This window comes from Aeromonas sp. R2-4 (assembly GCF_040908365.1).
GTDB lineage: Bacteria > Pseudomonadota > Gammaproteobacteria > Enterobacterales > Aeromonadaceae > Aeromonas > Aeromonas veronii.
This window is the reverse complement of the sequence record NZ_JBFODO010000018.1, coordinates 1-115,343: the sequence shown is the minus strand read 5'-3', so window position 1 is coordinate 115,343 and position 115,343 is coordinate 1. Positions and strand designations below refer to the sequence as shown.

Below are 115,343 nucleotides of genomic sequence, written 5' to 3'. Positions count from 1 at the left end.
GAAACTCTTCGTTGCACTGGTTTTAAATAAACCAGCTGTAAACGATGACTGTTTAAAATAAGTTGGCAAGCCATATGGTTTGTCAGATTTATTCTCCAGCGAGCTCTCAATTCTATTTTTTAAGTAATCTTTCATTTTTATTTCATATTTCGAGTCGGCACTCATTAATGTCATTCTGATTGCATCAAGCCTTCATCCGGATATGAGGGAAGGAGCAATTTGCCGCCTCGGTAAATTTATTTTGTAGGGAAACAACCATGCCACTGAGTGAATTTATCTCCTGCGTCGATACCGCCTGGTTACGCATGGACAGACCCAACAACCTGATGCAGATCATCGGTGTCCTGATGTTTGAAGGAGAGCTTGATGAAACGCGTCTGCGGGCCGGATTGCGCCATACCATTTCGGTGCAACCCCGCTTCCACCAGCGGGCCGTGCTGGAGGGGGGCTCCTACTACTGGCGCCATGATCCCGATTTCGATCTCGATCAGCACCTCAAGCGAGTGATCCTGCCGGGTGAAGCGGGCAAGCTGGAGCTGGAGAAGCTGGTGGCCGATCTCGCCTCGACGCCGCTCAACCACCAGCGCCCCCTGTGGGATATGCACCTGACCGACACTTCGCTGGGTGGGCAAGCGCTGGTGGTGCGCATTCACCACGCCATGGGCGATGGCTTCTCGCTGGTGCGAGCCATGCTGACCATGATGGATAACACCCCGGAAGGGGCGCCGCGACCACCGTCACCGGAGCCACTGGATGACAGCGATGACGAGGATGAGGAGGATTGCCACCAGGGCAGCCGTCTGGTGCGGGCCGGTCTCAAGCTGACCGGTAGCCTCTGGTCCAAATATGTCGAAGTGGTCACCCATCCCACCAAGGCGGTGGATTACCTCAAGACCGGGCGCGATCTGGCGAGCGAGCTGTGCAATATCGCCACCCTCGGTGATGACTCCCCCTGCCGCCTGCGGGGTAAGACCACCAGCACCAAGCGGGTGGCCTGGTCGGAGCAAATTGATCTGCCGGATATCAAGGCAGTGGGCAAGGTACTGGGCTGCTCGGTCAACGATCTGCTGATCGCTGCCACCGCAGGGGCGTTTCGCCACTACCTGCAGGAGAAGGGGGATGATGCCAACAAGGTCAAGATCCGCGCCCTGGTGCCAGTCAATATGCGTGCACCGGACGATGAGGGGGCGCTGGGCAACCGCTTCGGGCTGGTGGCCCTGGACTTGCCACTGGATGTTGAACACCCGTTACAGCGGCTCTATACCGTACGTGACCGGATGCAGGCGCTGCGCACTTCTCTACAACCCGTGGTGGTGCTCAACCTGTTACATGCCCTTGGCATGGCCCCCAATGCGGTACAGCAGCAGGCCGTCGAGCTGCTCACGGCCAAAGCCAGCGCGGTGATCACCAATGTGCCTGGCCCGCAGCAGACCCTCTATCTGGCTGGAGCAAAATTGCGTCAGCCGCTGTTCTGGGTGCCGCAATCGGGGGATATCGGCGTCGGCGTCTCCATCCTCTCTTACGATCACAAAGTGCAACTGGGCCTTATCACCGACAAGAAGCTGGTACCGGATCCGGATCGGGTGGTCGAGCGGTTTGCGGTGGAGTTCGAGCAACTGCTATTGCTGGTACTGATGGAGCCGGAGCTGTTGTTTGACCCCAACGGACTGGATGCGTTGCTCGGTTGAGCGTGCATTTGAGCGACCAGTGACGGCGTAGCCAACCGGTCAGCTTCCCATCATAAAAGAGGCCAACCCGCGGGTTGGCCTCTTGTTTTGCTACCTCTTAGTGGCAGGAGTGGCGGTTAATCCGCCAGCTCTTCCCGCGCCGCCTCCACATCGAGGCGCTCCATCGCATCCATGGGTTCGCATTCGGCCGCTTCGGCATAGAGGGCTTCGGCCGCTTTCAGGCGGCTCTTGCCGTGCAGCATCACCTGAGCGTTGGCGAACTCCATGCGGGCGATAGCCGATTCGGGGATCAGCGCCAGCGCCTCCTTGAAGTGACGCTCGGACTCCTCCTTCTTGGCACCATAGGTAAGGCCGCCGATCATGGCCCCCAACTTGTCGACGATCTCCGCATGCCAGGCGCCAAAGGCGATATGGGCCTCGGCGTGATCGGGCGCCAGCTCCAGCGCCTTCTCGAGGCTTGCCTTGATCTTGTCGCCAATGCCTTGCGAGAGGGCCTTGGAGATGGAAATGACCTGACTGTAGCGACCGAGTGCCAGCGCGTGGAAATACCAGGCGTTGGCGTTCTTGGGCTGACGCTTTTGCAGCTTCTCGGCATGACTGGCCGCCCGCTCGAAGGCGGCGCGCTTGGCATACTTGTCCTCCAGCAGATAGCTGGCGTGGATCACCAGCGCCTTGTTTGCCACATTGAGTCCTGCCTCACCGGCCGCTTCGCCAAGGGCGACTGCCCGGGCAAAATCCCCGGCATGATAGGCCCGCCAGGCATCCTGTACCTGTTCATCCTCGGGCCAGGGTTCGGCATCCCCCTGATGGAGACGATCCCAGTTGTCCGCCAGCTTCTGGCCGGCATAGTCATAGGCCGCATCCGCGTAGGGGAAGGGGACAAATTCGAGTTGTGAAGTGGTCATGCTTGTTCTCCCTGTAGCATGTGAATCAAACCTTGTCGGTGTAGTGGTGGGCGAGGGCGCCCAGATGAGCGCGGGCATCGGCCCGCAAATAGGGTGCGACCAGCTGCATCACCTGAAAGACGCCGAGGGCAATATCGGCGTCCGCCTTGGGGTGCAGTGCCCGCTGATAAGAGATCCAGAATGTACCCACCAGCGCCACATTGGCCGCCAGCGTGCGCATCTGTTGCGCCGTGCCCTCCATCAGCCCGACCGTTTGCAGATGGTTGCAAATGGCGATGGCGGTCTGCTCCTTGCGGCGCAGCAGGGCGGAAAAGCGCTGTTCCACCTGATGATAACCACTCATCAGGGTTGCGATATCGTAGTAGAGGAAACGGTACTGCCAGATGGCTTCAAACATCAGGTGGAGAAAGAGCCAGATATCTTCTGGCTCATCGGACGGGGTGCTGACCGCCTCCAGCAGGCGATCCATCTGCTGTTCAAATTCGCAGAACAGGGCGTTGACGATCTCCTCCTTGTTGTGGAAGTGGTAATAGAGATTGCCCTGGCTGATCTCCATCTCGGCCGCAATGGCCGAGGTGGTGACGCTGGGTTCCCCTTGTCGATTGAAGCAGGCGAGGGCAGTGGTCAGGATCCGCTCCCGGGTACGGCGTTTGGGTTTGCGATCCATGCTACTCCTTTGGTGATGAACGGCGCACGCCGTGGCGATAGCGTTTGGCAAGCCAGTGCTGCAACTGCTCCAGCGACTTGTCGAGGGCGGCGACCGAGCCAATGCCGGGGGCCAGCAGGGTGCGATCTTCATCGGCCAGCGCGGCCAGATTGAGCTCGAGGCCATGCTTGGCCAGCACCGGCGCAAGCTCGTCACGGCGCTGCCAGAGATCGCGGCGGGTATGCTGGTAAGCGTGCTCGCAGAGGCGGCGGCGATCCCGATAACTGAACACATTGGTGAAGAACATCTCGCCATCGGCAGAAGAGGGCTCAAACAGCAAGGCGTCGGCGTCGGGATATTGGTGTTTGTAGCGATCCATCCCCACATGCATGCGGGAGTGGATGATGGCGCGAAAAGTCTGGGCCAGCACCACCGGCAGACCGCTGTCCACCAGATTGGTCGGGGTGCCGGCGGCCATGTCCGCATCATAGGGCACCAGCGGATTGATGCAGAACACCAGATCCGCCCCCTCTTCCAGCGCTATCGAAGCGTGCAGAGTCTTGATCAGCGCCCCGTCCACATAGTAACGCCCGTTAATCAATGAAGGGGGAAAGAGGCCGGGCAGGGCGGCTGACGCCTGTACCGCCGCCGAGATGGGCACGTCATCGAGCCCCGGACTACCGAAGGCGACCGGATGGCCGGTGTCGAGTTCGGTAGCGACCACAAACAGTCGGCTGCGCAGCTGGCGGAAATCGTTGCTGCGGCCGGGACGAGAAAAAAACTGGGTCAGGGTGCGATCCACCCCGCGGTTGTCGAACAGTCCGGTCGGAATGGCCTTGGATAGTCCCTGCAGCGATTCAAACAGGCTGCGCTTCCAGGGCGCCGCCAGATAGTAGGTCAGGCTCTGCCACGCCAGTGGCGGGATCGAGGTCAGACGGTCGGCGTATTCACGAAAGGCGGGGCGCAGCAAGGTGGCCGGGTCAAACATCTCCCCCGAATCATCGCTGAGCAGGATCCGCACCAGCTTCGCCGGCGAGATGCCGTTGGCCAGCGCCGACGCCACCACGGCCCCCGAACTGACGCCGACATAGATATCGGCATGGTCAAGGCGCAGGCCGTTGATGCTGTCAGAGAGGGCTGCGCAGGCACCGATCTCGTAGATGCCGCCGAGCGGCCCGCCGCCAGCAAGGGCAATTGCGATGGTACTCATAGCGTTGCCTCCCTATCCATGACATTCATCACGACAAGACCGGCCCAGCGCAGGGCATGGGCCGGTATCAATCACCTTGCGTCACCGCGAGGGATCAGGGCAGGACGCTCTCTGCTTTGGCCTTCACCTCTTTCACCGCATCTTCCGCAGCGGAGAGGAGATCTGCGGCCTGCTCAACTACGGCCTCTTTGGCCTTGGCTACCGGTGCCTTCTTTACCGGAGGCTTGCGGGCAGCGGGCTTTTTGGTGGCAGCCGGTTTGGCTTCTGCGGCAGGGGCTTCCTCTTCCTGCGCATCCAGCAGTTGTTGGACCACGTCGGTCAGCTCGGCCATGCGCTTGGAGAGCTTGTCGATATCCTTGCGGGTCGGGATGCCGAGGCTGGCCACAGCGCGGGCCACGCGATCTTCAAACACCTGCTCCAGACGGCCCCAGGTATTGGCGGTCTTGTCGGTCACAGCGGCAATCTTCTCATCTGCGCTCTGACGGGTTTTGGCCTGCAATGCTTCCCCTTCCTGCACCAGGGCTTCAAAGATCTTGCCACCCTCTTCCTGCGCCTTGGCATAGGCACCCAGACCCGCCAACCAGATCTGCTGGGTGGACTCCTTGATGGTGGAGGTGAGTTGGTTGTCGGTCACTGACCCTGCCAGCGCTTTCAATTTCTTAGCCATGATCTTCTCCTTGAATAACGACAGTTAAATGTAATGACGACAACGAAACTGCAATCGGGTTGTGGCATTACTGATTTTTCAACTTCAGTCTAGGGACAAAAAATAGAGGGTTCTACCTAATAACGGAACAGGCACACCACCGAAATTAGGGTTTGCTCACGAACCGACAATCAAATTGCGGATTTCCATATGAATCGTGATATATCTAACAACCTAGTAACACCCTAATCAGTAGCAGGATTCTCTTTATGAACTATTTCATTACTGGCGGTAGTGGTTTTATCGGGCGTCGATTGATCAAAAAGTTATTCCAACAGCATCCCGACTGTATCGTCTATTTTCTGATGCGCGCCTCTCATCAGGATAAATTGCCGGAGTTATTTGCATTCTGGAATGTGGATGAATCGCGCGCAGTCCCGGTTTTTGGTGACATGACGCAACCGCTGCTGGGGGTGTCGGTCGAGATGCAGGAGCAGTTGATCGGCAAGATCGACCACTTCTTCCATCTGGCTGCTATCTATGATCTCAACGCCAAGGCCGGGATCCAGCAGCAGGTCAACACCGAAGGGACCCGTCAAGCCGTTCAACTTGCCGAGCGGCTGGGGGCGGGGCAGTTCCATCACTGCAGCTCCATCGCTGCAGCGGGCCTGTTTGACGGTCTGTTTCGCGAGGACATGTTCGATGAGGCCGAACACCTCGACATGCCTTACTTCCAGACCAAGCACGAAGCGGAAGGGATTGTGCGAAATGAGTGCACCATTCCGTGGCGCGTCTACCGCCCGGGCATCGTCGTCGGTGACTCCAACACCGGCGAGATGGACAAGATCGACGGCCCTTACTACTTCTTCAAGACCATTCAGAAACTGCGTCGTCTGCTACCGCCCTGGATGCCAGCCATCGGAGTTGAGGGCGGGCGCATCAATATCGTGCCGGTTAACTTTGTGGTCGATGCCATGGTGCATATCGCCCATCAGGAGGGAGAGGAGAACAAGACCTTCCACCTGACCGACCCCAACCCGATGCGGGTTGGCGACATGCTGAGCACCTTCTCCCGCGCCGCCCATGCGCCGGAGCCTGCGATCCGCATCAACGCCTCTCTCTTTAACTTCATTCCCCGCCACCTGACAGCCATGCTGATGACCATGGCGCCGGTGCGCCGCATCCGCGATGCCGCCATCGCCGATCTGGGTCTACCCAAGGATGTGTTCCGCCTTATCAGTTATCCCACCCGGTTCGACAGTCGCGAAACCCAGCGGGTACTGAAAGGGACAGGCATCGAAGTACCGCCGCTGCACAGCTACGCCTGGCGGTTGTGGGATTACTGGGAGCGTCATCTCGACCCGGAGCTCTTCATCGATCGCACCCTGCGTGGTCGGGTAGAGGGCAAGGTGGTGCTGGTGACCGGGGCAACCTCTGGTATCGGCCGTGCAACCGCGCGCAAGCTGGCGGGTGCGGGGGCCAACGTCGTTACCATCGCTCGCGACGAGCAGAAGATTGCCGAGACTAAAGCCGAGTTTGCCGAGCTGGGGCTGACCATCGAGATCTATCAGGGGGATCTCTCCAATCTGGCGCAGGCCGAGGAGATCACCGCTCGCATCGTGGCCGATCACGGTGGCGTCGATATTCTGGTCAACAATGCCGGCCGCTCCATCCGCCGCTCCATCGAGGACTCCTTCGATCGCTTCCACGATCTGGAGCGCACCATGCAGCTCAACTACTTCGGTGCGCTCAAGGTGATCATGGGGGTACTGCCCACCATGATTGAGAAGAAAAAAGGGCACATCATCAACATCTCCTCCATCGGGGTGTTGACCAATGCGCCGCGCTTCTCCGCCTATGTTGCCTCCAAGTCGGCCCTTGATGCCTGGGTGCGTACCGCAGCCTCCGAGTTTGCCGATAAAGGGGTGAGCTTCTCCATCATCAATATGCCGCTGGTGAAAACACCGATGGTCGCGCCGACCAAGGTCTATGAGCAGGTGCCGATGATGACGCCGGAAGAGGCGGCCGATCTTGTGTGTGATACCATCATCAACAAGCATGTGCGACTGGCCACTCGCCTCGGGGTGTTTGGTCAGGTGGTGCATGCCCTGGCACCACGCGTCGCCCAGGTGATCATGAACACCAGCTTCCGCACCTTTGCCGATCCCAAGGATGGCGACAAGTCCAAGGCGACCGCCGATCAGGTTGCCGTCTCGACCCTGATCAAGGGGATCCACTTCTAACCGGATGATGGGATAAAGAGATCAACAGGGGCCTGAGCAATCAGGCCCCTGTTTTATTTGGAATAACAGTTGAAGGACGAATAAGGAGGATCAGACTCGGGACAGCAGATCAAGCAGCAGATCAGTCGTGCGACTGGAGTAGAGCAAAGAGAGATGGCCAATGGCGGGCAACTCGATATCCTCCATTCCCACCAATCGTTGCCGCTCTTGCGGCATCACCACATTGTCGTGACTGGTGCGCACTGAGATGCCGGGCACGCAAAGCGGCACCGAGGCAAAACGCTGCAACCAGCCGGAACCGGGCTCCATCTCGCGGGCATTGGCCCCAAGCCCTAGGGCGGCAAGCTGACTCCCCTGATGAGGCGTAGCCAGCGTGATCAGGCACACGACCTTGTCACCACCATGGATAGCCAGATAGTCGCGGCAGACCAGCCCACCCATGCTGTGACCGACCAGCACCAGCTTGTCAGCCCCAGTGTGCGCGAGCACATCGTCAATTCGCTTGGCCAGTAGCGGCACCATCTCATCGATATGACCAAATGGTGGCATCAAGGTAATGGTGGCGACCACATGGCCTGCGGTCTCCAGTCGGGCGCGCTGGGTGCGCCAGATCCCGCGACTGCAACCGTAACCATGCACCAGCAATATGGGACGCTGGCATGGACGCAGCCGATCGGGTGCCATCAGCAAAGGCTCGAACGGTAGCAACAAGGTGAAGGTATAGAGGTAGGCCAGCATCTCCTGCGCCATCATCTTCACCCTGCGCCAAGGGCCGATAGCCGGGGAGGGGTAGAAGCGGGTAAACAGCCAGCTGCCGAGCACCACCAGACAACGCAATCCAAGCAGGGCAAACACCACAAACAGCAGGGTCAGCAACCAGGGGAGTCCCACGACCAAGTGGGCGATACTCCCGAGGAGCAGCACCTCTACCATCAGCAGGATAAACAGGTGTCGTACGATCGTCATAAGGCCATGATCCGACCAGTCTGGCGTGGAAGTCAAATGGCACTTTGAGACAACTTGATCCAACGCGGCTTTTGTCGCTAACCCCCGGCGAACTCTTTTCCGGTGAGGTTATTTGCAATACTGTATATCCATACATATACTCTATCCATCATCACCAAGAGGAGGCCATCATGGCTGTCGAGATCAAATATGTGGTTGTTCGTGGGGGAGTGGAAAAAATGACCTTTGCCAGCAAAAAAGAGGCCGATGCCTATGACAAGCTGCTGGATACGGCCGATGAGTTGATGACCCTGTTGGCTGGCGCCCCGATCGAGCTGGCACCAGAGCAGCAAGAGAGTCTGGCATTCTACCTGGCAGAACAGCGCGATGTGCTGCAAACCCTGCTGCGCGGCGGCAAGGTTCAGGCAGGCACGAAAGAGGAAGAGGCCCCAGCAGCCAAGCGCAAGGAGAAGCCACTCAAGCAGGTGGCCTGATTGCACAGACCTGCTATTTCTCGGGATAAACAGCTCGCAGCATTCACTTTATTTGCATTTAAAACCATTTTCACGGCTATTTACCCCGAGAATTTTTTAACAACGGTGCATATCCAATGCATAACTAAATAGCGTGCACCACTGAGCGACACTTAATCAGCAACAACAAGAGGCAGTACAAATCCCAACAGAAGCCGCATTCATGTATCACGAGCCCTTTTCTAGCAACTCGGCTCACAAGCTCATATCGATTCATCTCAGCATCAACAAGCAACACCATGACTCAACACCCATTATCCTTGCCGCCAGCCATGCCGCTGTTTGACAGCCTTATCTATCTGGAGGCCGGTAACCCACAGGTCAATCAGTACCTTGCCAACCTCAGCCTCAACGATGTACCCGATGCCGGGCTGGTTTACGAACTGGCGGTCGATTGGCTGCTGGAGCAGCGCAACAGCGAAAACAACTACAAAACCTATCGCAGCGAACTGACCACTTTTTTACACTGGTGCTTTCGAGAGGCTGCCATCAGCCCGAAAGATCTCACTCGCCGCATCATGATCCGCTATCTTGACTACTGTCAGTCCCCCCCTGACGTGTTGATCGCCTATCGCAACGTGGCGCAATTTGTCCTCGACAAGGAGTGGGGAGAGCGGTTGCCCAATCCGCAATGGCGACCGTTCCTCGGCAAGCGGGAGCTGGGCCGCACCTTGCCCTATCGTCTTAGCGAGCAGGCGATGAAGACCAAGCTCGCCATCCTGTCGGCCTTCTTCCAGTTCCTGATCCAGGAGGAGTACATGGACAGGAATCCCGCTCTGCTGCTGCAGCGGGTCAAACGGCCTCAACAGCAGGAGGCCGATGATCAGGTGCAGGCCTTCAGCGAATTGCAGTGGTCATACGTGATGCAGGCCGCCGATAACCTTGCCAACGACCATCCGGAGCAACACGAGCGCAGCCGTTTTCTCACCATTCTGATGTACGCCTGCTATCTGCGGATCTCTGAGGTTGCAGCCCGGCCGGGCTTTACCCCTGTGATGGGACAGTTCAGGCGGGATCGCAAAACCGGCGTCTGGGGCTACTTTATTCCGCAAAGCAAAGGGGGCAAACGGCGTACCGTAGCGGTATCCCAAGCACTGTTGGCGGCACTTGAACGCTACCGCCGCTTCCTCGGTCTCTCTCCCTTGCCGACACCGGATGAACAGACGCCACTGTTCGTTCGCCATAAAGCGGCAGCACACGGCCGCGAGCAGGGGGAGATCAACGCCAACCTCGGCATTCGCCAGCTACGGGATTTGATCATGGTGACCATCGGTAAAGGGGCAGAATTGGCAGAGCAGGATGGATTTGCCCAGGATGCAGCCGAAATGCGGCAACTCTCTCCCCATGCGATCCGCCATACCGGGATCACCCATGACATCAATCTGCACGGACGGCCGCTCTCCCACGTACAGGCCGATGCAGGACATGACAGCATCGACACCACTTCGAAATACCTGCACACCAGCAACAGTGAACGACATGAGAGCGCCCAGCAAAAGCCGCTGGACCGATTGAACCAACATGTGAGAGATAACACTCACAAGGACTAAAGAACAACGTGACATGATTCCTGATTTTTATTGACTGCTCTTAGAACACAGATTGACTTGTTTGGGATGTCATAGAAGTTGGTGCGGCGATGTTGTACTTCTCTGGATGGCAATCGGTTCAGGGAATATTTTTGGCTCACATGGATGATTCAGAACAGGCTCCTTGCCATCTGCGGCATACATATTTATCCCGTAGCAGAGAAGCAAAAAACGAAATTGCTTGCTGAAACACCGAGAACACCCGATGCCGAAAGCTAAGTAACATGCCGGAATCAGTCATATTCGGTTGAACAGCGCCTTGTTATCACTCTTGCATATCCAGTCATCATTGGTGATATTGATGTCAATGTTAATGAGATACCAAGGAGCAGGTATGCAAGTGGCAGTGGTGGAAAAGACCTTCAGGATCGTTGGCAAAGGGTCGCTCATGGCCCAGTTCACCTTTATCTCTTCAGGCACACTGCATATCTGGTTTCCGGATGTGGGCCTGCAGATGGAGGCCCACTGCAAAGAGTTGCGTATCGAAGATTGCACCATTATCTATACCAATGGCCTCCATCATGGCCAGCCCCGAGCACTCTGGTCCTTAACCCTCCATCCCGATGATATGAACGAGCTCAAACGCATATTGCAGCAGTTCAACAGCAACCTCTACTTGACCTGCCAGCCACCCACATTGGCCATCGCCAAACGTGCCTTGAATATGAATTGACCCGACTTCCAAAAAGTCGCAATCATGCCAGCCACAACAATAAGCCGTGAGGATTAAGGGGAGGGGAATCTATCGCGATAGTCGGCATTTTATGGCTGTTTTACAAGAAGGAGTATCAATATATCCAGAGAGAGACATTTCAAGTAGGGGACAGATATTTCTAAGAATATTCATTGTAATAATGAGGGTTATAACTGTGAAAATCAAACATAATGTTCAATAAGTGAGGGGGATTCCGCACAACGTCTTGATTTAATAGTGGACTCTTGTCTCAAAATGGGACATTTCGGTGATGTGGGGCAGGGCGGTTGATGTGTTATTCTGTTATCGCTGCAAGAGCATCTGCAGGGGAAATCAACCAGATATTATCCTTCTGCTTTGGGCAGTAAGATTGCTGGAGGTCTGTGTGTAGCCTCGATCCAGATCGATTTCCGAACCTGTAAGCTAAGGAAAAGCTGCGGGCTACTTCTTTTAATAAGCTTTGTTATCTCTCACGATAATGCCGATAACCCTATTTATCGGCGTCTTGTCCCTGACGAGGGATTTATGAACATTTTTGAGCTTAGGAAGCACGCTAGCGACTTTCGTCTGGCTTTGGAACGTTTAGACTGGGGTTCTATGCCAGCGAACTTCAGACAATTTCCGGCTGGGACGTGTGGGGATATCAGCGATATTCTCGCCGAATACCTTTATAAACAAGGAATCAATGACATCGATTACGTCAGCGGCTCAGCTGATAACCAGCAATCCCATGCTTGGTTAGAGGTCAGTGGATACATTATCGATATCACTGCAGACCAGTTTCCTGATTGTAGTGATCCGGTCATCGTGACTGATGACCACTCATGGCATCAACGCTTTGAAGAATCGGCAAGAAGACCGGCTGGTTTTCTAGATGGATTTAAATCAACCGACAATATGACCCTGAATATTACTCGAGATCTGAATATCGTCTATAAAGCAGCTCTCGCTTACCTATAAACATAGTTTTTGGCATAACAAGGAATGATGATGCAAAAATACCAATACTTCTATCCTGGGCAAGTCGTTACACTGTCGGGCGGTAGTTACCCCATGACCGTTAAACCTGCCGAAGATGAAGATGACAAAGGGATTGACGCTTGCTGTGTCTGGTTCAACACCGACATGGGCGGCGAACCTATAGAATGGACTTTCCCAAGCCGCATTCTGAAGTTGCAAGAAAATCAGGAGCAATATGGCTATTTGCATACTCGTTTTGAGCCTGGTGCAGCAGTAAGGCTTCGTAGTGGCGGGCCGTCGATGACAGTGCAGAATAGCCAAAGCCTTACCGGTGTGACCTTGGTGTTTTGCATCTGGCACGATACGAAAAGCCGAGAACCTTTGATGTCTTCATTCCCATCGGAAATGCTCGTGGCAGTATAGATCATCAAGATCTGCTGTGACTTCGTATATAGGGGCCTCCGGCCCCTTTGTCATGCCCCTAAGCATGACTGCGCATAATGCATATTATGTTAAATCAAGTATCTTGTTTCCTGTCACCACTTATTGAACTGTGTATAATGGCAACAATTGATCCTATCTTCGACCGGATGTCTTAAGTGGCTGAATTAACATCAGAACAATTAAAACCCGCTTTTGCGATTGAACAGTTCCCCAAGCTTAGCGAGCTTGAACCTATCCCCTTTGCTGCGCTGCAACCCAGAGCCATTTCCGGCATCAAACGTCTTGCCAGTTTTGATGGTGACTGTCCGGTCATGCTGCTCAACGGGTTCCCCGGCGCAGATTACGAAGGCGTTTGCCAAACGTTGATTGCCGACTCCAATGGCAAGGATGGTGACCTGTTTGATCTCTGCTACACCGAGAATCTGAACAACCCCTACAAGCCTATCTGGCTGCGCCTGCAACCAGGCTCCGGCGTTGAGTTTTGCGAAATGGTTGGCGAGCTGCTCAAGCTGTTGAGCCACCATCTCGATGCCGAACGCATCGTGACCCGCATCATGCGCAAGCAGAACAATGATCCGAAAATCGATGATTTCCTCTCCGACCTGGCGGCTCACGTGGCATTGGGTCTGGAATTCCAGCACCCCATTCTGATCAACCTGTTGATCCATCACGAAGCGCAGGAAGCGCCGGTGATTTATGGCCGTGATCTCAACTGGGATACCCTGTTTGGCTCCATCAACTACCAGACCGAGCAAGGCTCTGTCTATGCCAACCAGCACCTGTTGGAGCCTGGCTTGCTGCGCGAAGCCAACGGCGGCTACCTCATTTTGCAACTGGACGAGCTGCTGGATCAGCCGCACCTCTGGTTCAAACTGAAAAATGCCATGCAAAAAGGCGAGCTGGACTGGAACGCCTATCAGGAAGGGAAAACCCTGACCCCCTTCTTCGCGCCTGAAGCGACCCCCATCAAGCTCAAGCTGATCCTGGTGGGTGACCGACTGGACGTGGCCGAGTTCCAGATGCTGGATCGGGATATGTCCGAGCGCATCTTCCTGCGCGCTGATCTGGTATCAGAGGTGAATATTGAAGAGGATCTGCAGGAATTTCTGCAGTACCTGGCCTGGCTGCGTCAGCGCTGGAGCCTACTGGACTTCACGCCAGCCGCCCTTGCCGCCCTTTGTCGTCATGCCAGCCGCCTCTGTGACCATCAGGAGTGGCTATCGCTCTCCGAAGTGCAACTCTCCGCCATCATGCGGATGGCTGACAGTCTGGCCCGGGAGCTGGAATCTGATGTGGTCACCGACGAGCATATTCGCGGCGCACTGGAAGAGCAGGATTACCGCCTCAACTATCTGGTTGAGCAGTCCGATCAGGGTGTTATCGACGGCCAGATCCTGCTGCAAACCGATGGCGAAGAGATTGGCCAGATCAACGGCCTGTCGGTCATTCAGGTCTCCGGTCACCCCTATGACTTCGGTGAACCGGTGCGCCTCACCGCTACCGTACACCTTGGTGATGGCGATGTGGCGGATATCGAGCGCAAAGCGGAGCTGGCCGGTCATATCCACGCCAAGGCGATGATGATTATCCACGGCTATCTCTCCAACAAATTTGGTGCAGAGAACCCCTCCCCCCTGTCGGCCAATCTGGTGTTCGAGCAGTCTTACCACGAAATTGATGGCGACAGTGCATCCCTGACCGGCTTGTGTGCCCTGCTCTCTGCCCTCGCCCGCCAGCCTATCTATCAGCACTTCGCCGTGACCGGTGCGGTCGATCAGTTTGGCAATGTGCAGGCCGTTGGTGGCGTCAACGAGAAGATTGAAGGCTTCTTCCGGGTGTGCAAAATCCACGGCATCACCGGCAAGCAAGGGATCATTTTGCCGGGCACCAACATCCAGCAGCTGAACCTCTCTGACGAGGTGATTGCAGCGGTTGAAGCAGGACAGTTCCACATCCACCCGGTGGATCATGTGGAAGAGGCCATCGAGTTGCTCACAGGCTGTGTCGCCGGTGAGCCTGATATGCCCGATACCCTGTTTGGCCGTATTCAGGAGCGGTTGGACGAGTTGAACGGCTCCACTGCCAAAGTCGGACTGCTACAATCCCTGCTGGGGCGCCTGTTTGGCCGCTGATGAAGTGATCGGAGTTGTTTAGCGAACAACTGTAAGCTAAATTGGCCCGGCTTTGACCCATTTGAAGGAAATACCGCGTGACCGTAGACAATACCACCATGGAAGCCCGCCTTTCCCTGTGCGAACAGGGCAAGAACTCTTTTACCCGTGAAGAGCTGCTGGCTTGCAGCCGTGGCGAACTGTTTGGTGAGGGTAACAGTCAGTTGCCTGCCCCCAACATGTTGATGATGGACCGCATCGTCAAGATCAATGACAACGGCGGCGAACACGGCAAGGGCGAGATCCTGGCTGAGCTCGACATTACTCCGGATCTCTGGTTCTTCGATTGCCACTTCCCAGGTGATCCTGTGATGCCTGGCTGTCTCGGTCTGGACGCCATGTGGCAGCTGGTTGGCTTCTTCCTTGGCTGGAAAGGTGGCCCCGGCAAGGGTCGTGCTCTGGGCGTAGGTGAAGTGAAATTCACCGGCCAGATCCTGCCGACTGCCAAGAAAGTGACCTACAAGATCACCTTCAAGCGCGTCATCAACCGCAAGCTGGTGATGGGGATTGCTGATGGTGTGGTCGAAGTTGACGGCCGTCCGATCTACAGCGCCACCGACCTGAAAGTGGGCCTGTTCAAAGATACCACCGCATTCTGATCTCTCTGATTGGTGGTAAAACAGCATTAACGCAAAGGGGCCACAACGGCCCCTTTCCTTTTGTAATGAGTGATGAAGTACCTGCTACTTCATGAAGAGGCCTGAGCCCCGCCCTTCCATGGCGTCACGCCAACCACCAAGCCAATGCCCTCGGGCATCCAGGCATTGATACGGACACGCTTCTTTCTGTTTGCCGACCACGCCAGCCTGATAACCACGAGCACGAGCTCTTTCCAGACGGTCCCGCTTCTGTCTCTTCATCATCTACGACCCTCTTCGTGGAACAAAAAAAGCGACCAATTCTGCATCGGTCGCTTTCATCTTTACTCCTGCGAGCGCACTCGGTCAAACAAAAACTTCCACCCTAACCGGGCTATGTGACACAAGGCACTGAACTGGATTAAGTTTTAATTACAGGGAACTTACTCCTGATTTTTGAGTCCTTCCAGCTCTTCCCAGCGAGCAAATGCCTGCTCCAGCGCTGCTTCAGCGGCATTGAGCGCATCCAGTTTCGGCTGGGTTTTATCTGCCGGCAGCGAGAAGAACCCGGGCTGATTGATCTCGCTTTGCAGCGCATCCAGCTCGGCTTCCAGCTGCTCAAGACGAGCAGGCAACCCCTCCAGTTCAAGCTGCAGCTTGTAGGAGAGCTTCTTGCTCTTCTTCGGCACTTCTGGCAAGGCGGCAACGACCGGCTCGGGCGCCTTGACCGGTGCACTCTTAGCCTGTTGTTGGGCATTCTGCTGTTCGCGGGTCGCCATCATGTCGGCGTAACCACCCACGTAATCGCTGATGCGGCCATCCCCTTCAAACAGCCAGCAGCCGGTCACTGTGTTGTCGATGAAGCGACGATCGTGACTGACCAGCAGCAGGGTGCCGGGGTAGTCGGAAAGCAGCTCTTCCAGCAGCTCCAGGGTTTCCACATCCAGATCGTTGGTCGGTTCATCGAGGATCAGCAGGTTGCTGGGCTTGAGGAACAGCTTGGCCAGCAGCAACCGGTTCTTCTCGCCACCGGAGAGCGCCTTGACCGGCGTACGGGCCCGCTTGGGCTCGAACAGGAAGTCCTGCAGGTAACCAAGAATGTGACGGGAGCGGCCACGCACCATCACCTCCTGCTTACCTTCCCCCACGTTGTCCACCACGGTCTGCTCGGGATCGAGCTGCTCGCGGTACTGATCGAAGTAGGCCACCTCCAGATTGGTGCCCCCCTTGACGGTGCCACGGGTCGGCTCAAGCTGACCCAACAACAGCTTGATCAGGGTCGATTTGCCGCAGCCATTGGGGCCGACCAGCGCAATCTTGTCGCCGCGCAGCACTTGCAGATCGAGCTCCTTGAACAGGGTGCGATCGCCAAAATCCAGCCCCAGCCCTTCGGTCTCGAACACCAGCTTGCCGGAGCGATTGACCTCGTCCAGTTGCAGCTTGGCCTTGCCCTGCAACTCGCGACGCTGGGAGCGCTCCATCCGCATCGCCTCAAGTGCGCGCACCCGGCCTTCGTTACGGGTACGGCGAGCCTTGATGCCCTGACGCACCCACACCTCTTCCTGGGCCAGTTTGCGGTCGAACTCGGCATTTTTCAGCTCTTCGACCCGCAGCCACTCCTCTTTCCCCTGCAGGTACTCGTCGTAGTTGCCCGGCCAGGAGGTGATGGCGCCGCGATCGAGATCGATGATCCGGGTGGCCAGCTTGTGGATGAACTCCCGATCGTGAGAGATAAAGACGATGGCGCCGCGAAAATCCTTGAGGAAATCTTCCAGCCAGTTGATGGCTTCAATATCCAGGTGGTTGGTCGGCTCATCGAGCAGCAACAAGTCGGGATCGCAAGCCAGCGCACGGGCCAGCGCCACTTTGCGCAGCCAGCCACCGGAGAGGCTATCGAGGGTCACGTCAGGATCCAGCCCCAGCAGGGTCAACACCTGACTGATACGGGTCTCGAACTGCCAGCCGTTCTGATAGTCGAGCTGCTCTTGCAACTCGCTCATCTTGCGAATGTTGGCGTCTGACGGATCATGCGCCAGTTCCATGGAGATGTGGTGGTACTGCTTGAGCAGTTCCCCCACCCCCGCCAGCCCTTCGGCGGCATAGTCAAACACCGTCAGCTCGCTGGAAGCAGGCGGATCCTGCTCAAGGCGGGTCACTTTCAAATCTTGTTGCAGCACCAGACGCCCGTCGTCCAGCGGCAATTCGCTGGCAATGACCTTCATCAGGGTGGACTTGCCCGCCCCGTTGCGGCCAACCAGACAGAGGCGCTCGCCCCGCTCGATGGTCAATTCGGCATTGTCGAGCAGCGGGAAATCACTGAACGACAGACATGCGCCGTGCAATGTTAAAAGAGCCATGTGTGTTCCTTATTTCATATGAAAAAAACGGGCAGCAGACTGGGTCTGCCCCCGTTTTATCGTCAAATCACTCTCACCCCTGACGGGCGGCCCAGCTTTTGAGCTCGGCCAGTGTGAAGGGCCAACCGAGCTCGCGGCCTGCTTCGTCACACAGCACCGGAATGCGCACCCGATAGGCGGCAAGCCACTGCTCATCATCCATGATGTCGCACTGGCGGGTGGTAGCGGCAAGGCCTGCCTCCTCCACCAGCGCCCAGGCCTGCTCGCACAGGTGGCAACCGTCGGTATGAAACAGGGTCAGCATCACGCCTCGCCTTGCTCCGGCGCATGGGTGATGATCCAGCAGTTGTGGATGTGCTGGTTGCGCTCGAAATCCTTCGGTCGCGTCTTCTGGGTGATGTTCTGGGCCTTGAGACCAGTGGCCTCTAGACCGGCCAGATCCATCTTGAAGTGACGCTTGTTGTTGGAGAAGACCAGAGTGCCGTCCGCCGCCAGCAGGCGCTTCAGGTGCTGCATCAGCAGCAGGTGATCGCGCTGTACGTCGAAGCTCTCGTCCATCCGCTTGGAGTTGGAGAAGGTGGGCGGATCGATGAAGATGAGGTCGTACTGCTCATCGGCTTCAGACAACCACTTCAGGCAATCTGCCTGCACAAACTTGTGCTGACGGCCCACCAGCGAGTTGAGACGCATGTTGTCCTGCGCCCAGTTCAGGTAGGTGTGGGACATGTCCACCGTGGTGGTCTCGCTGGCACCGCCAAGACCCGCGTGCACGGTGGCACTGCCGGTGTAGGCAAACAGGTTCAGGAAGCGCTTGCCCTTGGCCATCTGGCCCAGCATACGGCGAGTCTGACGGTGGTCGAGGAACAGGCCGGTATCCAGATAGTCATAGAGGTTGACCCACAGACGGGCGCCGTACTCCTGCACTTCCATCCGGTGCTGCTCTTCGGAGAGCTTCTGATATTGCTGTTTGCCCTCCTGACGCTCACGCACCTTCAGGATCACCTTCTCGCCATCCATGCCGGTCACCTTGATGGCGGCCTGAACCATGTCAAGCAGACGCTGACGGGTCTTCTGGGCGGGGATGTCCTTGGGCGCGGCATACTCCTGCACCACCAGATAGTCCTGATAGCGGTCGATGGCGGCGTTGTATTCCGGCAAGTCGGCATCGTAGATGCGATAGCAATCGATGCCCTCTTTGTTGGCCCATTTCTCGAGGGTTTTCAGATTCTTGCGCAGACGGTTTGCAAAGTCCTGTGCCACCTCTTTTTGGGAAGCCACGGAGTCCAGTGCGATCTGGTAGTTACGCAGCTGACACTCGAGGGCGCCGTTGAACAGGCGATATTGCTTGTCGGCGCGCAGGCGCAGACAGCTGAGCAGCTCGGGCGATGCGGAAAGAATGGAGACTTTCCAACCCTGGAAGCTGCGACGCAGGGCATCGCCGAGGGCCTGATGCACTTCCAGCAGCGCCGGAAATTCGCCAAGACGCTCGCCATAAGGCGGGTTGGAGATCAGCATACCGACCTGGCGGGCCTCCCCTTGACCTTCTTCCGCTTCAACAGGGGCAGGCATCGGCAGCGGGTTTTCCAGCTTGGTGACATCGGCCTGCTTGAAGGTGATGAGATGGGCCACACCGGCCGCTTTGGCATTGTCGCGAGCTTTGAGCAGCACGCGCTGGTCGGCATCACAGCCAAACAGCTTCACTTCGCAACGTTGCATGCCGCGTTTGGCGCGCACTTGCGCTTCCATCATCAAGCTCTGCCACAGCTCACTATCGTGCTGCAGCCAGCGATCGAAACCGAAGCGCTCGCGGCGCAGCGCCGGCGCCATGTCGGCGGCGATAAAGGCCGCTTCAATCAGCAAGGTACCGGAACCGCACATGGGGTCCATCATGGGCTCACCGGCCCAGCCACTACGGGCGATCATGGCGCAGGCCAGGTTCTCTTTAAGCGGTGCCTCACCGGTGCCCTGACGATAGAAACGCTGGTGCAGCGCCGGGCCTGACAAGTCCAGCGTGATATTGGCCTTGCCCTTGCCCAGGTGCGCCATGATGCGAATATCCGGCGACTTTTTGTCCACGTCCGGACGCACGTGACCGCGCTTGGTGAAGCGGTCGACGATGGCATCCTTGATCTTCAGCGCGCCATATTGGGTATTGCGAATGGCAGGGTTGGTACCGGTAAAGTCCACCGCGATGGTGGCGGTTCCGGAGAAATGCTCTTCCCAGGGGATGGTGTGGGCGCCCAGATAGAGATCCAGATCGTCGTTCATCTGGAATTCGGAGAGCACCAGCACTATACGGGAGGCAAAACGGCTCCACAGGCACGCCTTGTAGCCAATCGCCAGTTCGCCTTTGAAGTGGACGCCAGCCACGGTCTCACGGACCTGCTCTGCGCCCAAGGTGGTCAGCTCGTCGGCCAACAGGTTTTCCAGCCCCTTGGGGCAGGTTGCAAAAAATTCTTTCATCACGCTCACGGGGAACCCATAAAAATAGTGCCGCATTATACCTCATCAGGCGGGCTGGAGCATGCAAAAGTCGGCGCAAACGGCAGGATGGAAACAGATTGATAGGTGGCGAAAAGGTAAAAGGCCCCATGACTACCCGATGGCGAGATCATGGGGCCAGACATCATTTAGCGGATCACTTCATACGGGCCTTGAAACGGGGATTGCTTTTGCAAATCACGAACAATTTTCCCCGACGACGCACCAACTGACAATCGGGATGGCGCGCCCGTGCGGATTTGAGTGAACAGACGACCTGCATTCAGGACTCCTTCTTGCTTGAAAATGCGCCAAAGCGCTTGTTGAAACGGGCCACACTCCCCTCACTCGATACCTGCTTCTGCTTGCCGGTATAGAACGAGTGCGACTGGCTGGAAACATCGAGCGACACATAGGGATACTCCTTCCCGTCTTGCCACGTATAGCAGCGATCGCTCTTGATGGTTGAACCGACCAGGAAAAAGGCATCTGCCGCCGTGTCATGGAACAGCACCAAACGATAATCCGGGTGAATATGAGGTTTCATGGCAACTCCATTTTGTTATGTTATAACAAAATGTAAGTGAGAATAGCTCTCGTTTCAAGCATAAAATATCGTATGAAGCAAATCGCTTCAGTGAGTGATGTGTTGATACTGAGGTGGAGACACTACGCAAGCAGAACGAAACAAGAATGAGACGCCATGCTTGCAGCACGGAAGACCAAGATACTGCGTGGGTCAGAACACAAGGTGCAAGTGGATGTAATAAGCCTCAAGAGAGGCTGAATCATAACCATGAAGATCAATGAGAATGGGCAAGATGTTCGCGGATCAATGAAGTATCAGAAACGAGGCACTATGGAGGTGACAACAGTAAAAATCAGACAGCGGTGTAATCACAGAGATAAAACGATTGGTGAAAATATATCAACTGACCTGACGATATTGCTCGGTCACGGTAATACGCGGTTTCATCCGGTTATTCATCACCTTGATCACCCCGAAACGCGGCAGAGTTTTACTGGTGGTCAATACCAGATCGGCTGTGAGATTCAAACAGACGCTAGCCTGATCCCCTGCCTCAATGACCATAAATTCGCCGTTGCCATGAGGTGTATTCATCAAGACCAGATCACCGTTTTGCGGGATCACTTGCGGATGCTGTTCACTAAAAAACCAGCTTTGCGGCATCAGGGGTTTATAAAAGCGACTGACCGCGATGGCATTAAGCACCAGTTGCACCTGATGGGGAATACTCCACTCAAGTTCGGCTGCTTTATCCATCAACTGATAATAGAGGGCGGCATCATCGACACAAAAAGGTTGGGTCGTAAACGAGCTGGGCACCAATTGCCGCCCTTTATACTCGGTCGCAAATAACATGTTATCAGACAGGTCCAACATCAGACGGTCACTCTGGGCATCATAGTGCCATTGCCAGCTATCGGTCGGTTGGATAAACATGTTGGAGCCCTTACTTGATAATTACCAGTTGACTTTATTCCATATGCAGGAAATCAGCAACGTCAAATAAAGGGCTCCACCATCTATTTCTTAAATATTGGTCACAATCTCTTTGACCAGCCCCGGCCCTTTATAAATAAAGCCGCTATAAATTTGTACCAGACTGGCACCGGCGGCCAATTTTTCACGGGCGGCCATGGCACTATCAATACCACCCACCCCGATAATTGGCAGAGCACCATTGAGCGCCTTGGCCAGATGGCGGATCACCTCGGTACTCTTGTGTTGCAGCGGACGACCGCTCAAGCCACCCGCTTCACCGGCATGAGGCATGTCATAAATCATCTCGCGCTCGAGGGTGGTATTGGTGGCGATAACCCCATCAATGCCATTACGCACCAGCGAAGCGGCCACCTGATCTATTTCTTCAAGGCTTAAATCCGGGGCAATTTTAACCGCCAGCGGCACATACTTTTTATATTGGGCGGCCAACTCTTGCTGGCGCACCTTGAGAGCTGCCAGCAATTCATCCAGCGCCTCGCCATATTGCAGTGAACGCAAACCCGGGGTGTTGGGGGAAGAGATATTGACGGCAATATAACCGGCATGATCATAAACCTTGTCCATGCAGATCAGGTAATCATCCTTGCCCTGTTCGATGGGAGTGTCTTTGTTTTTGCCGATATTAATGCCGATGACCCCCTGATATTTGGCCTCTTTTACCTTGGCCACCAGATGATCCACCCCCTTGTTGTTGAATCCCATCCGGTTGATGATCCCCTCTGCCGGAATAACCCGGAACAGGCGGGGCTTGTCATTGCCGCTTTGGGGTCTGGGGGTGACGGTACCGACCTCGATAAAGCCAAATCCCATGGCGCCCAGCGCGTCAATGCACTCACCATCTTTATCCAGACCGGCCGCCAATCCCACCGGATTGGCAAAAGAAAGCCCCATGACAGTGACGGGGCGTTTCGGCAAATTCTGGCGGAAGAAACAATCGAGTGGCGTACCGAAAAGGCGGGGCAAATATTTCATGGAGAGATCGTGAGCCTGTTCCGGATTGAGTTTGAACAGGAAATGCCTGGCGATGGGGTACAACATCTTTGCTCCTTAAAGAAAGCCCCGGCAACTGGCCGGGGCTTTGGGTGTAATGTCGGTGTCATGCCTTAATCTGGCAATTAAAGTGCCCGACAATTCAACTGGAGCAGGTTCAACTCTCGCAAGGCCACCGAGAACTTGGCGAACTCGTGAGTACTGGTGGTCTTGAAGTCGGCCAACATGTGGGTCCAACGGGACAAGAGTTGCTCATGCTCCGAAATCCAGTCGGCCAGTATGGTAGCGCATTCTCCCTGATCTTTGCACCCTTCCAGTACCACAGAAGTGAGACTGCGTTGCTGCCAGTCAAGATCTTCGCGGAAGGAGGCTCGCGCCATCGCCTGCCAGTGGTTGCCGACCGGCTGATGGTTGATCTGGTCGAGGAACCAGTGCAGATCCAGTTTGGCACCGAGGCGATAGTAAACATTGGCGGCACGCAGGATATCGGTCTTGTGCTCCGCGGCAATCTGCGCCAGATCCAGGCTGGAGAAGAGGCTGCTCATATGGGCGACCTGACGGGCAATGGCCTCCGGCACCTGTTTCTCCATCCACTTGGCGACAGCCTGACGATGCTCGGCCACTTCGCTCTCATCCATCACCTCGTAGAGGTGCTTCCCTAAGGTCTCGAACGCCGGACGGAAGAAGGCGATGTTCTCGCTGATGCTCCAGCTGCGATTGCGGGCGCGCAGGAACCAGCGGGTGGCACGACGCACGATGCGGCGGCTGTAGAACATCAGCTCGAGCTGAGTCTGGGCATCCACCAGGTTGTCGCACCCTTCGATATCGCGCCACAGCTGGTTCATGCCAAACACTTCGCGGGCCATGGCGAAGCAGCAGGCCACTTCGGCGACCGAGGCACCGGTCTCGTCCTTCATCCGACTGGCGAAGTTGAGCCCCATGTCGTTGACCAACATGTTGGCCACCCGGGTAGCGATGATCTCGCCGCGTAGCGGGTGATCGGCCAGCTGGGTACCAAACTGCTGCTGCACCTTGGCCGGGAAGCTGGTGACCAGCATGTTGGCTAGGAAGGGCTCGTCGGTCACTTCCGGGCAGTTGAGCTGCTCTTTCAGCACCATCTTGCCGTAGGCCACCAGCACCGCCAGTTCGGGGCGGGTCAGCCCCTGCCCTGCCGCCATCCGTTCAGAGAGCTCCTCATCGGATGGCAGGAACTCCAGCGCACGGTCGAGCTTGCCCTCCCGCTCCAGCCCCTGAATAAAGCGCTGCTGCTCTTTCAGTTGTTCAGAGCCGCGGAAGCTGGTGACCGAGATAGACTGGGACTGGCGATAAGCGTTGGTGATCACGATCTGCGCCACGTCGTCGGTCATCTCATACAGCATCTGGTTACGCTGCTTGAGGGTCAGATCTCCTGCCGCCACCAATTGGTTCAGCAGGATCTTGATGTTCACCTCGTTGTCGGAGCAATCCACCCCGCCCACGTTGTCGGTAAAATCGGTATTGATGCGACCGCCCTGACTGGCGTACTCCACCCGACCGAGCTGGGTAAAGCCGAGGTTACCGCCCTCACCCACGATGCGGGCCCGCAAATCGCGACCATTGACCCGCAATGCGTCATTGCTGCGATCGCCCACTTCCCCATCGCTCTCGCGAGCGCTCTTCACATAGGTGCCGATGCCGCCGTTCCACAGCAGGTCGACATTGAGGCAAAGCAGCGCCTTGATCAGCTCGTTCGGCGCCATGCTGGCCTTGTCAGTGACGAGTAGTGTCTGCATCTCGGGGCTCAGCTTGATGGACTTGGCCGAGCGCAGGAAGATGCCGCCCCCTTGTGATATCAGCTCGCGGTTGTAGTCATCCCAGCTGGAGCCCGGCAGATCGAACAGGCGCTGGCGTTCGATAAAACTCTTGGCCGCATCCGGAGCGGGGTCAACGAAAATGTGCATGTGGTTGAACGCGCCCACCAGCCGGGTGTGCTCGGAGAGCAGCATGCCGTTGCCGAACACGTCCCCCGCCATGTCGCCGATCCCGACGCAGGTAAAATCGGTGGTCTGGCAGTTGACGCCAATTTCACGAAAATGCCGCTTGACCGACTCCCAGGCACCGCGGGCGGTGATGCCCATCTTCTTGTGGTCGTAACCGACCGAGCCGCCGGAGGCGAATGCATCACCGAGCCAGTGACCGTATTCGAGGCTGATCTCGTTGGCGATGTCGGAGAAGGTGGCTGTGCCCTTGTCGGCTGCGACCACCAGGTAGTAGTCATCCTCATCGTGACGCACCACGGATTTGGGCGGGATCACCTCGCCGCCGATGATGTTGTCGGTCACATCGAGCAGGCCACGAATAAACAGGCGATAACAGGCCTTACCCTCCTCCTGGATGACGGCACGGGGCGCCCCCACCGGCATCTGTTTGCAGTAGAAACCGCCCTTGGCCCCCACTGGCACAATGACGGTGTTCTTGACCTGCTGGGCTTTCACCAAGCCCAATACCTCGGTGCGGAAGTCCTCTTTTCGATCGGACCAGCGCAGGCCGCCACGGGCAACCTTGCCCCAGCGCAGATGCACCCCTTCCACCCGTGGCGAATAGACGAAGATCTCGAATTTCGGCAGCGGCAGCGGCATGTCGGTGATGCTGGAGGGAGCCAGTTTGAAGGAGATGTAGGGCTTGATGTTGCCCGCCTTGTCCAGCTGGTAGTAGTTGGTGCGCAGGGTGGCGTCGATCATCTCCACATAGCGGCGGATGATGCGATCGTCATCCAGGTTGGCCACCTGATCCAGCTTGGCGGCAAGCTCCTCGTGCAGCTTGGCTTCTGCTTTGGCATCCTGCTTGCCAGCCGGGTCGAGGCGCTGTTCGAACAGGGTAAAAAGCAGTTGGGCGATATCGGGATAACGGGTCAGAGTCTCTTCGATATAGGACTGGCTGAAGGAGACGCCGGTCTGGCGCATGTATTTGGCATAGGCGCGCAGCACCGACACCTGACGGCCGGTAAGTCCCGCCCCCAATACCAGCCGGTTGAAGCCGTCATCTTCCAGCTGCTTGTTCCAGATGGCGGCAAACGCCTGCTGGAAGCGCTGCTGGCTCTGGGCCAGATCAAAGGGCTGCTCGCCATGCAGCAGCATGGAGAAGTCGAGGATCCAGAACAGATCGCCCCCCGGAGTGCGTACCTGATACGGGGTCTCACCGATCACCCGCAGTCCCATGTTTTCCAGCATCGGCAGTACATCGGAGAGGTGAATGGGCTCGGTGCGATGGAACAACTTGAGCCGTACCCGACGATCGTTCTCCTCCTCCTGCGCGCGGTAGAACAGCATGCCGAGTGGCTCGGCTTCGCTCAGGTTATCGAGCGCCATGATGTCGGCCACGGCAGAGCCCGGCAGCACATCTTCCTTGTAAGCGCGAGGGAAGGCAGTGCTGAAACGGCGGCGCAACTCATTGCCACGGGCCTCGCCATAGTGGGAAAGCAGCACGGAGTCGAGTCTGTCGTCCCAGCTGCGGGCCGCTTCAATCAGGTTGTTCTGTACTTCGTTCACATCCACATCCACGTTGTTGTTGTTGACCCGCACTATGTAGTGGGTCCGCGCCAGCACGCCTTCGGTGAAGTAGACGTTGAACTCCACCTCTTCATTGCTGCCAAAATATTTCTGCAAAATTTGCTGGGTCTTGATCCGCAGCGCCGTGTTGTAGCGCTCCTTGGTGACATAGACCATGCAAGAGAAGAAACGACCATAGACATCCCGGCGCACGAATAGCCGAAGCATGTCCCGCTCCTGCATCTCCAGCACCCCAAGACCGGTGGCCAGCAGCTCCTCTTCACGGGCCTGGATCAGCTCGTCACGGGGATAGGTTTCCAATACGTTGAGCAGCGCCTTGTAGGCGTGGGAGCCCTTCTCGTGACCGGAGGCGGCCATGATGCGTTCGAGACGATGGCTGATGAGCGGGATCTGGGTCGCGCTGGTGTTGTAGATGGAAGAGGCGTAGAGACCTATGAAGCGATCTTCCCCGATCACCTTGCCATGCTCGTCAAAGCGCTTGATGCCGATGTAATCCACATAAGCCGGACGGTGCACCCGGGACTTGCTGTTGGATTTGGTGAGGATCAGCAGGTCAGAACTCAGGGCGGCGTGACGGGCACTGGCCGGCATGTTGCCAAGGCGCTGGCCCACCTCCTTGATGGAGTTCTTCATCAGCCCAAGGCTGGAGCTCGCCTGCGGCAGGATCTCGTGATCCCCCTCCACCGCCTTGACGTCGTAACGACGATACCCCATCAGGGTAAAGTTGTGGGCAGCTACCCATTTGAGGAAAGCAACGCAGGAGGCCACCTCCTCCTTGCTGACCGGGTGCTTGCGCTTGGGAAGTTCGTCGATGATCTCATTGAGCTTGGCCAGCATCGGCTGCCAGTCGCCGACTGCCAGCGCCACTTCACCGGCCACCGAGTTGAGCTCGGCAGCCAGCGCGGACATCTGCTCCTCGCTGGTGAGGTGATCGATCTCGATAAGGAATGCCGTTTCAACCGAGGTCTGCCCGTCGGTGTTGTCGAGATCCAGAATGGCGCTGATCTTGCCTTCTTCGCCGCGGATCAGGTGCAGCGGCTGGTGCAGCATCATGTGGGCGGTGATATTGAGACGCTTGAGCGCCATCCGGATAGAGTCCACCAGGAAGGGGGAATCCTGCAGGATCACCTCGACGATAGTGTGGGGGGACTGCCAGCCATGGCGGGTCAGCTCGGGGTTGTAGACCCGGATATAGGGTTCGGTGCCGCTACGCTGATTGAGGGCATTCCAGAGGCTAAGCGCCGCGCCGTAGAGATCGCTGTCGTTGCGATCATGCATGTCGGAGCTCGCCATGTTGCCGTAAAACTTGGCCACGAAGCATTCGACCAGAGAAGCACTCTTCTTGGGCAGTTTTTGATGGATCAGGCCGAGAACGTTTTCGAGCAGAACTGAGGTAGGGGCGTCTTTCAATGCCATTTTTATATTCCTTATCGGACGACATTAACCACCGACGCAGAGGCAACCACCCTGGTTACCCGCTGGTGCAGAGTTGTTGCGAAGTGTAATGGCTTGGATAAGGGAAGGCGAGGAAAGGTGCTAACGAGATGTTAAAAACAAGGTGCAGATCACGGCTTAAACTGTGAGAAATTTTGCAAATAACCAAAAATACAGAAATTCCCACTACCTTTGTGCCAGTTTACCGGATAGATAGTGACACAAAGCAGATAAACAGTCGGTAATCTGTTCGATTTTTGTTAATTTATGCGTTCGAGGCTGATAAAGCGGTAATCGTCCTGGGTTTTCAGCCGAAAATAGCCATGCACACCATTGATGGCGACAAAGGGGCGTATTTTTTCTATGCCAAGTTCCAGGGTCAACCCCTGTTCGCTGCGCACCACCAGCCGTCTGGCATGGCCCTGATACATCAGCATCACCTCATCGCTATTCAATGAGAGCCGAAAAGTAAATTGCTTCACGCTTGCTCCTGATCACACGGCACATCAATGTGGGGCAGGAGCGTTAACGCCCCTGCCCCGTCGGCACTTACTGCTGCAGCGCCTTGCTTACCTTCTCGAACAGATCCCGTGCCAGCCCCTCAAGGTTGGCAAGACGGGTCAGCTCGGCGCGGATCAGGGCCTTGCGCGCCTCATCCAGTCGCTTGAACTGGATAAGCGGGGTGATGAGGCGGGAGGCCACCTGCGGATTGACCTCGTTGAGCTCGATCAGCAGATCGGTCAGGAAGCGGTAACCGCTGCCATCCACCGCATGGAACTGAACCTGATTGCTCATGGCGAAGCTGCCGATCAGCGCCCGCAGCCGGTTCGGATTGCGAATGCTGAAGGTCGGGTGAGCCATCGCCTGCTGCACCTCGCTCAGCACATCTTCCGCCGGCTTGCTACCCACCAGACGCAGCCAGTTATCCAGCACCAGACCATCCCGGGCCCACTTGCCTTCGAAATCGGCCAGCAGCTCGGAGCGGCACGGCAACAGATAGCTGTTTGCTACCTGCAACGCCGCCAGAGTGTCGGTCATGTTGTCGGCGGCGGCATATTGCTGGCGCACCAGCAGGTCGGCACTGCCGGCATCGAGAGCCGCCAGATAACCGAGCACTACCCCTTTGAGGGCTCGCTTGGCCATATCGGCATGCACCACCTGATAACCGTTCAGACGCAGACTCTGATAGGTCGCCGCCAAGCGCGCGCCAAAGGCCTCGGCAAGACGGGTGTGGATCGCGTCGCGCACCTGATGGATGGCATCGATATCGGCCACCTCGAACAGCTCGGCCAGGGTCGCTTCACCGGGCAGCGCCAGGATCTCCGCCTTGAGGGCTAAGTCCAGTTCGCTATCGTCCAGAATGGCGACGAAGGCTGCCAACAGGGTTTGGGAGAGCTCAACCCCCTGCCCGTGCTGGACCCGCGCCACCCCGTCGATGACCGCTTTGTTGATCAGCATCTGGGCCGCATCCCAGCGGGCAAACTCGTTGCGGGCAAAGCGCATCAGGAAGGCGAGCGCTTCGTCGGTGTAGTCATAGTGCAGCTTGACCGGCGCGGAGAAGTCCCGCAGCAGAGAAGGAACCGGTTTGACGGGTACTTGATCGAATTCGAAGGTCTGCTCCGCTTCCAGCACATCGAGCACGTTACCGATGGCATTGCCCTGATACTGCAGAGGAATGACGGCACCCTGCTCGTCATATAGCTCGATATCGAGGGGGATATGCAGCGGCAGCTTCTGCGGTTGATCCTGAGTCGGCGGGGTGTGCTGGCTGACATGGAGGCGATAGATACCGCTGGCGGCATCATACTCGTCGGTCACGGTCAGCTCGGGGGTGCCGGACTGGCTGTACCAGCGACGGAAACGACCGAGATCCACACCGGACGCATCCTCCATCGCCTGCACGAAATCATCGCAGGTGGCGGCCGAGCCGTCGTGACGCTCGAAGTAGAGACGCATACCGGCCTGGAAGGCCTCTTCACCTAGCAGGGTGTGCATCATGCGGATCACTTCCGACCCCTTCTCATAGACGGTCAGGGTGTAGAAGTTGTTCATCTCGATCACCACATCCGGGCGGATCGGGTGCGCCATGGGGCCGGCATCTTCGGCAAACTGCGGGCCGCGGACGGTACGCACGTTGTTGATGCGGTTGACGCCACGGGAGCCTAGGTCGGAGGAGAACTCCTGATCCCGGAATACCGTCAGCCCCTCTTTCAGGCTGAGCTGGAACCAGTCGCGGCAGGTGACGCGGTTGCCGGTCCAGTTGTGGAAATATTCGTGACCGATCACCCGTTCGATACCGTGGTAGTCGCTGTCAGTAGCGGTGGCAGGATTGGCCAGCACGAATTTGGAGTTGAAGATGTTTAGCCCCTTGTTCTCCATGGCGCCCATGTTGAAGAAGTCCACCGCGACGATCATGTAGATGTCGAGATCGTACTCGAGGCCGAAACGCTGCTCGTCCCAGCGCATGGAGTTGATGAGGCTCTCCATGGCAAAACCGGCGCGATCGAGGTTGCCCTTGTCGACGAAGATCTCGAGGGCCACTTTGCGGCCGCTCTTGGTGGTGTAGTGGCTGCGCTCCACATCGAAATCACCGGCCACCAGTGCAAACAGGTAGCTCGGTTTGGGGAAAGGATCCTGCCACTGCACGAAGTGACGGCTGCCATCCAGATCACCGCTGTCGACCTTGTTGCCATTGGATAGCAGGAAGGGATATTTGGCTTTGTCGGCGGTAATGCGGGTGCTGTAGCGCGCCAGAATGTCGGGGCGATCCAGATAATAGGTAATGCGACGAAAGCCCTCAGCTTCACACTGGGTGCAGTAGGCATCGCCAGACTTGTAAAGCCCTTCGAGTGCGGTGTTGGCGGCCGGATCCAGCAGGGTGACAATGGTCAGCACACATTCGGCCGGCAGGTTGAACAGGGTCAGACTGCTCTCGCCTTGCTCGTAGTGGTCACAGGGAATGCCATCGATGGCAATGCTCTTGAGGGTCAGCTGCTCGCCATCAAGGACCAGCGGCGCATTGTGCTCGCCGTTGCGGCGAATGCGGGTGATGGCAGTGACCTGGGTCAGTGGTTCCTGCAATTGGAAATCGAGGTCGATAGTGTCGATCCAGTAGAGCGGCGCCTGATAATCCTGGCGATATTTGGCCGTCATGGCCTGGGAGTGATCGGTCATTATTGTCTGCTTCCACGCTTGTTAAAGGCGAGAAAGAGGCTGTCACAACCAACTGGCGGGGTCAAACGATTTGCATGACGTCAGATGTGCCAGATAAAAAGAAAGGGCGACCGCAGTCGCCCTTGTGCATGATGGGTTGCCTGTCAGCTGCGTTTGCTGTCCATAGCCAGATCCGCCGTGATATTGGCCGCTTCGATGAGATACTCATCGGGCGCTTCAAAATCAGCGGGCAGTTCGTCCAGGCTCTTGACTGCCGGCTTGCCAAGACGTGCCAAGCGCTCATTGGTACGTTTAAGCGCTTTCTCATCCTGTTTCGCCTGCTCTGCAACACGCTCCGCCTCGTTGAGGGAGACCGACTTCTTGTCTTTCTCCTCCTTGTAGTCAGCGATGTCCTGCATCACATAGGCAAACTCGGGATCCTTGGCGATCCGAGCATCGTGGGCAGCCTGCAACTTGGGCAGCAGACTGGTGAAATTGCCGAGTTTCTCGTAGTTGGCTGAGGCTATCTTGTCCCAAGGCAACGCATTAAACTCGCGGCTTTCGCCCGTCTCTTCCGGCGCAACCGGTGTCGGGAAGCTGATATCCGGCGCAACGCCCTTGTTCTGGGTACTGCCACCATTGATCCGGTAGAACTTGGCGATGGTGTACTGCACGTGACCCAGCGGCTGCTCGTAGAAGTCATAGACCTTGGCGAGGCTGCGATGTTGTTGCACCGTCCCCTTGCCGAACGAGTTTTCCCCCAGGATCAGGGCGCGACCATAATCCTGCATGGCGGCGGCGAAGATCTCGGAGGCAGATGCACTGTATCTGTCGATCAGCACCGACATGGGACCGCCGTAATAGACGTTGCCATCATCGTCACCGTTGACCGTGATACGACCCATATGATCCCGGATCTGAACCACAGGACCGCTGCCAAAGAAGAGACCGCTCAGGGCAGAGGCTTCGGTCAGGGCTCCGCCGCCGTTTCCGCGCAGATCGATGATAAGACCATCGATCTTCTGCTTGTTGAGGCTGGAGAGCTCCTTGATCACATCATCGTGCAGATTGACGTAGAAACTCGGGATCTCGATGACACCGATCTTCTTGCCTTCGGCGGTGATCACCTTGGACTTGGCTGCCCGGTCTTCAAGGCGCACCTTGTCACGGGTCAGCTCGATCTGTTCGGTCTTGGCGGTAGCGCCCTTGCCGCGCTGAATTTCAAGCTTGACCTTGCTCCCCTTGGGTCCCTTGATGAGCTCGACAACGTCATCGAGACGCCAGCCGATCACATCAATAATCTTGCCATCTTCCTGTCCCACCCCGGTGATCTTGTCATCAGGCTTGAGGTGGTTGGATTTGGCAGCAGGACCACCGGGTACCAGGGAGCGGATGACTGTAAAGTCATCTTCCGCCTGCAACACGGCCCCGATCCCTTCCAACGAGAGGTTCATCTCGGTGTTGAAACGATCGGCACTGCGTGGTGAGAGGTAACTGGTGTGCGGTTCGATGGCGCGAGCGAAAGAGTTCATGAAGAGCTGGAAGACATCTTCGCTCTCGGTCTGGGACATCCGCTTGATGGCGTTGTTGTAACGCTTGCCAAGCAGCTCCTTGATCTCGGGCCACTCCTTGCCACTGAGCTTGAGGCTCAGGGCATCGAACTTGACCCGCTGACGCCACAGCTCGTTAAGCTCTGCTTCATCTTTGGGCCAAGCCGCCCCTTCCCGATCAAACACATAGTTGTCGGTCTGGGTAAAATCGAAAGGAGTATCAAGCAGTTTGAGGGCGTATTCGAACCGCTCATAACGCCGCTGCTGACTCAGGTTGAACATCTCGTAGGCGGGAGCCAGACGGCCTCTTTCGAGGTCGGTGTCAAAACCGTTACGGTACTTTTCAAAACGGCTGATATCAGAGGCCAAAAACAGGTTGCGGCTGTAGTCCAGATTCTCCAGATATTTATCGAAAATCACGGAGGAAAAGGCATCGTCCAGCTTGAACTGTTTGTAGTGCGAGCGGGTAAACAGATTGGTAATTCGCTTGCTGGCCGTAGCATGTTGGCTCTCTTGAGCCAACACAGGCAAATCACTCTCCTTGAGCACCGGCTCGATGGCCTGTGCAAGCCCGGCAAGCGCCAGGCTACAGGCAACGAGGGAAAAACGAATTACGCCATGCTTCAACATTTGTCTCCTTAGAGAACCAAGTGCTCTGATTTGACCCGCACCATCATGCCGGTCTGCAGTTGGACCTGTACATCGTCCTTGGTTACTTCCTTGATGGTTGCCGGAACCGGGAATTTACCCATAACGACGCGCACATCCTGGCCCACTTTCAGCGTAGCGGCATCCACTTTAACCAGCGGAGCGTCAGCGACCGGTGCCTTGGCGGCAGCTTTCGGCTTGGCAGCTACATCAGCTTTCTCGGTTTTGCGCACAGCAGGACGACGGGGCTTCTTGGCCTTCTCATCCTTCTCTTTGGTATTGGTACGACGGCTGGCGAATACGCGCTCTTTGCTCTCTTTCAGAGCTTGCTTGGCGTGCTCGATGTGCTCTTCGGTCAGCAGCTCACCCGGGTTGCCATCCAGATCAACGCGAGCCTGGCCAGCTTTGAGACCGTGCAGATAGCGCCAGCTGGAGGTGTATTGACGCAGTGCGGAACGCAGCATGGTCTTGGAGACTCTGGCATCGTCAGCAAGACGCTCGGCCAAATCCTGGAAGATGCCAATCTTGAGCGGCTTGGCCTCTCCTTCAGCAACGAAGCAGGCCGGGAATTTCTCGACCAGGTAGGCAACGATCTCTTTACTGTTCTTCAGCTTCTCAGTGTTTTCCATGTATAACCTTGGCTTTCATATAAACGCACGGGCACGTCCCGAGCACAACAAAGGCCCCATTATAGAGAGCTTGGGGCCTTTTGCGAACCATCTAGCAATGACTTAGAGCATGCTTTCCAAAATTTGCACCGTTTCTTCGAGGCCAATCCGGTCTTGCTGGTCGAAACGGTTAAAAATCGGACTGTCGATATCGAGCACCCCGATGATCTCGCCACCACGGCGCACCGGGATCACTATTTCCGAGTTGCTCGCGCCATCACAAGCGATGTGACCGTCGAACTGGTGGACATCGTCAATGAGCTGGGTTCTCCCCTCTGCCACTGCCGAACCACACACACCACGGCCGACCGGGATCCGTACGCAGGCCGGTTTGCCCTGAAATGGCCCCAATACCAGGCTCTCGTCCTGCAAGAGATAAAAACCGACCCAGTTGATCTCCGCCAGCTCCTGATTCAGCAGTGCGGAGAGGTTGGCCAGATTGGCAATAAGATCGGTTTCCCCCTCCAGCAGCGCCTTGGCCTGCTGGTTGAGGGTGCGATAAAACGGTTGTTTTTCAATCATGATTAAATGAACTTCACTCCCTGATGGTTTGGGGAAGGTAACGCCTGGCCGGGAAATTTCAAATATTTTTTCCACTCCCCACCTCTTGCGCCGTTATTCCCGGGTAACGGAAAGCGCCAATTGCTGGCGTTGACCATTACTCCACTCGATATTTAACAACCAGATCATGACGGGTGATGTACAGCTCCCCACCTGGGTCACCCCCTGCCACTGTCCGTCTATTTCTTCAAAGCTCACCGGAATGGTGCCCATAAACATATCTTTGCCTTCGAGTGTCGCTTTCACCGGTTTGATGGCCGGATCGCCGCCGCTAATAGCGATGGCAAAGTCATGTTCGGCGCGCAGCGGTAATTCCTTGATGGCGACCGTCAGCGGCTTGTCACCAATCAGCGCGCTGCAAGGGGTGTGGGAAAGATCACAAATCTGATCTTTTTTCTGGTCAGCAGAGACGCTGTTATCGGCCGAAAACCAGGTGCGATAGGCCATCAGCGCCAATAACAGCGCCAATACCAGTACGAGGTGCAAAACTTTACGTGCGGTAAGTCTCTCTTTCATCAAAAACAGCCCGATTAAGATGCAATTAAAATAGTTTTTTGTGATCTCGAACAAGGTAAAAAAATGCCATATCGAGACCGGACGGAGCCAAATATATCACTGTTTATACTGTTATTTTACCTGTCAGTTCAGTATCATTCCCATGCAGTTTTCATTTAGCCATCTTTTGCTTTTCCTTTCGTTAACAGGTGTTAACAACTGGTCGGCGGTGGCTGATGAAGCCAGTCCGGTTCTCCGGATACAAAACCAAACAACAGCAGCATCGGAAGCGGAATATAACGATGAGCCATACAACTAACCATCCTGAGTACAACTACACCGTTGTTCGCCAGTTTACCGTCATGACGATTGTCTGGGGAATTGTCGGCATGTCGGTTGGCGTACTGATCGCAGCCCAGTTGATCTGGCCTGCCCTCAACTTCGAGACCCCGTGGCTGACTTACAGTCGTCTGCGGCCCCTCCATACCAACGCAGTGATCTTCGCCTTCGGTGTCAGTGCACTGATGGCCACCTCCTTCTACGTGGTGCAGCGCACCTGTCAAACCAGACTGTTTGGTGGCCCGCTGGCAACCTTCGTCTTCTGGGGCTGGCAAGCAATCATCCTCTCTGCCGCCATCTCTCTGCCGCTGGGTTTCACCTCCGCCAAGGAGTATGCCGAGCTGGAGTGGCCGATTGATATCGCCATCACTGTGGTATGGGTCGCCTATGCCATCGTCTTCTTCGGCACCCTGATGAAGCGCACCACCTCCCACATCTATGTGGCGAACTGGTTCTTCGGCGCCTTCATCATCACCGTTGCGGTGCTGCACATTGTCAACAACATGGAAGTGCCGCTCTCCGGCATGAAGTCCTACTCCATGTACTCCGGCGCCATGGACGCCATGGTGCAGTGGTGGTATGGCCACAACGCGGTAGGCTTCCTGCTGACCGCCGGCTTCCTGGGGATGATGTACTACTTCGTGCCCAAGCAGGCCGGTCGTCCGGTTTACTCCTATCGCCTCTCAATCGTGCACTTCTGGGCGCTGATCTCCCTCTACATCTGGGCCGGTCCTCACCACCTGCACTACACCGCACTGCCTGACTGGGCACAGTCGCTGGGCATGGTGATGTCCCTGATCCTGTTTGTCCCCTCCTGGGGCGGCATGATCAACGGCATCATGACCCTCTCCGGTGCTTGGCACAAACTGCGTTATGACCCCATCCTGCGCTTCTTGATCGTCTCTCTCTCTTTCTACGGCATGTCGACCTTCGAAGGCCCGATGATGGCGATCAAAACCGTCAACGCCCTCTCCCACTACACCGACTGGACCGTTGGTCACGTTCACTCCGGTGCGCTGGGCTGGGTTGCCATGGTCTCCATCGGTGCGGTTTACCATCTGATCCCGAACCTGTTCGGCCAGGGCAGGATGTACAGCGTCAAGCTGATCAACGTTCACTTCTGGCTGGCGACCGTGGGCACCGTGCTCTACATCGTTGCCATGTGGATTTCCGGCGTGATGCAGGGCCTGATGTGGCGTGCTGTCAACGAAGACGGCACCCTGACCTACAGCTTCGTTGAAGCGCTGCAGGCATCCTATCCCTTCTATTTCGTGCGCTTCCTGGGTGGCTGCTTCTTCGTCACCGGCATGTTGCTGATGGCTTACAACGCCTATCGCACCATCACTGCGCCCAAAGGTTCTCTGGAACCTGTCGCCCAGCCAGCATGATTGAAGAGGTCAACCCATGAGCAACAATAACCGTCACGAAATATTTGAAAAAAGCGTTCCCATGCTGGTGGTCGGCATCATCTTCGCCATCAGTCTGGGGGGCCTGGTTGAAATCACTCCGCTGTTCTTCCAAAAGCAAACCACCGAGCCGGTGGAGGGCCTCAAGCCCTACACCGCTCTGCAGATGGAAGGACGCGACATCTTCATTCGCGAAGGCTGCACCAACTGCCACAGCCAGATGATCCGTCCGTTCCGTGCCGAAACCGAGCGTTACGGTCACTACTCGGTCGCCGGTGAGAGCGTCTGGGAGCACCCCTTCCTGTGGGGCTCCAAGCGTACCGGTCCGGATCTGGCCCGTGTCGGTGGCCGCTACTCCGACGAGTGGCACAAGGTTCACCTGATCAACCCGCGCGATGTGGTACCGGAATCCAACATGCCCGCCTACCCCTGGCTTGATACCAATGTGCTGACCGGCGAGATGACCGCCAAGAAGCTGGCGCTGTTCCGCGATCACTTCGGTGTGCCCTATACCGACGCCGATATTCAGGGTGCGGCCGAAGCCGTCAAGGGCAAAACCGAGCTGGATGCGCTGGTGGCCTATCTGCAATCACTGGGTCATGCCCTGAAATAAGGAGGCGAAAATGGACTACGGCACATTTCGCGGTCTGTATACCTTGCTGTTGATGGCCATCATGATTGGCATCATCGTCTGGGCCTACAGCAAACGCCGCAAGACCTCTTTCGACGAGGCTGCCAATCTGGTTTTTGCCGATGATGAGCAACCCGGTGCTGATAAAAAGAACGCAGGAGCGAAACAATAATGAGCACTCTGTTTAGCATTTTTGTGACTGTCATCAGTCTGGGAACCATCCTCGGCTGCTTCTTGCTGCTGATGTGGTGCCGCAAGGACAAGATGGGTGTTGAAGAAGGCAAATCGATGGGTCACTCCTTCGATGGCATCGAGGAGATCAACAACCCGCTGCCGAAGTGGTGGACTTACATGTTCCTCTTCTTCATCGTCACCGGTCTGGTCTATCTGGTCGCCTTCCCGGGACTTGGCAACTTCAAAGGCCTGTTGGGCTGGCAAAGTTCCAACCAGGACGTGCGCTCGCTGGCCGAGTCCAAGGCTGCAACCGAATCGGCCAAGGCTGAAGGTCGCGCGGTGGAGTATGACCGCGAGGTCGCCAAGGCTGACGAGATCTACGGCGCCAAGTTCCGTGAACTCACCTACGAAGCGGATGGCAAAACCTATCGTGCCATCACCGAGATCGCCAAGGATCCGGAAGCCCTGAAAGTGGGTCAGCGTCTGTTCCTGCAGAACTGCTCCCAGTGCCACGGCTCCGATGCCCGTGGTGGCCGCGGCTTCCCGAACCTGACCGACAGCGAATGGCAATGGGGCGGCCAGCCTGATCAAATCAAGACCACCATCATGGGCGGTCGTCAGGGGATCATGGCTGCCTGGGGTGAAATCCTCGGCAAAGATGGCGTTCAGGAAGTGGCCTCCTATGTGTTGAGCCTCTCCGGTCGCAAGGTCGACCTGGTGGAAGCGAAGAAAGGTGAAGCACGCTTTGCCATCTGCGCAGCTTGCCACGGGGCCGATGCCAAGGGCGGTATTGCCGTCGGTGCGCCAGATCTGACCAACAACACCTGGCTCTATGGTGGCTCCCGCGAAGTGGTGGTACAAACCATCACCCACGGTCGTCACGGCGTGATGCCAGCCTGGAAAGATATTCTGGGTGAGGACAAGGTTCACCTGCTGGCCTCCTACGTTTACAGCCTGTCTCATCAACAGTCTGCCAAATAAGGTTCGCCCGTAACGTTGTAACATGTGATAAACACGTGATTACACAGCAAAAAGCCTCGACTCCTCGAGGCTTTTTGTTATCTTGTGTTGCGTAAAAACCATCTTCCACGTTAATCATTCGTTTCATGGCAGTAGCAATCATGACCCAACCTCTATCCAAACCGTGGTATCGCCAATTCTGGCCCTGGTTTATCATCGCCCTCCCCACTGCCGCCGTTGTCGGCAGTATCGCCACCGCCATCATCGCCAGCAAGGATGGGGTCAATCTGGTGGCCGAGGACTATTACAAACAAGGGAAAGAGATCAATCAGGACTTGAGCAAGTTTGACCGCTCCGAAGCGCTCAATATCCGCTTTGGGCTGGAAGTTGACGGCAACGAGCTGACCCTCAAACCCATCAGCGGTGACATTCCTGCCGGGCAAGCTCTCTATCTCTCATTGTTCCACCCGACCTTGGCCGGTCAGGACAGCGAACACATGATCACCGCCGATGCGAGCGGCACCTATCGCCTCCATTTCGACAAGCCGCTGGTCGGCAAGTGGCACATTCGGGTCGATGCCTTTGATCATGAGTGGCGATTGCAAGAGACCGTCCAGCTGCCCACCCTGGCCCCTGTCGAACTCGACCCGAAAGGACGCTAAGCCATGACCGGCTGTTCTCACTGTGGCGAGCCGGTGTTCGCCAGCGCCCCTGCTGCTTGCATTCTGCATTCAGGGGGGCATCAATCATGACCCCATGCTTTCACTGTGGCGAGCCGGTACCCGCCAATAGTGGCTATTCCCTCGAGATAAAGGGGATTGTTCGCCCCATGTGCTGCCCCGGTTGTCAGGCGGTGGCGGAAACCATCATGGAGTGCGGCCTTGCCAGTTACTACGATCACCGCACCGCCCCCGGTACCAAGGGGGATCTGGTACCCGAGGAGCTAGCCGCCCTCACCCACTACGATCTGGCAGAAGTGCAACAGGATTTTGTCACCGACAGCGGTACCCTTCGCGAAATCCAGCTGACAGTTGAAGGGCTCACCTGCGCCGCCTGTGCCTGGCTTATCGAACGCCACCTGATGACACTGACGGGCCTGCGCTACATCAACGTCAACACCACCACCCACCGGGCCCGCATCAAGTGGGATCCGGACCAGCTCTCCCTGAGTGACATCCTCAAGGGATTTGCCCAGATCGGCTATCGCGCCTACCCGTTCCAGACCCATCAACAGGAGGCGCTCTACGCCAAAGAGGTGCGCAGCTATATGTTCCGGCTGGCACTGGCAGGGCTTGGTTCAATGCAGGTGATGATGTGCGCCGTGGCCCTCTACATGGATCTCTTCATCAGCGTTGAAGATGAGTTCATGGTCTACTTCAAGTGGATAAGCCTGCTGCTCTCAACCCCCATCATGATCTATTCAGCCCAGCCCTTTTACGTGGGTGCCTGGCGCAGCCTGAAACAGGGTCACTTGTCGATGGATGTGTCGGTGTCGCTGGCGCTGATCGGGGCTTTTATCGCCTCCATGTGGGCCACCGTGTTCAATACCGGTGAGGTCTATTACGACTCCATCACCATGTTCGTCTTCTTCCTGCTGCTGGGGCGCTTTCTCGAGTTGCGGGCCCGGCGCAAGGCGTCGGAATCGAGCTCCAACCTGGCGCGACTGGTGCCCATCATGGCGACCCGCATCGATGATGAAGGGGAACATGAGGTAGCGGCCAAGACCTTGCAGGTCGGCGATCGGGTACGGGTGCTGGCCGGCGCCACCTTGCCGGCGGACGGCATCATTGTCGAAGGGCAAGCCAGCCTCAACGAATCCATGCTGACCGGTGAACAACTGCCCCTGCTCAAACAGCCAGGCGATCAGGTCTATGCCGGCACCATCAACACGGATGCCCCGCTGCAGATCCGGGTCAGCCACCGTATTGAAGAGTCGCGGATCGCCCAAATCATGCGGCTGCAGGATCATGCTCTCGATGATAAACCAGCCATCGCCCAGATGGCGGATCAGCTGTCGCGCCACTTTATTCTGGTGCTGCTGATCATTGCCGCCGCGGTCTGGACCTTCTGGCACTTCCATCAACCGGATCAGGCGTTCTGGGTCACCCTCGCCGTGCTGGTTGCCACCTGCCCCTGTGCCCTGTCGCTGGCCACCCCGACGGCGCTAACCTCGGCCACCGCCAATCTGACCCGCAACGGCATTCTGCTGCGCCGCGGTCATGTGCTGGACGTGCTGACCAAGGCCAACCGGATCGTGATGGACAAGACCGGTACCCTGACCACAGGGGAGATCAGTCTGACACAGACTCAGGCGTTGGCCGACCTTGACGAGGCGCACTGCCTCGCCATCGCCCGGGCCATGGAGGCGCAATCCGAGCACCCCATAGCTCGCGCCTTCCGGCTACCTGCCGACAGTATCAGTGTGCTGCCATCCGCCCGCGAGATCACCCCGGTCATCGGTCACGGCATCACAGCTCTGGTGGATGGCGTACGCTACCGCATCGGCAGTGCATGCTGGCTTGGGCTGGATCCGGCGCAAGAGCATGGCCGCGGTCTGGCTATCTATCTGGCCGACGAGCAGCAGGTATTGGCCCGCTTCAATCTGGAAGATACCCTGCGCCCCGATGCCAGGGCGCTGATCGCGGCATTCAAGACAGCAGGTCTGCAAACTACCGTGCTGACTGGTGACAGCTCTTTGCAGGCAGACGAGATTGCCCGCGAGCTGGGCGTGGATGAGCTGGTCAAGGGGGTCTCGCCCGATGGCAAGCTGGCCTACCTCAAGACCCGGGAAGCCCAAGGGGATATCAGCATCATGGTGGGCGATGGCATCAACGACGCGCCGGTACTGGCTGGCGCTCACGCCTCATTTGCCATGGCTGGTGGCACCGATCTGGCGAAAAACAGCGCCGATGCCATCCTGCTGGCCGATGACCTGAGCCGACTGCTCGAGGCAAGAGTGCTGGCAATGCGTACCCGCAAGATCATCATCGAGAACTTCGCCTGGTCCATCGGTTACAACCTGCTGGTGCTGCCGCTGGCAGCCTGCGGCTGGCTGCCCCCCTATCTGGCGGCGGCGGGCATGTCGCTCAGTTCACTCATCGTGGTAACCAACTCCATGCGCCTCAACCGATGAGGCTGGTGGCGGAAAATAGCTGAAAATGTGGCCTGCCTCCGATGCAGGCCACATTTCTCACTGATAGCGGCTGGCCCCCTGCCAGAACAGGGTTACCATAGGGGACGCTTGCCACGGATGAACGCCAAGGTACCTCTCATGAATATAATTTTTGTCCTGATCCCCATCGCTATCCTGTTTGTGATCATCGCCGGGGTCGTCTTCTTCTGGGCCATTCGCTCCGAACAGTTTGAAGATCTCGACCGGCAGGGTTCCAACATCCTGTTTGACGAAGAGCAACCCACCCACAAACCCGCAAAGCCTGCTGACCATGACCCACAACCTTGATCTGGCCGGCGCCCTGCTGGTCGGACTGGCAGGCTCTGCCCACTGCATCGGCATGTGTGGTGGCGTCTCCGCCGCGCTCTCCATGGCAATCCCAGCCAACAAGCAACACTTCTGGGGGCGGCTTGCCTATCTGCTTAACTACAACCTCGGCCGGATCCTGAGCTATGTCATTGCAGGTGCACTGGTGGGCGGCCTGCTCGCCACCACCAGCGAGCTGGGCGCAGGCAAACACGCTATTGCCGGATTGCGTCTCGTTGCAGCGCTATTGATGATTGCGATTGGTCTCTATCTGGCGGGCTGGTGGCAAGGGATCTTGCTGCTGGAGCGGCTCGGAGCCAGACTTTGGCCCCGAATCAAACCGCTGGCGGGCAAATTTATCCCCTTCACCTCACCTGTGCAGGCACTGCCCTTTGGCATGGTGTGGGGTTGGCTGCCCTGCGGGCTGGTCTACTCCATGCTGACCTGGAGCGCGGCGGCCGGTTCGGCCAGCGGCGGGGCGCTCATCATGCTCTTTTTTGGTCTCGGCACCCTGCCCACCCTGTTTGCTTTGGGGGGACTCGCTGATCGCCTGAGATACTGGCTCACCCTGCGCAGTTTGCGCCTTGGCGGGGCCCTGCTGCTCATTTTGTTCGGGGTGCATACCTTCTGGATTGGCATTGCTTCCTTTTGAAACCCTATCCAAAACGGATGAGTTGATGGTAAACTTGTTTGATATAAATCAATTATTCGTATGAGCCTATGATCCCGGAAAAGAAACCTGGCAGACGTATCCAGAGCGGTGGCTGTGCAATTCATTGCCAGGATTGCAGCATCAGTCAGCTCTGTATTCCCTTCACTCTGAACGACAACGAGCTTGATCAGCTGGACAGCATCATCGAGCGCAAGAAGCCGATCCAGAAGGGTGAAGAGCTGTTCAAGGCTGGCGATGAGTTCAAATCGCTCTATGCCATCCGTTCCGGGACCATCAAGTCTTATACCATCACCGAGCAAGGGGATGAGCAGATAACCGCGTTCCACCTCGCTGGCGATCTGGTCGGTTTTGATGCCATCAACAAGCAGGCCCACCCCTCCTTCGCCCAGGCGCTGGAAACGGCCATGGTGTGCGAGATCCCGTTTGAAGTGCTGGATGATCTCTCCGGCAAGATGCCCAAACTGCGCCAGCAGATCATGCGTCTGATGAGCAGCGAAATCATGGGCGATCAGGAGATGATCCTGCTGCTCTCCAAGAAGAATGCCGAAGAGCGCCTCGCCGCCTTCCTGCACAATCTGTCGGTACGCTTCTCCGAGCGCGGCTTCTCCGCCAAGGAGTTCCGTCTCTCCATGACCCGTGGTGACATTGGCAACTATCTGGGTCTGACCGTCGAGACCATCAGTCGTCTGCTCGGCCGTTTCCAGAAGTCCGGTCTCATCAGCGTCAAAGGCAAATACATTACTGTGCTGGATCAGGTCGCGCTGGGCATGATGGCCGGTGCAACTCGCCCGCCCTGCGGCTGATTTTTCCGCTTACCCTCCCGCTTTTCTGCTGCTTTCTCTGCCGGATCCTTTCCTCTGGAATGTGATCCGGTACGTTCCCCATACCCTCCTCCTGCGCTAAGCTGTAATGGCTAAGATTCTGCTGTCATTGGACTTTTCCAAGGAGGAGAAGATGGTCAAATATCAGAATATTCTGGTGGTTATCAATCCAGAAGAGGAGCGTCAAATCGCCCTCGAACGGGCAGTCAAAGTCGCCGAGCTGGACGAAAACGCCCATCTGACCCTGCTGCTCACCATCTATGACTTCTCGTATGAAATGACTGCCATGCTCTCGGTGGACGAGCGGCAAGAGATGCGTGATGGCGTCATTTCACAGCGACGTGAGTGGCTGGACGAGATCCTGACCCCCTATCGGGCACAGGGGATCGAGTGCGAAGTGAAAGTAGTCTGGCACAATCGTCCCTTCGAATGCGTCATTCAGGAAGTGCTGGAGCAGCGCCACGATCTGGTGATCAAAGCCACTCATCATCACAGCTTCCTGCAAACCTTCATCTTTACCCCCACCGACTGGCACCTGCTGCGCAAATGCCCCTGTCCGGTGCTGCTGGTCAAAGAGGGTCACTGGCAACGGGACGGCAACATCATCGCCGCCATCAACTGCTCAAGCGACGATCCGGATCAGAAACTGCTCAACGAACGGATCACCCAGGAGGGAAGCGACATCGCCGAGCTGCTGGGCTCCAACCTCTATCTGGTCAACACCTACCCGGGCACCCCGGTCAACGTGGCCATCGAGCTGCCCGAGTTTGACCCCAACGCCTACAACGAAGCGATCCGCAAACACCACGAAAGCCTGCTACTCAGCCATGCCGACAAGTTCGGGATCGGTCATCTCTGGACCCGGGTAGCAGAGGGGCTACCGGAAGAGGTATTGCCGGATATGGCCGAAGAGCTCAAGGCGACCTTGATGATCATGGGTTGCGTCGGGCGTACCGGGCTTTCTGCAGCTTTGCTCGGCAATACTGCCGAACATGTGATTGACCGCCTCTCCTGTGACATTCTGATCCTCAAACCGGCGGACTACAGCTGCCCGGTCGACAGTCGTCGCAATCAATCATAAGGTGCCTGGCACCTTGCCCTCCCCCGGGACATGGCTATAATAACGCGCTTATTTGTGTCCCGGGTTTTACGAGCATGCTAGAAGAGCTGAACGCCAAAGAAAAATACAGTTTTAACAAACTGCAGAAGCGCCTGCGGCGCAACGTGGGTCAGGCCATTGCCGACTTCAACATGATTGAAGAGGGCGACAAGGTCATGGTCTGCCTCTCCGGCGGCAAGGACAGCTTCGGTATGCTCGACATACTGATGAGTCTCAAAGCCAGCGCCCCCATCCATTTCGATCTGGTTGCCGTCAACCTGGATCAGAAGCAGCCCGGTTTCCCCGAGCATGTGCTGCCCGAGTATCTGGATTCCCTCGGCATCGAGTACAAGATTGTCGAAGAGGATACCTACTCCATAGTCAAAGAGAAGGTACCGGAAGGCAAAACCACCTGCTCCCTCTGCTCACGGCTGCGTCGCGGTATTCTCTACCGCACCGCCCAGGAGCTGGGCTGCACCAAGATTGCCCTTGGCCACCACCGCGACGACATCCTCGAGACCCTGTTCCTCAACATGTTCTACGGTGGCAAGCTCAAGTCCATGCCGCCCAAGCTGGTGAGCGATGATGGCAAGAACGTGGTGATCCGCCCGCTGGCCTACTGCAAAGAGAAGGATCTGATCCGCTACGCCGACGTCAAAGCCTTCCCCATCATTCCGTGCAACCTGTGCGGCTCGCAGGAGAACCTGCAGCGTCAGGCCATCAAGCAGATGATGCAGGATTGGGATCGCCGCTTCCCCGGTCGTATCGAGACCATGTTCACCGCCATTCAGGACGTGATCCCGAGCCACCTGCTCGATCACAAGCTGTTTGACTTCAAGAGCATCAACCGCGACTCCGGCATCATCGATGGTGGCGACAAGGCGTTTGATCCGCCCGAGATGCCAAAGGCGCCGCTGCTGGACATCGACGAGATGGACATGCTGGATGTGATTGAAGTGCGCTAAGCCGCGCTCACAAGGCAAACGCCACGCAATAAAAAAGGAGCGATGATCGCTCCTTTTTTGCTTTCTTTATCTGCCTGTTACCAACGTGACAGCACCATCGGCATCAGCCTTTGTGCAGCCAGGGGGTCAGTCGCAACACGTCACCCTGCAGGCGCAGTTGCCCGGCAGCGAACGCGGCCAGTTGCTCATTGCTCAACAACAGGTGGCCTTCCTGCCAGGGCAGCGCCTCCTGACGGGCGCCATTAATCAGATAGGCGGTGCCGCTCTGCTGCACCACGGTAATACGTATTCCTTCCATCTTCGGCAGGAAGTGCTTGCCGACCATGCCCGCCATCTTGTCGAGCAACGACTGCATCTGCAGCTGACGGGCCGCCAGCTCGGCCAGCGGCAGCTCGGGTCCGTTCGGTGCGTCGGCCATCACCTGTACCGTCATATCGCAAGTGGCGTGCTCTTCTTTCAGGCCGACGGTCACGATCCCCTTGTCGAGGTTGAGATCCTCATCAAAAGGCAGGCGCAGTTCGCTATCGACCGTTACCTCGCCAGCCACTTCCTTGCTGTCGGTTGCAACCCGGGCAAAAGTGAGGCCGCAGCGCTGACCATTTTGCGGATCGGTTAGATAAAACCCCAGTCTGGCGTGACCAAACTCCCCTTTGGCAAAGGTCTTCATCTGGCTGTAGAAGGTGCTGTATTGCAGATCCAGCACCGGCTCAGCCAGCGCCAGCCCTGGCAGCAAGAGCGTGGCCAGCAGACTCTGGCGCACAGCCTTGGTCACTCCATATCGACGGGTCATTCAACATCCTTTTGCATCATGCATTGAAATGGTTGGGGCCTTCTGTCACCTCGTTAACCTCTACCCCCACCCCACAGAGATCCCGATAGAGGATCCCCTTGCAGTTGAAATAGAGCGGTGCCACCCAGATAAGCCCCAACCCCATGGGGATCAGAGCCAGGAAGAAGAGCGCGGTCATCACGCCGTGGAACAGCACAATGCTGGGCCAGCCGCGCGCAAAGAGCTTGAGAGAGACCAGAATGGCCTGGGGTGGCGTCAGGCCACGCTCCAGCACCAGCGGCACGGTAAAGAGCAGCCCCATACCGATCAGCGCCGAGGGAACGAAAGAGAGTACGGCGGGCAAGCCCAGCAGATCGAATAGCGGGCCAAACAGGCTGGTGAGCAGACTGCCAAGCAGGCTCAGCATGCCGAGGCGTACAAAGTGGCGGAAGAAGTCGAACACCTGGTTGGCTCTAGCGCGCACCCCGACTGACTGCTGCAACCCCAGCATATCGAGGGAGCTGGTCATGGGGGCCATTACCACCGTCATCAGCAGGCTCAGCACCATAGCCACATTCATCTGGCTGTCATCCCCCAGATAGGGCAACAGCAGCACATTGCTGAGCAGGATCCAGATCGCCGTCACTCCGACAATCGCCAGCAGCAGGCCAAATCCGGTACGGCGGGTCTGTTGCCATCCCTCCTGGATGACCCCTTTCAGATCAAGGCGGTAGCCCTGGTTCAGAGACTGCTCAAGGGAGCCGCCAATACGCATTTTATTACTCAATTGACTATCCAATATCGAAAACGACCAAATCAGGTGGCACATTATAGCGATTTGGTCTGCTATTCGTAGCCGTTTTTCCTGCGCACTTGCGGCTAATTCGGGCCAAAAAGCCTTTAATTTCATGTGTCGGCTGCATAGAATGCGGCCCTCTTTCAACACGATGGCCACTGGCTGGGGTGAGACTGGCGGATGATGAACAATCCACAGGTAATTGTCGCGCTGAACAAGATCAGCAAAAAATACGATGGCAAGGTGATCCTGAGTGACCTTGACCTTGAAATCTATGACGGTGAATTTCTTACCCTGCTGGGCCCTTCCGGCTGTGGCAAGACCACCCTGCTGCGCCTGCTGGCCGGGCTCGAATCGGTCGACGGTGGCACCATCCATCTGGCCGGTGACGAGATCACCCATATCCCCGCCGAACACAGGCACATCAACACCGTGTTCCAGAGCTATGCGCTCTTCCCCCATATGACGGTGTTTGAAAACGTCGCCTTTGGCCTCGAGATGCAGAAAGTACCGGCCAGCGAGATCCGCCAGCGGGTCGAGGAGACCCTCGCCATGGTGCAGCTCACCGAGCTGGCCAACCGCCGCCCGGATCAGCTCTCCGGCGGCCAGCAACAACGGGTCGCCATTGCCCGCGCCGTGGTCAACAAGCCACGCCTGCTGCTGCTCGACGAATCCCTCTCGGCGCTCGACTACAAGCTGCGCAAACAGATGCAGAGCGAGCTCAAGGCGCTGCAACGTCGCCTTGGCATCACCTTTGTCTTCGTTACCCATGATCAGGAAGAGGCGCTAACCATGTCTGATCGCATCCTGGTGATGGAGGGCGGCAAGCTCATCCAGCGCGGCACCCCGCGCGATATCTACGAATCGCCAGCCAATCTGTTCGTGGCCCGCTTTATCGGCGAGATCAATGTGATGGATGGCAAACTGATCAGCCAGCGCGAGCCCGGTATCTGGCAAGCGGAGGTAGAGGGGCGCGAATGCCTGCTCCATACCACCTTGCCGTTCCAGCCAGACGACAAGGTACTGGTGCTGCTGCGCCCGGAAGATCTGCGCATTCTCGATCAGGATGACGATCAGAGTGGCGCGCTGCGGGGCAATATCCGCGAGCGCAACTACAAGGGGGCGACGCTGGATTCGGTGATCGAACTCGAAAGTGGCAAACAGCTGCTTATCTCCGAGTTCTTCGACGAGGATGACCCCGACTTTGACTACCGTCTGGGTCAGGAGGTGGCGATCCACTGGGTTGACAGCTGGGAGGTGGTGCTGCCCTATGAGCCTCACTAATCTGCGGGTGCCGCACAGCTTTGCCCACAATGGCTTTCGCAACGGGGCCATCGCGCTGATCCTGGGCTGGCTGACGCTGTTTGTCTTCCTGCCCAACCTGATGATCATCGGCGTCAGCTTCCTGACCCGTGACGAGTCCGAGCTTATCGCGCCGCTCTTTACCCTGAGCAACTATGGCCGCCTGCTGGACCCCCTCTATTTCGAGGTGCTGGTCCACTCCCTCTGGCTGGCGCTGCTCGCCACCGCCATCTGCTTGCTGGTGGGCTACCCCTTTGCCTGGCTGCTGGCTCATCTGCCAGCGCGTATCCGCCCGCTGCTGCTGTTTCTGGTGGTGGTGCCGTTCTGGACCAACTCCCTCATTCGTACCTATGCGCTGAAAGTGCTGCTCGGCACCCGGGGGCTGATCAATGGCTGGCTGCTGGATCTGGGGCTTATCGAGCGACCGCTGCAGATGATGTATACCGAGGTGGCCGTCATCATCGGGCTGGTCTATGTGCTGCTCCCCTTTATGGTGCTGCCGCTCTACTCCAGCATCGAGAAGCTGGATGGCCGTTTGCTGGAGGCGGCGCGAGATCTCGGCGCCAACGGCTGGCAGCGGCTGGTGCGGATCATTCTGCCTCTCACCCTGCCCGGCATCATCGCCGGTTGTCTGCTGGTGTTCCTGCCCGCCATGGGGATGTTCTATGTCTCCGACTTGCTGGGGGGCGCCAAGCACCTGCTGATCGGCAACCTGATCAAGACCCAGTTCCTCAATAGCCGTGACTGGCCCTTTGGCGCGGCCATCAGCGTGATGCTGACGGTGCTGATGGCGCTGTTGGTCTACTGCTACTGGCGAGCGGGCAAGCTGCTCAGCAAGAAGGGGGAGCTGGCATGATGCGCGCACTGAAAGCTCTGTTCCTGCTGCTGGTGTTTGGCTATCTCTATGTGCCCATCGGGGTGCTGATCGCCAACTCCTTCAACCTGTCGAAATATGGTATCGACTGGCGCGGCTTTACCCTGGGCTGGTATGAGAAGCTGTTTGCCAGCGCCAGCCTGATGCAGGCGGCCCAGCACTCCCTGACCATCGCCGCCCTCACCGCCACCGCGGCCACCCTGATCGGCACCCTCACCGCCGTGGCGCTGTTTCGCTACCGCTTTCGCGGCAAGCAGTACGTGAGCGGCATGCTGTTTGTGGTGATGATGTCCCCCGATATCGTGATGGCCATTTCGCTCCTGACCCTGTTTGTGGTCACCGGCATTGCGCTCGGCTTCTGGTCGCTGCTGATCGCCCACATCACCTTCTGCCTGCCGTTCGTGGTGATCACTGTCTACTCGCGGCTGTGCGGTTTTGATGTGCGGATGCTGGAAGCCGCGCGGGATCTGGGGGCTGGCGAGTGGATCATCCTGCGCCGCATCATACTGCCGCTGGCGCTGCCGGCGGTGATGGCGGGCTGGCTGCTCTCCTTTACCCTGTCGCTGGACGACGTGGTGGTGAGCTCCTTTGTTACCGGCCCGGCCTACGAGATCCTGCCGCTCAAGATCTACTCCATGGTCAAGGTGGGGGTCTCCCCCGAGGTCAACGCCCTGGCCACCCTGATGCTGGTCGCCTCCCTCGGGATGGTGCTGCTGGCGCAACTGTTACTGCGTAAACGGCAGGGTTGACCCTGCCCGTTTCGTCCCCGCCATCTTTGGCGAACTCTGTCACGGTGGGCCGCAAGGCCCCATAACCCCAAGGAGTTGTTGATGACAATCCAACATAAGGCCGGCGCCCTGCTGGCAGCCGCCCTCACCCTCACCACCCCGCTGCTGAGCCAGAGTGCTCACGCGGCCGATGACAAGGTGGTCTACTTCTACAACTGGTCGGAATATGTGCCGGATGGTCTGCTGGAGCAGTTCCAGCAAGAGACCGGTATCAAGGTGATCTACTCCACCTACGAATCCAACGAGACCCTCTACGCCAAGCTGAAAACCCATGGCGATGGCTATGACGTGGTGGTGCCCAGCACCTACTTCATCTCGAAAATGGCCAAAGAGGGGATGCTGCAGCCGCTGGATCGCGCCCAGCTGCCCAACTTCAAGCACCTCGACCCCACCCTGCTCAACCATGAGTACGACCCGGACAACCGCTACTCCATCCCCTATATCTGGGGCGCAACCGGCATCGGCACCAACACTGACATCATCGAGCAGCCGGTCACCAGCTGGAAGCAACTCTGGGCACCGGAGTGGAAAGAGAGCCTGCTGCTGATGGACGATGCCCGCGAGGTGTTCCATATCGCGCTGGTGCAGCTGGGTTACAGCCCCAACACTCAAGACAAGGCGCAGATCGCCGAAGCGTTCGAATACTTGAAAAAGCTGATGCCCAACGTCAAGGCGTTCAACTCCGACAACCCGGCCGACCCCTTTATTGCAGGTGAGGTCAATATCGGCATGCTGTGGAACGGCTCGGCTTACGGCGCCCAGCGCGAATACCCCTCCATCCAGATGACCTACCCCGAAGAGGGGGCGGTACTCTGGATGGATAACCTCGCCATACCGGCCAAGGCCAAGCATGTGAAAGAGGCCCACGCCCTGATCAACTTCCTGATGCGCCCCGATGTGGCCGCCAAGGTGGCCGAGGCAATTGGCTACCCCACCCCGGTCAAGGATGCCATTCCCCTGCTCACCCCGGCGTTTCGCAACAACCCCATGGTCTTCCCGAGCGACGAGATCAAGCGCAAGGGCGAGTTCCAGTCCGATGTGGGAGATGCCTCCCGCCTCTACGAGCAGTACTTCCTGCAGCTGAAAGCCATGGTGGCCAAGGCCGGTTAAGTCGGCTATTAATTGACCCTGACGGGGTTAATAGTTTAAGGGGGCAATATTTGCCCCCTTCTCTTTTTCACCACCAGCACGGTTTCTCGGCGCAATAATCTTGGACGCAGAAAGGCACGAGGTGCCTCGGTTAACGACAACAAATATGGACTGCCACCTCTCTCTGACAGCCAGCTTCAGAGCAGATTTGAAGGGTGATATGGTAATGATTGCGGTAAATATGGGTCTTCTCTATGAGATTCAGAGTTGCCCCATAGTAGAAATACGGGCAAAATAGGCGAGTTTATAAGCAATGACAGTACAGTATTATCAAAACCGCGAACGTCCGATTACGCTTCGCTAATTGAACCTACGGCCCTATATTAGCAGTGCCACCCATCTTATAACTATTATGCGCTTCAGAGGAAAAATGAAACTAGATAAGTTCGACAGAGGAATTAGATTGCATTGTCCGACTTGCGGATGTACAGACTTTTCATTTGTGGAGCATGATGACGAAGAGCGAGTTACTTGTACTCAATGCGAGCGTCAAATGGCTAGGTTTGAACTGATTGAAGAAAACGCTGAATTAATGACTGAAACTCAAAATGAAATAGCAAAAGAAGCTCAGAAACAGATCAAAGCAGAAATGGAAAAAATGCTCAAAAATGCCTTTAAAGGCAATAAAAACATTAATTTTAGGTAAGGTTTAGTATGGATTTTGGTGATGGTGTTGCTCTTCTCGCTTTGTGTCTATCAGGGTATGCTACTTGGAAAACTGTAAAATTTAACAAGCGACAAGACGAACTGGTTGAAACTCAAAAAGAACTTAACAAGCTTTTGCTTGCTAAAGAAACTGAAGAAGTACTAGGTGATAAGAAAGCTGATTTGGGAGCTTCAATTGTCAAACTCGGTAACAACAACTATCGTTTGAAAATCTGGAACAAAGGTAGTGCCGTTGCAAGGAATGTAGAAGTCGACTTCCCAAATGGGAACGAATTTGTCAATGATTCCGAATTAAAAGATAAATTTCCATATGAATGCTTGGAAAAACACGCATCGGTTGAACTCATCGCTTACATAAATTCTGAAACGGCACGAAAACAGACGTTATGCTTGCGTTGGTCGGATGAGCATAGAAATAAAAATGAAAAACTAGTTTATCCCACGTGGTAAAACCAACATAACAGACAATTTAAGTGTGATTCGGCACATATGTCATTTGTACTGCGTAAACACCAGCTGGTGTGCGCTCTTGGCCGCAAGCGGCCACGGTCGATTAATTCTGCACTTTTTCATGCCTCATTAGGGGTGTAGATTGGCTGAGGGGCAATCGTTGCCCCCTCTCTTTTTTCATGACTGCCCGTGGTGCTGTGCGAAGCAATCTTTCGCCGATATCGCGGGTGGCCTGAGCCAATCAGGAGTATTCATGTCCGATCTGACCCTCTTCTTCGCCCCCGGCTCCTGCGCCGTGGCGGTCCAAATCTCACTGCTGGAAACCGGCGCCCCGTTTACTGCCCGCCAGCTCAATCTGGCTGCCGGTGAGCAGCGTTCGCCCGAATACCTCGCCATCAACCCCAAAGGGCGGGTGCCAGCCCTGATCACCGAGCAGGGCACCCTGACCGAGACCCCGGCCCTGCTGCTCTATGTGGCGCAGCGCTTCCCCGCAGCCAAACTGGCACCGCTGGACAACCCGTTCCTGCTAGCCCGCATGCAGGAGGTCAACAGCTTCCTCGCCTCCACCGTGCATGTCTCCCACGCCCACGGTCGCCGTGGCAGCCGCTGGGCCGATGACGAACAGGCCATTGCCGCCATGCAGCAGAAAGTCGCCAGCAATATGCGCGACGGCTTTGCCCAGATTGAGCAGCACTATCTCGCCGGCCCCTGGGTGCTGGGCGAGCAGTTCAGCGTGGCGGACATCTATCTGTTCGTGGTCGCGGGCTGGCTGAAAAGCGATGGGGTCGAGATCAGTGAATTCCCCAAAGTGGCCGATCATTATCGCCGGATGCTGAGCCGTCCGGCCGTGAACAAAGCCCTCTCCAACTAAGTAAAAAATCAATAGAAAGGGTGCCGAGGCTCTGCTGGCACCCTTCTTTCTCTCTCCTCCCCCTCCTTTGAGATCGTTTTCACATTTCCGTGGTTTTGCCATGGCTCTTCCATCCTAAAAAGCCTATCTTTGCGCCATAACGCAACCGGTTGCGTAACCGGTTGCCTGATAAGAAACTGCGATGGCGAAAGCCTGATGAGGTGCTGTATGAAACGAGGCGTACTGCTCAATGCTCCCCTGAGTGCTCTGGTGGCACAGATGGGCCACACCGACGAGATCACCGTCTGCGATGCAGGCTTGCCCATTCCGGCAGGTCCGGAGCGGATCGATCTGGCGCTGATGGCGGGGACGCCCAGCCTCGAAACCGTACTGACCGCCCTGCTCACCGATCTGGTGGTGGAGAAGGTGATCATGGCAAGCGAGATCAAGCAGATCAGCCCCGCCGCCCATCAGGCGCTGGTCGATCAGCTTGAAGCCCACGCAGCCGCCCAGGGCAAGCCCATCGCCATCGAATACTGCCTGCACGAGGAGTTCAAAACCCGATCCCGCCAGAGCAAGGCGATCGTGCGCAGCGGCGAGGTGACTCCCTACGCCAACCTGATCCTCTGCGCCGGTGTGGCGTTCTGACATTCTTCAAAGAAGGCCTCTTCAAGGAAGCTGCAAATGAGCACAACCTCCCCCCTCTCACCCATTCTGGAGCTGACCGGGATCGTCAAGACCTTCCCCGGTGTGCGCGCCCTCGACGAAGCGGGTCTGCGGGTCTATCCGGGCCAGGTGATGGCCCTGCTCGGTGAAAATGGCGCCGGCAAATCCACCCTGATGAAGGTGCTGACCGGTATCTATCAGGCCGATGCGGGCAGCGTCAGCTACCGCGGTCAGTCGGTCCACTTCAAGGGCCCCCGCGATTCTCAGGATCAGGGGATCAGCATCATCCATCAGGAGCTGAACCTGCTGCCGGAGTTGTCGATTGCCGCCAACATCTTCCTCGGTCGCGAACCCCGTACCCGTTTTGGCAGCATCGACCACAAACAGCTGCGCGAGCGGGCAAGCGGCCTGCTGGCGCGACTTGGTGTCAAGCATGGGCCGGATACCCGACTCGGGGATCTCTCCATCGGCGAACAGCAGATGGTGGAGATCGCCAAGGCGCTGTCGTTCGATGCCAGCGTCATCATCATGGACGAGCCGACCGATGCGCTGACCGATACCGAAACCGAACAGCTGTTCAAGGTTATCCGCGAGCTGCGTGAGCAAGGTTGCGGCATCGTCTATATCTCCCACCGCCTCAAGGAGATCTTCGAGATCTGCGATCGGGTCACTGTGCTGCGCGATGGCAAGTGGATTGGCGAGAAGGCGGTGAGCGATCTGGATGAAGACAAGATCATCGAGATGATGGTAGGTCGCCGACTGGAAGAACAGTACCCGCGTCTTGAGCGCGAGCTCGGCCCCGTCAGCCTGCAGGTGAAAGATCTGGCCGGTCCCGGTGTGCGCGGGGTGAGTTTTTCCCTGCGTCAGGGGGAAATTCTGGGCTTTAGCGGCCTGATGGGCTCCGGCCGCACCGAGCTGATGAAGCTTATCTATGGCGCCAGCCCCATCAGCGCCGGTGAAGTGGCAGTGGACGGCCTTGCTCTGGTGCCCAAAAGCGCGGCCGATGGGTTGGCCGCCGGCATCGCCTATATCTCCGAAGATCGAAAAGGAGATGGCCTGGTGCTGGAGCTGTCGGTGCGCGAAAACATGAGTCTGTGCGCCCTCGACGAGTTCATCAGCAACGGCAAGATTGACGGCAAGGCCGAACGGCAGGCGGTGAGCGACTATGTGCGTCTGTTCAACATCAAGACCCCGAGTCAGGATCAGCTGATCAAGCTGCTCTCCGGCGGTAACCAGCAGAAGGTGGCCATCGCCAAGGGACTGCTGACCCGGCCCAAGGTACTGATCCTCGACGAGCCGACCCGCGGCGTCGATGTGGGGGCGAAAAAGGAAATTTATCAGCTGATCAACCAGTTCAAGAAGGAGGGGATGAGCATCATTCTGGTCTCCTCCGAGATGCCGGAAGTGCTCGGCATGAGTGATCGCATCATGGTGATGCACGAAGGGCGCATCAGCGCAGAGTTCAACACCCGCGATGCCAATCAGGAGAAGCTGATGGCGGCGGCAGTCGGTAAACAGTGGCAAGCAGAGCAAGAGGCATCCCAATGACAACCCAAACCCTTTCCCGCCGTGGCGTCATGAGCAAGGCGTGGTGGATCGAGAACAAATCCCTGGTCGCGCTGCTGGTCCTGATTGGTGTGGTCTCCTTCCTGAGCCCCAACTTCTTCACCGCCGACAACCTGCTCAACATCCTGCGCCAGACCTCGGTCAACGCCATCATGGCGGTCGGTATGACGCTGGTTATTCTCACCGCCGGTATCGATCTGTCGGTCGGCTCTGTACTGGCCCTGTGCGGCGCGCTGGCTGCCACCATGGTCGCCATGGAGCTGCCGATCTGGCTGGTGGTGCCCCTCACTCTGGGGGCCGGTGCCCTGCTGGGCGGCGTCAGCGGCCTCATCATTGCCAAGGGCAAGGTACAGGCATTTATCGCCACTCTGGTCACCATGACCGCCCTGCGCGGTATCACCATGGTCTATACCGAGGGGCGCCCCATCTCCACCGGTTTCAGTGACGGCGCCGATCACTTTGCCTGGCTTGGTACCGGTTACCTGTTCGGTCTGCCGGTGCCCATCTGGCTGATGGCCATCGTCTTCCTGCTCGCCTGGTTCATGCTCAACCACACCCGTCTCGGTCGCTACATCTACGCGCTGGGTGGCAACGAATCGGCTACCCGCCTCTCCGGTATCAATGTGGATCGGGTGAAGCTGGCGGTGTATGGTCTGTGCGGCGCGCTCTCGGCACTGGCAGGGCTTATCGTTACCTCTCGTCTCTCCTCTGCCCAGCCGACAGCGGGCATGGGTTACGAGCTGGATGCCATCGCCGCGGTGGTGCTGGGTGGTACCAGCCTGATGGGCGGCAAGGGCCGTATCATGGGGACCCTGATCGGTGCCTTGATCATCGGCTTCCTCAACAACGCCCTCAACCTGCTCGACGTATCCTCCTATTACCAGATGATCGCCAAGGCCAGCGTGATCTTGCTTGCCGTGATGATCGATAACAAAAGCAATCGTTGATAAGACAAGCCACACACAAGGAATGAAATGATGAAAAAGCTCAATACCCTGCTCGCTGCCGCCATCATGTCCGTGCTGGGCACCGCCCAGGCCGCCGATCAAACCCTGGCCATGGTGGTCTCCACCCTCAATAACCCCTTCTTCGTCACCATGAAAGAGGGTGCCGAAGCCAAAGCCAAGGAGCTTGGCTACGAGATGGTGGTACTGGACTCCCAGAATGACCCGGCCAAAGAGCTCTCCAACATGGAAGATCTCACCGTACGCAAGGTCGGCGCCATCCTGATCAACCCCACCGACTCCGAAGCAGTCGGCAACGCCATTCGTCTGGCCAACCGCGCCAATATCCCGGTACTGACTCTGGACCGCGGCGCCGCGCAGGGTGAGGTCAAGGCCCACATTGCCTCCGACAACGTGGCGGGCGGCAAGCTGGCCGGTGACTTCATCACCGAGAAACTGGGTACCGGTGCCAAGGTGATCCAGCTGGAAGGGATTGCCGGTACCTCCGCCGCCCGCGACCGTGGCGAAGGTTTTGCCCTGGCCGTGGCGGCCAACAAGCTGCAGGTGCTGGCTTCCCAGCCTGCCGACTTTGACCGCACCAAGGGTCTGAACGTCATGGAAAACCTGCTGGCTGCCCATCCGACCGTTCAAGCTGTGTTCGCCCAGAACGACGAGATGGCGCTGGGTGCCATCCGCGCCGTGCAGGCTGCCGGTAAAGAGGTGATGATCGTCGGCTTCGACGGCACTGACGATGGCAAAGCCGCCGTTGCCAAGGGTAAACTGGCCGCCACCGTGGCCCAGCAACCGGCTCTGATTGGTGCCATCGGCGTCGAGACTGCCGACAAGGTGCTGAAAGGTCAACCGGTAGAGAAATCCATTCCGGTACCGCTGCAAGTGGTCAGCAAATAAATCACAAGGGGGAGGCTCGCCTCCCCTTTTTCCCCTCAATTACGGTGCCTCCCGGCTTGAGCTCACTCCATCACAGTGTTCAAGCCAAGATGCATCAGGAGTAGTCAACATGAATCGTCTCGTCGTTATGGGCAGTGTCAATGCAGACCATGTGCTGCGCGTTCCCCACTTTCCTCGCCCGGGTGAAACCCTGACTGGCCACAGCTATCAGGTAGTCCCCGGTGGCAAGGGGGCCAATCAGGCAGTCGCTGCCGCCCGCCTTGGCGCCCCCGTCTCCTTTATCGCCCGCATCGGTGATGACGCCATCGGCCACCAGATGAAGAGCGGTTTTGCCAAAGATGGCATCGACGTCAGTGCCGTCGAGCTCGATCCCAAGCTCCCGACCGGTATCGCCATCATCTATGTGAGCGATGAGGGGGAGAACAGCATAGGTATCTCCGCTGAAGCGAACGGTGCCATCACCCCTGCGGTGGTGAAAAGCCACGAAGCGATGATCGCCGACGCCCACACCCTGCTGTTGCAGCTGGAAGTGCCGCTCGAGAGCGTTCATGAAGCTGCACGGCTGGCTCGCGCCCACGGCACCCGGGTGGTGCTCAACCCCGCCCCCGCTCGCCCGCTCTCAAGCGAGCTGCTGGCGCTGGTCGACCTTATCACCCCCAACCAGACCGAAGCGGAGCTGTTGACCGGCGTCAAAGTCACCGACGAAACGAGTGCCCGCGAGGCGGCCGCCCGCTTCCACCAGATGGGCATTGCGGATGTGATGATCACCCTAGGCGCACAAGGGGTCTATTGCAGCAACGCACAGCAGCAACAACTCATCCCGGGCTTTCGGGTCAAGGCGGTGGATACCACTGCCGCGGGCGATACCTTCAACGGTGCCCTGCTGGCGGCGGAACTGGCCGGTGCCGATTTCCACAGCGCGGTGCGCTTTGCCCACGGGGCGGCGGCGCTCTCCGTCACCCGGTTCGGCGCCCAGAGCTCCATCCCGAGCAAGCAGGAAGTCGACACCTTCCTGCTTGAGCAGACTGCGCAGGGGCACTGATGGCCAATATCAAGGAGGTGGCGGCGCTGGCGGGGGTATCGACCACCACCGTCTCCCACGTCATCAACGAGACGCGCTTCGTCGCCGAGGAGACCCGCGAGCGGGTCTTTGCGGCCATGCGCGAGCTCAACTATGCCCCGAGCCTGGTGGCCCGCAGCCTCAAGGTGAAGGAGACCAACAGTATCGGCATGCTGGTCACCACCTCCAGCAACCCCTTCTTTGCCGAGGTGGTACGCGGGGTGGAGCGTTACTGCTTCGAGCAGGGCTACAACCTGATGCTGGGTAACACCGAAGGTCAGGCCGAGACCGCCCTCTCCTACCTCAAGATGATGCTGCGCAAGCGGGTCGATGGCCTGCTCATCATGTGTAGCGAAGGGCAACAAGAGGTGTTCAACCAGCTCGACTGGCTCAAGAACCTGCCGGTGGTGGTGATGGATTGGGGGCTGGTCAGTGAGGATGTGGATCTGATCGCCGACAACTCCTTCCACGGCGGTTATCTCGCAACCCGCCATCTGATTGAGCTGGGCCACACCGCCATCGGTTGCATCACCGGCCCACACAGCCGCGCCCCCGCCAACCAGCGGCAGGCTGGCTTTGAGCAGGCGCTGCAGGAGGCAGGACTCACTGTCAATCCTGACTGGATTCAGGAGGGGGACTTTGACTGCGCCAGCGGCCATCTGGCGATGACCCGTCTGTTGGCATTGCCCGAGCGGCCCACTGCCCTCTTTGTCTGCAACGACATGATGGCGATGGGAGCAATCAGTGCCGCCCATCAGGCGGGGCTGGTGATCCCGCGCGACCTCTCCATTGTCGGCTACGACAATGTGGCGCTGGCTGAATTTATGTCGCCGCCACTCACTACCGTCAACCAGCCCAAAGAGGAGCTCGGCCGCCTCGCCGTCACCCGGCTGCTGGCTCGCATCAACGGCGAAGCGGTGGCTGACCACCTGATCACGGTTGACCCCGACCTGGTGATCAGACAATCCTGCGCCCCTCGCACCTGACGTTCAGGGGCAATAAAAGAACAAGGCGACCCCGAGGTCGCCTTGTGTCATTTTGTCTCTTGCCAGTGCAATACCGCTTTTTGCCCTCAGGCCAGCGACCGGGTCTCCCTGGCTGCCAGCACTTGCAGTTGCACCAACCCCAATCGTCGGGCCAGCGGTTGCAGCAACTCGCCATCTTCATCACCCTGCAGCAGCCAGTAGCGGACAGGCCAGCCGGCTGCCAGCTGCGCCGAGGTGGTACTGCCAATCTCTCTGAGCGCCAGAGTGCAACCCTGCTGCCGCAATCCCGCTAGCAGGGCACCATCCGGCTGTAGCGTCGGTACCAGCAACACTAGCGGCGTGCAGGAAGCCTCCGGCAAATAGGCCAGTAGATGGGTCAGCTGGGCCTGATTGTCGAGCGGGACCAGCAGTGTCCGACCATCGGCATACTGCGCCTCGTGCGTTTGCAGCACACGGGCCAACACGGGCCCCAGTACGCCGCACTCCTGCAGCCAGCGCATATGGCATGGGACTCCCTGCTCACGCCACTCAAGCGCCAATTGCCACATCTCGTTGCCCTGCCCGTCCGTCAGCGGCTGCAATGCCACTCGCAGCGGTGCTGGCTCGCGCCCCGCCAACCACTCTCGCAGCTGATGAAGCTGCTGCTGACTCAACTGCAACTGCTGCAACATGGCTGGCTCAAACCAGCTGATCGCCCCCTCCTGGCTACGCTTGGCCTGGTTAAGGGCCAGGATGGCCTGATCCAGCAACCGGGCGGCATCCTGTTGCTGCGCCTTGGCAACCCCGAGCCGACAGGCCAGATCGAAGCTGCACTCCCGGGTCACGAACTCGAAATGGAGCAGATCCACCAGCTCATGAATGGCGGTTTCCAGCGCATCATCCGCCTTGGTCAGCACCACGGCAAATTCATCTCCGCCGAGCCGGTAAGCGTGGCTGCCATGGACCTGCAGCAGCTTGTTGGCCACCATCTGCAACAGCCGATCACCGACCTGATAACCCAGCAGATCATTGACCTGCTTGAAGCGCTTGAGATCGAGCACCACCAAAGCGCTCACCTCGCCAGCATGCAGAGCGCGAGAGAGCTGCTCCTGCAGGGCACGGCGGTTGCCCAGCTGGGTCAGGGGATCGAGCAGGGCAAGCCGACGGTTCGCCAGATTGGCGCGAATGAGGGCAGCGACCAGAGCGCCACCGGTCAGTAACAGGATCAGTTGCCAGATCTGCAGCCAGAACAGGCTGTTGCGGATTTGGCTGACCGAATGCTCCCGCTCCTGGCCGGAGAGGATCTGATCCCCTATCTGTTCGATGAGACGGGTCTGGCTGGCGATCGCCTCCTGCAAGCGGGCAAGCTCAGCCCCCTCGCGCAGCGCACCGACCTCCATCTGGGGTTCGAGCTGCTTGATCTGCTCGAACAGGGTGGCCAGCACTTTGCCGAGCCCGTGCCGCTGGCGCATCTCGGCGGTTTCACTGCTGATGAGGAAGATATCGAGCCGGTTCCACAGCAGATCGTAATCGAGGCTCAGGGTCTCCATCGACAGTCTGCCAGCCCGATAGAGCTGCAGGTCGTAGAGGAAACGCTGGGATTCGAGCATTACCTGACTGATGTTCCAGTGGACATTGCGGTAGAAAGTATCGACCAGCTGCTCCTGCCGATACTGCAGATAGAGGCTGCTGCCCGACGAGAGCAGAAACAGCAGTGACACCGCAACCAACAGCAGATTTTGGCGGGACAGCCCCATCAATCGACGATCTCGATGCGGGTCACCTGCCACACCATGCAGTTATGGATGGCGGGCACGTCCAGCTTGGGATAGGTGGTGAACGGGATGAGCAGCCAGAGCGGCCCCTTGTTGCGCCGGGTCAGCGGTTTGCCGTCCTCCTGACGCACCAGGGTCAGCGGCACGCCGTCGAACAGGGCCAGATCCACCACCTGCTGATAACCGTTGAGGGCCGAGACGGCGATCTTGCGGGCATCCGGGATCCCTTGCGCCGCCAGCACGGCTGACAGGGTCGGCCCGCGATAGTGGTGGGCGCCCTGAGTCCAGGGGGTAGTCGTGGTGAACTCGGTCTGTGGCACGGCGGAGAGGGCCGCCTCATCGAGGCTCACCTGCTGGCCATCTGGCAGTACCAAGGTCATCAGGGGGATGGAGGCCGATGCGCTGGCACTGGCCAGCATCAGGAGAAAAAAAGCGATCCATTGCTTTACTGCGGTCATGGTAATTTGCGCCAACTGCGTCCCATTTTTTTAATGGTTGCCAGTGTGGCGATTTCACCGAACCATTGCAACTGTCCCGTCGCACAGTAGCTCAGGGACCGCGCATCTCCATCCAGTTGTGTCCCTCGACTTGCCTCGGTTGATGAATGCCGCACGCCTCCAGCAACTCATCGACATAGGCGGGCACCAGCAGGGAGGCTGGGCCATAACGTTTCTCGTCAAACTGGCTGCCCACCTCGCTCGGCTCGAGATTGAGCTCGATGGTGTGCGCCCCGTTCAATCCCGCTTCATGGACAAACCCGGCGGCAGGATAGACAGCGCCAGAGGTGCCGATGGAGATAAAGAGATCGCACTGGGCAAGCGCGCTGTAGATGCGATCCAGCCCGAGCGGCATTTCGCCAAACCAGACCACATGGGGACGCATCGGCTGGGGGAACTGGCAGCAGGAGCAGAGCTCGTCCTGATGGAGATCGCCACGCCACTCGATTACCTGACCGGACTCGGGGCAGCGGGCCTTGAGCAGCTCGCCGTGCATATGGATAAGGTTCTTGCTGCCAGCGCTCTCGTGCAGATTGTCGATGTTCTGGGTGACCAGGGTGACAGTGCCGGGCAGCAGTCGCTCGAGGCGGGCCAGCGCATAGTGGGCCGGATTGGGGTGAACCTGGGGCTGTTGCAGCTGTTTGCGGCGGGAGTTGTAAAAGCGCAGCACCAGTTCGGGATCCCGGGCATACCCCTCGGGGGTCGCCACATCCTCGACCTTGTGCTCTTCCCACAAACCGTCGCAGGCACGAAAAGTCTTGATGCCGGATTCGGCAGAGATCCCCGCGCCGGTCAGGATCACGATATGTTTGTATGACTGCGCCATAAGCTGCTCCGTCTATCCCCGCACAATAAATGTGACCTTAGCACAGGGAAAAAAGTGTCACTATTCGCCCTTGGTCTTAAGCGGTGCCGCTGGCGGTGCGGGTAACCATGCATCCAGTACCGACAGATCCAGCCTGACAAAGACCATCTCCCGCCCGGTCACCAGGGTCAGCGGCAAACCAAGGCGCTTGAGCAGGGTCAGCATGGGCCGGTTCTGGGCCAGCACTTCCGCCGTCCACTCCCGGATCCCGTCCGCTCTAGCCAGCAGTGCCAGCGCCAGCAGAATCCGTCGCCCCGCCCCCTTGTGCTGGAAGTGATCCGCCACGATGCAGGAGAACTCCGCCCGATCGGGATGAAGGCGGCGGCGGATTGATTGCGCCTGAGCCAGCGGCTCACCAGCCAGATCGGTGAGCAGCAGCGAAATCTGTTGTTCAGGATGGTAATTGAGAAATTGGGCTACCTGTTCCGGTGGCGGCGTCCGTTTCGGGCGCATAAAGCGCAGATAGATGCTCTCTTCACTCAATGCATCGTAAGCGGCCAGCATGCGGGCAGGCGCCACACCATGCAGCTCGCGCAGCAAGCACGGCACCTCGGAGACCTGCATCGCCAGTGGCAGCGCGGCCCGGGAAACCGGATGAGGCCAGCCCTCCAGCCCTTTGCCAAGGCGCTCCCGGTGCATGGGCCAGCAGAGGTAGCGCAGCATGGCTTACCAGCGCCCCGTCATACCGCGCTCTCGCCACACCTCGACGTCGAGCAGGTTGTAAGGATCATCCAGATAGACAGCGATCCCCAGCTCCCGAACCCGGGCCATAAAACGCCCCAGCAGGGAGTCACCGGTCAAGGACTCCATCTCCGGCAAGATCCCCTGCCCCAGCAGCAAGGCTTGCAGCGGCAAACGCTCCAGCAGATCGAATGGCAGATGCTGGCTGTTATCGAGCAGCAGCGCCAGCTTGCTCCCCGCCAGACTGGCTTGCAGCACCAGCGCGAAGCGATCGGCATTGCCGAGCAGGTGGTCACGACGGTGGATCAGCAGGGTCAGTTCGGCTGGGGTGCGCGACTGCTCCGTCAGCCAATCCTTGAGCGCCTCCCAGCGGCTGGGCAAACCCGTTACCGCCAGCCAGACCGGATGAGGGGTCGCGGGACTGGAGAGCAGCCCTAGCTGACCCTGCACCTCCCCCTGCCACCGGCGGATGGTGCGGCGTTGGCCGCTCAAGCGCTGCTGACGCAGCGGGCCCAGATAGAGTCGACGCAGCAACCTGAGCAGCTCGTCACAATCAAGCGGCTTGGCCAGCGCCGCCAGAATATTGAAACCGGCATCGTGCAGCAGGCGGCGGGCACCGTCGATCAGCGTCTGCTCATGGGCCGAAAGCAGCACGATGGGCAGCCCGGCCTCCTGCAACTGGGGCTGGTTCATCAGCAGACTGATGGCATCTTGCTCCACCAGGCTGAGATCGCACACCAGCAGGCTGATGTCGCCTGCCGACAATGCCGCAAGACAGGCCGATTCATCCTGTACCCACTGACAGGAGAGCCCCAACCCGGCGATGGTCTGTTGCAATTGCATCCCCTGAAACGGGTGATCCTCGAGCAGCAGCACCTTGTTAGCGGCCAGCCAGTTGCACCATTTACGGTAACTGGCGGCAAGCCCCCCCAGCCAATCCTCGCCGATAGCGTAAATGCCCTCATGCTGCTGCAACTGGGGGAAGTAGTCCGCCTGCTGATGAGCGGCGGGGTCGTAAAGCGCAATGGCACCTGCCGCAAACAGCCCTTCCCACTGCCAGCAGGCATCCGGTCGGGTACGGTGCAGCGTGACATAGGAGGGTAATGTCATGGTGCTGGCCAACTCATGGGCGGTGCGGTCGAGGGCATAGAGCACAATGGGGCAAAATCCTGCCGCCTCATGCTCTTCCGAATCGAGCAACGCCAGTAATTCTTCATCAGTGATGATCATCTAGAGCCCTCTTTGAAAACTGCTGGCTGAACTCATCCAGTGCCCGGTTCAATCTGGCTTGCAGCATCGGATGGGGCGCCTGTTGCCACTCTTCAATGACCGCCACCAACGCAGACGCCCCTACCATTCTGGCGGCCCCCTTCAACTTGTGTAAAGCAGCATTCACGCCAACTTCATCTTCTTCTGTGCTGCAACGCTCAAGTTCGGCCAAATCATCACGGGTAGCCTTCAGATAAAGGGCGGCCAGTTCATCGGTCAGCAGCGAGGCAACCGGTGTCGGGGCGACAACATTGCTCCCTTCTTTGGCAATATGGCGCAGCAAGGTCGCCAGCTCCTTGAGGGCGACCGGCTTGTCCAGATGGCCATCGCAACCGCAGGATTGCAGCTCCCTTGCCGCCTGATCACTGAGATCTGCGGTGATCACATAGACCGGCAGACGGGCCCAACGGGCGGATTGGCGCAATTGCCTGCACAGCTCGGCCCCGTTCATCACCGGCATTTGCAGATCGGTCAGCACAAAATCCACCTCCTGCTGCGCCAGCATCTCCAGCGCCAGCTGCCCGTTGGCGGCAGTGATAACGCTGGCACCAAGTTGCCCCAGTTGCAGGCTGATCAGCTCGCGATTTACATCGTGATCTTCAACCAGCAGTACCTGCATGCCAAGCCCTGGCTGGGTGCCGGCGACCGGTTGATCCGGTGTCAACCGTGGCTGCAGCAGGGTGATAATGGTCCCGGGCACCCAGGACTCCCCTTGCCAGGCCCAATAGTAGAGCCCCTTCTCGTCCACCTCCGCTTGCAGCGTATCAACGGCGTTGCTGACGGTGGCGATCCCCAAGCGACTGAGCCAGGGCGACAGCGCTTGCGCCTCATCGTGGGGTAAAGAGAGTGCCAGCTGCCGCACATTGGGCAGCCAGTCCGGCTCCTGCTGCACCCGCTTCAGGGGCAACTCGCAATAGAAGCGGCTACCACCACCGGCACGCCCCTCGACATCGATAAGACCCCCCATCTGCTCGATCAGCTGCTTGCAGATCGCCAGACCAAGACCGGTGCCCGGCGCCCGCAGCTGGCCTTCAACGGCAAACTGCTCGAACGGCATAAAGAGCGTGGTGCGCATCTTGGCGGTGATCCCCGGTCCCTGATCATCCACACCGAAGCGCAAGGTCGATGCGACCACCTCGGCCCACAGCACCACTTCCCCACGCAGGCTGAACTTGATGGCATTGGAGAGCAGGTTGTGGAGCACTTGCCGTACCCGGTGAGGGTCGAGGGTCTGCAGGGCTGGCAGAGCCGGGTCCAACTTAAGGCGCAGTTGCAATCCCTTGGCCCGCGCCTTGGTCCAGTGCACTGCCGCCACGTGCTCACACAGCTCGGCAAAATCGGTGGGTTGCGGCGAGAGGGAGAGTTTGCTGTTTTCGTTGCGGCTAAAGTCGAGCACATCGTTGAGCAGGCCGAGCAGCTCATCCCCCGCCTGACGCACCCGCGCCAGCGCAGAGTCTTGCTCTCTCGACAAAGGAGTGCTGGCCAGCCACTCCAGCAAGCCGAGCATGGCGTTCATCGGCGTGCGGATCTCGTGGCTGATGGCGGCCAAAAAGCGCCCCTTGGCTAGAACTGCCTGTTGCGCCTGCTCATGGGAGTGCTGCAATGCCTGATCCTGCTCGACCCGGGCAGTGGCATCCTGCATCACCGCATAAATTCGCCACCCCTGCGGCTGACTGCGGCCACGGCCATAGAGCTGCAACCAGCGCAGACCCTTGGTCGGATGGTGGTAGCGCATGGTGAATGCGAAGGGTTTGCCAGCCTGCAACATGGCGAACATCTCACGGCGTACCCGGCGGCGATCCTCGCGCTCCAGCATAGTGAGCACCCGTTTGGGCTCACGACGGATCTGCTGGCTCGCCAGCCCCAGCAGCTCGTAACAGCCCCGGCTGATAAACTCGATACCCCCCACCCGTCCCCGCTCGAACATAAACTGCAGCACCACGCCGGGAACGGTATTGGTCAGGGCGCGCAGGCGGCGCTCTGCCTGACGCAAAAAACGGGCCTGCTCACGCAGCACACTGATATCCGACAGGGCGATGAGATCGGTGGCAGGTGCTTGCTTGTCCAGCCGCAGCGGATGCTGGGCATAGGCGAAGACCTGATCCCCCAGCACCAGCTCCCCTTCACTCTTTTGCGGCTGCACCGGCGGCAGCATCAACTGTTGCGAATAGCGCAGGGCCAGACGTCGCCCCTGTTTATTGGATTTGATCACCTTGCCCTGGCTATTGCGCAGATAGACGGGCACCGGCAACGCCTGAAACATGGTTTCCCGCAGCTCGCTCTCGATGGCCAGCGCCTTCTCGGCGGCGTGACGCTGGGCCACTTCCCTCGCCAGTTGCTGGCGGGAACGCCAGATCCCGCCGATGACGATACCGCTGATCAGCAGTGCCATGGCGATGGAGCCAAACCAGGCGGCGTAGCTCACGCCGGGCTGCTGCACGACGAGCAAGCGGCGCCAGCGCTGGTTAAGTTCGTCGAGCTGGGTGCTGGTCAGCGCCATCAGGTTGCGATCCATCACCCCGGCCAGTTCGGTCTGACTCTTGTTGATGGCAAAGCCAAGACTGAAACGATCTTCCAGCTCCTCGATATCGAGCCCTTCCAACAAGTTGGTACGCTGGGGATATTGCAGCTGATAAAGCTCGCTCAACATGGCGTCAGCCTTGCCCTGTTTGATCGCTGCCAACCCCTGCTCGATGCCGTCGGTACGAACCCACTCCTGATCACCGAGCAGGGCGAGCAAGGAGGGATCGTAGAGGGATTCCGGCACCAGAATACGCTGCCGCTTGAGTTGGGTAATGCGATCGGCAGCCAGCTTGCGCTTGCTGATCAAGGCAAACCGGTTGGTGGAGATCGTCCGACTGAAAATGAACTGGTTCGTCAATGCCGGGGATTCCGGCAAGCCGGCCATCATATCCGCCTCACCACGGCGCAGCTTTTCTACGGCCTCCGCCTTGCTGGCGGCAGGCACCAGCTTGTATTTCAGGCCGGTCTCCTGGGTGACCCAGCGCAGCACATCCGCGCTCCACCCTTTCGCCTCCCCCAGATCATTGACGCCGCTATAGGGCATCAACTCGGGATTGACCACCAGGCGAATGGTTCGACCGCGGCCGGATAACCAGGCCTGCTCGGTATCGCTGAAGTGGGGTTGGTTGACGTAGAGCGACCCCTGATCGAGATAGCGAGCCAGATCGGTATAGATAGTACCGGCGGGCATATGACGGATCAGGGTGTCCACCAGATTGGCCAACTCCGGCTGATCGCGCATCATCAGGCGATAGCTGATGATCCGATCCTCACCAAACAGGCGGCGCAGGCGCAAACCATCGGCAGGAAACTCGCGCATCAGATAGCGCAGTTGCAAATAGTCCCCCAGATAGGCATCACCCTTGCCACTCTGCAGCGCGTCGTAGACCTTCTCTCCGCTTTTTAGGGAAATAATGCGTGCCTGGGGATAGAGCTCGTGCAGCAGGCGGGCAGAGTCTGCCACCGAGTAGACCAGAAAGCGGGCCTGTTTGAGATTTTCACCCTTGTAGAGGATGGCGGCATCGGTCTCCATCATCGGACGACTTAACCGCATGCCCTCCACGGCCTTCTTGCGGGTTCCGACATAGGGAATGATGTCGCAGTCACCCTCTGCGAGCCCGTTGCGCAATGTCTGCCAATCGGGCAACTCTTTGAGCACAAGCGGAATAGGGAACAGCTCCTGCAACCGGGCGAGACGATCCTTGAGCAGACCCCCCTCTGCCATCAGGTATGGTGGAGGAAGCGTCGCAGGATAGCAGAGCGAAAGCTGACTCAGTGAATTTACATAAGCTTGGGTCGCCGGCGCCAACGGCAGCACTGTGGTCTGCAAAGGCTTGGCGTGCAATGGCAGTGCCAGTACGGCACCCAGAAGAAAAACGGGGAATTTGGTCATCTGAAAACAAAAGCCAGGCATCTGCCTGGCTTTTTATCACTCGTTGGGTTCAACATTTTCTACCCTGGCCTTGAGCTTCTGGCCAGGCCGGAAGGTCACCACGCGGCGGGCGCTGATAGGAATATCCTCGCCCGTCTTTGGGTTGCGTCCGGGACGCTGATTCTTCTCACGAAGGTCAAAGTTACCGAAGCCTGAAATCTTGACTTGTTCACCACGCTCAAGCGCCTGTCGGATTTCCTCAAAGAAGGCTTCCACCATATCTTTGGCTTCACGCTTGCTCATCCCGAGCTGGGTGAACAGGTGCTCTGCAATGTCGGCTTTGGTAAGCGCCATAGATCAATCCCTCAAGGATGCATTCAACTCTTCACCAAGGGCCCGCACGACATTGTCTACGGTCTCGGCAATCTCTTTCTCCTCCAGGGTGCGCTGGGTGTCTTGCAATACAAGACTGATGGCCAGGCTCTTCTTGTCCTCTGCCATACCAGCACCCTGGTATACGTCAAACAAGTTTATTCCAACTACCTGATTTCCGCCAACTTTTTTAATTACCGCAAGCACATCACCTGCCAGAACCTGACGATCGACCACCACGGCGATGTCGCGACGGTTCGCCGGGAACTTGGAAACTTCGGCAGCCACAGGCACCTTGGCCGGGGTCAGCTTATCCAGCTCCAGCTCAAACATCACCGCACGGCTCTTGAGGCCCAGCTTCTTCTCGAGGCTCGGGTGGATCACGCCGATGTGGCCGATGATCTCGCCATTACGCAGAATGGCTGCGCTCTGGCCCGGATGCAGGGCGCTGTGCTCGGTGCGCTCGAAGGTAAAGGTGGCCCCTTCGGCGGTCAAGTCCAGCACCGCTTCCAGATCTCCTTTCAGATCAAAGAAGTCGGCTGCGCGGGTTTTGATGTCCCAGTGCTCGTCGCTCTGGTTGCCAGTGATGATACCGGCCAGCATCGGCTCCTGACGGATGCCGTTCTCGGCGCTTTCATCCTTGATGAAACGCAGACCCTGCTCGAACAGACGCACGCGCGGCTGCTGACGGTTCTGGTTGTAAACGACGGCCTGCACCAGACCCGGGAACAGAGAGACACGCATGGCGGACATCTCGACCGAGATCGGGTTCGGCAGCACGATGGCATCGCTCTGCGGGAACAGGGTTTGCTGGGTCTTGGGATCGACGAAGCTGTAGGTGATCGCTTCCTGGAAACCGCGGTCAACCAGCACGTCGCGCACGCGCTTCAGGGTCACCTGCCCTTCTGCCTGCTCCACCATCGCCAAGGAGGCAGCGGGTTTCAGGTTCGGGATGTTGTTGTAGCCGTAGATGCGAGCCACTTCCTCGATGAGGTCTTCCTCGATGGCGATATCGAAACGCCAGGAGGGTGCCAGCGCAGTCCAACCGTCAGCATCCACAGTAACCTGCATGCCAAGGCGAGTCAGGATCTCGACCACCTGAGCGTCAGCCACGCTGATACCGATCACCTTGTCGAGCTTGGCGCGACGCAGCTTGATGGGAGCAGCCTTGGGCAGATGGGCATCGGATTTGACCTCGATGACCGGACCCGCTTCGCCGCCGCAGATGTCCAGCAGCAGACGGGTGGCACGATCCATTACCTTGGCCTGCAGCTCCGGATCAACCCCGCGCTCGAAGCGATGGGAGGAGTCGGTGTGCAGACCGTAAGCACGGGCACGGCCTGTGATGGAGAGCGGCGCGAAGAAGGCGCACTCCAGCAGGATGTCGGTAGTGGTCTCGGATACACCGGTGCGGTTGCCACCGAAGATACCGGCCATACAGGCAGGACCTTTGGCATCGGCAATCACCAGGGTGGTCTCTTTGAGCTTCACTTCGTTGCCGTCGAGCAGAGTCATCGGCTCGTCAGCGTGGGCGCGACGTACCACCAGCTCCCCTTCCAGGGTAGCCAGATCGAAGGCGTGCATCGGCTGACCGTATTCCAGCAGCAGGTAGTTGGTGATGTCGACGATGGCGTCGATGGAGCGAATGCCGCCCCGACGCAGCTTCTCTTGCATCCAGAGCGGGCTCTGGGCCTGCAGGTTCAGCCCCTTGATGACGCGCCCCAGATAACGGGGGCAATCAGCCGGCGCTTCAACCCGGATCGGGAAAGTTGCATCAATGGTGGCAACGGCTGGTGTCCAGGTCGGCTCGACCACGTCCACGCTGTTGAGCACGCCAATTTCACGGGCCAGACCGGCGATACCGAGGCAATCGGCACGGTTCGGAGTCAGATCCACGTCGATGGAGACGTCGTTCAGATTGAGGTAGTCGCGAATATCGGTACCAATGGGAGCATCGGCCGGCAGCTCGATGATGCCATCGGCTTCAACGTCGATACCCAGCTCACTGAAAGAGCAGAGCATGCCGTGAGACGGCTGGCCACGCAGCTTGGCTTTCTTGATGGTGAAATCACCCGGCAGGGTCGCCCCTACTTTGGCCACACACACTTTCAGGCCCTGACGGCAGTTCGGCGCACCGCAGACGATGTCCAGCAGCTCGGCCTCACCCACGTTGACCTTGGTCACCCGCAGCTTGTCAGCGTCCGGATGCTGGGCACACTCGACCACTTCACCCACGACCACATTGTTGAACTGGCCAGCCACCGCTTCCACGGCGTCCACTTCCAGACCAGCCATGGTGATCTGCTCGGCCAGTGCGTTGTCACTCAACTCGGTGCGGACCCACTCCATCACCCAGGATTTACTGAATTTCATGTTCTCTCGCCCTTACTTGAACTGCTTGAGGAAACGCAGGTCGTTTTCGAAGAAGGCACGCAGGTCGTTGACCCCGTAACGCAGCATGGTCAGGCGCTCAACGCCCATGCCGAAGGCAAAGCCGGAGTATTTTTCCGGATCAATACCGACCGAACGCAGTACGTTCGGGTGCACCATGCCGCAACCCAGCACTTCCAGCCACTTGCCGTTCTTGCCCATCACGTCTACTTCGGCGCTCGGCTCGGTGAACGGGAAGTAGGAAGGACGGAAACGGATGGTCAGATCTTCTTCGAAGTAGTTGCGCAGGAAGTCGTGCAGAATGCCCTTCAGCTCGGTAAAGCTGGCATGCTCGTCAACCAGCAGGCCTTCAACCTGATGGAACATCGGGGTGTGGGTCATGTCGTAGTCGTTACGATAGACGCGGCCCGGCGCGATGATGCGGATCGGCGGCTGCTGATGCTCCATGGTGCGGATCTGCACACCGGAGGTGTGGGTACGCAGCATCAGATCAGGATTGAAGTAGAAGGTATCGTGATCGGTACGCGCCGGGTGATGAGCCGGAATATTCAGCGCATCGAAGTTGTGAAAGCCATCTTCAATCTCGGGACCACGGGCAACCTTGAAGCCCATCTCGCCAAACAGGCGCTCGATGCGCTCTATGGTGCGGGTTACCGGATGCAGACCGCCATTCTCGATGCGGCGGCCCGGCAGGCTGACATCGATGGTCTCGGCGGCCAGCTTCTGGTTCAGCACGGCGACTTCGAGGGCTTCACGACGCTCATTCAGCGCATCCTGAACCTGCTGTTTGGCCTGGTTGATCACGGCGCCCGCGGCGGGACGCTCTTCGGCAGACAAGGCACCCAGGCCCTTCATCTGCTCGGTAAAAAAGCCCTTTTTACCCAGATATTTGACCCGGATTTCGTCGAGGATCGCGATATCGCTCACGCCCTCAATTTCGGCTCTGGCTTGGCCGACTACTTCTTCAAGCTGTTGCATGTCTTCCTCGTCACCACTCCCGGTACAGGAGCCTTTAGGCTAAATAAGGTCAAGAGGGGAATAATACAAAAAAAGCCCCTTCGCTGACCATAGTTAAGGTGGGCTTTTCTCCCTACAAATCATTTTGTTATATCAAGCGAGTCTTATCGGTTCACCGTAACTCCTGAAATAATGGAACAAACATCTAGTTTGTTGGCATATAAACTATTTGTAGAACAGGTCATCTCGCACATATCACCTTGTGTGGAGAAAACTGTAGCGCGTGTAAAACAGTGGACAGAATATGGATGGGAGAAAGGGAAAAGTAATGTAAAACCGCAAATGACAGATACAAAAAAGGAGGCCTGAGCCTCCTTTTAGCGTTTATAACAGAACTGGATTAAACCAGAGCTGCTTTAGCTTTTTCAACCAGGGCGGTGAAAGCCATTTTGTCGTGAACGGCGATATCGGACAGGATCTTGCGATCGATCTCGATAGAAGCCTTCTTCAGACCGTTGATCAGACGGCTGTAGGACAGACCGTTCTGACGGGCTGCAGCGTTGATACGCGCAATCCACAGCTGACGGAACTGACGCTTTTTCTGGCGACGGTCACGGTAGGCATACTGACCAGCTTTGGTTACCGCTTGTACCGCTACGCGGTAAACACGGGAACGGGCGCCGTAGTAACCTTTGGCGGCTTTCATTACTTTCTTGTGACGAGCTCGAGCAGTCACACCACGTTTAACTCTTGGCATTTTTCACATCCCCCCTTATGCGTACGGCAGACAAGCGACAACACGTTTGTGGTCGGCAGCAGAAACCATGAATTTCGGTCCCAGCTGACGCTTACGCTTGCTGCTCTTCTTGGTCAGGATGTGACGCAGGTGGTTGTGCTTGCACTTGAAGCGACCCGAGCCAGTCTTCTTGAAGCGCTTTGCAGCACCCCGGTTGGTTTTCATCTTCGGCATTTCATACTCCGCATTGTGAGTGACAACAAAATCGCAAGGCGAACCAACTCATGGGGCAAGCCCCATGAGTCAATTTCTTGTGGGCCTTAAGATTTCTTCTTAGGTGCGAGGACCATCACAGCTTGACGGCCTTCGACTTTCGGGAACGACTCGACTACGGCCAACTCTTCCAGATCGTTCTTGACGCGCTCCAGAACCTTGATACCAAGATCCTGGTGGGCCATTTCACGACCACGGAAGCGCAGGGTGACCTTAGCCTTGTCCCCGTCTTCCAGAAAGCGAACCAGGTTGCGTAGTTTTACCTGATAGTCGCCTTCGTCAGTGCCAGGACGGAATTTGATTTCCTTAACCTGGACGACTTTCTGCTTTTTCTTCTGTTCTTTGGTTGTTTTGCTCTTTTCGTAGAGGAATTTGCCGTAATCCATGATCCGGCAAACGGGCGGCTCAGCATTTGGACTGATCTCTACCAGATCAACTCCGGCCTCTGCGGCCAAGTTCAGAGCATCCTGAATGGAGGTGATGCCAATGGCTTCACCATCCAGACCAGTCAGACGAACTTCTTTCAGACGGATCTCTTCATTGATCCGGTGAGCGCGGGCTTGCGGTTGCTTGCCCAGTTTTTTTCCGCCTTTTATAGCTTATTCCTCCACTTTCTTTTGTCCGCGGGTCTGAACTTCCTGGGTCAACAGAGCAATGAACTCTTCAACAGGATAAGTGCCCAGGTCAGCCCCTTTACGAGTCCGTACTGCAATCTTACCGGCTTCAACTTCTTTATCGCCGCAGACCAGCATGAAAGGTACTCGCTTCAAAGTATGCTCGCGGATTTTAAAGCCAATCTTCTCATTTCTCAAGTCCGCTTTTGCGCGAAGGCCCGCATCATTCAATGCTTTGGCTACTTTCACCGCATAATCGGCCTGATTGTCCGTGATATTCATGACCACAGCCTGAGTCGGTGCCAACCAGGTCGGGAACAGACCGGCGTACTCTTCAGTCAGAATACCGATGAAGCGCTCGATAGAACCCAGGATGGCCCGGTGGATCATCACAGGTACATGGCGATCGTTGTTTTCGCCCACATAAGTGGCACCCAGACGACCAGGCAGGGCAAAGTCGAGCTGCACGGTACCACATTGCCACGCACGATCAAGGCAATCGTGCAGGGTAAATTCAATTTTGGGACCGTAGAACGCCCCTTCACCCGGCTGCAGATCGTACTTCAGACCGTTGAGCTCCAGCGCTTCGGCCAGGGCTTTCTCGGCGCGATCCCACATCTCGTCGGAGCCGATACGCTGCTCGGGACGAGTGGAGAGCTTGACCACGATGTTTTCGAAGCCAAAGGTACCGTAGACGTCATAGACCATACGAATACAGCCGGAGACCTCTTCCATGATCTGCTCTTCGGTACAGAAGATGTGAGCGTCATCCTGAGTGAAACCGCGCACCCGCATCAGACCGTGCAGGGAACCGGACGGCTCGTTGCGGTGGCAGGAACCAAACTCGGCCATACGCAGCGGCAGGTCGCGGTAGGACTTCAGACCCTGGTTGAAGATCTGGACGTGACCCGGGCAGTTCATCGGCTTGATGGCGTACTCGCGGTTTTCGGACTGGGTGGTGAACATGGCCTGGGCGTATTTCTCCCAGTGACCTGAACGCTCCCACAGGACGCGGTCCATCATAAACGGACCTTTCACTTCCTGATAGTCGTACTCTTTGAGCTTGCCGCGGATAAAGGTTTCCAGCTCACGGAAGATGGTCCAGCCATCGTTGTGCCAGAACACCATACCGGGTGCTTCTTCCTGCATGTGATACAGGTCGAGCTGCTTGCCGATCTTGCGGTGGTCGCGCTTGGCGGCCTCTTCCAAGCGCTGCAGATAGGCCTTGAGCTGCTTCTTGTCAGCCCAGGCGGTACCGTAGATACGCTGCAGCATCTTGTTGTTGGAGTCGCCACGCCAGTAGGCGCCGGACATCTTCAGCAACTTGAAGTGGTGGCAGTGACGCATGTTGGGCACGTGCGGGCCGCGACACATGTCGATGTACTCTTCGTGATGATAGAGACCTGGCTGGTCATCACGGGCAATGTTCTGATCCAGGATTTCGACTTTGTAAGACTCGCCGCGCGCCTCGAATACATCGCGCGCTTCTTGCCAGGAAACTTTCTTCTTGATGACGTCGTAATCCTTGGCTACCAGCGCCAGCATGCGCTCTTCCAGGGCAGCCAGATCTTCATCGGTCAGGGTACGGTCAAGATCAACGTCATAGTAGAAGCCGTTGTCGATGACAGGGCCGATGGCCATCTTGGTCTGGGGCCAGAGTTGCTTGATAGCATGACCCAGCAAGTGGGCGCAGGAGTGGCGCAGGATGTCCAGACCTTCTTCGTCTTTGGCGGTGATGATGGCCAGCGCGGCATCAGCTTCGATCAGCTCGCACGCATCCACCAGTTCACCGTTTACCCGACCGGCAATGCACGCCTTGGCGAGACCGGGACCGATGTCCGCAGCCACATCCATGACGGAAACAGAGTGGGCAAATTGACGTTGGCTGCCGTCAGGCAGAGTAATGATTGGCATTATATGTTTCCTTATACAGTGGTGACCCCTACCAAAGGTCACATGCGGGATAGAAAAGAGATTCAAAAAGGTGATGTTTTGGTTCTCCACAGCACTTTGCGAAGACGGCCTGACACGCAAACAGCATGTCTAACATGACAAACCAAGCCAAAACGGCCCCCATGCTACCAGAAGTCGGGCGTGCTGTATCGGATTTGCAGATATTTTCTACAGTCAAATGAGTCGCCTGCCGACTATTCACCAAGCAGGGATTGCCAGTTGAAGTCAAAGTCACTGCTCCCCTCCTCGGCCAGCGCCAGCTCTTGCAGCACCTGAAGCGCCAGCTTGTTGCCCTTTTGTGCCGCCTGATAGAGCCACTGTTTCGCCTGAGGCAGATCGACCTTGCCGCTGACCCCCATCAGATGAAGCACACCGACTTTCAGCATGGCCGGGACATCACCATTACGGGCAGCCTGATCCATCCAGTGAAAGGCTTGGCGCAGATCTCGCTTGACCCCGACACCGCGCAGATAGAGCTCTGCCAGCCGATATTGGCCGAAGGGATCCCCTGCCAGCGCCGAATTACGATAGAGCGTGATGGCCCGGCTGATATCCTGCTCGCTCCCCTGCCCCACTTCATGGCTCCAGCCCATCAAGGCTTGCGCCCGAGGTTGGCCTTGATCGGCCAGTGGCGACCAGATCCGGGTCGCCTCATCGAAATGACCGGTACGCCAAGCACGGTTGGCAGCAACCATCTCCTGCTCGGTGGAGAGCGGAAGCAGACGCCAGATAACAAGGGCAAGCAGACCGATAAACAGCCAGCGGGAAGTGGTGGGTCTCATGATGATTTCCGTGATCCAGTTCTCATTTCGTCTATGTAAACGAAATGTAGCGCCGCGATCAAGCAAGAGATCCCTGCGACAACCCTTTTTGCACCCGGTCGATCAGCAGTTGTTGTCATTTATCCGGGGCACCTGCAAAATAGCTGTATGTATAAACAGTATTGGTGCACACCATGGCAGGACGAGGCAGCCCCCACAATATCGATCACCGTTTTAGCGGCCCCCTTGTCGAAGCGGTCGATGACGGCTGGCAATCGTCCGATTGGGATGCCGCCTTCACCCCCTCTGTGCCTGGCACCGAGGTGCGGGAGATCGGTGCACGCAGCATCATCAGCTACAACAGCTCACCGGATGTCCCCTTTGGTCGCTCCATCAACCCCTATCAGGGGTGCGAACATGGCTGCATCTACTGCTATGCCAGACCCAGCCATGCCTATCTGGAGCTCTCCCCTGGCCTCGATTTCGAGAGCAAGCTGTTTGCCAAACGCAATGCAGCCGACCTGCTGCGCCGGGAGTTTGCCAAACCTGCCTATCAGCCACAGACCATCTTCATTGGCGCCAATACCGACCCCTATCAACCCATCGAGCAGCGCTATCGCCTCACCCGGCAGTTGCTGGAAGTAATGCTGGCCCACCGCCATCCGGTCGGGCTCATTACCAAGAGCGCCATGATCTTGCGCGACCTTGATCTGTTGACCGAGCTGGCCAGAGAGGGACTGTGTCAAGTGATGGTATCGGTGACGACCTTGAATGAAACCTTGAGGCGACAGCTGGAGCCCCGCGCCAGCACGGGTGCCGGCCGCTTGAAAGTGATCGGGAAGCTGGCCAACGCTGGCGTGCAGGTGGGGGTACTGGCCGCCCCCATGATCCCGCGGCTCAATGAACCGGAGCTGGAGCAGATCATCAAATCGGCGGCCGAGGCGGGCGCCAGCTGCGCCGATTACATCCTGCTGCGGCTGCCCCACGAGTTGGCGCCGCTATTTGGGGACTGGCTCGATACCCACTATCCGGGCCAGAAGGAGGCTATTTTGAATCAGTTGCGAGCCAGCCGCGGTGGCGGGCTCAACAGTACCGCCTTCGGTACCCGCATGCGCGGTGAGGGGCATTTTGCCGATCTGCTGGCCCAGCGCTTTCGCCTCATCAGCAAGCGCCTCGATCTGGGCAAACGCCATATTCAGCTCAGGCTGGATGGGTTTATCCGCCCCGGGGAGCAGCTGTCGCTCTTCTAATCCCCCTGCTCACGCCCTTCACACATCAGGCGTGCCAAGAGCTTGAGAGGAAGATATGGCGCAACACATCCCGTGGAAATCCCGCTTTTCAGAATTTTCCAACGAAGTAGCCATGTCGCTACAAGAAAGCGCTATCCGGTAAAGAGAGGGCTAACGCCTTAGCCTGCGCGCTGATCCCGACCCTGCTGCACCATTTCAACCGGTAGTCGCGAGGGTTCATGAGCCACTTCGTGCTCATCCTCTTCATACAGCGGCACCTCTGACTCGCCCCATACCCGGCTCCACCAAATTTCCCACGTGATCCAACTGGTCATATGCAGCTCCTGACGGTGAAGGTGATGGCAACAACGCACCACTCGCCCGGCAGGATAGCGACTGGGAATGACAGGGAAATGACAACAAAATCACTTGAAAAAAGGCAACTGATGGTGGCAAGGAAAAGCCGAAACCGCTCACATAATCGGCGAAATCATCCTGAAAGCGGTCACAAATCTGCAGGTTGTGGATTGCAGTACACCCTGTTCCCGCCAAAGCTGGCTTGCCCATTCAGGCATCTATAAAAACAGGGACACAATAATGAAACACACAGCGGGAATATGGGCGATCGCAGGCATACTGATCGCCCCCTTGGCGCACGCCGACGTCATACTGCACGCCTTCAACTGGAAATACAGTGAAGTGACCGCCAAAGCCGACCTTATCAAGTCGGCCGGTTACAAACAGGTACTCATCTCACCGCCCCTGAAATCATCAGGCAACGAGTGGTGGGCCCGTTACCAACCGCAGGATCTGCGCCTTGTCGATTCCCCCCTTGGCAACAAGCAGGAGCTCGAGCAACTGATCGCCGCCATGAAGGCGCGGGGGATCGCCGTCTACGCCGACGTGGTACTCAACCACATGGCCAACGAGAGCTGGAAACGCCAGGACCTCAACTATCCCGGCAACGAGCTGCTGCAAAGCTACGCCAGCAACCCAGCCTATTTCGAGCGCCAGAAACTGTTTGGCGATCTGGGGCAAAACTTCCTCTCCGGTCAGGATTTTCATCCCGAAGGGTGCATCAGTGACTGGAGCGATCCGGGTCATGTCCAGTATTGGCGACTCTGTGGTGGTGCCGGTGACAAGGGGCTGCCGGATCTGGATCCCAACAACTGGGTAGTGAGTCAGCAGCAGGCCTATCTCAAGGCGCTCAAGGGGATGGGGCTCAAGGGTTTTCGGGTCGATGCGGTCAAACACATGAGCGATTACCAGATCAATGCCGTGTTCACCCCCGAAATCAAACAGGGGATGCACGTGTTTGGCGAGGTGATCACCACAGGGGGCGCAGGCAGCACCGATTACGAGCGCTTCCTCAAACCCTACCTCGACAGCTGCGGCCAGGGAGCCTATGACTTTCCGCTGTTTGCCTCCCTGCGCGGCGCGTTCAGTTACGGTGGCAGCATGAACCTGCTGGCGGATCCGGGCGCCTACGGTCAGGCGCTACCGGGCAGTCGCGCCGTCACCTTTGCCGTGACCCACGACATCCCCACCAACGACGGCTTCCGCTATCAGATCTTAAGCCAGACTGACGAGAAGCTGGCCTATGCCTACCTGCTCGGCCGCGATGGTGGCTCGCCGCTGGTCTATTCGGATCATGGCGAAACCCGTGACAAAGATGGCTTGCGCTGGCAGGACTACTACCTGCGCACCGATCTCAAGGGGATGATCCGCTTCCACAATGCGGTGCAGGGCCAACCCATGCAGCTGGTCGGCAGCGGTGACTGCTTCGTGCTGTTCAAACGGGGCAAACAGGGGCTGGTCGGCATCAACAAGTGCGACTACGAGCAGGAGTACTGGCTCGATACCGCCAGGTTCGAGATGAACTGGTATCGCAACTATCGTGACGTACTCGACCAAGGGGCCGTAGTCAACGTGCAGAGCCAGTGGGTACGGGTCGCCATTCCCGCCCGCAGCGCCAGAATGTGGCTGCAGGAGTGATCCAGCCGTAAGAGCAGCGTAGAGTCATAAAAAGCAGACAAATAAAAAGAGCGACCACCAGGGTCGCTCTTTTTGATCAGAGACGTTGCTCGGGTAACTGGTGACGATTACTCGTCGCCCGCTTCCCCTGCATCGACTGCATCAGTGCCGGTCGCGGTATCGGTACCTTCAGATACCTCACCGTCAACGGCCAGCGCGTCGTTCTCGTCTTCGTCGCTCTCGGCGATGCGCTGCAGGCCAACCACGGTCTCGTCTTCACCGGTACGGATCAGACGGACACCGCCGGTGTTACGGCCAATGACGCTCACCTCGGCAACACGGGTACGCACCAGGGTACCGCCGTTGGTGATCAGCATGATCTGGTCGGTATCTTCGACCTGGATCGCATCGATCACCTTGCCATTACGCTCATCCACCTTGATGGAGATAACGCCCTGGGTACCACGGCTCTTGGTCGGGTACTCGGCCAACGCAGTCCGCTTGCCGTAACCGTTCTCGGTGGCGGTGAGGATGGCACCTTCGCCGCGCGGAACGATGAGGGAAACCACCTTGTCACCGGCGCCCAGCTTGATACCACGGACACCGGCGGCGGTACGACCCATCGGGCGCACGCCCTTGAAGGTGCCCTTGCTTTCGGTGCCTTCGCCGTTGTCGCTGCCATCATCGTCATTGCCGGCATCGTCGTCGGTTTCAACGTCATCGCTGACATCGGCATCAGCGCGACCGCTGCCTTCGGCGAAGCGAACGACTTTACCCGCATCGGAGAAGAGCATGATCTCGTTGCTGCCGTCGGTGATATCCACCCCGATCAGCTCATCGCCCTCTTTGAGGTTGATGGCGCGGATACCGGAGGAGAGCGGACGGCTGAAGTCAGAGAGGCTGGTCTTCTTCACGGTACCATTGGCGGTGGCGAAGAAGACATACTTCTCGGCGTCATATTCCTTCACCGGCAGGATAGCGGTGATACGCTCACCCTCTTCCAACGGCAGCAGGTTGATGATCGGACGACCACGGGCGCCACGGGACGCTTCCGGCAGCTGGTAAACCTTGAGCCAGTAGACCTTGCCACGGGTGGAGAAGCACAGAATGGTGTCGTGGGTGTTGGCCACCAGCAGACGCTCCACAAAGTCCTCTTCCTTGATCCGGGTGGCCGACTTGCCACGACCACCACGGCGCTGGGCCTCGTAGTCGGAGAGCGGCTGATACTTCACATAGCCCTGGTGAGACAGGGTAACCACCACATCTTCCGGGGTGATCAGATCTTCGATGTTGATCTCGGCACTGGACATGCTGATCTCGGTGCGACGCTCGTCGCCATACTGCTCACGCACGGCCAGCAGTTCATCGCGGATCACTTCCATCAGACGAGCCGGGCTCGCCAGGATGTGCAGCAGCTCGGCGATCAGATCCAGCAAAGATTGGTACTCTTCCAGGATCTTCTCGTGCTCGAGGCCGGTCAGCTTGTGCAGACGCAGGTCAAGGATGGCCTGGGCTTGCTGTTCGGTCAGGAAGTATTGGCCTTCACGGATACCGAACTCGGGCTCCAGCCACTCTGGCCGTGCCGCGTCGTCACCCGCTTTTTCCAGCATGGCGGCCACGTTGCCGAGTTCCCAGCCCTTGGCAACCAGGCCCGCTTTCGCGTCGGCCGGGGTCGCGCTGTGGCGGATCAGCTCGATGATGGGATCAATGTTGGCCAGCGCAACCGCCAGACCTTCCAAAATGTGTGCCCGATCCCGCGCCTTGCGCAGTTCGAACACGGTCCGGCGAGTCACCACTTCACGGCGGTGCAGCAGGAACGCATCCAGGATCTCTTTAAGGTTCATCACCTTGGGCTGGTTGTTATCGAGCGCCACCATGTTGATGCCGAACGTGGTCTGCATCTGGGTGTGCTTGTAGAGATTGTTCAGCACAATCTCGCCGGACTCGCCGCGCTTGATCTCGATAACGATGCGCATGCCGTCTTTGTCAGACTCATCGCGCAGGGCACTGATGCCCTCGATCTTCTTCTCTTTGACCAGCTCGGCGATCTTCTCGATCAGTCGAGCCTTGTTCACCTGATAGGGGATCTCGTGAACGATGATGGTCTCGCGACTGGTCTTCTCGTCCACTTCCACTTCAGCTTTGGCCCGCACATAGATGGAGCCACGACCGGTACGGTACGCCTGCACGATGCCGGAACGACCGTTGATAATGCCGCCGGTGGGGAAATCCGGGCCGGTGATGTAGGTCATCAGCTCGTCAATGGTGAGGTCGCCATTTTCGATCAGCGCCAGGCAGCCATTGACAATCTCGGTGAGGTTGTGAGGCGGAATGTTGGTCGCCATGCCCACCGCGATACCGGAGGAACCGTTGACCAGCAGGTTGGGAACCTTGGTAGGCATGACAGCCGGGATCATCTCGGTGCCGTCATAGTTCGGCACCCAGTCCACGGTCTCTTTGTCCAGATCAGCCAGCAGCTCGTGGGAGATGCGGGCCATCCGCACTTCGGTATAACGCATCGCCGCGGCGCTGTCGCCGTCGACTGAACCGAAGTTGCCCTGACCATCGACCAGCATGTAACGCATGGAGAAATCCTGCGCCATCCGGACAATGGTGTCATACACAGCGCTATCGCCGTGCGGGTGATATTTACCGATTACGTCACCGACCACACGGGCCGATTTTTTATAGGGCTTGTTCCAGTCGTTCCCCAACTCGTTCATAGCAAACAGAACGCGGCGGTGAACCGGTTTCAAGCCATCACGCACATCCGGCAGAGCTCGTCCTACGATCACGCTCATGGCGTAATCAAGATAGGAACTCTTGAGCTCTTCTTCGATGTTGACCGGCGTGATCTCTCTGGCCAGATCGCTCATAGAAAGCCTTATCCCTAATTAGTTGTTCTTTGGCTTAAACAGCGCGACATGGTAACACACTGAGCCAAATACCTTAAGCCACAAATCGGGTATCAGATCGGGCTGGTGTGACAAAGTCCGTCCGTTATAATGCCCGCCAAGACAATAGATTGCGCCCATGACTCAGAAGCGGGCGCCCTGCCACAGGATCTTCGAAAAATGAACAGTGATGCCAATGTCGATCTGACAGAAATCGCCAAGTTTGAAGCCATCGCTTCCCGCTGGTGGGACATGGAGGGTGAATTCAAACCCCTGCATCAAATCAATCCGGTACGCCTTGACTGGATCACCGACAAAAGTGGCGGTCTGTTTGGCAAGCGCATGCTCGATATCGGCTGCGGTGGTGGCATCCTCTCCGAGAGCATGGCCCGCCGTGGCGCCAAGGTCACCGGCATCGACATGGGCAAGGAGCCCCTCGGCGTCGCCCGCTTGCACGCCCTGGAGCAGGGTGTTGAGCTCGAATATCGCCAGATCACAGCCGAAGCCCATGCCGCCGAAGTGCCGGGCCAGTATGACGTGGTGACCTGCATGGAGATGCTGGAGCATGTGCCGGACCCCGCCTCCGTGCTGCGCGCCATCGCTACCCTGGTGCGCCCGGGCGGCCGGGTGTTCGTCTCCACCATCAACCGCAACCCCAAATCCTATCTGATGATGATCATCGGGGCCGAATACCTGATGAAGATGGTGCCCAAGGGTACCCACGATCACAAAAAATTCATCACCCCGGCCGAACTGTGTCGCATGGGGGAAGCAGCTGGCCTGCTGGTGCGGGACATGAGCGGCGTCCACTACGCCCCCCTCACCAACCAGTTCAAGCTCGGCAAAAATGTCGACGTCAACTATATGGTGGAGTTTGTCCGCCCGGAGCACGGTTGATGAGCGCCTCTCACCCGCAGCCCCTTGGCTGTGTGCTGTTCGATCTGGATGGCACCCTGCTCGACACAGCCCCGGATCTGGGGGCCGCCGTCAACCATGTACTGATCAGCGAAGGCTTTGCGCCGCTCCCTGACGATATTATTCGTCAGACCACCTCCCACGGGGCGCTCGGGCTGCTGAAAGCGGGCCTTGGCGACGAACTGCTTGAGGAGCTGGGGGCCACCCGCCTGCGCAATGCCCTGCTCGACTACTACGCGGCCAATCTCTGCGTCGGTACCCGCCCCTATGAGGGAATGGTGGACCTTATCGAGTGGCTGGATGAAAAACAGATCCCCTGGGGCATCGTCACCAACAAGCCGGGCTTTCTCACCGAGCCACTGCTGGCAGCCCTGCCACAGCTTGCCAGCTGCGGCGTCACCGTCAGTGCCGATACTCTGCCAGTACGCAAGCCCGACCCCGCCCCCATGTTCTTTGCCTGTGAGAAGCTGGGGGTCGAGGCGGCTCACTGCCTCTATGTGGGGGATCATGTGCGGGACATCGAAGCGGGCCGCAATGCTGGCATGCGTACGGCCGTCGCTGGCTGGGGCTATCTCAATGATGAGGAAGATCCCGCCCAGTGGGGCGCCGATCTGCACTTTGATACCGTGCAGGCCCTGCACCACTGGCTGCGCTACGAGTTGACGGCCAAGGTGTAACGCACAGCCTTACCGGCTGACATGCGATAACGGGGCGAAGAGACTCTTCGCCCCTTGCATCTCTTACTTTACGCTCCCGCGTCCTGCGCCACCATCACGCTTCTATTCATGGATAATAAAGGCAGCTTTCTGCCTGTTGGATACCCATTTGACAAGCTCACAGCCGTCACAAAGCAGCCACAAACCCCCGTCATCTGATGCAAAGCCCTTGCCACGCTGAGCCCGCGGCTGCGACAACTGGACAGCTTTTGACCCTTGTTGCATAAGGGATAATCAGCCGCCGTTTGCTAGTAAAAAGCCCCCCGTTTCGCAAGCAAAAAAAGTTATTTAAATTTTCCATCTTCGATCGGGAGACTTGCTTTTAGCGGAGCGGACGAATGAAAACCCGCTCACTGTGAGCGGTCACTAACTGATGGGGCAAGACTCACAATTTATCCACAGCTCGTCACTTATCCACACATTGCAATGGCGGGCCGACCTCACTATCTTGTAGCTCGAACTTAAAATAACACTACATCTTGTGATTCATCGCACAATCTCTACCCAACTCCCGCACACCGCCGGAGCCTGGGTGGCGCCATTGTGCGATGGTTTTTCGGGAATCAACTGAAGGTCATCAGCCAATGAACTTGTTTGTGACAAAGCGTAACGGACACAAAGAACCCATCGATCTGGATAAAATTCACCGCGTGCTGGACTGGGCCGCCGAGGGTCTGGACAACGTGTCGGTCTCTCAGGTGGAACTCAAGTCCCACATCCAGTTCTATGACGGTATCCGTACCGCAGACATTCACGAAACCATCATCAAGGCGACGGCTGACCTCATCTCCGAGCAGACCCCGGACTACCAGTACATGGCCGCCCGTCTGGCCATCTTCCACCTGCGCAAGAAGGCCTACGGCCAGTTCGAACCGCCCCACCTCTACCAGCACGTGGCTCGTCTGGTGGACATGGGCAAGTACGACAAACACCTGCTGGAAGACTACACCCAGGCTGAATTCGAAGAGCTGAACGCGCACATGGATCACTGGCGCGACATGAACTTCTCCTACGCGGCGGTCAAGCAGCTGGAAGGCAAGTATCTGGTACAAAACCGTGTCACCGGCGAGATCTACGAGAGCCCGCAGTTCCTCTACATCCTGGTAGCGGCCTGCCTCTTCTCCAAGTACCCGAAAGATACCCGTCTGGACTACATCAAGCGCTTCTATGATGCGGTCTCTACCTTCAAGATCTCCCTGCCGACCCCGATCATGAGCGGCGTGCGCACCCCGACCCGTCAGTTCAGCTCCTGCGTACTGATCGAGTGCGACGACAGCCTGGACTCCATCAACGCCACCGCCAGCTCCATCGTGCGTTACGTCTCCCAGCGCGCCGGTATCGGCATCAACGCTGGTCGCATCCGCGGTCTGGGCAGCCCGATCCGTGGCGGCGAGGCGTTCCACACCGGTTGCATCCCCTTCTACAAATACTTCCAGACTGCCGTGAAGTGCTGCTCCCAGGGCGGCGTGCGCGGCGGTGCGGCCACCCTGTTCTACCCGCTGTGGCACACCGAAGTGGAAAGCCTGCTGGTGCTGAAGAACAACCGCGGCGTTGAAGAGAACCGTGTTCGTCACATGGACTACGGCGTGCAGATCAACAAGCTGATGTACCAGCGTCTCATCAAGGGCGGTGACATCACACTGTTCTCCCCGTCCGATGCGCCGGGTCTGTACGATGCCTTCTTTGCCGATCAGGACAAGTTCGAAGAGCTCTACGTCAAGTACGAGCAGGATCCGGCCATTCGCAAGAAGACCCTGAAAGCGGTAGACCTCTTCTCCCTGATGATGCAGGAGCGTGCCGGTACCGGTCGCATCTACATCCAGAACGTGGATCACTGCAACACCCACAGCCCGTTCGACCCGAGCGTGGCGCCGGTACGCCAGTCCAACCTCTGCCTCGAGATTGCGCTGCCGACCAAGCCGCTCAACAACATCGACGACGAGAACGGCGAGATCGCCCTGTGCACCCTCTCCGCCTTCAACCTGGGTGCCATCGAGAAGCTGGAAGATCTGGAAGAGATGGCCGATCTGGCCGTGCGTGCCCTCGATGCCCTGCTCGACTATCAGGACTACCCGATTGCCGCCGCCAAGCGTGGCAGCATGGGTCGTCGCACCCTGGGGATCGGCGTCATCAACTACGCCTACTACCTGGCCAAGAACGGTGCCCGCTACTCCGACGGCTCCGGTCTGGCGCTGACTCACCGCACCTTCGAGGCCATCCAGTACTACCTGCTGAAAGCCTCCGTGCAGTTGGCCCGAGAGTTCGGCCCCTGCCCGCTGTTTGGCGAGACCACCTATGCCCAGGGCATCCTGCCCATCGACACCTACAAGAAGGATCTGGATGCGCTGTGCAACGAGCCGCTGCATCTGGATTGGGAAAGTCTGCGTTCCGATATCAAGTCCGTGGGCTTGCGCAACTCAACCCTGACCGCCCTGATGCCGAGCGAGACCTCCAGCCAGATCTCCAACGCCACCAACGGCATCGAGCCGCCGCGCGGTCTGGTGTCGGTCAAGGCCTCCAAAGACGGCATTCTCAAACAGGTGGTGCCCGAGTATGATCGCCTGAAAGATCAATACGAATTGCTCTGGAAGCAACCGAGCGTTGACGGCTACCTGCAGCTGGTCGGTATCATGCAGAAGTTTGTGGATCAGGCGATCTCCGCCAACACCAACTACGACCCTGCCCGTTTCGAAGGCAACAAGGTCCCGATGAAACAGCTGCTCAAGGACTTGCTGACCGCCTACAAATACGGCCTCAAGACCCTGTACTATCACAACACCCGTGATGGTGCAGACGATGCCCAGACCGATCTGCAAGATGACGGTTGTGCTGGCGGGGCTTGCAAAATCTAAGTCACGGCAAGAACTGATAACCGGGCGGGAGCATGAAGCTCCCGCTCTCCTGTTTTCTCTATTCACATATTCTGGTAACCATGGCCTATTCAACTTTCTGCCAAACCCAAAACGACCAGCTCAAAGAGCCGATGTTTTTTGGCCAATCGGTCAACGTAGCCCGTTATGATCAACAAAAGCACGAAGTGTTCGAGCGGCTGATCGAGAAGCAGCTCTCCTTCTTCTGGCGCCCGGAAGAGGTGGATGTCTCCCGTGATCGCATCGACTATCAGGCCCTGCCGCCCCACGAGCAGCACATCTTCATCTCCAACCTGAAGTACCAGACCCTGCTGGACTCCATTCAGGGCCGCAGCCCCAACGTGGCGCTGCTGCCGCTGGTCTCCATTCCGGAGCTGGAAACCTGGATTGAGACCTGGGCCTTCTCGGAAACCATCCACTCTCGCTCCTACACCCACATCATCCGCAATATCGTCAACACTCCCGCCCAGGTGTTCGACGACATCGTGACCAACGAGCAGATCCTGAAGCGCGCCGGCTCCATCAGCCACTTCTACGACGACCTGATCGAAGCGACCGCCCTCTACAACCTGCATGGTGAAGGGACCCACACCGTCGCGGGCCGCGAGGTGACCATCACCTTGCGCGAGCTCAAGAAGAAGCTCTATCTGTGCCTGATGAGCGTCAACGCGCTGGAAGCGATCCGCTTTTACGTCAGCTTCGCCTGCTCCTTTGCCTTCGCCGAGCGCGAACTGATGGAAGGCAACGCCAAGATCATCAAGATGATCGCCCGCGACGAAGCGCTGCACCTCACCGGCACCCAGCACATGCTGAACCTGATGCGCACCGGCCAGGATGACCCGGAGATGGCCGAGATCGCCGCCGAGTGCGAACAGGCCTGCTTCGAGATCTTCAAGGAAGCGGCCATTCAGGAGAAAGAGTGGGCCGAGTACCTGTTCCAGGACGGCTCCATGATCGGCCTGAACAAGGACATCCTCTGCCAGTACGTGGAGTACATCACCAACCTGCGCATGAGTGCAGTCGGCTTGCAGCCAGCCTTTGCCGGCACCAAGCAAAACCCGATCCCCTGGATCAACACCTGGCTGTCATCCGACAACGTGCAGGTCGCCCCGCAAGAGGTAGAGGTCAGCTCCTATCTGGTCGGTCAGATCGACAGCGAAGTCAATGCCGATGACCTGGGTGATTTCGAGCTGTGAGTGACGCCACCAACACGCTGACCCCTGCCCCGCACGCGCCTGCCGAACAGCATGCGGTCGTGGCACCACGGGTACATACCCGAGATGGTGCCGTGCTGCACGCCCATCCCGGCGAAAGCGTGTTGGAGACCCTGGAGCGCCACGGTCATCATGTGGAGTTCCAGTGTCGCAGCGGCTATTGCGGCGCCTGCCGCACTCCGCTGATGGCTGGCAAGGTGCACTACCCCAATGTGCCGCTGGCATTCGTCGCCCAGGGGGAGTGCCTCCCCTGCTGCTGCAAACCGGTCGGCGCTATCCGGCTGGATATCCAGAAGAGCTGACGCAGCCACCAGCTGCCACTCGCACAAAATAGAAAGCCGCCGGAGCAATCCGGCGGCTTTTTTTGTCTCTTCATCTTTGTTCGGGTTTGCTCGGGCGCCCGATGACAGACGCCCACCCCCTCAGAGGATTACAACCAGGGGGCAGCGGTCGGCCCGTGGTGCAGGCCCAACTTCCAGACCCGGCCAAAGTGCTTGTAGTGACCGGCTGCGACGCCAGCCTTCTCGCCCATGCCGTGGTAGAGATCGAGGTGGCCCTTCTTCACCGCCCCGCCCACATCCAGCGCAATCAACAGCCGCAGCTGGTGCTTGCCGGTCCAGTTGCCCTCTTTATCGAGCAAGGGGACTTCGGCGAGGATCGGGGTGCCCATCGGCAGCAGGGTCTTGTCGGCAGCAACGGCCGCCAGCGGCAGCAGCGGGATACCGGCCGCGCCGATCACATCATTGGTCGGGCGGCGCTCGAAGAAGACATAGGAGGGGTTCTGCTCCACCAGCTCCTTGACGCTCTCCTCCGGCTGTCGGTTGGCCCACTCCTTGATGGCCTTCATCGACATCTGCTCTTTGGGCACTTCACCGCGGTCGATCAGTACCCGACCGATACTCACGTAACCGTGGCCGTTCTTGCCGCTGTAGCCCAGATATTGCAGCCGATCGTCATCTCCGTAATGGACAAAGCCGGAGCCCTGCACATCCATCAGGAAGTTGTCGATGAGGGATTTGCTGTAACCCAGCTCCAGCCCGCGATTGGCCAGTGCTCCCTGATGGATCTCGGCCCGGGTCGGACAGCGACCGCCACATTTGGGCATGGCATAGATGGGATATTTGTACTTGGCATCCGGGCGGTGGCGCACCTCCAGCACCGGCGAGTAGTAACCGGTAAAGAGCACGTTGCCCATGCGATCGGCGCCGCCCAGCTGAGCCAGGCTGATACCGTAACGGGTGATGTCGGCAGGATTGCCGCCGCCCGCCACCCAGCGTGAGAGCTGGTGATAGAGCTCGCCATAACGGCGGGTCATCTTGCCGGAGCGCTCCAATACCAGTCTGCTTTGCGGGCCAAACTTGCTGTAGTCGGCACGCGCACGGCTATTGACCCGCTCCACCCTCACCAGATCCTCTGGCAAGGTCCCGTCCAGATACTGCTTGCCCAGATTTTCCGGCACCTCGCAGTTAAGAAAGCATCTGTTGTCGGTCTGTTTTTTGGGCACTTCTGCTTTGTCAGAGTTGCCCGCACAACCGGCCAGTCCCAGCACTGCGGCGGTCAGCCAGTACGCGTGTTTGTTCATATGTCCTCATATAACGCCAAGAGCCATGCTCGGCGGGGAAGATGCCAAATTTGCAGGGGGAAAGCAAACGACATCAATCACTTGAAGCAGGATTTCTCCAAAGGGGATCCGCTGGGTTATAACAAGGTGACAGGATGTGCGAGGTGATGGATGGAACAGCTCGAAATATTCCCGCTGCAGAGCCCCTGCATCGGGGTCTGCGAAGTGAACAACAAAGGCTACTGCAAGGGGTGCCTGCGCAATCGCGAAGAGCGTTTCAACTGGCTCACCATGACCCCTGCCCAGCAACAAGAGGTGATGCGCCTGTGCCGGGATCGCAAACGCAGGGTCGAGGCTGCGCGGCGCAAGGCACTGGAAGGAGCCCAAAGCGAGCCGCAAGCACAACCAGGCTGGGATTTTTAAGCGTCTCCCATAGGCCCCCCTACTCCCCGCCCTCCATCCCCGCGACCCGGGCCAGTTCGCTAAACGCCACAAACAAATGATAAAACGTGCTGGCTGGCGCATGAGAGGTCAGCGGCTTTCCCTCGCTATCCACTTGATCAATCCAGTGTCCAGGCTGTGCGGGCAACAGGTAGTAGTGGAAGATCCGCGCAACTACCTTGCTGATCTGGCAGGCGGTAGCCTCATTCCCCTGTTGCTCATAGGTCGCCAAGAGTGCTTTCAAATGTTCGGTCTGGCACCAGAGCCGGCTGGTATCGCGATAGGGTTGCCCATCATCGGTCAGCTCATCGATCACCAGCCCGGTTTGCCCGTGCCCGTGGCGGATGGCAAAGCGGGTCAATATCCCGATTGCCTCGTCAATCTCGGTGCTGGTTGGCTGGATTTCCCAGCTGCTGGCAAGAGTCCGGTAGCGTGCCAGCAGCCAGCACCACTCGTAGTGATGACCGGGGTCGATGAGACGGGAGTCGGCATGACGCGCCAGCAGCGCATCGTCGAAAAACTCGCGCAGTAACCCGGGTTCCAGAAAACGCTGACGAAACAGCCGATACAGCGCGGTTGCCCGCTGCTGCCATATCACATCATCAAAGCTGTCTGCCGCTACCAGCAACGACTCGAACAGATGCATATGGGGATTTTGGCTGCGCAGTGGGCCAGATGGCCAACTGGAGTGGAATCCACCGTGCAGCGGGTCCGCAAAGAGTTGCTCAATGGCCTGATAGCGCGACTCGGCCTGTTGTTGCCAGCGTGGATCGCCACTCAGACGATAGAGCCAACACTCAGCCAGCAGGGCAAACGCGTATTCATAGCTGCAGACTGATGCGTCAGCAATCGAACCATCCCGATTAATGGAGAAAACGCTATGCCCCGCCCCATCGTCAAAATGACCCATACCGACCAAAGCAGAACGCTCGGCAAGGGTGCGCCCGTCGTACCACCCCAGCAGGGTGGCGTGGCTGAACACATAGATCTGGCGGCTCTGTACCCGAAAACGGGTCGGCTGCCACAAAGGCTGACCAGCACTATCCAATCCCTCGGCAAACAGCCCACGCTCGGGGTCAACCCCCTGCGCGCCCCAAAGGGGCAGCGCCTCGGAGACCAGCCAGCGATGGCAACGCTTTGCGGCCTCAGTCACCTCGATATGCATAAATTACCTCTCGCAACGGCGATAAAAAGGGAGAGCCAGGCTCTCCCATTGTTGACCAAATGGCCTTGACCCCATCAGAACAGACCGATGGCGACCCCGACAAAGGCCAGCACCAACAGCCCGAGCATCGCTTTGACCGGCGAGACGTTGCGCTTGGCCATCAGATACCAGGTACCCAGCACCACCACCAGCGGCATCAGTTTGGGGAAGATGCCATCCAGCATGCTCTGAACCTGGATATTGACCCCATCCGAGGTGACAAAATCGAGCCCGGTGGAGAGGTTGACATAACTGGCCGCTACCCCGCCCATCACAAAGACCCCGAGCAGGGAGAGCGCCTCACGCAGCTTGGCCGACTCGGAACTGACCAGAGATTCCACCGAACCAGTGCCCAACTTGTAGCCCTTCATAAACAACATGTAGGAGCCGGTGATGACGATGGCGTTGAAGCTGATGATGTAAAAAAGAGGCCCCAACACGCTGCCACCGGCGGCCAGCGCCATGCCGATACTGAGCAGAATGGGCACCAGCATTCCCGGGATCATGGAGTCCCCGATGCCGGCGATGGGCCCCATCAGCCCCACTTTCAGGGTGTTGATGGTCTCGCCATCGATCTTCTCTCCGTTAGCCCGCTTCTCTTCGAGCCCGACTGCCAACCCATTGATAATGGCGCCGATCTGGGGCTCGGTGTTGTAGAAGGAGGCATGGCGTTTCATCGCCTCCATCCGTTCAGCCTTGCCGGGATAAAGTTTCTTGAGCGCCGGCATCATACCAAGGCAAAAGCCGAACGATTCGAGACGCTCGAAGCTCATGGAGGAGAGGTTGTACATCATCCACGAACGCCAGCAGGCACGCAGATCCCGTGAGGTAAGAGCAACCGGCTGCTTGACCGCCAGTTCCCCTGATTGCAGCTCTGTGTTCATCAGAATTCATCCTCATCATCGGTTTGGGTGGCAGCACGGGCAGCAACTGCAGGGCGTTGTTCCGGCTTGTAGTTGTAGTGAATGAGCGCCAGCAGGGCCCCAATCATTACCAGCCCCACCATGTTGAGCTTGAGAAAAACGATGCCGACAAAGCCCACCAGGAAGTAGATCAGCATGCTGTTCTGCTTGATGATCTGCTTGAGCAAGATGGCAATGCCGACCGCAGGCAGAATGCCGCCCACCACCGTCATGGTACGGATCACCAGCTCCGGCAGGCTGTTCATGAACCCTTCGATGTACTGGTTACCGAAGTAGACGGCAATGAAAGTCGGCACGAAACGCAGCACAAAGTTGCTGGCCTGCGGGAAGATGGCGCTGTTGAGGTAAACCCCCTGTTCATCGCCCTGCTCCAGCGCCACATCGGCCCTGTGGTTCCAGTAGGAGTTGAACACCATCATGAAGTTGAAGAGGATGGTCCCGGCGATGCCGATGGTGGCGGCAATCGCCACGGCAACCGACGGCTCCTTGCCCGACATGATGCCCAGCGCAATGGCCGGAAAGGCGACGAAGTTGAGATCCGCCGGCATGGAACCGCCCGGCGTCACCATGGCGATATAGACTGCCTGCACCGCCACCCCGATCAGGATCCCGGTCTGAATATCCCCCAGAATGGCACCGACCAGCATGCCCGATACCAACGGGCGAGTAATGGTATACCAGCCACCGGTCAAGCCCAGCAGCCAGGGACTGCTGAGAGCACCGAGATAGCAGAGTATCCCGATGAGTGTTGCTTCCAGAAACATGATCTCTGCTCCCTATTTCAGCTTTTTCTGGGCATCTGCCCAGCTGTAGTGACTGGCATCCGGTACCAGCCGAAAGTCGATCTCGTGGCCAAGGTTGGCCAAGTAATCAAAGGCGGCGATCTCCTGCACCGTCACCGACTGGTTGGGGCCTATGGTGGTAGTCTGCTCGCGGGCACTCATGGGCCCGACGTTGATCTTGCCGTTGAGATTATCCAGGGAGATCCCGGCGGCGCAGAGGCGCTGCAGGGTGACCGGCGACTTGCCAATCACGAAGTAGCGCTTATCACTGGCGATCACCTTGGGCAACTTGGTAATGGCGGTCGCCACATCAAACAACCACACCTTGGTATCCGACACTGCCCCCGTCATCACCTGAGAGAGCAGCGGATCGGCCGCCACCTCATCATCGATCGCGACGATACCGTCACAGGGCAACTCTCTGGCCCAGCGGGTCACCAACTGACCGTGGATCACCCGATCGTCAATGCGTACAAATGAAATCGCCATCTCGCTCTCCTAGAAGTTGTCATCTTGCTGGTGCACCGCCGGTGCGGCGATCACCATGGATTCCAGAGCCTGTGCCAGCAACTGGCGGGCCGCTTCGTGCACATCGGTCGCTGCAAGCCAGTCGGCACTCATCAGCAGCATGGGAAAATTCACCCCGGTCACCACGGCTACCGGCTGCGGCCATGCGGGATCAAATGCAAAGCGGCATGCCACGTTGTAGGGTGTGCCGCACTCCATGTCGCACAGCACCAACACCCCGTCAGACCCCGCGCCATGACGGCGCAGGGTCTGTTCAAACTCGGCGCGAAACGCCTCTATTCCCCCCTCTTCGGTCAGAGAGACTGTGGCTACGGCGGGCAACTCGCCGTAGACCATATTGGCGCTGGCCAGCAGGGCCGGCGCCAGTGAACCATGGGTTGCGATAAGGATCCTCAGCATCTTGGTTACCCCCTCACATAGGCCTTGATGGTGGCAATGGTCTGCCCTTCACTCTCGCCACTCGGGCGGATACGATAGCGCCCTACCGACGCCGGTACGATAAAGGTCTCGGCATAGTGCACCACGAAGGGGGCGAAGGCGTTGTCCGGGCTATCTACCGTTGCCTCCCGACCCTCTATCAGGTTGAGCACTTGTACAGTGCCGCCGGTGTCGTGCTCTACCGGCACGCTGAACCAGTGGCGACGAGTCTCGATAAATTCACGCTCATGCAGTCCGGTGCGCTCTTCACGCCACCCTTCCCCTTCGGCGATGGGCTCGATGCGATTGACCAGATGTTCACGGGTCCAGTCGGTGTCGCGCTCCCACTGGATCACCTTGCTGCCGTGCGCCAGATGGATGGGGCGCGGAATGCCGTCGAGCCCGACCCGACCCCAGTCCCACAGCTTGAAGGTGAAGATGTAGGGGGTGGCGCTGATCTCGAGCACCATGGCCCCCTCTCCCGAGCAGTGGACGGTTCCGGCCGGGATCAGAAAGTGATCATGTTTACGGGCCGGAAAACGGTTGATGAAGCGCTCGTCATCGAAAGGCTTCTCGCCGCGCTGGGCGGCAGCCAGATCCGCCAGCATCGCCTGCGGGTCGATGCCGGTGCGGGTACCGAGATAGACACAGGCATCCGGCTTGGCATCGAGCAGGTAGTAGCTCTCGTCCTGGGTGTAGTGCATGCCGAACTCCTGCTGGATGTACTCGGTCAGCGGATGCACCTGCAGACTGAGCGGCTGCCCCCCCACCGTGTCGAGAAAATCGAAACGGATCGGGAACTCGGCGCCAAAGCGAGCGTGTACCCGCTCCCCAAGCAAGGCGCTGGGCTGGCACAGCACCAGGTTTTGCGACGGGATCTCCACCCGCACCTCGCCAATGCGCAGGTAGAGGCTGTTCTCTTCCGGTACGCAATCAAAGCACCAGGCATAGTTGGGCTGAGCCGGGTCCAGATCGCACACCTGCTTCATCCACTGCCCGCCCCAGACCCCGGGGTCGAAGAAGGGCACCACCCGAAACGGCTGGCGCGCGGCCTGATGCAACCCCACCAGCAGCGCCTGCCCCGTCACCAGGGTCGGCTTGCCTCGGGTGTTGGTATCGAGCAGGAAATCGATGGTGGGCAGCTGGGCCAATTTATGGCGATCAAACACTCGCCACTCGATGAAGAAGGCCCGCTTGTAGCGGCGCAATATGTCCTCTTCGGTGTTATCAGCGCCCCAGTTGCCAATCTCTTTACGGCGCAGACGCTGCTGGATCTCCCAGCGGGCAAGATCGGCATAGACCCGCACATCCCCTCTCGCCACCAGCGAGGCGCCGCTGCCCATCACTACCACCAGGCCACGGGTTATCTCTGCGACCTGCCGCTGCAGGCTAGCCAGCGCGGCCGGGTCAAAAAACTCCACCATCTTGTGGGGAGCCAGCACACCAAAGACCCGGTCGTCGGTAATGAAGCGCTCCAGCATCGCCAGCACTTTTGATTCGGGCAGACGGGCCTGCTCCACCTCGATGAGCGTGTGGGGCCCAAGCCTCGCCAGCAGCTGGCTACGCAGCTCGTCCTGATCCACGCCGTGATAGCAGTCGATCACCAGCACCACCTTTGCCCCACCTTGCCCGTCTGCCGCGGCCTGCAGTCGCCGGGCTATCTCGTGCCAGCCGGCACAGGCGGCGCCCTCATGGCCGGCGACCACCACTTCCGGGAATTTGTCGTAGTTGGAGACGTAACTCGAATGAATCATTGGCTTGCTCTCTCGTTGACACCTACGAAAGAGATAAATCGATTAACCTGTTAACCACAACCTGATAAACAAGATTAACCTCATAAAATGGTGTATTTGATCGCCAAGATGGGCGAAATATGTGATCATGACGGCAATTTCATCATGGCAAGTGAACAAGAAAAGGTTAATCGATATACCTTGAGACCTACTCCCTGACAGGATCCATCCCATGAGCAATGTGACCGTTGCCGACATCGCCCGCCATCTGGGGGTGTCGACTGCCACCGTCTCCATGACCCTGCGCAACAAGGGGCGCATCTCCGAGCACACCCGCCAGCGGGTACTCAGGGCCATCGACGAGCTCGGCTATGTCTACAACCAGACCGCCGCCAACCTGCGCAACAAGAGCAGCAACCAGGTCGGTCTGTTGCTGCACGACATCACCAACCCCTTCTATGCGGAGATGACGGCGGGCCTGAGCCGGGAGATGGAGCATCACGATCTGATGCTGTTTCTGGCCAACAGCGAGGAGTCGGCCACCCGGCAGCAGCAGTTCACCGACTCGCTGCAGCGCAACAACGCCGCCGGCATGGTGATCTGCGCCACCCAGACTACTCCCCGCAGCTTCTTCGAGAGCCTGCAGCGCCGCCGCATGCCCACCATTCTGATCGTGCGGCCGGTGCCGGACGTGGCGATCGACTTCGTCGGTACCGACAACTTCCTGGGCTGCCAGCTGGCGACCGAACACCTGCTGAAGCTGGGCCACCGCCATATCGCCTTTGTCGGAGGCAACCCCGTCTCCATCAGTCGCTCTCAGCGCCTCGGCGGCTACATGAGCAAGTTGCTCGAACACGGCATCTCTCCAAGACCGGAGTGGATCATCGGCTGCGGCGCCAGCCGGGTGGAAGGCACCCGTGCCATCGCGGCGCTGCTGCAACAACATCCCGAGGTGACGGCGGCGGTCTGCTATCAGGACGTGGTGGCGCTCGGCGCCATTCTGGGGCTGCGCAAGCTGGGGCGAGTCATCGGTCAGGACTTTGCACTGGTGGGCTTTGACGATCTGCCGGAAACCGCGCTGGTGGATCCGCCCCTCACCACCGTCTCGGTGGCGTCGCGGGAGATCGGCCGAAAAGCTGGCGAGCTGCTGCTCGAGCGGATGGCCGGCAACGACGAACCGGCCAAGAGCATCATCCTGCCCCCCACCCTGGTGGTGCGCCAATCCTGCGGCAGCCCCTAGCGGGCCGCCGCACGCGCGGTTTCAAGTGGCTTGCCCAGCAGAAGTGACGATGCGGGGCGTGCCATCCTCCCCGGCCAGCACCCGCAGGCCAAAGCCGCGCGCTCCCAGCGCTTCGTAATCGTGACCGGCGACGGCGGGCCAGACCGCCAGCGCCGAGAGCTGCGTCGCGCCGGTGTTGATGAGTCGATGGGCCACATGGCCTGGGATATGGTGAACGCTGCCGGCAAAGACCTGCTCCAGCCGGCAGACACCGGCCATATCCTGCAGCAGCAACAACCCCTGCCCGCACAACCCGAAGTAATATTCCGCCTGCTCGGCCCGCGCATGGAGATGACCGCGGGTCATGAAGAACTCCTGGCCAACCCGGCCCGCCGCCAGATAGGTGACCCCCATGTTGAGATCCCCCTCGCCGCCATGGCCGGGCAGCATGGCGACCCGATAGAGCCGGGTATCAGGCAAAAACGCCGCTTCGGCGTGCGGGTCGGCAAAAAGCCCCTGCAGGTCAGCCAGGGTGGTGCTCTTTTCCACCAGCTCGGCGCCGCCGAGTTTGCCGGTCGCAAAATCGAGAATGGGGGGGATCATGGGGGTCATCATCAGCTCCTGGGGATCGGGTTATCGGCAGGCGCAGCGGCGCCCTTCGGGGTTCCACGCTAGAGGGTTAATCCATTAACCACAAGCCAGGTTGCCCTACCCTCGTCACTTTTTTGGACAATAAATTGGGGCAATAAAAAAGCGGCCCAAAGGCCGCTCTCTTGTATGGCGTGTTGCTGGCTGGCGGCTTATGCCGTGGCCAGCTTGGCCTGCTCTTCACCGCGCTTGAGCATGGCGTAGGAGACACCGGTCAGCAGCGAGCCTGCCGCAATCGCCACGATATACATCATGACGTTGCTGATGGCGTGCGGGATGAACAGCACAAACAGACCGCCGTGGGGCGCCATCAGCTCGCAACCAAACAGCATGGAGAGCGCACCGGTCAGGGCGCCACCCACCATGCAGGCCGGGATGACCCGCATCGGATCCTTGGCGGCAAACGGAATGGCCCCCTCGGAGATGAAGCACAGACCCAGCACGAAGGAGGCCTTGCCCGCTTCCTGCTCCGCCTTGATGAACTTGGTGCGGGCCAGGAAGGTGGCGATCCCCATCCCCAGTGCCGGCACCATACCGGCGGCCATCACGGCAGCCATCGGGGCGTAAGTTTTGGAGGCCAGCAGGCCGACCCCGAAGGCGTAAGCCGCCTTGTTGACCGGGCCACCCATGTCGAAGCACATCATGGCGCCGATGATGACACCCAGCAGCACGGCGTTGGCGGATCCCATGTTGTTGAGGAAGGTGGTCATGGCATTCATTATGCCGGCCACCGGACCACCCACCACGTAGATCATCACCAGGCCGGTAAACAGGCTGGCAAAGAGCGGAATGATCAGGATGGGCTTGAGCGCTTCCAGGGTCACCGGCAGGCGCACCTTGTCGCTCAGGTACTTGGCGCTGTAACCGGCCAGGAAACCGGCGACTATGCCGCCAAGGAAACCGGCGCCCAGCGAGCTTGCCAGCATGCCGCCGATCATGCCGGGAGCGAGACCCGGACGGTCAGCGATGGAGTAGGCAATGTAACCGGCCAGCACCGGGATCATCAGGGCAAAGGCGGAGCCGCCACCGATCTTCATCAGAGCCGCGGCCAGAGTGCCTTCCACCTTGAACGCTTCAATACCGAATACGAACGAGAGCGCGATGATGAGACCGCCCGCCACTACCATCGGCAGCATGAAGGAGACGCCGGTCAACAGGTGCTTGTAGGGGCCTGCTTTTTCCTCTTTCTTGGGCTGGCTGGCGCTGCTGTGGCGATAGGTTTTCGCCTCGTTCCAGGCCTTGTCGAGCTCGGCACGGGTTTTCTTGAGCGCTGCGCCTGTGCTGGTGCGATAGACCGGCTTGCCGTCGAAACGAGCCATGTCCACCTCGATGTCGGTGGCGAGGAATACCAGATCGGCGGCGGCAATCTCCTCGACGGTCAGGGCATTCTGGGCACCGACCGAGCCTTGGGTTTCGACGCGGATCTGATAACCCAGCTGTTTGGCCATGGTCTCCAGCGCTTCTGCCGACATAAAGGTGTGGGCCACCCCAGTCGGGCAGGCAGTCACCGCCACGATGCGCTTGCCAGCGGCGGCCGGTTTGGCGGCAGCATTGGCAACGGCGGAGACGGCTTGATGACGATAGACACTGGCGCCGCTGGCGGCTGCCTCCAGCAAGGCGGCCGGATCCTGCAGGGCGAGATCCATGCTGCCCTGATAGACCTGCTTGCCATCATAGGCAGCGAGATCCACCGGAGCACTGGCGACAACCAGCACCAGGTCGGCCGCGGCAATCTGCTCTTTTGAGGGGATCTGGCGCGGTTGCACACTGGAGCCGACGTCGAGGGTGAGTTCCCAGCCAGCCAGTTTGGCCTGCTGTTCTATCCGTTTTGCAGCGAGAAAGCTGGTGGCAATGCCCGCCGGGCAAGCCGTAACCAAGATTGCTTTCATTGGGCATCTCCTGAGTTTTCCATTGAGGGGGTATGGCATTGAACCGGTGCCAGCGCATCCAGACGCTCTACGCGCACCTGTTCAAGTAAAGGGTTGAGCACATTGATATCGTCAAAGCCGACTGCGACCTGACTGACCGCCAAGGCCGAGACGGCGGTGGCCAGCCGCAGGGTCTGCTCCGGCGCCCAGCCAAGGCTGAGACCATGGGCGAGACCGGCCACCAGGGAATCGCCGGCACCCACGGTGCTGACCACCTGCATCCGCGGTGGAATCGCCTGCCAGACGGCATCCGGGGCAAACCAGATGAGGCCATCGGCGCCGTTGGAGATCACCACGTTGGGGATCCCGCTGGCCTGCAGCGCGCGGGCACACTCAACCTGATCGCTCAGCGTCTTGATGGGGCGGCCCGCCCACTGGCTCAGCTCCTCCAGATTGGGTTTGACCAGGGTCGGCGCCGACTTGATCCCTTCGCTTAAGGCCGCGCCGCTGCAATCGAAGATCACCTGCTTGCCCTTGGCCTTGAGCAGCCGGATCAGATGGGCGCAGTAATCGGGAGCCACCCCTTTGGGCAGGCTGCCCGCCAGCACGAACCAGTCGGCATGAGGTGCCAACTCGTCGATGGTCTGCTCCAGCTCGCTCACCTCCCCTTGCTGGATGGTGAGCCCCGGCAGGTTGAGATCGGTGACCCGACCAGACTGCTCGGAGATCTTGACGTTGATGCGGGTGCTGCCCGCCACGCGCACAAAGTGATCATCCAGCGCTCGCTCGGCAAACAGGGAGACAAAACTCTGTTCATTGTCAGCGCCCAGCCAACCGGTGGCGCCCACCTCGCAGCCCAAGTCCTTGAGCACCATGGCGACGTTGATCCCCTTGCCCGCCGCGCGCAGGTTGGCCTCGCTCACCAGATTGACCTCACCCAGGCTCATTGCCTCGAGGCGAGTAGTGAGATCGAGGGCCGGATTGAGGGTGATGGTGACAATCTTCATCAGTGTGCCCCCTCGCCGAGACCAGCGGCGATCGCCTCACCGATCCCCTTGAGGGCGGCTTCGGCATCAGCCCCTTCGGCGCGAAACGCCAGACGGTGCCCGCATTTGACCCCAAGGCCGATCACCTTCATCAGGCTCTTGGCGGAGACCGCCTCGCCGCTGCCATCCAGATTGGCAACCCGGATATCTGATTCAAACTCTTTGGCCACCTTGACCAGCATGGCGCCGGGACGGGCATGCAGGCCGTGGGGGTTGATGATGGTGAAGGTTTCACTAAGACCGCTCGCTGGCCCTGCCTGCAACATGGCCAACCCGTCGCTGCCCGCCAGCGTAGCGAGTTGGCCGGCAGCCGCCAGTTTGGCCAGATTCTCCAGTTGCGGCAGATGGCTGCTATCTGCGGCGCACAGCAGCAGCATGGAGCTGACCGGCAGCACCCCTGCCGTGAGGGCGCTACTCGGGGTGGCCAGCACCCAGCCGGTCTGGGCCGCTTGTGCTCGAGCGAGCCAGACGCCCTCACCCAGATAGGCGGGATCGCTTGCCAGCAGGGCGCTCACCATGGCGGCATCACCCCAACCGGCGGACTTGGCGCGGGCGGCCGCGCCCAGCAGCAGCTGGTCGCGATCATCGGCCGGGAAGTCGGCCAGGGTCAGGTATTGCACCTCTTTGGCGGCAGTGGCGCCGGTCAGGATATTGATGATGGTGTCGGCATCGGTGGCCTCTTTGAGCTGGGCTGCCGCCTGCTCGTCACCCAGCACATGGGTGAGCTGGCGCAAGATGCCCAGATGCTCGTCTGACTTGGCGGCGATGCCGATGGCGACATAGGCGATCTGCCCCTCATCCCACTCGATACCATTGGGGAACTGGGCCACCATGACGCCTGTGCTCTTCACCAGATGACGGGTATCGGTGGTGCCGTGGGGAATGGCGATGCCGCTGCCAAGATAGGTGGCATGCTGCGCTTCACGAGCCAGCATCCCATCCACATAGCCCGCTTCCACCAGACCGGCTTCGGTCAGTTTGCCTGCCAGCAGAGCAATGGCGTCCGACTTGGTTGCCACCGACTGTCCCAGCAAGATCTGCTCTCGCGCCAACTTCAACATAGAGACTCTCCATCAGGTTCCGGCCGCGCCGGTACGTCACAATTGAACATTCGGGTAACTCGCCAGCTGACAATAGACCCGAACACGGTTGACTGTGATCGGAGCCTGATTTTCAGGCCACTGGGTCTCTTCGTTGCTGACAGGCTGAATCGTTTCACTTACACTCAGACTGAATCGTTTCAGCGAATTGATCAAGTACCCACAAAGAGTGCTTTTCAATGATATGATCCCGCGCACACTTTTCGGTGCCCTCACCCGGCAGTGACCGTGGGCCTTGCAACTCAAACAGAGCCAATATGATGAAACTGGATGAAATCGCCGCCCTCGCCGGTGTCTCGCGCACCACGGCAAGCTATGTGATCAATGGCAAGGCCGACCAATACCGCATCAGCCAGGCCACCCGCGACAAGGTGATGGCCGTTGTCACCGCCCACAACTACCAGCCGGATAGCCGTGCCGCCTCCCTTCGTGGCGGCCAGACCAAGACCCTCGGCTTTATCCTGCCCGACCTTGAGAACGCCAGTTACGCCAAGCTGGCCAAACGGCTGGAACAGGGGGCCCGGGCGCAGGGATATCAGCTGCTCATCGTCTGCTCGGAGGATGATCCCGCCACCGAAAAAGAGCTGGCCCAGATGCTGGTGAGCCGCCATGTGGATGCCCTGCTGGTGGCCAGCTGCCTGCCCCCGGACGACCCCTTCTACGGCAAATTGCAGGCGCAAGGCAGCCAGATCCTCGCCATCGACCGGGCGATGGCCGCCGACAAGTTCGTCACCGTCGCCAGTGAAAACGAGAAAGCGAGCTTTGATCTCACCAGCTCCCTGCTCACCCCGAACTTACGCCATATCGCCTTGATCACCGCGCTGCCAGCACTCACGATCAGCAAGGAGCGCAAAGCCGGTTTCGAGCAGGCGGTCGCCAGTCACAGCGCGGCTCGCCACCTGTGCGAGGGAGATCACTTCTCGCGCACCGAGGGGTATCGCCTGATCAAACATCTGCACCAGCAGCTGGGTCAGCTGCCCGAAGCGCTGATCACCACCTCCTACATCCTGATGGAGGGGGTACTGGACTACCTGCTGGAGCAGGAGACCGATATGAGCCAGCTCGCCATGGCCACCTTCGGGGACGATCGGCTGCTCGACTTCCTCCCCTTTGGCATCAACTCCCTGCCCCAGCAGCACGACGCGCTGGCGAGCCAGGCGCTGGAGCTAGCGCTCAAGGCGGTAAATGGCGAATACCAGAGCGGGCTGCACTATGTGAGCCGCACCCTCAAGCGCCGTCGCTAACCTGACCGCAGCAGACCCGATTTGCTGTCAATGGGTGGGTAAAGCGAACAGATGACAATAAGGCTGCCAGCATCGGCCGCCTTATTGTTTTTCCCCACAACCCTACCCGCCCGCTTTGCTTTTTCTACCGTCTGGCCGACTAAACAACCGGCCGCCACCCCCCTGTTGTCCCTCAACGCCACGCCAGCGTTCATACAACGCCCTCCCCGCTCCCCTATCTGCGCTGCTGCCACTTGGCTGACCTGTATCAATGAGCCCCTGCCAGTCATTTTTTCGGTGCTTTTTTCTGCAATTAGCCATCACTGTCATCATTTATTTCCACTTGTTGCCACAAGCCAGCACAAAATCCGTATAAAAGGGGTTGTTTCCGCTATTTTGATCCGCTAACGTGGCAACCATCTTTTACAACTGACAGGTTTTAGGTACAGATGTTCCCGTTCCGATATTGCTAGCCTCCGGCCCTATCACCGGAGGCACCTTCTGATAACGCCAATTGGCCCCCTCTTGTTGACGTCACTGCTGACATCGCCTGTTTGCACTGACACCGCTACGTTCGGATGGATAACATGAATACCAAAACCCTGGGTTGTACCCTGTTGATTGCCGGCACCACCATAGGTGCCGGCATGTTGGCCCTGCCGCTGGCATCCTCCTCCCTCGGCGGCCCCGCCACCCTGATGTTGATGGTCGGCCTCTGGGCCCTGATGGCCTTCACCGCCATGCTGCAAGTAGAGGCAAGCCTCAACACCGGCAAGTGGTACCTGCACCAGCTGGCGGATCATCTGCTCGGCCCCTGGGGCAAGCGCATCGCCTCCTTCTGTATCCTGATGCTGTTCTACTCGCTGGCCTCCGCCTACATCAGCGGCGGTAGCAGCCTGCTGGCACAGGCGCTGGCCGATGCGGGCATGACCCTGAGCCAGGAGCAGGCCGCCTGGGCCTTTACCCTGCTGTTTGGCGGCATGGTCTGTGTCGGCACCCGCTCGGTGGATTACCTCAACCGGCTAATGTTCACCGTCAAACTGGTGATCATGGTGGTGGTGCTGGCGTTGCTGCTGCCCCGCACCGAAGGGCAGCATCTGCTCTCGATGCCGCTGGGTCAGGGCCTGTTGCTTGCGGGCCTGCCGGTCATCTTCACCTCGTTCGGCTTTCACGGCTCCATTCCGAGCGTGATGCTCTACCTCGGTGACTGCCCCAAGCAGTTGCGTCGGGTCTTTGTCTGGGGCTCAGCCCTGCCGCTGATCCTCTACGTGCTGTGGCAGGTGGCGATCCTCGGTCTGCTCGGCCAGCAAGCCCTGCTGCAAACCGGCGGCGCGCTGGACAGCCTGCTGGCCAACGTCGGCAAGCTGGTGAGCTGGCCTGCGTTTAATCAGGCGATGCACCTGTTTGCCGATCTGGCACTCGCCACCTCCTTCCTCGGGGTAACGCTGGGGCTGTTCGACTTTATGGCCAAGGCAACCCGCCGCAAGGACAACTGGCAGGGCCGCACTCAGACTGGCCTCATCACCTTCGTGCCGCCATTGCTGTTTGCCCTCTACTTCCCGCAGGGCTTTATCATGGCCCTCGGCTACGCAGCCATTGCGCTGGCGATCCTCGCGGTACTGCTGCCGGTGGCGCTGGTGTGGCAGAGCCGCAAACAGGCGCCTGCCCACCACTACCGCGCCCCGGGTGGCGCAGTGGCGCTTGGAGTGGCCGCCGCCATGGGCGTGCTGATCGTCGGCGTCCAGATCAGCGTCAGCCTTGGAATACTGCCAGCGCTGTAATCCCCGATACTGAATGCCCCAAATAGCAAAGCCCCGCCAATCTGATTGGCGGGGCTTTTTACACTCAACTAACTCCATTTAATTCATTTTTTCGAATGGTGACGTCCAAAACCGGATTTATTTGGCCAAGTACGCATCTTCCTTTTCTCTTCTATGATGTAACTTTCTCGCCATAACCAATCACCCAATAAATTAGCTACGGTATGATTTAGTCGCACACGAGCGGTCTCATCACTAAAAGGTAACTTTTCAAGCTGGGCCATTACCTTAGGATCATTAAAATCAATGCCATTCCAAGCATGTCCATACATATTTCGAATTTTCCGTATTGCCTCAACTTCAGAAAACTCTTGTTCTTCTATTAGTCCAAGTGAATACGCGGCCAGAATGCGAGAACTAAATGTACCTAAAGGAGCATTAAATCCTTCAAGTAATTTTTTACTTTCTGTAGAGTCTATAAGAAAGGCAGAAATCATACCCGCGAGCACCTCATCAAGAATAGAGCCTGCCATCAACACAGCCCCTCTATCAGACTCTTTATAAAAATCATTCAAGAATGTTGCGAGTCGCAAAATTTCAGGTGGTGTATCTTCCCAAGCCATTTACCCAATCTCCAATTTTTAAAGTTAGTTAAAAATACCATTTAATACCCACTAAATATTGGAAAGCCAAGATGGTTCCATTTTTCTCGTTATGATTGATTTGCTATCAAAAACTTCATATCACAAAAACGCCAACAATACCTCATAGCAATCAATAATAATGTTATCTATTTGTAATTTACCGAGTCTCAACATCATTATATTTTGACTGGGATTATATCAAACGTATATCAGCTTAGTGAGTGAAAAGTTATTTGTCATGCTGATTTCGTTCAGTCTTTTGATAATAATCAGCTGTGGAGCGAATGAGAATATGCAAGCACATTAACACCAGCTCTTGGCCCCTCCATCAGCCATGCCCCCCCCAAACCTTCAGCTATATACCGACCTTTTTACTACCCAACCCTGAATAATCAGTTCAAAAACCGTTCATGCCCCTTCGCTACACTGCCCGCTCGTTTATCGCTATCAGGAGTTTGAAAACAATGATGTTGCACCTCAAGAAGAGCACCCTTGCCCTCGTCCTGCTTGCCGCCAGCGGCGCACTCAGCGCAGCCGAAATCGCCAACAACAATATTACCGAGGCGGAGATCAAGGCCGCGCAGGATGGTTGGGGCGCGGCGCTCATCAAGATCAGCGATGACTATCGCGCCGGTGGGATTGAGCGCGCCAAGGCGACTGCCGAGTCGGTGCTCGACAGCGCCTATGGCTACCAGCAGGGGCCAGTGCTGTTCAAACCCACCCTCGCCGGTGGCGAGCAGACCTTTCGCACCAACCGCGAGGGGGCGCTGGCCTACTTTGTCGGCAACAACAGCGCCTACCCCACCGACAAAGGGTTCGCCCTGAAAAACTGGCAGAGCTATCGCTATGACAATGCCGCCGTCTATATCAACGGCGACATGGCGCTGACCATGGGCAAGGTGCATCTGGTAGATCGCGACAACAAGGAGACCACTGTCGACAAGACCTGGGGTTTCAAGAAGGGGGATGATGGCAAGGTGCGCATCGTGCTGCACCACTCCTCCCTCCCTTACGAGGGGTAATGACGGGGCCCTGCTCTGCCCACCATCAATATGATCAATAAACAGCCCTGCCACCTCGGCAGGGCTGTTTTTTTGCGCCTGCGCTGGGCCGATGGCGAGTGAGTGGATGACAGTCGTGCTAAGGCAGTTTGCTGCTACCCTCAAGGCAAACCATTGAGATGCCGAGCAATATCGCGTCTCTTAACACCAACCACTCGATATCATCACACAAGGAGCCAGATACCATGACCATACTGCCTGTTTACGCAGCCCTGCTCGCCCTGCTGTTTGTGTTGCTGAGCATTCGTACCATTCGCACCCGCCATAGCCGCAAGGTGGCGCTGGGGCACGGGGATGATCCCGCCATGTTGCGCGCCATGCGGGTGCATGCCAACTTTGCCGAGTATGTCCCCCTCGCCCTGCTGCTGATCTATTTCGTCGAAACCGGCAGCCATGCCCCCTGGCTGGTTCATTTGCTGGGGAGTGCCTTGCTGCTTGGCCGCCTCTGCCATGCATTTGGCATGAGCCGCACGCCGGAGAACTTCCGTTATCGGGTTGTGGGAATGGGGCTGACCTTCACTGTGATCCTGGTGAGCGCGGCCCATATCCTGATCACGGCGCTGCTCCCCTGACCCGGCCGTCACGAATAGCTGGCGAAGCGGTCTGGCAGCCATCCCCATCGGCTATTCTTTACTGCACAGATAGTCGCAACAGTTCTGCTTGAACAAGCCCGATTCAGGAGTGCGATATGAAGTGGATTGGCTGGTTATTGCTTGTCGGGCTGATTCCCGTTGCCCACGCAACCCCGCTAAAGCTGGCGGCAGCGGTCGAACACACAGCGATATTGCGCCCTTTTATTCATGACTGGTTTGGCCGGGCCGGCATCGACTTACAGTTGATCCCCTGCACCTATGCCCGCTGCGAAAAGTTGATTGAGGCAGACCATGCCGTCGATGGCGATATGGCCCGGATAAAGGGCTTTGATCAGACCTATCCCCACTTGCTGCAGATCGGTGCCCCCATCTCAGAGGTGGCGATTTATGGTCAGCCAAGGGATAACCCGAGCTGGCCCCCTGCCAAGGATACCGTGATTGGCTGCCTGCGTGGCATCCAGTGGTGCGAACGCTTCCTCGGCAACTATCAGGTCATCTGGTTGAACGATGAGAAGCAGGGGCTTGCCCAACTGCATCGAGGCAAAGTGGATTGGCTCATCAAGATGCGGCCCGCCTCTCAACCTGCACTGGCGTCCCCCTGGCAGAAGATCACCAAAGAACAGGTCTTTCTCTACCTCGATAAAAAGCACCGCGCGGAAATTGCGGCCCTGCTCAAGGTACAGCTGGCGTTTATCAATAACGGCCGCTGGCTGGCGATGCAAAAGCAGTACCTCTCCGCCATCTAGCGTTGCTCTCGCTGCACCACACAGTGCCGATTGCATGGCTGAAAAAACAAAAAGCCCTGCCAGATTGGCAGGGCTTTTTCAGTCAACCGCATAGCTGGGGAGTCAAGCTCCCGAGCCGCTTACTGGTTGTGGGTAGAGCGACGTGGACGACGGGCCTGAGCCGGTTTGCCAGCGCCATCAGCCGGACGCTGACCACCTTGCGGCTTGGGCTTGCCACCGTTACCGGTACGTGCACCACCCGCATTGCCATTGGAGGCGGAACGACCGGCACCTTGACGCAGGCCTTGACCTTGCGGACGCGGCGCACGGCGCTGCTCGCTCGGATCACGAGGCTCTTTGCGCAGCGGCGCACCGATACCACGGGCGATGTTGTCGAGGGTCTCGCGGGAGGCTTCAAAACCGGCCACCTGCTCGCACGGAATGTTCTGCTTGGTCAGACGCTCGATCGCCTTGATAAGCTTGCCTTCATCGGCAGCAACCAGCGAGATGGCGTGACCGGCAGCACCGGCACGGCCGGTACGACCGATACGGTGCACGTAATCTTCCGCCACGTTCGGCAACTCGAAGTTGACCACTTGCGGCAACTTGTCGATGTCCAGACCACGGGCGGCGATGTCGGTCGCCACCAGCACCTTGACGCTACCATCCTTGAAACCGGCCAGCGCGCGAGTACGGGCACCCTGGCTCTTGTTACCGTGGATGGCGGCGGCGCTGACGCCGTTCTTGTCGAGGGTCTCGGCAACACGGTTGGCCATGTGCTTGGTACGGGTGAACACCAGTACCTGCTGCCAGTTGTTGCTGGTGACCAGATGACTCAGCAGCGCGATCTTGTTGGCCTTGTCGCACGGGTGCACCAGCTGCTCGATACGCTCGGCAGTGCTGTTGCGCGGGGCGACTTCAATGACAGCCGGGTTATCCAGCAGACCAGTGGCCAGTTCACGGATCTCGTCGGCGAAAGTGGCGGAGAACAGCAGGTTCTGGCGCTTCTTCGGCATCAGGGCCAGGATGCGGCGGATGTCGCGGATAAAACCCATGTCGAGCATGCGATCCGCTTCGTCCAGTACCAGGATCTCAACTTCGTCGAACTTGACGGCGTTCTGGTTATAGAGATCCATCAGGCGGCCAGGACAGGCCACCAGCACGTCCAGACCACGGCGAGTCGCCATCATCTGCGGATTGATGCTGACGCCGCCGAACACCACGTGGCTGCGCATCGGCAGGTGTTTGCCGTAGTTACGCACGCTCTCGCCCACCTGGGCCGCCAGCTCGCGAGTCGGGGTCAGAACCAGCGCACGAATGCGGTTCGGAGAAACCTTGCGCTTGCTCTCCATCAGACGTTGCAGCATCGGCAGGGTAAAGCCTGCGGTCTTGCCGGTCCCTGTTTGAGCCGCCGCCATCAGATCGCGGCCAGCCAGAACGGCGGGGATCGCTTGCTGCTGAATGGGAGACGGGGTGTCGTAGCCTTGTTCGGCAACGGCACGCAACAAGGGTTCGGCCAGACCGAGGGAAGTAAAACTCATAATTACCTGCTAGAGATAGGGGCGCCGGGGATTTGTGGTGGGGCTCCTCTGCTGAGCCGATGCCATCTCACAAGATCTGGGCCTATTGAGAAAACAACGATTTCCCCGGGGAGCAGAGCAAAGGGGAAAGAATAGAGGCGCAGTCTAACGGAGTTGCCCGGGATAAACGAGAAAAATGTGATGCTCCTCCCAGCACGAACAGAAAATTCCCCTCCTGCCCCCCGAATAATCCCGTTGATTGATGTAGCACGCACCACACTATTAACTGGCAACACAATATCAGCCCTCGCAGGCATGGCTCGCAGGGCAAAAGCATGGGATAGAAGAACACAATAACGAGGTTTAACTATGACCACGTCATATCGTCCCCGCGGCAGCTGGCAGGCAAGGATTAGCCTGCTGCTTCTGCTGCTAAGCCCTGCACTGCAGGCCAGTCAGACCCTGACCGTGGCCTGGAGTCACTGGCCCCCCTTCAGCCAAATCAACAACCGAGGTGAGCTGGATGGGCTGGATGTCAGCCTGACCCGCCAGATCCTTACCCAGGCGGGCTTTGCCCCCAAGTTTCGCGAGCTTCCCTGGGCGCGGGCACTGCATCTGGTAGAACACGATCAGCTGGATGTGGCGATGGCCGCCCTCCCTCTGCCGGAGCGCCAGAGCTATGCCCGCTTCTCGACCCCCTATCGCCAGAGTGCCTATGTGCTGCTGAGCAATGACCCTATCCCGGGCCATCAGGATCGCTGGGCGCAACTCGATAATCTGCCCGCGTTGTGCAACGAGAAAGGGCTCAAGATAGGCAAATTGCGCGGCACTCGCCCCATGCATCAGATGGATAGCTGCCCGGCGCTTAAAATGGCGACCGAATACAACGCCGATGAGCGGATGATCGATCTGCTGCTGGCTCGCCGCCTCGATGGCATCATCATGGAGTGGCAATATGCTCGCTACCGGCTGGCCCAGCTGGGGGCCGAAGAGTTTATCAGCTGCCAACTGCTGCTACACCACCAGCCGGTCAGTCTGATGTTTGCCAAGAACAGCGTGAGCGAAGAACAGATCCTCAAAGTCAACGAGGCCATTCATGCCTTGCCCAAACCCCACAACAAGTTCTCGCCCCCCAGGTGTCGCCTCAATGCCGATCCGGGCGCCGCGGATCTGCTGACCCGCACCCTCCGCAAGCATTGACGGGATAAGCCGCCACCTGAAATAGCAAAGGCGACCCGAAGGTCGCCTTTTTGGTATTGTCGAACTTGTTCCCCGAACAGGGAACGCTCAGTCGATAAGCAGCAAAAGCGATCAGCGCAGCTGCGGGGTATGGGTCAACACCCCCTGGTTCTGGGCGCGATGGCGCAGCAGGTGATCCATCAACACCAGCGCCAGCATGGCTTCGGCGATGGGCACGGCGCGAATGCCGACACAGGGATCGTGACGACCCTTGGTGATCATCTCGATTGCCTCGCCTTCGGTATTGATGGTCTTGCCCGGCACAGTGATGCTGGAAGTCGGTTTGAGCGCCATGCTCACCACGATATCCTGACCCGACGAGATCCCACCCAGAATGCCGCCCGCGTGGTTGCTGGCAAAGCCTGACGGGGTCATCTCGTCACGATGCTCGGAGCCTTTTTGCTCCACCACCGCAAAGCCGTCGCCGATCTCCACCCCTTTCACCGCATTGATACCCATCATGGCATGGGCAATGTCGGCGTCGAGACGATCAAACACCGGCTCACCCAGGCCCACCGGCACATTGCGCGCAATGACCTGCACCTTGGCACCGATACTGTTGCCCTCTTTTTTCAAGTCGCGCATGTATTGATCGAGCTCTTCCAGCTTGCCCGCATCGGGGAAGAAGAAGGGATTCTGCTCAATCTGCGCCGCGTCAAACGCCTCGGCCTTGATGGGGCCGAGCTGGGAGAGAAAACCGGTGATCTCGATGCCATGCACCTGTTTGAGGTACTTCTTGGCAATGGCCCCCGCCGCTACCCGCATCGCGGTCTCGCGTGCCGAGGAGCGACCACCGCCGCGATAGTCCCGCTGACCATACTTCTGGTGATAGGTGTAGTCAGCGTGACCCGGCCGGAACAGATCCTTGATGTCGGAGTAATCCTTGGAGCGCTGATCGGTATTCTCGATGAGCAGCCCGATGGAGGTGCCGGTGGTCTTGCCCTCAAACACCCCGGAGAGGATCTTCACCTCATCCGGCTCGCGGCGCGGTGTGGTGTAGCGGGAAGTGCCCGGCTTGCGCCGATCCAGATCCCCCTGCAGATCCGCCTCACTGATCTCCAGCCCAGGCGGGCAGCCATCAACCACGGCGCCCAGCGCCAGGCCGTGGCTCTCGCCAAAGGTAGTGACCCGAAAGAGTTGACCAAAACTGTTCCCTGCCATGCGCGCTCCTGCTTAGTTCTTGTAGATGGCGAAATGATCCTGATACTGCACCAGCTCGTCACGGGTCATCACAAAGACGCCGTGACCGCCGTTTTCGAATTCAACCCAGGTAAAGGGGATCTCGGGGAACTGCGCTTCCAGATGGATCATGCTGTTGCCCACTTCGACCACCAGCACGCCGTTATCCTTGAGGAAATCTGCCGCATGGGCCAGCAGACGCTTGGTCAGCTTAAGACCATCGGAGCCGGACGCCAGCGCCAGCTCGGGCTCGTGACGGAACTCGTCCGGCAGATCCGACATATCTTCGGAGTCAACATAGGGCGGGTTGGAGACGATGAGATCGTACTTGTCGCCCGCTGGCAGATCGCGGAACAGATCGGAGCGGATCGGAATGACCTGCTGCTCCAGCCCGTGATCGTTGATGTTGCGCTCAGCCACGTTCAGCGCATCGATGCTGATGTCGATGGCATCCACTTCCGCTTCCGGGAACTCGTGGGCCATGATGATGGCGATACAGCCGGAGCCGGTGCACAAGTCCATGATCCGGGTCGGTTCATGTTTGAGGAAGGGTGCGAAACGGTTGGCCACCATCTCGGCAATGGGGGAACGGGGAATGAGCACCCGCTCGTCCACGTAGAACTCCCAACCGGCATACCAGGCCTTGTTGGTCAGGTAGGCGGCCGGTACCCGCTCCTGTACGCGGCGGATAATCAGCTCGGCGATACGGTGACGCTCGCTGCTGGTCAGACGGGAGTGGCGCATGGCCGGGTCTACATCCGGTGGCAGATGTAACGCGGGCAGTACCAGCTGCACAGCTTCATCCCAGGCATTGTCGGTTCCATGACCGTAAAAAATCCCGGCGTCGTTGAAACGACTCATGGCCCAACGCAACATGTCCTGGATGGTGTGCATCTCGGCAACCACCTCATCGATAAATATCTTGTCCAAATCCACCTCCAAGTCGAGTAATATCCGGCCCGAGCCCCGTTTACGTTGCGGGCAAGACGCATACCTAATACATGAGCATCTGATGAAAAAAACGCCCTCACCGACAGACGAGGAAACCCTGCTGTTCCGCGATGCGATAAAAGGTACCCGGAAAATCAAGCAAGATACCATAAGGGCCGAGTTACGCCCGGTCAAGCAGAAACGCGAATTGCGCGAAACCCGCGAAAAGCTTGGGGTTGACCACTATTTCAGCGATGAGTATCAGCCCCATCTCGACGATGATGGGCCGACCCGTTACGTGCGGGAAGATGTGTCAAAATTTGAGCTGAAAAAGCTCAAACGGGGCATTTATCCGCCGGAGATCTATCTCGATCTGCACGGCATGAACCAGCAGCAGGCAAAACAGGAGCTGGCCGCCCTGCTCACCCTCTGCCAAAAAGAGAACATTCACGTCGCCTCGGTGATGCACGGCATCGGCAAACATATTCTCAAGCAGCGCATTCCCAGCTGGCTGGCCCAGCACCCCAATGTGCGCGCCTTCCATCAGGCCCCCCGCGAATGGGGCGGCGACAGCGCCATTCTGGTGTTGCTGGATATCGAAGAGTAGTTAGCCAAACGACCACACTATACTGAATATCAATATGTTATTCGCCGTGGAGGTCGCATGTTTACACAGGGTTCCCATGCCGGCATAAAGTCATCTCTCGACGCCATCGGCGCAGCCGTGGCGGTGTTCAGCCTAGACAAGGATGATCACTTTGTGCTGGTCTCTGCCAACGATACCTTTGCCAAGGCGTTCGAGCTGGATGTCCTTGGCAGCATTGGCAAACAGCTGAGCGAGATGTTTCCCCGCTACATCACCAATACCATCGAGCCGCCAATGCACGAATGTGTGCGCATGCAGACAGGGCTCGAGAGCGAGCTGCCCATCGACAGCCTCTCGCGCACCAGTTGGTGGCGCTTTATTCTCTCCCCAATCATCCCCGAGCAAGCCCGGATCAACCGGATCATCGTCACCGCCATCGATATCACTGCCAAAAAGCAGCTGGAAGAGGCGCTCACCACCAGTCGCCGTCGCTTCGAAGCGGTGGTCAACTCCGCCTATGACGGCATCATCAGTGTCAGCAGCGAATCACGCATCGAGCTTATCAATACCGCCGCCTGCGAGATGTTCGGCATCGACGAAAGCTATCTCGGCAAGCGGCTGGAAACCCTGCTTCCCCAGCGTTTTCGCGCCAATCACGAAACCTATTTCAAAGCCTTCAGCAGCTCCCCCATCAATTCGCGCCCGATGCATGCCCGCGCCTCGGTGATGGGTCTGCGCCGCGACGGTAGCGAATTTCCGCTGGAGGTGACCATCGCCAAGATCAATCTGGGCCCGACCACCGAGATGACCGCCATCTTGCGGGATATCTCGGAGCGAGCCCGACTGGTGGAGGAGTTGAAGGTCGCCGCCACCACGGATCCCCTGACCGGTATTGCCAACCGGCGCCGCTTCAACGAGCTGGTCAACGCCGAGATGCAGCGCTGCCAGCGTTTCGGCCATACCATGAGCCTGCTGCTGATCGATATCGACCACTTCAAGGAGATCAACGATACCTTTGGCCATCAGCAGGGGGATTTGGCGATCCTGAGTCTGGTGAAGCGGATCAGCAAACAGCTGCGGGAGGTGGACATGCTGGGTCGCTGGGGTGGCGAAGAGTTTATCGTGCTGCTACCGGAAACCTCCCTCGAGCTCGCCTGGGCCAGCGCCGAGCGGATCAGGCTCGCCATCGAATCCCAGCACCATGCACTGGAGGGGGCTCTTGAGATCTCCCTCACCATCAGTATCGGGATCAGCGCCAGCAATGGTAGCCATGACACTGTAGAGAAGATGGTCAGACGAGCCGACACCGCCCTCTATTTGGCCAAGAAACAGGGGCGCAACTGCTGCCGCAAAGAGGAACCGGAGCCGACCTGATGGCGCACGCCCCTGCCCTCTGGTGACACTGCTAACCTTTGCCTGCAGAGATAACCAACCGCAACGAATACAAAAGACAGCGCTACTCTCTTCGGTAGCGCTTTTTCTCGTCATGCTTTTGGTGCACTTTTCAATCACAACCATCAAGGGGACGGCTAAAGCGCAGTGGGCCACCATCATCCAGAGAGAGCCTCACCGACAGCATGCCGCCGTTGGGCAATTGCCATTCAAAGAAGTCATCAAAACCGGCAATCGTTACGGCGCGGATCACCTTGGCGACCACACCGTGCGCCACCAGCAGTATCCGCTCCCCTTGCATGGTCGAAACAAGTTCCGTGAGTCCCTGCGAGACCCGAGCAATCACCTCATCAATGGTTTCACCACCGGAAGGAACGTCAGCCCAGCGCCGGGTGATATTGCGCGCCCACAGTTCGGGATAGCGATCCCTTGCTTCTGCCTGCGTCAGCCCTTCAAACAGGCCGACATCCCTCTCACGAAAGGCTGACACAAGCTCCACATGCAATCCCAACTGACGAGACAAGATGGCAGCGCTCTCCCTTGTCCGCAGCAGGGGTGACGCCAGCAGCCGATCGAACGGGGCCTGAGTGGCCGCTACCTCGTCAGCCAATCGGGCAATGTGCCTCTGGCCACTCTCATTAAGCCCGATATCCAGTGCACCTTGATACCGTCCTTCCGCATTGGCTTGCGTCTCACCATGGCGGATAACGACCAGCTCCATGCCAACCTCCTTTGTTGGGGCTACCCTGGTTTTACTTCCCTTTGCGATAACGGGGATGATCGTCCTGGATCGGCAACCAGGGCTGTTGGCTGTCGGTATGGATGTGGTAGGTTGGCGCAACGGCCTCTGGATTATCGAGAGAGGCGATAGCCAACGTGAGGTACTCAGGGTACTGGGTGCTGCGATACGTGAGGGTGGAGCCACACTTGGCACAAAATCCCCGTCTGATAAAATCTGAAGACGCATACTCGGTCGGTTTGCCGCAAAGCCACTCTACCTGCTTGATGCGAAAGTCCATCCAGGCCCCGACCGGTGCACCCGTGGTGCGCTGGCAATCCCGACAGTGACAAAAATCGGCCGCAAAAGGTGCAGTCAGCACCTCATAACGAATCGCCCCGCAATGACAACCCCCCTTCATCTTGCCCCCTTGTTGCAATTTTGCACAAGCCAAAGAGATTACCAATATAAACCGGCCGTTTATATC

106 protein-coding genes (1 of these 106 running past the window's edge) are annotated in these 115,343 nt (G+C 58.2%); 51 read left to right on the top strand and 55 right to left on the bottom strand.

Going from position 1 to position 115,343, the window contains the following annotated elements; genetic code table 11:
• Both AB5Z05_RS08965 and AB5Z05_RS08960 read left to right on the top strand, forming a co-directional pair.
• Window positions 1-2 carry a 2-nt sliver of a polyhydroxyalkanoic acid system family protein gene (locus AB5Z05_RS08965; protein WP_005333124.1) on the top strand. 331 nt of this gene lie to the left of the window's left edge, so just 2 of its 333 coding nucleotides fall inside the window; the start codon falls outside the window, past its left edge; only part of the stop codon is in view: it crosses the left edge, with 2 bases visible at window positions 1-2.
• Window positions 3-257: 255 nt separating this feature from the next.
• A complete protein-coding gene (locus AB5Z05_RS08960) occupies window positions 258-1,688 on the top strand; it encodes a wax ester/triacylglycerol synthase family O-acyltransferase (protein WP_118853815.1) in 1,431 nt (476 codons plus the stop codon).
• Window positions 1,689-1,804: 116 nt separating this feature from the next.
• Here AB5Z05_RS08960 and AB5Z05_RS08955 read toward each other — a convergent pair whose 3' ends face one another.
• The 4 genes from AB5Z05_RS08955 to AB5Z05_RS08940 all read right to left on the bottom strand — a co-directional run bounded on the left by AB5Z05_RS08955 (window position 1,805) and on the right by AB5Z05_RS08940 (window position 5,116).
• Window positions 1,805-2,593 carry a hypothetical protein gene (locus AB5Z05_RS08955; RefSeq protein ID WP_236302733.1) on the bottom strand — a complete coding sequence of 263 codons (789 nt, stop codon included), beginning with the start codon at window positions 2,591-2,593 and terminating at the stop codon, window positions 1,805-1,807.
• A 25-nt stretch (window positions 2,594-2,618) separates the two neighbouring features.
• Window positions 2,619-3,260 carry a TetR/AcrR family transcriptional regulator gene (locus AB5Z05_RS08950; protein WP_005345492.1) on the bottom strand — a complete coding sequence of 214 codons (642 nt, stop codon included), beginning with the start codon at window positions 3,258-3,260 and terminating at the stop codon, window positions 2,619-2,621.
• 1 nt (window position 3,261) lies between these two features.
• Window positions 3,262-4,449, bottom strand: coding sequence for a patatin-like phospholipase family protein (locus tag AB5Z05_RS08945; RefSeq protein WP_110303670.1), 1,188 nt, complete (start codon window positions 4,447-4,449; stop codon window positions 3,262-3,264).
• A 94-nt stretch (window positions 4,450-4,543) separates the two neighbouring features.
• Complete coding sequence (locus AB5Z05_RS08940) at window positions 4,544-5,116, bottom strand: phasin family protein (RefSeq protein ID WP_110303671.1); 573 nt, start codon at window positions 5,114-5,116, stop codon at window positions 4,544-4,546.
• 248 nt (window positions 5,117-5,364) lie between these two features.
• On the opposite strand from AB5Z05_RS08940, the gene AB5Z05_RS08935 reads away from it, so the two are divergent.
• On the top strand, window positions 5,365-7,338 hold the full coding sequence (locus tag AB5Z05_RS08935; protein WP_368151129.1) for an SDR family oxidoreductase: 1,974 nt from the start codon (window positions 5,365-5,367) through the stop codon (window positions 7,336-7,338).
• Between the two features lie 90 nt (window positions 7,339-7,428).
• On the opposite strand, the gene AB5Z05_RS08930 is transcribed toward AB5Z05_RS08935, so the two are convergent.
• On the bottom strand, window positions 7,429-8,304 hold the full coding sequence (locus tag AB5Z05_RS08930; protein WP_368151127.1) for an esterase/lipase family protein: 876 nt from the start codon (window positions 8,302-8,304) through the stop codon (window positions 7,429-7,431).
• A gap of 170 nt (window positions 8,305-8,474) precedes the next feature.
• On the opposite strand from AB5Z05_RS08930, the gene AB5Z05_RS08925 reads away from it, so the two are divergent.
• From AB5Z05_RS08925 to fabA, 7 genes are all read left to right on the top strand, one after another.
• Window positions 8,475-8,777 carry a YebG family protein gene (locus AB5Z05_RS08925; RefSeq protein ID WP_005333111.1) on the top strand — a complete coding sequence of 101 codons (303 nt, stop codon included), beginning with the start codon at window positions 8,475-8,477 and terminating at the stop codon, window positions 8,775-8,777.
• A 311-nt stretch (window positions 8,778-9,088) separates the two neighbouring features.
• Window positions 9,089-10,366: a tyrosine-type recombinase/integrase gene (locus AB5Z05_RS08920; RefSeq protein WP_368151346.1), complete on the top strand. Its 1,278-nt coding sequence runs from the start codon at window positions 9,089-9,091 to the stop codon at window positions 10,364-10,366.
• 373 nt (window positions 10,367-10,739) lie between these two features.
• Window positions 10,740-11,078 (top strand): hypothetical protein, encoded by a 339-nt coding sequence (locus tag AB5Z05_RS08915; protein ID WP_005333109.1) that lies wholly within the window; start codon window positions 10,740-10,742, stop codon window positions 11,076-11,078.
• A gap of 546 nt (window positions 11,079-11,624) precedes the next feature.
• Window positions 11,625-12,059, top strand: coding sequence for a hypothetical protein (locus AB5Z05_RS08910; RefSeq protein WP_257725800.1), 435 nt, complete (start codon window positions 11,625-11,627; stop codon window positions 12,057-12,059).
• A gap of 30 nt (window positions 12,060-12,089) precedes the next feature.
• Window positions 12,090-12,482 carry a DUF2158 domain-containing protein gene (locus AB5Z05_RS08905; RefSeq protein ID WP_368151125.1) on the top strand — a complete coding sequence of 131 codons (393 nt, stop codon included), beginning with the start codon at window positions 12,090-12,092 and terminating at the stop codon, window positions 12,480-12,482.
• 176 nt (window positions 12,483-12,658) lie between these two features.
• Window positions 12,659-14,635, top strand: a complete 1,977-nt coding sequence (locus AB5Z05_RS08900; protein WP_368151123.1) for a Lon protease family protein — start codon at window positions 12,659-12,661, stop codon at window positions 14,633-14,635.
• Between the two features lie 98 nt (window positions 14,636-14,733).
• The gene (gene fabA, locus AB5Z05_RS08895) at window positions 14,734-15,273 is read left to right on the top strand and encodes a 3-hydroxyacyl-[acyl-carrier-protein] dehydratase FabA (RefSeq protein ID WP_196783564.1); all 540 of its coding nucleotides are present in this window, start codon (window positions 14,734-14,736) and stop codon (window positions 15,271-15,273) included.
• Between the two features lie 84 nt (window positions 15,274-15,357).
• On the opposite strand, the gene rmf is transcribed toward fabA, so the two are convergent.
• From rmf to AB5Z05_RS08820, 15 genes are all read right to left on the bottom strand, one after another.
• Complete coding sequence (rmf, locus tag AB5Z05_RS08890) at window positions 15,358-15,534, bottom strand: ribosome modulation factor (RefSeq protein WP_010674759.1); 177 nt, start codon at window positions 15,532-15,534, stop codon at window positions 15,358-15,360.
• A 161-nt stretch (window positions 15,535-15,695) separates the two neighbouring features.
• Window positions 15,696-17,609, bottom strand: a complete 1,914-nt coding sequence (locus AB5Z05_RS08885; protein ID WP_368151121.1) for an ABC transporter ATP-binding protein — start codon at window positions 17,607-17,609, stop codon at window positions 15,696-15,698.
• 73 nt (window positions 17,610-17,682) lie between these two features.
• Complete coding sequence (locus AB5Z05_RS08880) at window positions 17,683-17,913, bottom strand: glutaredoxin family protein (RefSeq protein WP_088868955.1); 231 nt, start codon at window positions 17,911-17,913, stop codon at window positions 17,683-17,685.
• Window positions 17,913-20,108, bottom strand: coding sequence for a bifunctional 23S rRNA (guanine(2069)-N(7))-methyltransferase RlmK/23S rRNA (guanine(2445)-N(2))-methyltransferase RlmL (rlmKL, locus tag AB5Z05_RS08875; protein WP_368151119.1), 2,196 nt, complete (start codon window positions 20,106-20,108; stop codon window positions 17,913-17,915). Before rlmKL ends, AB5Z05_RS08880 begins: the two co-directional genes overlap by 1 nt.
• A gap of 139 nt (window positions 20,109-20,247) precedes the next feature.
• Entirely contained in the window at window positions 20,248-20,373 is a 126-nt protein-coding gene (gene ykgO, locus AB5Z05_RS08870; RefSeq protein ID WP_005336596.1) for a type B 50S ribosomal protein L36, read from the bottom strand.
• Window positions 20,374-20,637 (bottom strand): type B 50S ribosomal protein L31, encoded by a 264-nt coding sequence (locus AB5Z05_RS08865; RefSeq protein ID WP_103252468.1) that lies wholly within the window; start codon window positions 20,635-20,637, stop codon window positions 20,374-20,376.
• 381 nt (window positions 20,638-21,018) lie between these two features.
• Complete coding sequence (locus AB5Z05_RS08860; RefSeq protein ID WP_005336600.1) at window positions 21,019-21,555, bottom strand: cell division protein ZapC; 537 nt, start codon at window positions 21,553-21,555, stop codon at window positions 21,019-21,021.
• A 90-nt stretch (window positions 21,556-21,645) separates the two neighbouring features.
• Entirely contained in the window at window positions 21,646-22,656 is a 1,011-nt protein-coding gene (pyrD, locus tag AB5Z05_RS08855; RefSeq protein ID WP_110303685.1) for a quinone-dependent dihydroorotate dehydrogenase, read from the bottom strand.
• 77 nt (window positions 22,657-22,733) lie between these two features.
• A complete protein-coding gene (locus tag AB5Z05_RS08850) occupies window positions 22,734-27,572 on the bottom strand; it encodes an NAD-glutamate dehydrogenase (RefSeq protein ID WP_368151115.1) in 4,839 nt (1,612 codons plus the stop codon).
• Between the two features lie 278 nt (window positions 27,573-27,850).
• On the bottom strand, window positions 27,851-28,072 hold the full coding sequence (locus tag AB5Z05_RS08845; protein WP_005351919.1) for a DUF2835 family protein: 222 nt from the start codon (window positions 28,070-28,072) through the stop codon (window positions 27,851-27,853).
• Window positions 28,073-28,139: 67 nt separating this feature from the next.
• Window positions 28,140-30,764, bottom strand: coding sequence for an aminopeptidase N (gene pepN, locus AB5Z05_RS08840; protein ID WP_368151113.1), 2,625 nt, complete (start codon window positions 30,762-30,764; stop codon window positions 28,140-28,142).
• Between the two features lie 143 nt (window positions 30,765-30,907).
• Window positions 30,908-32,923 carry a carboxy terminal-processing peptidase gene (prc, locus tag AB5Z05_RS08835; RefSeq protein WP_368151111.1) on the bottom strand — a complete coding sequence of 672 codons (2,016 nt, stop codon included), beginning with the start codon at window positions 32,921-32,923 and terminating at the stop codon, window positions 30,908-30,910.
• Window positions 32,924-32,931: 8 nt separating this feature from the next.
• The gene (gene proQ, locus AB5Z05_RS08830; RefSeq protein WP_005351923.1) at window positions 32,932-33,570 is read right to left on the bottom strand and encodes an RNA chaperone ProQ; all 639 of its coding nucleotides are present in this window, start codon (window positions 33,568-33,570) and stop codon (window positions 32,932-32,934) included.
• A 102-nt stretch (window positions 33,571-33,672) separates the two neighbouring features.
• Window positions 33,673-34,131: a GAF domain-containing protein gene (locus tag AB5Z05_RS08825; protein ID WP_368151109.1), complete on the bottom strand. Its 459-nt coding sequence runs from the start codon at window positions 34,129-34,131 to the stop codon at window positions 33,673-33,675.
• 93 nt (window positions 34,132-34,224) lie between these two features.
• A complete protein-coding gene (locus tag AB5Z05_RS08820; RefSeq protein ID WP_368151107.1) occupies window positions 34,225-34,686 on the bottom strand; it encodes a hypothetical protein in 462 nt (153 codons plus the stop codon).
• Window positions 34,687-34,967: 281 nt separating this feature from the next.
• Between AB5Z05_RS08820 and ccoN the strand changes: the two genes are divergently transcribed.
• The 11 genes from ccoN (at window position 34,968) to ttcA (ending at window position 45,211) form a co-directional block, all read left to right on the top strand.
• Window positions 34,968-36,392 carry a cytochrome-c oxidase, cbb3-type subunit I gene (ccoN, locus tag AB5Z05_RS08815; RefSeq protein ID WP_005360548.1) on the top strand — a complete coding sequence of 475 codons (1,425 nt, stop codon included), beginning with the start codon at window positions 34,968-34,970 and terminating at the stop codon, window positions 36,390-36,392.
• Window positions 36,393-36,408: 16 nt separating this feature from the next.
• The gene (ccoO, locus tag AB5Z05_RS08810) at window positions 36,409-37,023 is read left to right on the top strand and encodes a cytochrome-c oxidase, cbb3-type subunit II (RefSeq protein ID WP_368151106.1); all 615 of its coding nucleotides are present in this window, start codon (window positions 36,409-36,411) and stop codon (window positions 37,021-37,023) included.
• A gap of 10 nt (window positions 37,024-37,033) precedes the next feature.
• A complete protein-coding gene (locus AB5Z05_RS08805) occupies window positions 37,034-37,213 on the top strand; it encodes a CcoQ/FixQ family Cbb3-type cytochrome c oxidase assembly chaperone (protein WP_005336620.1) in 180 nt (59 codons plus the stop codon).
• Window positions 37,213-38,196, top strand: a complete 984-nt coding sequence (ccoP, locus tag AB5Z05_RS08800) for a cytochrome-c oxidase, cbb3-type subunit III (protein WP_005336622.1) — start codon at window positions 37,213-37,215, stop codon at window positions 38,194-38,196. The genes AB5Z05_RS08805 and ccoP overlap by 1 nt, the downstream gene beginning before the upstream one ends.
• A 140-nt stretch (window positions 38,197-38,336) precedes the next feature.
• A complete protein-coding gene (locus AB5Z05_RS08795; RefSeq protein ID WP_043820362.1) occupies window positions 38,337-38,837 on the top strand; it encodes a FixH family protein in 501 nt (166 codons plus the stop codon).
• A gap of 86 nt (window positions 38,838-38,923) precedes the next feature.
• The gene (locus AB5Z05_RS08790) at window positions 38,924-41,308 is read left to right on the top strand and encodes a heavy metal translocating P-type ATPase (RefSeq protein WP_368151104.1); all 2,385 of its coding nucleotides are present in this window, start codon (window positions 38,924-38,926) and stop codon (window positions 41,306-41,308) included.
• Between the two features lie 138 nt (window positions 41,309-41,446).
• Entirely contained in the window at window positions 41,447-41,635 is a 189-nt protein-coding gene (ccoS, locus tag AB5Z05_RS08785) for a cbb3-type cytochrome oxidase assembly protein CcoS (protein WP_005360558.1), read from the top strand.
• Window positions 41,619-42,305: a sulfite exporter TauE/SafE family protein gene (locus AB5Z05_RS08780; protein ID WP_368151102.1), complete on the top strand. Its 687-nt coding sequence runs from the start codon at window positions 41,619-41,621 to the stop codon at window positions 42,303-42,305. Before ccoS ends, AB5Z05_RS08780 begins: the two co-directional genes overlap by 17 nt.
• Before the next feature lie 68 nt (window positions 42,306-42,373).
• A complete protein-coding gene (locus tag AB5Z05_RS08775; RefSeq protein ID WP_005351934.1) occupies window positions 42,374-43,129 on the top strand; it encodes an FNR family transcription factor in 756 nt (251 codons plus the stop codon).
• A gap of 151 nt (window positions 43,130-43,280) precedes the next feature.
• A complete protein-coding gene (uspE, locus tag AB5Z05_RS08770; RefSeq protein WP_368151100.1) occupies window positions 43,281-44,228 on the top strand; it encodes a universal stress protein UspE in 948 nt (315 codons plus the stop codon).
• 74 nt (window positions 44,229-44,302) lie between these two features.
• Entirely contained in the window at window positions 44,303-45,211 is a 909-nt protein-coding gene (gene ttcA / locus AB5Z05_RS08765; protein ID WP_005336634.1) for a tRNA 2-thiocytidine(32) synthetase TtcA, read from the top strand.
• 103 nt (window positions 45,212-45,314) lie between these two features.
• Here ttcA and AB5Z05_RS08760 read toward each other — a convergent pair whose 3' ends face one another.
• A complete protein-coding gene (locus AB5Z05_RS08760; RefSeq protein WP_201956729.1) occupies window positions 45,315-46,001 on the bottom strand; it encodes a DUF2987 domain-containing protein in 687 nt (228 codons plus the stop codon).
• A gap of 16 nt (window positions 46,002-46,017) precedes the next feature.
• Window positions 46,018-46,755 (bottom strand): hypothetical protein, encoded by a 738-nt coding sequence (locus AB5Z05_RS08755; RefSeq protein ID WP_069554839.1) that lies wholly within the window; start codon window positions 46,753-46,755, stop codon window positions 46,018-46,020.
• Window positions 46,756-46,956: 201 nt separating this feature from the next.
• On the opposite strand from AB5Z05_RS08755, the gene potA reads away from it, so the two are divergent.
• From potA to AB5Z05_RS08690, 13 genes are all read left to right on the top strand, one after another.
• Window positions 46,957-48,060: a spermidine/putrescine ABC transporter ATP-binding protein PotA gene (gene potA, locus AB5Z05_RS08750; RefSeq protein WP_201956724.1), complete on the top strand. Its 1,104-nt coding sequence runs from the start codon at window positions 46,957-46,959 to the stop codon at window positions 48,058-48,060.
• Complete coding sequence (gene potB, locus AB5Z05_RS08745; protein WP_368151097.1) at window positions 48,047-48,934, top strand: spermidine/putrescine ABC transporter permease PotB; 888 nt, start codon at window positions 48,047-48,049, stop codon at window positions 48,932-48,934. Before potA ends, potB begins: the two co-directional genes overlap by 14 nt.
• Window positions 48,931-49,701, top strand: coding sequence for a spermidine/putrescine ABC transporter permease PotC (gene potC, locus AB5Z05_RS08740; protein WP_005336644.1), 771 nt, complete (start codon window positions 48,931-48,933; stop codon window positions 49,699-49,701). The genes potB and potC overlap by 4 nt, the downstream gene beginning before the upstream one ends.
• Before the next feature lie 81 nt (window positions 49,702-49,782).
• Complete coding sequence (locus AB5Z05_RS08735) at window positions 49,783-50,850, top strand: extracellular solute-binding protein (protein WP_005345409.1); 1,068 nt, start codon at window positions 49,783-49,785, stop codon at window positions 50,848-50,850.
• A gap of 409 nt (window positions 50,851-51,259) precedes the next feature.
• Window positions 51,260-51,535 carry a Zn-ribbon containing protein gene (locus AB5Z05_RS08730; RefSeq protein ID WP_368151095.1) on the top strand — a complete coding sequence of 92 codons (276 nt, stop codon included), beginning with the start codon at window positions 51,260-51,262 and terminating at the stop codon, window positions 51,533-51,535.
• 8 nt (window positions 51,536-51,543) lie between these two features.
• A complete protein-coding gene (locus tag AB5Z05_RS08725) occupies window positions 51,544-52,005 on the top strand; it encodes a hypothetical protein (protein ID WP_058052592.1) in 462 nt (153 codons plus the stop codon).
• A gap of 253 nt (window positions 52,006-52,258) precedes the next feature.
• On the top strand, window positions 52,259-52,876 hold the full coding sequence (locus AB5Z05_RS08720; RefSeq protein WP_368151092.1) for a glutathione S-transferase family protein: 618 nt from the start codon (window positions 52,259-52,261) through the stop codon (window positions 52,874-52,876).
• Between the two features lie 207 nt (window positions 52,877-53,083).
• Entirely contained in the window at window positions 53,084-53,503 is a 420-nt protein-coding gene (rbsD, locus tag AB5Z05_RS08715) for a D-ribose pyranase (RefSeq protein ID WP_058052594.1), read from the top strand.
• 36 nt (window positions 53,504-53,539) lie between these two features.
• Window positions 53,540-55,069 (top strand): ribose ABC transporter ATP-binding protein RbsA, encoded by a 1,530-nt coding sequence (rbsA, locus tag AB5Z05_RS08710; protein ID WP_368151090.1) that lies wholly within the window; start codon window positions 53,540-53,542, stop codon window positions 55,067-55,069.
• Entirely contained in the window at window positions 55,066-56,034 is a 969-nt protein-coding gene (gene rbsC, locus AB5Z05_RS08705) for a ribose ABC transporter permease (RefSeq protein ID WP_005336670.1), read from the top strand. The genes rbsA and rbsC overlap by 4 nt, the downstream gene beginning before the upstream one ends.
• 30 nt (window positions 56,035-56,064) lie before the next feature.
• Window positions 56,065-56,940: a ribose ABC transporter substrate-binding protein RbsB gene (gene rbsB, locus AB5Z05_RS08700; RefSeq protein ID WP_368151344.1), complete on the top strand. Its 876-nt coding sequence runs from the start codon at window positions 56,065-56,067 to the stop codon at window positions 56,938-56,940.
• A gap of 109 nt (window positions 56,941-57,049) precedes the next feature.
• A complete protein-coding gene (gene rbsK, locus AB5Z05_RS08695; protein WP_368151088.1) occupies window positions 57,050-57,982 on the top strand; it encodes a ribokinase in 933 nt (310 codons plus the stop codon).
• Window positions 57,982-58,986 (top strand): substrate-binding domain-containing protein, encoded by a 1,005-nt coding sequence (locus tag AB5Z05_RS08690; protein WP_368151086.1) that lies wholly within the window; start codon window positions 57,982-57,984, stop codon window positions 58,984-58,986. The genes rbsK and AB5Z05_RS08690 overlap by 1 nt, the downstream gene beginning before the upstream one ends.
• An 86-nt stretch (window positions 58,987-59,072) precedes the next feature.
• Here AB5Z05_RS08690 and AB5Z05_RS08685 read toward each other — a convergent pair whose 3' ends face one another.
• The 14 genes from AB5Z05_RS08685 to AB5Z05_RS08620 form a co-directional block, all read right to left on the bottom strand.
• Entirely contained in the window at window positions 59,073-60,722 is a 1,650-nt protein-coding gene (locus tag AB5Z05_RS08685) for a diguanylate cyclase (RefSeq protein ID WP_368151084.1), read from the bottom strand.
• Window positions 60,722-61,198 carry a hypothetical protein gene (locus AB5Z05_RS08680; protein WP_368151082.1) on the bottom strand — a complete coding sequence of 159 codons (477 nt, stop codon included), beginning with the start codon at window positions 61,196-61,198 and terminating at the stop codon, window positions 60,722-60,724. Before AB5Z05_RS08680 ends, AB5Z05_RS08685 begins: the two co-directional genes overlap by 1 nt.
• A gap of 91 nt (window positions 61,199-61,289) precedes the next feature.
• Window positions 61,290-62,063, bottom strand: a complete 774-nt coding sequence (gene cobB / locus AB5Z05_RS08675; RefSeq protein WP_005351956.1) for a Sir2 family NAD+-dependent deacetylase — start codon at window positions 62,061-62,063, stop codon at window positions 61,290-61,292.
• Window positions 62,064-62,123: 60 nt separating this feature from the next.
• Window positions 62,124-62,765, bottom strand: a complete 642-nt coding sequence (locus AB5Z05_RS08670) for a GNAT family N-acetyltransferase (RefSeq protein ID WP_368151080.1) — start codon at window positions 62,763-62,765, stop codon at window positions 62,124-62,126.
• Window positions 62,766-62,768: 3 nt separating this feature from the next.
• On the bottom strand, window positions 62,769-64,013 hold the full coding sequence (locus tag AB5Z05_RS08665) for a response regulator (RefSeq protein ID WP_368151078.1): 1,245 nt from the start codon (window positions 64,011-64,013) through the stop codon (window positions 62,769-62,771).
• Window positions 64,000-67,989: a transporter substrate-binding domain-containing protein gene (locus AB5Z05_RS08660; protein ID WP_368151076.1), complete on the bottom strand. Its 3,990-nt coding sequence runs from the start codon at window positions 67,987-67,989 to the stop codon at window positions 64,000-64,002. Before AB5Z05_RS08660 ends, AB5Z05_RS08665 begins: the two co-directional genes overlap by 14 nt.
• Before the next feature lie 15 nt (window positions 67,990-68,004).
• Window positions 68,005-68,301, bottom strand: coding sequence for an integration host factor subunit alpha (ihfA, locus tag AB5Z05_RS08655; RefSeq protein WP_005300715.1), 297 nt, complete (start codon window positions 68,299-68,301; stop codon window positions 68,005-68,007).
• 3 nt (window positions 68,302-68,304) lie between these two features.
• Complete coding sequence (gene pheT / locus AB5Z05_RS08650; protein ID WP_368151074.1) at window positions 68,305-70,692, bottom strand: phenylalanine--tRNA ligase subunit beta; 2,388 nt, start codon at window positions 70,690-70,692, stop codon at window positions 68,305-68,307.
• A gap of 12 nt (window positions 70,693-70,704) precedes the next feature.
• Window positions 70,705-71,688, bottom strand: coding sequence for a phenylalanine--tRNA ligase subunit alpha (gene pheS / locus AB5Z05_RS08645; RefSeq protein WP_368151072.1), 984 nt, complete (start codon window positions 71,686-71,688; stop codon window positions 70,705-70,707).
• Between the two features lie 379 nt (window positions 71,689-72,067).
• Window positions 72,068-72,424: a 50S ribosomal protein L20 gene (gene rplT / locus AB5Z05_RS08640; protein WP_005336687.1), complete on the bottom strand. Its 357-nt coding sequence runs from the start codon at window positions 72,422-72,424 to the stop codon at window positions 72,068-72,070.
• 15 nt (window positions 72,425-72,439) lie between these two features.
• Window positions 72,440-72,637, bottom strand: coding sequence for a 50S ribosomal protein L35 (rpmI, locus tag AB5Z05_RS08635; RefSeq protein ID WP_005336688.1), 198 nt, complete (start codon window positions 72,635-72,637; stop codon window positions 72,440-72,442).
• An 86-nt stretch (window positions 72,638-72,723) separates the two neighbouring features.
• Window positions 72,724-73,254, bottom strand: a complete 531-nt coding sequence (gene infC, locus AB5Z05_RS08630) for a translation initiation factor IF-3 (protein ID WP_196783562.1) — start codon at window positions 73,252-73,254, stop codon at window positions 72,724-72,726.
• A gap of 21 nt (window positions 73,255-73,275) precedes the next feature.
• Complete coding sequence (gene thrS / locus AB5Z05_RS08625) at window positions 73,276-75,204, bottom strand: threonine--tRNA ligase (protein WP_005336690.1); 1,929 nt, start codon at window positions 75,202-75,204, stop codon at window positions 73,276-73,278.
• Window positions 75,205-75,437: 233 nt separating this feature from the next.
• Window positions 75,438-76,025, bottom strand: coding sequence for a tetratricopeptide repeat protein (locus tag AB5Z05_RS08620; protein ID WP_368151070.1), 588 nt, complete (start codon window positions 76,023-76,025; stop codon window positions 75,438-75,440).
• 173 nt (window positions 76,026-76,198) lie between these two features.
• Here AB5Z05_RS08620 and AB5Z05_RS08615 point away from each other — a divergent pair, with 173 nt between their 5' ends.
• Entirely contained in the window at window positions 76,199-77,254 is a 1,056-nt protein-coding gene (locus tag AB5Z05_RS08615; RefSeq protein ID WP_368151068.1) for a PA0069 family radical SAM protein, read from the top strand.
• Between the two features lie 158 nt (window positions 77,255-77,412).
• Here the strand turns inward: AB5Z05_RS08615 and AB5Z05_RS08610 are convergent, their stop codons facing one another.
• Entirely contained in the window at window positions 77,413-77,568 is a 156-nt protein-coding gene (locus AB5Z05_RS08610; RefSeq protein WP_005345370.1) for a hypothetical protein, read from the bottom strand.
• Between the two features lie 262 nt (window positions 77,569-77,830).
• Here AB5Z05_RS08610 and AB5Z05_RS08605 point away from each other — a divergent pair, with 262 nt between their 5' ends.
• Entirely contained in the window at window positions 77,831-79,228 is a 1,398-nt protein-coding gene (locus tag AB5Z05_RS08605; protein WP_368151066.1) for an alpha-amylase family protein, read from the top strand.
• Window positions 79,229-79,335: 107 nt separating this feature from the next.
• Here the strand turns inward: AB5Z05_RS08605 and gyrA are convergent, their stop codons facing one another.
• The gene (gene gyrA / locus AB5Z05_RS08600; protein ID WP_005352118.1) at window positions 79,336-82,083 is read right to left on the bottom strand and encodes a DNA topoisomerase (ATP-hydrolyzing) subunit A; all 2,748 of its coding nucleotides are present in this window, start codon (window positions 82,081-82,083) and stop codon (window positions 79,336-79,338) included.
• A 198-nt stretch (window positions 82,084-82,281) separates the two neighbouring features.
• Between gyrA and ubiG the strand changes: the two genes are divergently transcribed.
• The 5 genes from ubiG (at window position 82,282) to yfaE (ending at window position 88,118) form a co-directional block, all read left to right on the top strand.
• Entirely contained in the window at window positions 82,282-82,998 is a 717-nt protein-coding gene (ubiG, locus tag AB5Z05_RS08595) for a bifunctional 2-polyprenyl-6-hydroxyphenol methylase/3-demethylubiquinol 3-O-methyltransferase UbiG (protein ID WP_040065603.1), read from the top strand.
• On the top strand, window positions 82,998-83,693 hold the full coding sequence (locus AB5Z05_RS08590; RefSeq protein ID WP_368151064.1) for an HAD family hydrolase: 696 nt from the start codon (window positions 82,998-83,000) through the stop codon (window positions 83,691-83,693). Before ubiG ends, AB5Z05_RS08590 begins: the two co-directional genes overlap by 1 nt.
• 623 nt (window positions 83,694-84,316) lie before the next feature.
• Window positions 84,317-86,584: a class 1a ribonucleoside-diphosphate reductase subunit alpha gene (gene nrdA, locus AB5Z05_RS08585; protein ID WP_368151062.1), complete on the top strand. Its 2,268-nt coding sequence runs from the start codon at window positions 84,317-84,319 to the stop codon at window positions 86,582-86,584.
• 80 nt (window positions 86,585-86,664) lie between these two features.
• Window positions 86,665-87,798 carry a class Ia ribonucleoside-diphosphate reductase subunit beta gene (nrdB, locus tag AB5Z05_RS08580; RefSeq protein ID WP_005336708.1) on the top strand — a complete coding sequence of 378 codons (1,134 nt, stop codon included), beginning with the start codon at window positions 86,665-86,667 and terminating at the stop codon, window positions 87,796-87,798.
• Complete coding sequence (gene yfaE / locus AB5Z05_RS08575; protein ID WP_021230069.1) at window positions 87,795-88,118, top strand: class I ribonucleotide reductase maintenance protein YfaE; 324 nt, start codon at window positions 87,795-87,797, stop codon at window positions 88,116-88,118. Before nrdB ends, yfaE begins: the two co-directional genes overlap by 4 nt.
• A 128-nt stretch (window positions 88,119-88,246) precedes the next feature.
• Here the strand turns inward: yfaE and mltA are convergent, their stop codons facing one another.
• Window positions 88,247-89,398 carry a murein transglycosylase A gene (gene mltA / locus AB5Z05_RS08570; protein WP_019445143.1) on the bottom strand — a complete coding sequence of 384 codons (1,152 nt, stop codon included), beginning with the start codon at window positions 89,396-89,398 and terminating at the stop codon, window positions 88,247-88,249.
• A gap of 150 nt (window positions 89,399-89,548) precedes the next feature.
• Between mltA and AB5Z05_RS08565 the strand changes: the two genes are divergently transcribed.
• Window positions 89,549-89,800 carry a DUF1289 domain-containing protein gene (locus tag AB5Z05_RS08565; protein ID WP_111900912.1) on the top strand — a complete coding sequence of 84 codons (252 nt, stop codon included), beginning with the start codon at window positions 89,549-89,551 and terminating at the stop codon, window positions 89,798-89,800.
• Window positions 89,801-89,819: 19 nt separating this feature from the next.
• Here the strand turns inward: AB5Z05_RS08565 and AB5Z05_RS08560 are convergent, their stop codons facing one another.
• The 6 genes from AB5Z05_RS08560 to AB5Z05_RS08535 form a co-directional block, all read right to left on the bottom strand.
• Complete coding sequence (locus AB5Z05_RS08560) at window positions 89,820-90,983, bottom strand: AGE family epimerase/isomerase (protein WP_368151060.1); 1,164 nt, start codon at window positions 90,981-90,983, stop codon at window positions 89,820-89,822.
• 74 nt (window positions 90,984-91,057) lie between these two features.
• Window positions 91,058-91,906 carry a PTS system mannose/fructose/sorbose family transporter subunit IID gene (locus AB5Z05_RS08555; protein WP_368151058.1) on the bottom strand — a complete coding sequence of 283 codons (849 nt, stop codon included), beginning with the start codon at window positions 91,904-91,906 and terminating at the stop codon, window positions 91,058-91,060.
• Complete coding sequence (locus tag AB5Z05_RS08550) at window positions 91,906-92,709, bottom strand: PTS sugar transporter subunit IIC (protein ID WP_194496413.1); 804 nt, start codon at window positions 92,707-92,709, stop codon at window positions 91,906-91,908. Before AB5Z05_RS08550 ends, AB5Z05_RS08555 begins: the two co-directional genes overlap by 1 nt.
• Window positions 92,710-92,721: 12 nt before the next feature.
• Window positions 92,722-93,216, bottom strand: coding sequence for a PTS system mannose/fructose/N-acetylgalactosamine-transporter subunit IIB (locus AB5Z05_RS08545; RefSeq protein ID WP_368151056.1), 495 nt, complete (start codon window positions 93,214-93,216; stop codon window positions 92,722-92,724).
• A gap of 9 nt (window positions 93,217-93,225) precedes the next feature.
• The gene (locus AB5Z05_RS08540) at window positions 93,226-93,654 is read right to left on the bottom strand and encodes a PTS sugar transporter subunit IIA (RefSeq protein ID WP_368151054.1); all 429 of its coding nucleotides are present in this window, start codon (window positions 93,652-93,654) and stop codon (window positions 93,226-93,228) included.
• 5 nt (window positions 93,655-93,659) lie between these two features.
• Window positions 93,660-95,426 (bottom strand): class I mannose-6-phosphate isomerase, encoded by a 1,767-nt coding sequence (locus AB5Z05_RS08535; protein ID WP_368151052.1) that lies wholly within the window; start codon window positions 95,424-95,426, stop codon window positions 93,660-93,662.
• A 211-nt stretch (window positions 95,427-95,637) separates the two neighbouring features.
• Here AB5Z05_RS08535 and AB5Z05_RS08530 point away from each other — a divergent pair, with 211 nt between their 5' ends.
• Complete coding sequence (locus AB5Z05_RS08530; protein ID WP_368151050.1) at window positions 95,638-96,645, top strand: LacI family DNA-binding transcriptional regulator; 1,008 nt, start codon at window positions 95,638-95,640, stop codon at window positions 96,643-96,645.
• Window positions 96,646-96,666: 21 nt separating this feature from the next.
• Here AB5Z05_RS08530 and AB5Z05_RS08525 read toward each other — a convergent pair whose 3' ends face one another.
• The 4 genes from AB5Z05_RS08525 to fruB form a co-directional block, all read right to left on the bottom strand.
• Window positions 96,667-97,239, bottom strand: coding sequence for a glucose-6-phosphate isomerase family protein (locus AB5Z05_RS08525; RefSeq protein WP_368151048.1), 573 nt, complete (start codon window positions 97,237-97,239; stop codon window positions 96,667-96,669).
• A gap of 185 nt (window positions 97,240-97,424) precedes the next feature.
• Window positions 97,425-99,161 (bottom strand): PTS fructose transporter subunit IIBC, encoded by a 1,737-nt coding sequence (gene fruA, locus AB5Z05_RS08520; protein ID WP_368151046.1) that lies wholly within the window; start codon window positions 99,159-99,161, stop codon window positions 97,425-97,427.
• Window positions 99,158-100,147 carry a 1-phosphofructokinase gene (gene pfkB, locus AB5Z05_RS08515; RefSeq protein WP_368151045.1) on the bottom strand — a complete coding sequence of 330 codons (990 nt, stop codon included), beginning with the start codon at window positions 100,145-100,147 and terminating at the stop codon, window positions 99,158-99,160. The genes fruA and pfkB overlap by 4 nt, the downstream gene beginning before the upstream one ends.
• Window positions 100,147-101,247, bottom strand: a complete 1,101-nt coding sequence (fruB, locus tag AB5Z05_RS08510; RefSeq protein WP_368151043.1) for a fused PTS fructose transporter subunit IIA/HPr protein — start codon at window positions 101,245-101,247, stop codon at window positions 100,147-100,149. The genes pfkB and fruB overlap by 1 nt, the downstream gene beginning before the upstream one ends.
• Window positions 101,248-101,543: 296 nt before the next feature.
• Here fruB and cra point away from each other — a divergent pair, with 296 nt between their 5' ends.
• Complete coding sequence (gene cra / locus AB5Z05_RS08505; protein ID WP_168769922.1) at window positions 101,544-102,530, top strand: catabolite repressor/activator; 987 nt, start codon at window positions 101,544-101,546, stop codon at window positions 102,528-102,530.
• A gap of 566 nt (window positions 102,531-103,096) precedes the next feature.
• Window positions 103,097-104,290: an aromatic amino acid transport family protein gene (locus AB5Z05_RS08500; RefSeq protein WP_368151041.1), complete on the top strand. Its 1,194-nt coding sequence runs from the start codon at window positions 103,097-103,099 to the stop codon at window positions 104,288-104,290.
• Between the two features lie 83 nt (window positions 104,291-104,373).
• Here AB5Z05_RS08500 and AB5Z05_RS08495 read toward each other — a convergent pair whose 3' ends face one another.
• A complete protein-coding gene (locus AB5Z05_RS08495) occupies window positions 104,374-104,892 on the bottom strand; it encodes an MltR family transcriptional regulator (RefSeq protein WP_368151039.1) in 519 nt (172 codons plus the stop codon).
• A gap of 485 nt (window positions 104,893-105,377) precedes the next feature.
• On the opposite strand from AB5Z05_RS08495, the gene AB5Z05_RS08490 reads away from it, so the two are divergent.
• The 3 genes from AB5Z05_RS08490 (at window position 105,378) to AB5Z05_RS08480 (ending at window position 107,313) form a co-directional block, all read left to right on the top strand.
• A complete protein-coding gene (locus AB5Z05_RS08490) occupies window positions 105,378-105,935 on the top strand; it encodes a hypothetical protein (protein ID WP_058057663.1) in 558 nt (185 codons plus the stop codon).
• A 224-nt stretch (window positions 105,936-106,159) separates the two neighbouring features.
• A complete protein-coding gene (locus AB5Z05_RS08485) occupies window positions 106,160-106,546 on the top strand; it encodes an MAPEG family protein (protein ID WP_139443796.1) in 387 nt (128 codons plus the stop codon).
• Between the two features lie 116 nt (window positions 106,547-106,662).
• The gene (locus AB5Z05_RS08480; protein WP_368151037.1) at window positions 106,663-107,313 is read left to right on the top strand and encodes a hypothetical protein; all 651 of its coding nucleotides are present in this window, start codon (window positions 106,663-106,665) and stop codon (window positions 107,311-107,313) included.
• A 119-nt stretch (window positions 107,314-107,432) separates the two neighbouring features.
• On the opposite strand, the gene AB5Z05_RS08475 is transcribed toward AB5Z05_RS08480, so the two are convergent.
• A complete protein-coding gene (locus tag AB5Z05_RS08475) occupies window positions 107,433-108,833 on the bottom strand; it encodes a DEAD/DEAH box helicase (protein WP_159143705.1) in 1,401 nt (466 codons plus the stop codon).
• Window positions 108,834-109,181: 348 nt separating this feature from the next.
• Between AB5Z05_RS08475 and AB5Z05_RS08470 the strand changes: the two genes are divergently transcribed.
• Window positions 109,182-110,012, top strand: coding sequence for a substrate-binding periplasmic protein (locus AB5Z05_RS08470; RefSeq protein WP_368151035.1), 831 nt, complete (start codon window positions 109,182-109,184; stop codon window positions 110,010-110,012).
• A 111-nt stretch (window positions 110,013-110,123) separates the two neighbouring features.
• On the opposite strand, the gene aroC is transcribed toward AB5Z05_RS08470, so the two are convergent.
• Both aroC and prmB read right to left on the bottom strand, forming a co-directional pair.
• Complete coding sequence (aroC, locus tag AB5Z05_RS08465; protein WP_236290099.1) at window positions 110,124-111,212, bottom strand: chorismate synthase; 1,089 nt, start codon at window positions 111,210-111,212, stop codon at window positions 110,124-110,126.
• Window positions 111,213-111,224: 12 nt separating this feature from the next.
• A complete protein-coding gene (gene prmB / locus AB5Z05_RS08460; RefSeq protein WP_005360393.1) occupies window positions 111,225-112,160 on the bottom strand; it encodes a 50S ribosomal protein L3 N(5)-glutamine methyltransferase in 936 nt (311 codons plus the stop codon).
• Between the two features lie 82 nt (window positions 112,161-112,242).
• Here prmB and smrB point away from each other — a divergent pair, with 82 nt between their 5' ends.
• Entirely contained in the window at window positions 112,243-112,767 is a 525-nt protein-coding gene (gene smrB / locus AB5Z05_RS08455; protein ID WP_005333198.1) for an endonuclease SmrB, read from the top strand.
• 57 nt (window positions 112,768-112,824) lie between these two features.
• A complete protein-coding gene (locus tag AB5Z05_RS08450; RefSeq protein WP_368151032.1) occupies window positions 112,825-114,120 on the top strand; it encodes a diguanylate cyclase in 1,296 nt (431 codons plus the stop codon).
• A gap of 130 nt (window positions 114,121-114,250) precedes the next feature.
• On the opposite strand, the gene AB5Z05_RS08445 is transcribed toward AB5Z05_RS08450, so the two are convergent.
• Window positions 114,251-114,859 (bottom strand): histidine phosphatase family protein, encoded by a 609-nt coding sequence (locus AB5Z05_RS08445; RefSeq protein WP_368151030.1) that lies wholly within the window; start codon window positions 114,857-114,859, stop codon window positions 114,251-114,253.
• A 31-nt stretch (window positions 114,860-114,890) separates the two neighbouring features.
• A complete protein-coding gene (locus AB5Z05_RS08440; RefSeq protein ID WP_279490771.1) occupies window positions 114,891-115,277 on the bottom strand; it encodes a GFA family protein in 387 nt (128 codons plus the stop codon).
• Window positions 115,278-115,343: the final 66 nt, after the last annotated feature.

Coding starts and splice junctions, on each gene's coding strand:
- AB5Z05_RS08805 (WP_005336620.1), top strand. CDS start 37,034: ATGGACTACGGCACATTTCGCGGTCTGTATACCTTGCTGTTGATGGCC.
- AB5Z05_RS08825 (WP_368151109.1), bottom strand. CDS start 34,131: ATGATTGAAAAACAACCGTTTTATCGCACCCTCAACCAGCAGGCCAAG.
- ccoO (WP_368151106.1), top strand. CDS start 36,409: ATGAGCAACAATAACCGTCACGAAATATTTGAAAAAAGCGTTCCCATG.
- uspE (WP_368151100.1), top strand. CDS start 43,281: ATGGTCAAATATCAGAATATTCTGGTGGTTATCAATCCAGAAGAGGAG.
- rplT (WP_005336687.1), bottom strand. CDS start 72,424: ATGCCAAGAGTTAAACGTGGTGTGACTGCTCGAGCTCGTCACAAGAAA.
- AB5Z05_RS08945 (WP_110303670.1), bottom strand. CDS start 4,449: ATGAGTACCATCGCAATTGCCCTTGCTGGCGGCGGGCCGCTCGGCGGC.
- rpmI (WP_005336688.1), bottom strand. CDS start 72,637: ATGCCGAAGATGAAAACCAACCGGGGTGCTGCAAAGCGCTTCAAGAAG.
- AB5Z05_RS08860 (WP_005336600.1), bottom strand. CDS start 21,555: ATGTTTATCCAACCGACCGATAGCTGGCAATGGCACTATGATGCCCAG.
- AB5Z05_RS08775 (WP_005351934.1), top strand. CDS start 42,374: ATGATCCCGGAAAAGAAACCTGGCAGACGTATCCAGAGCGGTGGCTGT.
- AB5Z05_RS08440 (WP_279490771.1), bottom strand. CDS start 115,277: ATGAAGGGGGGTTGTCATTGCGGGGCGATTCGTTATGAGGTGCTGACT.
- AB5Z05_RS08910 (WP_257725800.1), top strand. CDS start 11,625: ATGAACATTTTTGAGCTTAGGAAGCACGCTAGCGACTTTCGTCTGGCT.
- prc (WP_368151111.1), bottom strand. CDS start 32,923: ATGTTGAAGCATGGCGTAATTCGTTTTTCCCTCGTTGCCTGTAGCCTG.
- rbsK (WP_368151088.1), top strand. CDS start 57,050: ATGAATCGTCTCGTCGTTATGGGCAGTGTCAATGCAGACCATGTGCTG.
- AB5Z05_RS08820 (WP_368151107.1), bottom strand. CDS start 34,686: ATGAAAGAGAGACTTACCGCACGTAAAGTTTTGCACCTCGTACTGGTA.
- AB5Z05_RS08500 (WP_368151041.1), top strand. CDS start 103,097: ATGAATACCAAAACCCTGGGTTGTACCCTGTTGATTGCCGGCACCACC.
- AB5Z05_RS08615 (WP_368151068.1), top strand. CDS start 76,199: ATGGCAGGACGAGGCAGCCCCCACAATATCGATCACCGTTTTAGCGGC.
- AB5Z05_RS08555 (WP_368151058.1), bottom strand. CDS start 91,906: ATGAACACAGAGCTGCAATCAGGGGAACTGGCGGTCAAGCAGCCGGTT.
- AB5Z05_RS08490 (WP_058057663.1), top strand. CDS start 105,378: ATGATGTTGCACCTCAAGAAGAGCACCCTTGCCCTCGTCCTGCTTGCC.
- AB5Z05_RS08660 (WP_368151076.1), bottom strand. CDS start 67,989: ATGCCTGGCTTTTGTTTTCAGATGACCAAATTCCCCGTTTTTCTTCTG.
- potB (WP_368151097.1), top strand. CDS start 48,047: ATGAGCCTCACTAATCTGCGGGTGCCGCACAGCTTTGCCCACAATGGC.
- AB5Z05_RS08495 (WP_368151039.1), bottom strand. CDS start 104,892: ATGGCTTGGGAAGATACACCACCTGAAATTTTGCGACTCGCAACATTC.
- nrdA (WP_368151062.1), top strand. CDS start 84,317: ATGAACTTGTTTGTGACAAAGCGTAACGGACACAAAGAACCCATCGAT.
- ykgO (WP_005336596.1), bottom strand. CDS start 20,373: ATGCAGGTCGTCTGTTCACTCAAATCCGCACGGGCGCGCCATCCCGAT.
- cra (WP_168769922.1), top strand. CDS start 101,544: ATGATGAAACTGGATGAAATCGCCGCCCTCGCCGGTGTCTCGCGCACC.
- ubiG (WP_040065603.1), top strand. CDS start 82,282: ATGAACAGTGATGCCAATGTCGATCTGACAGAAATCGCCAAGTTTGAA.
- AB5Z05_RS08935 (WP_368151129.1), top strand. CDS start 5,365: ATGAACTATTTCATTACTGGCGGTAGTGGTTTTATCGGGCGTCGATTG.
- AB5Z05_RS08475 (WP_159143705.1), bottom strand. CDS start 108,833: ATGAGTTTTACTTCCCTCGGTCTGGCCGAACCCTTGTTGCGTGCCGTT.
- AB5Z05_RS08925 (WP_005333111.1), top strand. CDS start 8,475: ATGGCTGTCGAGATCAAATATGTGGTTGTTCGTGGGGGAGTGGAAAAA.
- ttcA (WP_005336634.1), top strand. CDS start 44,303: ATGCTAGAAGAGCTGAACGCCAAAGAAAAATACAGTTTTAACAAACTG.
- AB5Z05_RS08960 (WP_118853815.1), top strand. CDS start 258: ATGCCACTGAGTGAATTTATCTCCTGCGTCGATACCGCCTGGTTACGC.
- AB5Z05_RS08560 (WP_368151060.1), bottom strand. CDS start 90,983: ATGCATATCGAGGTGACTGAGGCCGCAAAGCGTTGCCATCGCTGGCTG.
- proQ (WP_005351923.1), bottom strand. CDS start 33,570: ATGGAAAACACTGAGAAGCTGAAGAACAGTAAAGAGATCGTTGCCTAC.
- AB5Z05_RS08885 (WP_368151121.1), bottom strand. CDS start 17,609: ATGGCTCTTTTAACATTGCACGGCGCATGTCTGTCGTTCAGTGATTTC.
- AB5Z05_RS08450 (WP_368151032.1), top strand. CDS start 112,825: ATGTTTACACAGGGTTCCCATGCCGGCATAAAGTCATCTCTCGACGCC.
- ccoN (WP_005360548.1), top strand. CDS start 34,968: ATGAGCCATACAACTAACCATCCTGAGTACAACTACACCGTTGTTCGC.
- AB5Z05_RS08605 (WP_368151066.1), top strand. CDS start 77,831: ATGAAACACACAGCGGGAATATGGGCGATCGCAGGCATACTGATCGCC.
- AB5Z05_RS08610 (WP_005345370.1), bottom strand. CDS start 77,568: ATGACCAGTTGGATCACGTGGGAAATTTGGTGGAGCCGGGTATGGGGC.
- rbsB (WP_368151344.1), top strand. CDS start 56,065: ATGAAAAAGCTCAATACCCTGCTCGCTGCCGCCATCATGTCCGTGCTG.
- ccoP (WP_005336622.1), top strand. CDS start 37,213: ATGAGCACTCTGTTTAGCATTTTTGTGACTGTCATCAGTCTGGGAACC.
- AB5Z05_RS08755 (WP_069554839.1), bottom strand. CDS start 46,755: ATGCGTATTGGCGGCTCCCTTGAGCAGTCTCTGAACCAGGGCTACCGC.
- smrB (WP_005333198.1), top strand. CDS start 112,243: ATGAAAAAAACGCCCTCACCGACAGACGAGGAAACCCTGCTGTTCCGC.
- pheS (WP_368151072.1), bottom strand. CDS start 71,688: ATGCAACAGCTTGAAGAAGTAGTCGGCCAAGCCAGAGCCGAAATTGAG.
- rbsD (WP_058052594.1), top strand. CDS start 53,084: ATGAAACGAGGCGTACTGCTCAATGCTCCCCTGAGTGCTCTGGTGGCA.
- pheT (WP_368151074.1), bottom strand. CDS start 70,692: ATGAAATTCAGTAAATCCTGGGTGATGGAGTGGGTCCGCACCGAGTTG.
- AB5Z05_RS08735 (WP_005345409.1), top strand. CDS start 49,783: ATGACAATCCAACATAAGGCCGGCGCCCTGCTGGCAGCCGCCCTCACC.
- AB5Z05_RS08590 (WP_368151064.1), top strand. CDS start 82,998: ATGAGCGCCTCTCACCCGCAGCCCCTTGGCTGTGTGCTGTTCGATCTG.
- AB5Z05_RS08850 (WP_368151115.1), bottom strand. CDS start 27,572: ATGGCATTGAAAGACGCCCCTACCTCAGTTCTGCTCGAAAACGTTCTC.
- AB5Z05_RS08920 (WP_368151346.1), top strand. CDS start 9,089: ATGCCGCTGTTTGACAGCCTTATCTATCTGGAGGCCGGTAACCCACAG.
- fruA (WP_368151046.1), bottom strand. CDS start 99,161: ATGAAAGCAATCTTGGTTACGGCTTGCCCGGCGGGCATTGCCACCAGC.
- AB5Z05_RS08550 (WP_194496413.1), bottom strand. CDS start 92,709: ATGTTTCTGGAAGCAACACTCATCGGGATACTCTGCTATCTCGGTGCT.
- ccoS (WP_005360558.1), top strand. CDS start 41,447: ATGAATATAATTTTTGTCCTGATCCCCATCGCTATCCTGTTTGTGATC.
- AB5Z05_RS08955 (WP_236302733.1), bottom strand. CDS start 2,593: ATGACCACTTCACAACTCGAATTTGTCCCCTTCCCCTACGCGGATGCG.
- potC (WP_005336644.1), top strand. CDS start 48,931: ATGATGCGCGCACTGAAAGCTCTGTTCCTGCTGCTGGTGTTTGGCTAT.
- AB5Z05_RS08940 (WP_110303671.1), bottom strand. CDS start 5,116: ATGGCTAAGAAATTGAAAGCGCTGGCAGGGTCAGTGACCGACAACCAA.
- AB5Z05_RS08470 (WP_368151035.1), top strand. CDS start 109,182: ATGACCACGTCATATCGTCCCCGCGGCAGCTGGCAGGCAAGGATTAGC.
- AB5Z05_RS08540 (WP_368151054.1), bottom strand. CDS start 93,654: ATGCTGAGGATCCTTATCGCAACCCATGGTTCACTGGCGCCGGCCCTG.
- AB5Z05_RS08535 (WP_368151052.1), bottom strand. CDS start 95,426: ATGATTCATTCGAGTTACGTCTCCAACTACGACAAATTCCCGGAAGTG.
- AB5Z05_RS08665 (WP_368151078.1), bottom strand. CDS start 64,013: ATGATCATCACTGATGAAGAATTACTGGCGTTGCTCGATTCGGAAGAG.
- AB5Z05_RS08685 (WP_368151084.1), bottom strand. CDS start 60,722: ATGGGGCTGTCCCGCCAAAATCTGCTGTTGGTTGCGGTGTCACTGCTG.
- rmf (WP_010674759.1), bottom strand. CDS start 15,534: ATGAAGAGACAGAAGCGGGACCGTCTGGAAAGAGCTCGTGCTCGTGGT.
- AB5Z05_RS08720 (WP_368151092.1), top strand. CDS start 52,259: ATGTCCGATCTGACCCTCTTCTTCGCCCCCGGCTCCTGCGCCGTGGCG.
- thrS (WP_005336690.1), bottom strand. CDS start 75,204: ATGCCAATCATTACTCTGCCTGACGGCAGCCAACGTCAATTTGCCCAC.
- AB5Z05_RS08950 (WP_005345492.1), bottom strand. CDS start 3,260: ATGGATCGCAAACCCAAACGCCGTACCCGGGAGCGGATCCTGACCACT.
- AB5Z05_RS08865 (WP_103252468.1), bottom strand. CDS start 20,637: ATGAAACCTCATATTCACCCGGATTATCGTTTGGTGCTGTTCCATGAC.
- fabA (WP_196783564.1), top strand. CDS start 14,734: ATGGAAGCCCGCCTTTCCCTGTGCGAACAGGGCAAGAACTCTTTTACC.
- pepN (WP_368151113.1), bottom strand. CDS start 30,764: ATGACCGATCACTCCCAGGCCATGACGGCCAAATATCGCCAGGATTAT.
- AB5Z05_RS08760 (WP_201956729.1), bottom strand. CDS start 46,001: ATGACCCGTCGATATGGAGTGACCAAGGCTGTGCGCCAGAGTCTGCTG.
- mltA (WP_019445143.1), bottom strand. CDS start 89,398: ATGAACAAACACGCGTACTGGCTGACCGCCGCAGTGCTGGGACTGGCC.
- AB5Z05_RS08790 (WP_368151104.1), top strand. CDS start 38,924: ATGACCCCATGCTTTCACTGTGGCGAGCCGGTACCCGCCAATAGTGGC.
- AB5Z05_RS08480 (WP_368151037.1), top strand. CDS start 106,663: ATGAAGTGGATTGGCTGGTTATTGCTTGTCGGGCTGATTCCCGTTGCC.
- pfkB (WP_368151045.1), bottom strand. CDS start 100,147: ATGAAGATTGTCACCATCACCCTCAATCCGGCCCTCGATCTCACTACT.
- cobB (WP_005351956.1), bottom strand. CDS start 62,063: ATGGCGCAGTCATACAAACATATCGTGATCCTGACCGGCGCGGGGATC.
- AB5Z05_RS08485 (WP_139443796.1), top strand. CDS start 106,160: ATGACCATACTGCCTGTTTACGCAGCCCTGCTCGCCCTGCTGTTTGTG.
- AB5Z05_RS08880 (WP_088868955.1), bottom strand. CDS start 17,913: ATGCTGACCCTGTTTCATACCGACGGTTGCCACCTGTGCGAGCAGGCC.
- AB5Z05_RS08565 (WP_111900912.1), top strand. CDS start 89,549: ATGGAACAGCTCGAAATATTCCCGCTGCAGAGCCCCTGCATCGGGGTC.
- AB5Z05_RS08905 (WP_368151125.1), top strand. CDS start 12,090: ATGCAAAAATACCAATACTTCTATCCTGGGCAAGTCGTTACACTGTCG.
- nrdB (WP_005336708.1), top strand. CDS start 86,665: ATGGCCTATTCAACTTTCTGCCAAACCCAAAACGACCAGCTCAAAGAG.
- gyrA (WP_005352118.1), bottom strand. CDS start 82,083: ATGAGCGATCTGGCCAGAGAGATCACGCCGGTCAACATCGAAGAAGAG.
- AB5Z05_RS08730 (WP_368151095.1), top strand. CDS start 51,260: ATGAAACTAGATAAGTTCGACAGAGGAATTAGATTGCATTGTCCGACT.
- AB5Z05_RS08690 (WP_368151086.1), top strand. CDS start 57,982: ATGGCCAATATCAAGGAGGTGGCGGCGCTGGCGGGGGTATCGACCACC.
- rlmKL (WP_368151119.1), bottom strand. CDS start 20,108: ATGCGGCACTATTTTTATGGGTTCCCCGTGAGCGTGATGAAAGAATTT.
- AB5Z05_RS08545 (WP_368151056.1), bottom strand. CDS start 93,216: ATGGCGATTTCATTTGTACGCATTGACGATCGGGTGATCCACGGTCAG.
- AB5Z05_RS08525 (WP_368151048.1), bottom strand. CDS start 97,239: ATGATGACCCCCATGATCCCCCCCATTCTCGATTTTGCGACCGGCAAA.
- potA (WP_201956724.1), top strand. CDS start 46,957: ATGATGAACAATCCACAGGTAATTGTCGCGCTGAACAAGATCAGCAAA.
- AB5Z05_RS08915 (WP_005333109.1), top strand. CDS start 10,740: ATGCAAGTGGCAGTGGTGGAAAAGACCTTCAGGATCGTTGGCAAAGGG.
- AB5Z05_RS08930 (WP_368151127.1), bottom strand. CDS start 8,304: ATGACGATCGTACGACACCTGTTTATCCTGCTGATGGTAGAGGTGCTG.
- AB5Z05_RS08445 (WP_368151030.1), bottom strand. CDS start 114,859: ATGGAGCTGGTCGTTATCCGCCATGGTGAGACGCAAGCCAATGCGGAA.
- AB5Z05_RS08725 (WP_058052592.1), top strand. CDS start 51,544: ATGGATTTTGGTGATGGTGTTGCTCTTCTCGCTTTGTGTCTATCAGGG.
- fruB (WP_368151043.1), bottom strand. CDS start 101,247: ATGTTGAAGTTGGCGCGAGAGCAGATCTTGCTGGGACAGTCGGTGGCA.
- AB5Z05_RS08680 (WP_368151082.1), bottom strand. CDS start 61,198: ATGACCGCAGTAAAGCAATGGATCGCTTTTTTTCTCCTGATGCTGGCC.
- rbsC (WP_005336670.1), top strand. CDS start 55,066: ATGACAACCCAAACCCTTTCCCGCCGTGGCGTCATGAGCAAGGCGTGG.
- AB5Z05_RS08530 (WP_368151050.1), top strand. CDS start 95,638: ATGAGCAATGTGACCGTTGCCGACATCGCCCGCCATCTGGGGGTGTCG.
- aroC (WP_236290099.1), bottom strand. CDS start 111,212: ATGGCAGGGAACAGTTTTGGTCAACTCTTTCGGGTCACTACCTTTGGC.
- rbsA (WP_368151090.1), top strand. CDS start 53,540: ATGAGCACAACCTCCCCCCTCTCACCCATTCTGGAGCTGACCGGGATC.
- AB5Z05_RS08620 (WP_368151070.1), bottom strand. CDS start 76,025: ATGAGACCCACCACTTCCCGCTGGCTGTTTATCGGTCTGCTTGCCCTT.
- AB5Z05_RS08670 (WP_368151080.1), bottom strand. CDS start 62,765: ATGCTGCGCTACCTCTGCTGGCCCATGCACCGGGAGCGCCTTGGCAAA.
- pyrD (WP_110303685.1), bottom strand. CDS start 22,656: ATGTTGTACCCCATCGCCAGGCATTTCCTGTTCAAACTCAATCCGGAA.
- AB5Z05_RS08780 (WP_368151102.1), top strand. CDS start 41,619: ATGACCCACAACCTTGATCTGGCCGGCGCCCTGCTGGTCGGACTGGCA.
- AB5Z05_RS08795 (WP_043820362.1), top strand. CDS start 38,337: ATGACCCAACCTCTATCCAAACCGTGGTATCGCCAATTCTGGCCCTGG.
- ihfA (WP_005300715.1), bottom strand. CDS start 68,301: ATGGCGCTTACCAAAGCCGACATTGCAGAGCACCTGTTCACCCAGCTC.